At 65.7% G+C, this 109,915-nt stretch carries 114 protein-coding genes, 2 tRNA genes, 1 other RNA gene and 1 pseudogene; 63 read left to right on the top strand and 55 right to left on the bottom strand.

Going from position 1 to position 109,915, the window contains the following annotated elements; all coding sequences use genetic code 11:
• Positions 1-7: 7 nt before the first annotated feature.
• The 4 genes from SPYCW_RS04445 to SPYCW_RS04460 form a co-directional block, all read right to left on the bottom strand.
• Positions 8-217, bottom strand: coding sequence for a helix-turn-helix domain-containing protein (locus SPYCW_RS04445; protein WP_120215778.1), 210 nt, complete (start codon positions 215-217; stop codon positions 8-10).
• Positions 217-741, bottom strand: coding sequence for a DUF2975 domain-containing protein (locus tag SPYCW_RS04450; RefSeq protein ID WP_120215779.1), 525 nt, complete (start codon positions 739-741; stop codon positions 217-219). The genes SPYCW_RS04445 and SPYCW_RS04450 overlap by 1 nt, the downstream gene beginning before the upstream one ends.
• 318 nt (positions 742-1,059) lie before the next feature.
• Complete coding sequence (locus tag SPYCW_RS04455) at positions 1,060-1,380, bottom strand: DUF2218 domain-containing protein (protein WP_120218099.1); 321 nt, start codon at positions 1,378-1,380, stop codon at positions 1,060-1,062.
• Positions 1,380-1,985 (bottom strand): PadR family transcriptional regulator, encoded by a 606-nt coding sequence (locus SPYCW_RS04460; protein WP_120215780.1) that lies wholly within the window; start codon positions 1,983-1,985, stop codon positions 1,380-1,382. The genes SPYCW_RS04455 and SPYCW_RS04460 overlap by 1 nt, the downstream gene beginning before the upstream one ends.
• Positions 1,986-2,397: 412 nt before the next feature.
• On the opposite strand from SPYCW_RS04460, the gene rplJ reads away from it, so the two are divergent.
• Together rplJ and rplL are read left to right on the top strand one after the other, a co-directional pair.
• Positions 2,398-2,913 (top strand): 50S ribosomal protein L10, encoded by a 516-nt coding sequence (rplJ, locus tag SPYCW_RS04465; protein ID WP_120215781.1) that lies wholly within the window; start codon positions 2,398-2,400, stop codon positions 2,911-2,913.
• 59 nt (positions 2,914-2,972) lie between these two features.
• Positions 2,973-3,344: a 50S ribosomal protein L7/L12 gene (rplL, locus tag SPYCW_RS04470; RefSeq protein WP_120218100.1), complete on the top strand. Its 372-nt coding sequence runs from the start codon at positions 2,973-2,975 to the stop codon at positions 3,342-3,344.
• Positions 3,345-3,454: 110 nt separating this feature from the next.
• Here the strand turns inward: rplL and SPYCW_RS04475 are convergent, their stop codons facing one another.
• Entirely contained in the window at positions 3,455-4,681 is a 1,227-nt protein-coding gene (locus SPYCW_RS04475) for a hypothetical protein (RefSeq protein ID WP_145985939.1), read from the bottom strand.
• Positions 4,682-4,790: 109 nt separating this feature from the next.
• On the opposite strand from SPYCW_RS04475, the gene SPYCW_RS04480 reads away from it, so the two are divergent.
• A complete protein-coding gene (locus SPYCW_RS04480; RefSeq protein ID WP_120215783.1) occupies positions 4,791-5,819 on the top strand; it encodes a D-alanine--D-alanine ligase family protein in 1,029 nt (342 codons plus the stop codon).
• Positions 5,816-6,676 (top strand): NTP transferase domain-containing protein, encoded by an 861-nt coding sequence (locus SPYCW_RS04485; RefSeq protein ID WP_120215784.1) that lies wholly within the window; start codon positions 5,816-5,818, stop codon positions 6,674-6,676. Before SPYCW_RS04480 ends, SPYCW_RS04485 begins: the two co-directional genes overlap by 4 nt.
• Here the strand turns inward: SPYCW_RS04485 and SPYCW_RS04490 are convergent.
• Positions 6,597-8,039 (bottom strand): 8'-apo-carotenoid 13,14-cleaving dioxygenase, encoded by a 1,443-nt coding sequence (locus SPYCW_RS04490; RefSeq protein WP_120215785.1) that lies wholly within the window; start codon positions 8,037-8,039, stop codon positions 6,597-6,599. The genes SPYCW_RS04485 and SPYCW_RS04490 overlap by 80 nt on opposite strands.
• An 86-nt stretch (positions 8,040-8,125) precedes the next feature.
• On the opposite strand from SPYCW_RS04490, the gene SPYCW_RS04495 reads away from it, so the two are divergent.
• The 6 genes from SPYCW_RS04495 (at position 8,126) to SPYCW_RS04515 (ending at position 14,759) form a co-directional block, all read left to right on the top strand.
• Entirely contained in the window at positions 8,126-8,737 is a 612-nt protein-coding gene (locus SPYCW_RS04495; protein WP_120215786.1) for a TetR/AcrR family transcriptional regulator, read from the top strand.
• Between the two features lie 89 nt (positions 8,738-8,826).
• A complete protein-coding gene (locus SPYCW_RS04500; protein ID WP_120215787.1) occupies positions 8,827-10,614 on the top strand; it encodes a sensor domain-containing diguanylate cyclase in 1,788 nt (595 codons plus the stop codon).
• Between the two features lie 446 nt (positions 10,615-11,060).
• Entirely contained in the window at positions 11,061-11,729 is a 669-nt protein-coding gene (locus SPYCW_RS04505) for a DUF4197 domain-containing protein (protein ID WP_232014831.1), read from the top strand.
• A 523-nt stretch (positions 11,730-12,252) separates the two neighbouring features.
• Positions 12,253-12,649: RNase P RNA component class A (rnpB, locus tag SPYCW_RS04510), an RNA gene on the top strand.
• 78 nt (positions 12,650-12,727) lie between these two features.
• Positions 12,728-12,883, top strand: a complete 156-nt coding sequence (locus SPYCW_RS18905; protein WP_168452449.1) for a hypothetical protein — start codon at positions 12,728-12,730, stop codon at positions 12,881-12,883.
• Positions 12,884-13,040: 157 nt separating this feature from the next.
• Positions 13,041-14,759, top strand: a complete 1,719-nt coding sequence (locus SPYCW_RS04515; RefSeq protein WP_120215788.1) for a caspase family protein — start codon at positions 13,041-13,043, stop codon at positions 14,757-14,759.
• Between the two features lie 41 nt (positions 14,760-14,800).
• Here SPYCW_RS04515 and greB read toward each other — a convergent pair whose 3' ends face one another.
• Together greB and SPYCW_RS04525 are read right to left on the bottom strand one after the other, a co-directional pair.
• The gene (gene greB / locus SPYCW_RS04520) at positions 14,801-15,286 is read right to left on the bottom strand and encodes a transcription elongation factor GreB (protein ID WP_120215789.1); all 486 of its coding nucleotides are present in this window, start codon (positions 15,284-15,286) and stop codon (positions 14,801-14,803) included.
• A gap of 5 nt (positions 15,287-15,291) precedes the next feature.
• Positions 15,292-17,319, bottom strand: a complete 2,028-nt coding sequence (locus SPYCW_RS04525; RefSeq protein WP_120215790.1) for a lytic transglycosylase domain-containing protein — start codon at positions 17,317-17,319, stop codon at positions 15,292-15,294.
• A 100-nt stretch (positions 17,320-17,419) separates the two neighbouring features.
• On the opposite strand from SPYCW_RS04525, the gene dapA reads away from it, so the two are divergent.
• The 8 genes from dapA (at position 17,420) to SPYCW_RS18910 (ending at position 26,310) form a co-directional block, all read left to right on the top strand.
• Positions 17,420-18,295: a 4-hydroxy-tetrahydrodipicolinate synthase gene (dapA, locus tag SPYCW_RS04530; protein WP_120215791.1), complete on the top strand. Its 876-nt coding sequence runs from the start codon at positions 17,420-17,422 to the stop codon at positions 18,293-18,295.
• A gap of 8 nt (positions 18,296-18,303) precedes the next feature.
• Complete coding sequence (smpB, locus tag SPYCW_RS04535; protein ID WP_120215792.1) at positions 18,304-18,789, top strand: SsrA-binding protein SmpB; 486 nt, start codon at positions 18,304-18,306, stop codon at positions 18,787-18,789.
• 32 nt (positions 18,790-18,821) lie between these two features.
• On the top strand, positions 18,822-19,400 hold the full coding sequence (locus SPYCW_RS04540) for a DUF2062 domain-containing protein (protein WP_120218102.1): 579 nt from the start codon (positions 18,822-18,824) through the stop codon (positions 19,398-19,400).
• A 96-nt stretch (positions 19,401-19,496) separates the two neighbouring features.
• Complete coding sequence (locus SPYCW_RS04545; RefSeq protein WP_232014832.1) at positions 19,497-21,557, top strand: M13 family metallopeptidase; 2,061 nt, start codon at positions 19,497-19,499, stop codon at positions 21,555-21,557.
• A 122-nt stretch (positions 21,558-21,679) separates the two neighbouring features.
• Positions 21,680-24,028, top strand: coding sequence for a hybrid sensor histidine kinase/response regulator (locus SPYCW_RS04550; protein WP_120218104.1), 2,349 nt, complete (start codon positions 21,680-21,682; stop codon positions 24,026-24,028).
• The gene (locus SPYCW_RS04555; RefSeq protein ID WP_120215793.1) at positions 24,021-24,371 is read left to right on the top strand and encodes a response regulator; all 351 of its coding nucleotides are present in this window, start codon (positions 24,021-24,023) and stop codon (positions 24,369-24,371) included. Before SPYCW_RS04550 ends, SPYCW_RS04555 begins: the two co-directional genes overlap by 8 nt.
• Before the next feature lie 202 nt (positions 24,372-24,573).
• Entirely contained in the window at positions 24,574-25,653 is a 1,080-nt protein-coding gene (gene recA, locus SPYCW_RS04560) for a recombinase RecA (protein WP_120215794.1), read from the top strand.
• A 483-nt stretch (positions 25,654-26,136) separates the two neighbouring features.
• Positions 26,137-26,310, top strand: a complete 174-nt coding sequence (locus SPYCW_RS18910) for a hypothetical protein (RefSeq protein WP_172595420.1) — start codon at positions 26,137-26,139, stop codon at positions 26,308-26,310.
• A gap of 148 nt (positions 26,311-26,458) precedes the next feature.
• Here the strand turns inward: SPYCW_RS18910 and SPYCW_RS04565 are convergent, their stop codons facing one another.
• Complete coding sequence (locus tag SPYCW_RS04565; RefSeq protein WP_120215795.1) at positions 26,459-26,746, bottom strand: hypothetical protein; 288 nt, start codon at positions 26,744-26,746, stop codon at positions 26,459-26,461.
• A gap of 277 nt (positions 26,747-27,023) precedes the next feature.
• Here SPYCW_RS04565 and speB point away from each other — a divergent pair, with 277 nt between their 5' ends.
• From speB to SPYCW_RS04595, 6 genes are all read left to right on the top strand, one after another.
• Positions 27,024-27,860, top strand: a complete 837-nt coding sequence (speB, locus tag SPYCW_RS04570) for an agmatinase (RefSeq protein ID WP_120215796.1) — start codon at positions 27,024-27,026, stop codon at positions 27,858-27,860.
• The gene (locus SPYCW_RS04575) at positions 27,857-28,483 is read left to right on the top strand and encodes a glutathione S-transferase family protein (RefSeq protein ID WP_120215797.1); all 627 of its coding nucleotides are present in this window, start codon (positions 27,857-27,859) and stop codon (positions 28,481-28,483) included. Before speB ends, SPYCW_RS04575 begins: the two co-directional genes overlap by 4 nt.
• Positions 28,473-29,060: a hypothetical protein gene (locus tag SPYCW_RS04580; protein WP_120215798.1), complete on the top strand. Its 588-nt coding sequence runs from the start codon at positions 28,473-28,475 to the stop codon at positions 29,058-29,060. The genes SPYCW_RS04575 and SPYCW_RS04580 overlap by 11 nt, the downstream gene beginning before the upstream one ends.
• A 125-nt stretch (positions 29,061-29,185) precedes the next feature.
• Positions 29,186-29,926: a hypothetical protein gene (locus SPYCW_RS04585; RefSeq protein ID WP_120215799.1), complete on the top strand. Its 741-nt coding sequence runs from the start codon at positions 29,186-29,188 to the stop codon at positions 29,924-29,926.
• Between the two features lie 74 nt (positions 29,927-30,000).
• A complete protein-coding gene (gene alaS / locus SPYCW_RS04590; RefSeq protein WP_120215800.1) occupies positions 30,001-32,637 on the top strand; it encodes an alanine--tRNA ligase in 2,637 nt (878 codons plus the stop codon).
• On the top strand, positions 32,634-33,110 hold the full coding sequence (locus tag SPYCW_RS04595) for an SRPBCC family protein (RefSeq protein WP_120215801.1): 477 nt from the start codon (positions 32,634-32,636) through the stop codon (positions 33,108-33,110). The genes alaS and SPYCW_RS04595 overlap by 4 nt, the downstream gene beginning before the upstream one ends.
• A 127-nt stretch (positions 33,111-33,237) precedes the next feature.
• On the opposite strand, the gene SPYCW_RS04600 is transcribed toward SPYCW_RS04595, so the two are convergent.
• The gene (locus tag SPYCW_RS04600; RefSeq protein WP_120215802.1) at positions 33,238-33,651 is read right to left on the bottom strand and encodes a holin family protein; all 414 of its coding nucleotides are present in this window, start codon (positions 33,649-33,651) and stop codon (positions 33,238-33,240) included.
• 61 nt (positions 33,652-33,712) lie between these two features.
• Positions 33,713-34,282 (bottom strand): glycoside hydrolase family 108 protein, encoded by a 570-nt coding sequence (locus SPYCW_RS04605; RefSeq protein WP_120215803.1) that lies wholly within the window; start codon positions 34,280-34,282, stop codon positions 33,713-33,715.
• Between the two features lie 72 nt (positions 34,283-34,354).
• On the opposite strand from SPYCW_RS04605, the gene SPYCW_RS04610 reads away from it, so the two are divergent.
• Positions 34,355-35,332, top strand: coding sequence for an NADPH:quinone oxidoreductase family protein (locus SPYCW_RS04610; RefSeq protein WP_120215804.1), 978 nt, complete (start codon positions 34,355-34,357; stop codon positions 35,330-35,332).
• A gap of 98 nt (positions 35,333-35,430) precedes the next feature.
• Positions 35,431-35,760 carry an EF-hand domain-containing protein gene (locus SPYCW_RS04615; protein WP_120215805.1) on the top strand — a complete coding sequence of 110 codons (330 nt, stop codon included), beginning with the start codon at positions 35,431-35,433 and terminating at the stop codon, positions 35,758-35,760.
• 65 nt (positions 35,761-35,825) lie between these two features.
• On the opposite strand, the gene SPYCW_RS04620 is transcribed toward SPYCW_RS04615, so the two are convergent.
• Positions 35,826-35,902: transfer RNA gene (locus SPYCW_RS04620), tRNA-Pro, on the bottom strand.
• Positions 35,903-36,177: 275 nt separating this feature from the next.
• On the opposite strand from SPYCW_RS04620, the gene yajC reads away from it, so the two are divergent.
• Genes yajC through secF form a run of 3 tightly spaced genes read left to right on the top strand, consistent with a single transcriptional unit; the run spans position 36,178 to position 39,168 of the window.
• Positions 36,178-36,507, top strand: a complete 330-nt coding sequence (gene yajC, locus SPYCW_RS04625; protein WP_120215806.1) for a preprotein translocase subunit YajC — start codon at positions 36,178-36,180, stop codon at positions 36,505-36,507.
• Between the two features lie 53 nt (positions 36,508-36,560).
• The gene (secD, locus tag SPYCW_RS04630; RefSeq protein WP_120218105.1) at positions 36,561-38,174 is read left to right on the top strand and encodes a protein translocase subunit SecD; all 1,614 of its coding nucleotides are present in this window, start codon (positions 36,561-36,563) and stop codon (positions 38,172-38,174) included.
• Between the two features lie 13 nt (positions 38,175-38,187).
• On the top strand, positions 38,188-39,168 hold the full coding sequence (secF, locus tag SPYCW_RS04635) for a protein translocase subunit SecF (protein ID WP_120215807.1): 981 nt from the start codon (positions 38,188-38,190) through the stop codon (positions 39,166-39,168).
• 84 nt (positions 39,169-39,252) lie between these two features.
• Here the strand turns inward: secF and SPYCW_RS04640 are convergent, their stop codons facing one another.
• Positions 39,253-40,446 (bottom strand): glycosyltransferase, encoded by a 1,194-nt coding sequence (locus SPYCW_RS04640; protein ID WP_120215808.1) that lies wholly within the window; start codon positions 40,444-40,446, stop codon positions 39,253-39,255.
• Positions 40,447-41,007 carry a helix-turn-helix domain-containing protein gene (locus tag SPYCW_RS04645; RefSeq protein WP_120215809.1) on the bottom strand — a complete coding sequence of 187 codons (561 nt, stop codon included), beginning with the start codon at positions 41,005-41,007 and terminating at the stop codon, positions 40,447-40,449.
• 88 nt (positions 41,008-41,095) lie between these two features.
• Between SPYCW_RS04645 and SPYCW_RS04650 the strand changes: the two genes are divergently transcribed.
• A complete protein-coding gene (locus SPYCW_RS04650; protein WP_331852386.1) occupies positions 41,096-41,578 on the top strand; it encodes a DUF6456 domain-containing protein in 483 nt (160 codons plus the stop codon).
• A 174-nt stretch (positions 41,579-41,752) separates the two neighbouring features.
• On the opposite strand, the gene SPYCW_RS04655 is transcribed toward SPYCW_RS04650, so the two are convergent.
• Complete coding sequence (locus SPYCW_RS04655; protein WP_120215810.1) at positions 41,753-43,528, bottom strand: ABC-F family ATP-binding cassette domain-containing protein; 1,776 nt, start codon at positions 43,526-43,528, stop codon at positions 41,753-41,755.
• A 401-nt stretch (positions 43,529-43,929) separates the two neighbouring features.
• On the opposite strand from SPYCW_RS04655, the gene SPYCW_RS04660 reads away from it, so the two are divergent.
• Positions 43,930-44,676 (top strand): SIMPL domain-containing protein, encoded by a 747-nt coding sequence (locus SPYCW_RS04660; RefSeq protein WP_120215811.1) that lies wholly within the window; start codon positions 43,930-43,932, stop codon positions 44,674-44,676.
• A 130-nt stretch (positions 44,677-44,806) separates the two neighbouring features.
• Here SPYCW_RS04660 and SPYCW_RS04665 read toward each other — a convergent pair whose 3' ends face one another.
• A complete protein-coding gene (locus SPYCW_RS04665) occupies positions 44,807-45,487 on the bottom strand; it encodes a prolyl hydroxylase family protein (protein ID WP_232014833.1) in 681 nt (226 codons plus the stop codon).
• A gap of 111 nt (positions 45,488-45,598) precedes the next feature.
• On the opposite strand from SPYCW_RS04665, the gene SPYCW_RS04670 reads away from it, so the two are divergent.
• The 3 genes from SPYCW_RS04670 to SPYCW_RS04680 all read left to right on the top strand — a co-directional run bounded on the left by SPYCW_RS04670 (position 45,599) and on the right by SPYCW_RS04680 (position 47,332).
• Positions 45,599-45,675, top strand: a tRNA-His gene (locus tag SPYCW_RS04670).
• Positions 45,676-45,786: 111 nt separating this feature from the next.
• On the top strand, positions 45,787-46,836 hold the full coding sequence (locus SPYCW_RS04675; RefSeq protein ID WP_120215812.1) for a Glu/Leu/Phe/Val family dehydrogenase: 1,050 nt from the start codon (positions 45,787-45,789) through the stop codon (positions 46,834-46,836).
• A 142-nt stretch (positions 46,837-46,978) separates the two neighbouring features.
• Positions 46,979-47,332 carry a YbaN family protein gene (locus SPYCW_RS04680; protein WP_120215813.1) on the top strand — a complete coding sequence of 118 codons (354 nt, stop codon included), beginning with the start codon at positions 46,979-46,981 and terminating at the stop codon, positions 47,330-47,332.
• A 41-nt stretch (positions 47,333-47,373) separates the two neighbouring features.
• Here SPYCW_RS04680 and SPYCW_RS04685 read toward each other — a convergent pair whose 3' ends face one another.
• Positions 47,374-49,932 (bottom strand): TonB-dependent receptor plug domain-containing protein, encoded by a 2,559-nt coding sequence (locus SPYCW_RS04685; RefSeq protein WP_120215814.1) that lies wholly within the window; start codon positions 49,930-49,932, stop codon positions 47,374-47,376.
• A gap of 259 nt (positions 49,933-50,191) precedes the next feature.
• Here SPYCW_RS04685 and ccmC point away from each other — a divergent pair, with 259 nt between their 5' ends.
• The 10 genes from ccmC to SPYCW_RS04730 all read left to right on the top strand — a co-directional run bounded on the left by ccmC (position 50,192) and on the right by SPYCW_RS04730 (position 58,740).
• Positions 50,192-50,923, top strand: coding sequence for a heme ABC transporter permease CcmC (gene ccmC / locus SPYCW_RS04690; protein ID WP_120215815.1), 732 nt, complete (start codon positions 50,192-50,194; stop codon positions 50,921-50,923).
• A gap of 3 nt (positions 50,924-50,926) precedes the next feature.
• Positions 50,927-51,082, top strand: coding sequence for a hypothetical protein (locus SPYCW_RS18915; protein WP_168452473.1), 156 nt, complete (start codon positions 50,927-50,929; stop codon positions 51,080-51,082).
• Positions 51,079-51,513: a cytochrome c maturation protein CcmE gene (gene ccmE, locus SPYCW_RS04695; RefSeq protein WP_120215816.1), complete on the top strand. Its 435-nt coding sequence runs from the start codon at positions 51,079-51,081 to the stop codon at positions 51,511-51,513. The genes SPYCW_RS18915 and ccmE overlap by 4 nt, the downstream gene beginning before the upstream one ends.
• Before the next feature lie 103 nt (positions 51,514-51,616).
• Positions 51,617-53,587 (top strand): heme lyase CcmF/NrfE family subunit, encoded by a 1,971-nt coding sequence (locus SPYCW_RS04700; RefSeq protein WP_120215817.1) that lies wholly within the window; start codon positions 51,617-51,619, stop codon positions 53,585-53,587.
• Entirely contained in the window at positions 53,584-54,114 is a 531-nt protein-coding gene (locus SPYCW_RS04705; protein ID WP_120215818.1) for a DsbE family thiol:disulfide interchange protein, read from the top strand. Before SPYCW_RS04700 ends, SPYCW_RS04705 begins: the two co-directional genes overlap by 4 nt.
• 146 nt (positions 54,115-54,260) lie before the next feature.
• Positions 54,261-54,656, top strand: coding sequence for a cytochrome c-type biogenesis protein (locus SPYCW_RS04710; RefSeq protein WP_120218108.1), 396 nt, complete (start codon positions 54,261-54,263; stop codon positions 54,654-54,656).
• A complete protein-coding gene (locus SPYCW_RS04715) occupies positions 54,653-55,330 on the top strand; it encodes a tetratricopeptide repeat protein (protein ID WP_120215819.1) in 678 nt (225 codons plus the stop codon). Before SPYCW_RS04710 ends, SPYCW_RS04715 begins: the two co-directional genes overlap by 4 nt.
• A 39-nt stretch (positions 55,331-55,369) precedes the next feature.
• The gene (locus SPYCW_RS04720) at positions 55,370-57,331 is read left to right on the top strand and encodes a potassium transporter Kup (RefSeq protein ID WP_120215820.1); all 1,962 of its coding nucleotides are present in this window, start codon (positions 55,370-55,372) and stop codon (positions 57,329-57,331) included.
• A 90-nt stretch (positions 57,332-57,421) separates the two neighbouring features.
• The gene (locus SPYCW_RS18920; RefSeq protein ID WP_172595421.1) at positions 57,422-58,255 is read left to right on the top strand and encodes a hypothetical protein; all 834 of its coding nucleotides are present in this window, start codon (positions 57,422-57,424) and stop codon (positions 58,253-58,255) included.
• Complete coding sequence (locus SPYCW_RS04730) at positions 58,255-58,740, top strand: AHH domain-containing protein (RefSeq protein WP_172595422.1); 486 nt, start codon at positions 58,255-58,257, stop codon at positions 58,738-58,740. Before SPYCW_RS18920 ends, SPYCW_RS04730 begins: the two co-directional genes overlap by 1 nt.
• On the opposite strand, the gene SPYCW_RS04735 is transcribed toward SPYCW_RS04730, so the two are convergent.
• From SPYCW_RS04735 to SPYCW_RS04750, 4 genes are all read right to left on the bottom strand, one after another.
• The gene (locus SPYCW_RS04735; protein ID WP_120215823.1) at positions 58,730-59,701 is read right to left on the bottom strand and encodes an NAD(P)H-dependent flavin oxidoreductase; all 972 of its coding nucleotides are present in this window, start codon (positions 59,699-59,701) and stop codon (positions 58,730-58,732) included. The two genes, SPYCW_RS04730 and SPYCW_RS04735, sit on opposite strands and share 11 nt — an antisense overlap.
• Before the next feature lie 125 nt (positions 59,702-59,826).
• Positions 59,827-60,324 (bottom strand): hypothetical protein, encoded by a 498-nt coding sequence (locus tag SPYCW_RS04740; RefSeq protein ID WP_120215824.1) that lies wholly within the window; start codon positions 60,322-60,324, stop codon positions 59,827-59,829.
• Positions 60,325-60,336: 12 nt separating this feature from the next.
• Positions 60,337-61,113, bottom strand: coding sequence for an SDR family NAD(P)-dependent oxidoreductase (locus SPYCW_RS04745; RefSeq protein ID WP_120215825.1), 777 nt, complete (start codon positions 61,111-61,113; stop codon positions 60,337-60,339).
• A 57-nt stretch (positions 61,114-61,170) separates the two neighbouring features.
• Positions 61,171-61,998 carry an alpha/beta fold hydrolase gene (locus SPYCW_RS04750; RefSeq protein ID WP_120218109.1) on the bottom strand — a complete coding sequence of 276 codons (828 nt, stop codon included), beginning with the start codon at positions 61,996-61,998 and terminating at the stop codon, positions 61,171-61,173.
• Between the two features lie 127 nt (positions 61,999-62,125).
• Between SPYCW_RS04750 and SPYCW_RS04755 the strand changes: the two genes are divergently transcribed.
• The 3 genes and pseudogenes from SPYCW_RS04755 to SPYCW_RS04765 all read left to right on the top strand — a co-directional run bounded on the left by SPYCW_RS04755 (position 62,126) and on the right by SPYCW_RS04765 (position 64,953).
• Positions 62,126-63,136, top strand: a complete 1,011-nt coding sequence (locus tag SPYCW_RS04755; RefSeq protein WP_120218110.1) for a GlxA family transcriptional regulator — start codon at positions 62,126-62,128, stop codon at positions 63,134-63,136.
• Between the two features lie 89 nt (positions 63,137-63,225).
• A pseudogene (locus SPYCW_RS04760) lies at positions 63,226-63,585 on the top strand (YciI family protein); the annotation flags it as partial.
• A gap of 111 nt (positions 63,586-63,696) precedes the next feature.
• Positions 63,697-64,953, top strand: coding sequence for an RNA polymerase sigma factor (locus tag SPYCW_RS04765; protein WP_120215827.1), 1,257 nt, complete (start codon positions 63,697-63,699; stop codon positions 64,951-64,953).
• On the opposite strand, the gene SPYCW_RS04770 is transcribed toward SPYCW_RS04765, so the two are convergent.
• The 13 genes from SPYCW_RS04770 to SPYCW_RS04825 form a co-directional block, all read right to left on the bottom strand.
• Positions 64,950-65,183 (bottom strand): hypothetical protein, encoded by a 234-nt coding sequence (locus tag SPYCW_RS04770; RefSeq protein ID WP_120215828.1) that lies wholly within the window; start codon positions 65,181-65,183, stop codon positions 64,950-64,952. The genes SPYCW_RS04765 and SPYCW_RS04770 overlap by 4 nt on opposite strands.
• Positions 65,180-65,551, bottom strand: a complete 372-nt coding sequence (locus tag SPYCW_RS04775) for an antitoxin Xre/MbcA/ParS toxin-binding domain-containing protein (protein WP_120215829.1) — start codon at positions 65,549-65,551, stop codon at positions 65,180-65,182. Before SPYCW_RS04775 ends, SPYCW_RS04770 begins: the two co-directional genes overlap by 4 nt.
• A 158-nt stretch (positions 65,552-65,709) precedes the next feature.
• Positions 65,710-66,681, bottom strand: a complete 972-nt coding sequence (locus SPYCW_RS04780; protein ID WP_120215830.1) for a hypothetical protein — start codon at positions 66,679-66,681, stop codon at positions 65,710-65,712.
• A 73-nt stretch (positions 66,682-66,754) separates the two neighbouring features.
• Positions 66,755-66,946 (bottom strand): hypothetical protein, encoded by a 192-nt coding sequence (locus tag SPYCW_RS04785; protein WP_120215831.1) that lies wholly within the window; start codon positions 66,944-66,946, stop codon positions 66,755-66,757.
• Between the two features lie 24 nt (positions 66,947-66,970).
• Positions 66,971-67,120: a hypothetical protein gene (locus SPYCW_RS18925; protein WP_171005342.1), complete on the bottom strand. Its 150-nt coding sequence runs from the start codon at positions 67,118-67,120 to the stop codon at positions 66,971-66,973.
• 67 nt (positions 67,121-67,187) lie between these two features.
• The gene (gene infA, locus SPYCW_RS04790; RefSeq protein WP_120215832.1) at positions 67,188-67,451 is read right to left on the bottom strand and encodes a translation initiation factor IF-1; all 264 of its coding nucleotides are present in this window, start codon (positions 67,449-67,451) and stop codon (positions 67,188-67,190) included.
• Positions 67,452-67,454: 3 nt separating this feature from the next.
• A complete protein-coding gene (locus SPYCW_RS04795; RefSeq protein WP_037554756.1) occupies positions 67,455-67,661 on the bottom strand; it encodes a cold-shock protein in 207 nt (68 codons plus the stop codon).
• Between the two features lie 343 nt (positions 67,662-68,004).
• On the bottom strand, positions 68,005-68,328 hold the full coding sequence (locus SPYCW_RS19120; protein WP_197715657.1) for a hypothetical protein: 324 nt from the start codon (positions 68,326-68,328) through the stop codon (positions 68,005-68,007).
• An 830-nt stretch (positions 68,329-69,158) separates the two neighbouring features.
• Positions 69,159-70,823 carry a 2-isopropylmalate synthase gene (gene leuA / locus SPYCW_RS04805; RefSeq protein ID WP_120215833.1) on the bottom strand — a complete coding sequence of 555 codons (1,665 nt, stop codon included), beginning with the start codon at positions 70,821-70,823 and terminating at the stop codon, positions 69,159-69,161.
• A 201-nt stretch (positions 70,824-71,024) separates the two neighbouring features.
• Positions 71,025-71,510, bottom strand: coding sequence for a rhodanese-like domain-containing protein (locus SPYCW_RS04810; RefSeq protein ID WP_120215834.1), 486 nt, complete (start codon positions 71,508-71,510; stop codon positions 71,025-71,027).
• 140 nt (positions 71,511-71,650) lie between these two features.
• Entirely contained in the window at positions 71,651-72,013 is a 363-nt protein-coding gene (locus SPYCW_RS04815; RefSeq protein WP_120215835.1) for a hypothetical protein, read from the bottom strand.
• A gap of 175 nt (positions 72,014-72,188) precedes the next feature.
• A complete protein-coding gene (locus SPYCW_RS04820; RefSeq protein WP_120218111.1) occupies positions 72,189-72,830 on the bottom strand; it encodes a YceI family protein in 642 nt (213 codons plus the stop codon).
• Between the two features lie 259 nt (positions 72,831-73,089).
• The gene (locus tag SPYCW_RS04825; protein WP_232014834.1) at positions 73,090-73,494 is read right to left on the bottom strand and encodes a hypothetical protein; all 405 of its coding nucleotides are present in this window, start codon (positions 73,492-73,494) and stop codon (positions 73,090-73,092) included.
• A 159-nt stretch (positions 73,495-73,653) separates the two neighbouring features.
• On the opposite strand from SPYCW_RS04825, the gene SPYCW_RS04830 reads away from it, so the two are divergent.
• Positions 73,654-74,139 carry a YHS domain-containing (seleno)protein gene (locus SPYCW_RS04830; RefSeq protein ID WP_120215837.1) on the top strand — a complete coding sequence of 162 codons (486 nt, stop codon included), beginning with the start codon at positions 73,654-73,656 and terminating at the stop codon, positions 74,137-74,139.
• Between the two features lie 259 nt (positions 74,140-74,398).
• Here the strand turns inward: SPYCW_RS04830 and SPYCW_RS04835 are convergent, their stop codons facing one another.
• The 8 genes from SPYCW_RS04835 to miaA form a co-directional block, all read right to left on the bottom strand.
• Positions 74,399-75,655: an adenosylmethionine--8-amino-7-oxononanoate transaminase gene (locus tag SPYCW_RS04835; RefSeq protein WP_120218112.1), complete on the bottom strand. Its 1,257-nt coding sequence runs from the start codon at positions 75,653-75,655 to the stop codon at positions 74,399-74,401.
• Between the two features lie 104 nt (positions 75,656-75,759).
• Positions 75,760-76,488 (bottom strand): ATP-dependent dethiobiotin synthetase BioD, encoded by a 729-nt coding sequence (bioD, locus tag SPYCW_RS04840; RefSeq protein ID WP_120215838.1) that lies wholly within the window; start codon positions 76,486-76,488, stop codon positions 75,760-75,762.
• On the bottom strand, positions 76,485-77,621 hold the full coding sequence (locus SPYCW_RS04845) for an 8-amino-7-oxononanoate synthase (protein WP_120215839.1): 1,137 nt from the start codon (positions 77,619-77,621) through the stop codon (positions 76,485-76,487). The genes bioD and SPYCW_RS04845 overlap by 4 nt, the downstream gene beginning before the upstream one ends.
• 65 nt (positions 77,622-77,686) lie before the next feature.
• Positions 77,687-78,301, bottom strand: coding sequence for a DUF6151 family protein (locus SPYCW_RS04850; RefSeq protein WP_120215840.1), 615 nt, complete (start codon positions 78,299-78,301; stop codon positions 77,687-77,689).
• A 205-nt stretch (positions 78,302-78,506) separates the two neighbouring features.
• A complete protein-coding gene (gene ilvC, locus SPYCW_RS04855) occupies positions 78,507-79,547 on the bottom strand; it encodes a ketol-acid reductoisomerase (RefSeq protein WP_120215841.1) in 1,041 nt (346 codons plus the stop codon).
• Between the two features lie 125 nt (positions 79,548-79,672).
• Positions 79,673-80,188, bottom strand: coding sequence for an acetolactate synthase small subunit (gene ilvN, locus SPYCW_RS04860; protein ID WP_120215842.1), 516 nt, complete (start codon positions 80,186-80,188; stop codon positions 79,673-79,675).
• A gap of 4 nt (positions 80,189-80,192) precedes the next feature.
• Complete coding sequence (locus SPYCW_RS04865; protein WP_172595423.1) at positions 80,193-81,947, bottom strand: acetolactate synthase 3 large subunit; 1,755 nt, start codon at positions 81,945-81,947, stop codon at positions 80,193-80,195.
• Between the two features lie 75 nt (positions 81,948-82,022).
• The gene (miaA, locus tag SPYCW_RS04870) at positions 82,023-82,982 is read right to left on the bottom strand and encodes a tRNA (adenosine(37)-N6)-dimethylallyltransferase MiaA (RefSeq protein WP_120215844.1); all 960 of its coding nucleotides are present in this window, start codon (positions 82,980-82,982) and stop codon (positions 82,023-82,025) included.
• Between miaA and serB the strand changes: the two genes are divergently transcribed.
• The 3 genes from serB (at position 82,981) to SPYCW_RS18930 (ending at position 84,763) form a co-directional block, all read left to right on the top strand.
• On the top strand, positions 82,981-83,865 hold the full coding sequence (serB, locus tag SPYCW_RS04875; RefSeq protein ID WP_120215845.1) for a phosphoserine phosphatase SerB: 885 nt from the start codon (positions 82,981-82,983) through the stop codon (positions 83,863-83,865). The two genes, miaA and serB, sit on opposite strands and share 2 nt — an antisense overlap.
• A 376-nt stretch (positions 83,866-84,241) precedes the next feature.
• Complete coding sequence (locus SPYCW_RS04880) at positions 84,242-84,592, top strand: DUF2200 domain-containing protein (protein ID WP_120218113.1); 351 nt, start codon at positions 84,242-84,244, stop codon at positions 84,590-84,592.
• Between the two features lie 12 nt (positions 84,593-84,604).
• The gene (locus SPYCW_RS18930; RefSeq protein ID WP_172595424.1) at positions 84,605-84,763 is read left to right on the top strand and encodes a hypothetical protein; all 159 of its coding nucleotides are present in this window, start codon (positions 84,605-84,607) and stop codon (positions 84,761-84,763) included.
• Here SPYCW_RS18930 and SPYCW_RS04885 read toward each other — a convergent pair.
• Positions 84,735-85,640 carry a LysR family transcriptional regulator gene (locus tag SPYCW_RS04885; RefSeq protein ID WP_120215846.1) on the bottom strand — a complete coding sequence of 302 codons (906 nt, stop codon included), beginning with the start codon at positions 85,638-85,640 and terminating at the stop codon, positions 84,735-84,737. The two genes, SPYCW_RS18930 and SPYCW_RS04885, sit on opposite strands and share 29 nt — an antisense overlap.
• Before the next feature lie 94 nt (positions 85,641-85,734).
• Here SPYCW_RS04885 and bla point away from each other — a divergent pair, with 94 nt between their 5' ends.
• Complete coding sequence (gene bla / locus SPYCW_RS04890) at positions 85,735-86,610, top strand: subclass B3 metallo-beta-lactamase (RefSeq protein WP_120215847.1); 876 nt, start codon at positions 85,735-85,737, stop codon at positions 86,608-86,610.
• Between the two features lie 155 nt (positions 86,611-86,765).
• Here bla and SPYCW_RS04895 read toward each other — a convergent pair whose 3' ends face one another.
• The gene (locus SPYCW_RS04895; protein WP_120215848.1) at positions 86,766-87,980 is read right to left on the bottom strand and encodes an SPOR domain-containing protein; all 1,215 of its coding nucleotides are present in this window, start codon (positions 87,978-87,980) and stop codon (positions 86,766-86,768) included.
• A 243-nt stretch (positions 87,981-88,223) separates the two neighbouring features.
• Here SPYCW_RS04895 and SPYCW_RS04900 point away from each other — a divergent pair, with 243 nt between their 5' ends.
• The 3 genes from SPYCW_RS04900 to SPYCW_RS04910 are packed head-to-tail and all read left to right on the top strand — an operon-like array spanning position 88,224 to position 91,059.
• Complete coding sequence (locus SPYCW_RS04900; protein WP_120215849.1) at positions 88,224-88,946, top strand: ParA family protein; 723 nt, start codon at positions 88,224-88,226, stop codon at positions 88,944-88,946.
• Between the two features lie 17 nt (positions 88,947-88,963).
• Entirely contained in the window at positions 88,964-89,644 is a 681-nt protein-coding gene (locus SPYCW_RS04905; protein WP_120215850.1) for a hypothetical protein, read from the top strand.
• 23 nt (positions 89,645-89,667) lie between these two features.
• Positions 89,668-91,059, top strand: coding sequence for an SPOR domain-containing protein (locus SPYCW_RS04910; protein ID WP_120215851.1), 1,392 nt, complete (start codon positions 89,668-89,670; stop codon positions 91,057-91,059).
• 317 nt (positions 91,060-91,376) lie between these two features.
• On the opposite strand, the gene mtgA is transcribed toward SPYCW_RS04910, so the two are convergent.
• The 5 genes from mtgA to SPYCW_RS04935 form a co-directional block, all read right to left on the bottom strand.
• Positions 91,377-92,090 (bottom strand): monofunctional biosynthetic peptidoglycan transglycosylase, encoded by a 714-nt coding sequence (gene mtgA / locus SPYCW_RS04915; RefSeq protein WP_120215852.1) that lies wholly within the window; start codon positions 92,088-92,090, stop codon positions 91,377-91,379.
• Positions 92,091-92,148: 58 nt separating this feature from the next.
• Entirely contained in the window at positions 92,149-93,282 is a 1,134-nt protein-coding gene (locus SPYCW_RS04920; protein WP_120215853.1) for a M23 family metallopeptidase, read from the bottom strand.
• 81 nt (positions 93,283-93,363) lie between these two features.
• Positions 93,364-94,245, bottom strand: a complete 882-nt coding sequence (locus tag SPYCW_RS04925; protein ID WP_120215854.1) for a LytR/AlgR family response regulator transcription factor — start codon at positions 94,243-94,245, stop codon at positions 93,364-93,366.
• Complete coding sequence (gene rpoH, locus SPYCW_RS04930) at positions 94,220-95,119, bottom strand: RNA polymerase sigma factor RpoH (protein ID WP_120215855.1); 900 nt, start codon at positions 95,117-95,119, stop codon at positions 94,220-94,222. The genes SPYCW_RS04925 and rpoH overlap by 26 nt, the downstream gene beginning before the upstream one ends.
• An 83-nt stretch (positions 95,120-95,202) precedes the next feature.
• Positions 95,203-96,159 (bottom strand): RluA family pseudouridine synthase, encoded by a 957-nt coding sequence (locus SPYCW_RS04935; protein ID WP_120215856.1) that lies wholly within the window; start codon positions 96,157-96,159, stop codon positions 95,203-95,205.
• A gap of 194 nt (positions 96,160-96,353) precedes the next feature.
• On the opposite strand from SPYCW_RS04935, the gene SPYCW_RS04940 reads away from it, so the two are divergent.
• Positions 96,354-96,998, top strand: coding sequence for a histidine phosphotransferase family protein (locus tag SPYCW_RS04940; RefSeq protein ID WP_120215857.1), 645 nt, complete (start codon positions 96,354-96,356; stop codon positions 96,996-96,998).
• Between the two features lie 38 nt (positions 96,999-97,036).
• Here SPYCW_RS04940 and SPYCW_RS04945 read toward each other — a convergent pair whose 3' ends face one another.
• Entirely contained in the window at positions 97,037-97,336 is a 300-nt protein-coding gene (locus SPYCW_RS04945; protein ID WP_120215858.1) for a HigA family addiction module antitoxin, read from the bottom strand.
• Entirely contained in the window at positions 97,285-97,623 is a 339-nt protein-coding gene (locus SPYCW_RS04950; protein ID WP_120215859.1) for a type II toxin-antitoxin system RelE/ParE family toxin, read from the bottom strand. The genes SPYCW_RS04945 and SPYCW_RS04950 overlap by 52 nt, the downstream gene beginning before the upstream one ends.
• Positions 97,624-97,770: 147 nt before the next feature.
• On the opposite strand from SPYCW_RS04950, the gene SPYCW_RS04955 reads away from it, so the two are divergent.
• The 6 genes from SPYCW_RS04955 (at position 97,771) to SPYCW_RS04980 (ending at position 103,797) form a co-directional block, all read left to right on the top strand.
• Complete coding sequence (locus tag SPYCW_RS04955) at positions 97,771-100,203, top strand: chemotaxis protein CheA (RefSeq protein ID WP_120215860.1); 2,433 nt, start codon at positions 97,771-97,773, stop codon at positions 100,201-100,203.
• Positions 100,200-100,637, top strand: a complete 438-nt coding sequence (locus SPYCW_RS04960; protein WP_120215861.1) for a chemotaxis protein CheW — start codon at positions 100,200-100,202, stop codon at positions 100,635-100,637. Before SPYCW_RS04955 ends, SPYCW_RS04960 begins: the two co-directional genes overlap by 4 nt.
• A gap of 64 nt (positions 100,638-100,701) precedes the next feature.
• The gene (locus tag SPYCW_RS04965) at positions 100,702-101,076 is read left to right on the top strand and encodes a response regulator (protein WP_120215862.1); all 375 of its coding nucleotides are present in this window, start codon (positions 100,702-100,704) and stop codon (positions 101,074-101,076) included.
• Between the two features lie 10 nt (positions 101,077-101,086).
• Positions 101,087-102,187: a chemotaxis protein CheB gene (locus SPYCW_RS04970; protein ID WP_232014835.1), complete on the top strand. Its 1,101-nt coding sequence runs from the start codon at positions 101,087-101,089 to the stop codon at positions 102,185-102,187.
• The gene (locus SPYCW_RS04975; protein ID WP_120215864.1) at positions 102,184-103,041 is read left to right on the top strand and encodes a CheR family methyltransferase; all 858 of its coding nucleotides are present in this window, start codon (positions 102,184-102,186) and stop codon (positions 103,039-103,041) included. Before SPYCW_RS04970 ends, SPYCW_RS04975 begins: the two co-directional genes overlap by 4 nt.
• Before the next feature lie 66 nt (positions 103,042-103,107).
• Positions 103,108-103,797 (top strand): N-acetylmuramoyl-L-alanine amidase, encoded by a 690-nt coding sequence (locus SPYCW_RS04980; protein WP_120215865.1) that lies wholly within the window; start codon positions 103,108-103,110, stop codon positions 103,795-103,797.
• A gap of 58 nt (positions 103,798-103,855) precedes the next feature.
• On the opposite strand, the gene SPYCW_RS04985 is transcribed toward SPYCW_RS04980, so the two are convergent.
• From SPYCW_RS04985 to SPYCW_RS05000, 4 genes are all read right to left on the bottom strand, one after another.
• The gene (locus tag SPYCW_RS04985) at positions 103,856-105,079 is read right to left on the bottom strand and encodes a dihydroorotase (RefSeq protein ID WP_120215866.1); all 1,224 of its coding nucleotides are present in this window, start codon (positions 105,077-105,079) and stop codon (positions 103,856-103,858) included.
• Complete coding sequence (locus tag SPYCW_RS04990; protein WP_120215867.1) at positions 105,070-106,065, bottom strand: aspartate carbamoyltransferase catalytic subunit; 996 nt, start codon at positions 106,063-106,065, stop codon at positions 105,070-105,072. Before SPYCW_RS04990 ends, SPYCW_RS04985 begins: the two co-directional genes overlap by 10 nt.
• A 148-nt stretch (positions 106,066-106,213) precedes the next feature.
• Entirely contained in the window at positions 106,214-106,672 is a 459-nt protein-coding gene (gene ruvX, locus SPYCW_RS04995) for a Holliday junction resolvase RuvX (protein ID WP_120215868.1), read from the bottom strand.
• A 96-nt stretch (positions 106,673-106,768) separates the two neighbouring features.
• Positions 106,769-108,049, bottom strand: coding sequence for a DUF3089 domain-containing protein (locus SPYCW_RS05000; protein ID WP_120218114.1), 1,281 nt, complete (start codon positions 108,047-108,049; stop codon positions 106,769-106,771).
• 86 nt (positions 108,050-108,135) lie between these two features.
• Between SPYCW_RS05000 and SPYCW_RS05005 the strand changes: the two genes are divergently transcribed.
• Positions 108,136-109,899 carry a DUF4153 domain-containing protein gene (locus SPYCW_RS05005; RefSeq protein WP_232014836.1) on the top strand — a complete coding sequence of 588 codons (1,764 nt, stop codon included), beginning with the start codon at positions 108,136-108,138 and terminating at the stop codon, positions 109,897-109,899.
• The last annotated feature ends 16 nt before the right edge of the window (positions 109,900-109,915 follow it).

Consider the following 109,915-nt stretch of genomic DNA (forward strand, 5'->3'; position numbering starts at 1 on the left):
GGCGCGGTCAGCGTTCGGGTTCGAACGCCAACAGGTCGCCCGGCTGGCATTCCAGCTCGGTACAGATCGCCTCCAGGGTCGAAAAGCGCATCGCCTTTGCCTTGCCGGTTTTCAGGATCGACAGATTGGCCAGGGTGATTCCGATCCGCTCGGACAGGTCGGTCAGCGTCATCCGCTTGGCGTGCAGCAGGTCATCCAGTTTCACGACGATCGCCATCACACCGTTCCTTCCAGCTCACCGCGCATCGCGGCGCCCTGTTCGAATACCGCCGCCAGGACGAAGGCGAGCAGGATCGACAGCAGGCTGCCGATGGAAAGGCCGCCCATCTGGCTGAATTCGCTTCCGGCCCTGGCGATGTTGGCCGCAGTCCAGTGGACGGGCAGGGCCAGCACCTGGATGGTCACCAGCGACCAGCCGATCCGCCGCAGCCGCGCCGCATTGTCGATGATGAAGGGATCGCGCGACGCACTGGTCACCAGCGCCTGCAACTGGCGCAGGATATAGGCGGCAACGCCCAGCACCGCGATCAGCAACAGCATCAGGATGCCCAGCGGAAAGCGGATTGTCGCGACGTCGACAAATTCGGGCATGGTGCGAATTTCGGCCATCACGTCGGGCCAGGCGACGACCAGCGCGATGGCGACGCCGGCGACGATGAGCGCGGCGGCGGCGACCAGCGCCAGCATCAGCCAGAGCAGGCCGTGGGTGGCGCGGAACAGGGTGGGGTTGGTCGTAGGCATATCGTTCTCCAATAGGGTGGTTATTGAAGAACAATATATTGCGATTCGAATTTATCGTCAATCAATAATATTGAAAAACGATATGGAGGGGGTGCGGGGATACGGTCGGCCCGGTTTTCCCGATCACCTCAGGCTTGCCGGGCGTCTGACTCTCTCGACCACATATCTGTTCCCCGGCGAAAGCCGCGGCCCAGGGCGTCCGAATGCAACGCCTGTGTGAGAACGCTCTGGACCCCGGCTTTCGCCGGGGAGCAGCCCATCACTTGCCGTCAGGGGATGAGTGTCGACGTTCAGCCCGGGATAACGATAGGGAAGGGTTCAAGCCTCCCGCCAATCGAACGGCAGCGGCGCCTCGCGGAACGCAAACCGGACGAGGTGGCGTGCGACGGCGCCTTTCAATCCTTCGAGCTGTCCCTCGACGCTGGCATCGATGCGGACCGAAAGCGTGTCTGGTCCCGCGTCGAAGGTCACCAGGCCGTCGCCCGGCCAGTCGGCTCCGCGCGCATCCTTGGGAAAGGTCACCGTCCCATGCTCGGCGTTGAAGGTGACCGCCAGATTATGCTGCCAATGCTTGCAAAGCTGTTGCAGATATTTGCTTGCATGCGCGGTCGGCACCGCTGCGGTGGCGCTGACCGTCATCATAGCCGCTCGATCTTTTGCGCGGCTTCGTCGATCAGCGCGACGATGTCGTGCAGCGCGGCCTTGTCGAGGTCGCGGTCGCTCAGCCGGTCCATCAGCACTTGGCGCAAATTGCCCATCGCGCGGCGGACCGACGTCGAATCGGTGCGCTGCGTTTCTTCGCCGACCGCGGTCAGGCGGGCGATCGCCGCGGCGACAACGTCGGCATGGGTTTCCAGTTCGGTGCGCCCGGCTTCGGTGATTGCGAACAGCTTTTTCGCGCCCTCGCTCTGCTGCGCCGCGATCTGGCCCATGTCGTCGAGCAGGGTTAGCGTCGGATAGATCACTCCCGGGCTGGGCGCATAGGCGCCGCCGGTCAGCTCCTCGATCTGGCGGATCAGGTCATATCCGTGGCGCGGTTCGTCGGCGATCAGCTTCAAGAGCACCAGCCGCAGTTCGCCGCTGTCGAACATGCGCTGTCGGCCGCCGCGCTCACCCCGGCCACCGCCGCCGCGTCGCCCGCCAAAGCCATGCCCGAAACCATGGCCAAACCCGCGTCCGCCGCCGCGGTGCATTGCGTGCCGCCCGCCGCAGCCGCGGCTCGCGATCTTTGCATAAAACATCATTATTCTTCCTTTGTGCGATTCGTGATGTGTCTAAGATATATCTTAAAACGAATTTTGCAAGCTTGCGACGGCGCGCTGTGCGACACTTTCGTCAACTTCCCGCCCGCTGCCTTGACTTCCGGCGGTTTCCGGCTATTAGCGCCCCCGTGTTGTTGCAGGTCCGCCTGCGGCAATTCCGTCCGAGACAGTTGGTGCAGGGGATTTGCCCTGCTTAATTTCCAGCCGAGACGGGGAACAGTCTTTATCGGTCGCCCGCCTGCATGTTCAGGCGACGCGTCTTGACCGACCCCTTCGGACATCGTTGCGCGATTGCAGGCGAGCCTTGGCTCGCATCGGCATTTGCGTGTGTGAGCCGCCCGGCGGCGCGTGCGTTTCGGCGCCCGCGGATCCGGGCACAGAGTGGAGTATAGGCATGGATCGTACGGAAAAGGCCGAAGCCGTATCCTCGCTGAACGCTACGCTGTCGTCAGCTGCCGCGGTTGTGGTCGTCCGCAACCTTGGCATGACCGTCGCCCAGTCGACGGTGCTGCGTCAGCAGATGCGCGATGCAGGAGCCGATTTTCGCGTCACGAAGAACCGTCTTGCCAAAATCGCGCTCGACGGCACGTCCTATGGCGGGATCGGCGAACTGCTGACCGGCCCTACCGCGCTTGCCACCTCGACCGACCCGGTCGCGGCGGCGAAGATCGCGGTGGAATTTGCCAAGACCAACGACAAGCTTGAAATCGTTGGCGGCGGCATGGGCGACGTGGTGCTCGACGTGGATGGCGTGAAGGCGCTGGCTTCGCTTCCCTCGCTCGACGAGCTGCGCGCCAAGATCATCGGTCTGGTGCAGGCTCCGGCCACCAAGGTTGCGCAGATCGCCGCAGCCCCGGCTGGTCAGCTGGCGCGGGTTTTTGGCGCGTATGCCGCCAAAGAAGCAGCGTGATTTCGAACTATTATTGAAACTTAATGCCGGGTGCGTCCCGGTTCTGATGGAGAATGAACATGGCTGATCTCGCAAAGATCGTTGAAGAACTGTCGTCGCTGACCGTCCTCGAAGCGGCTGACCTGTCGAAGATGCTCGAAGAAAAGTGGGGCGTTTCGGCTGCTGCTGCTGTTGCTGCCGCTCCGGCCGCTGCCGCTGCTGGCCCGGCTGCTGAAGAGCAGACCGAATTCGACGTCATCCTGACGGGTGACGGCGGCAACAAGATCAACGTGATTAAGGAAGTCCGTGCGATCACCGGCCTGGGTCTTGGCGAAGCCAAGGCGCTGGTCGAAAGCGCACCGAAGGCGCTCAAGGAAGGCGTGAGCAAGGCTGAAGCTGAAGAGCTGAAGGCCAAGATCGTTGCCGCCGGCGGCACCGTCGAACTGAAGTAATCGGTTGGCGGGTCCGGTCGGATATTCCGGCCGGTGACGGAAAAAAGAAAGGGCGGCGCCGCGAGGCACCGCCCTTTTTTTTGCGGTGAGGGACTACCGCAGGAGGTGGTTCAGCCGTTCGAATAACCGGGACGAAACGTCGTGGTCGTGCGCGGACGCGCTGCTTCCGGACGGCGGACGTCCTGCTGCTGCATCGCGGGTCCGGGGCGCTGGGCGATTTCCCAGGCGCTGACCGGCTTGCGCGTCATATCCTTCTGCGCGCCGAGCGTTTCATTATAGGTCAGGCGTTCTTGGCGATCGAGGAAACGCGCCCGCTTCAGCCGCTTCGACAGCGTCACGAACGGATTTTCGGGGGTGGGACCGGCCATCGCCATCGCTTCATGGCGCCCCATGCTGCCACTCGGCGCGGCGGCAAAGGCGGGCGTCGTGCGCGGCGCTGCCACTTCCGGCGTGCGCGGCGCATAAGCTGGGCTGACCCATTGCTGGCCTTCGCCCGCAATGGGCGCGCTCGCAGCGGTCCGCTCGATGGGCGCGTCGCGGACGACCTCGGCATAAGCCATGTCGTCGGCGGGGTGACGGCGGCGACGGGCAAAAGCTAGCCCGGCTCCGCCGATCACCAGCAGGGCGGCGGCCCCGCCAACGATTTCCCACGGAAACTCGCCGCTCACCGCGGGTGCAGGTTCGGCGGGCGTCGAAGTCGGGTCGATTACTGGTTCGGCGGGCGCGGCGATCGGCGCGGCGAGCGGTGCCAGTTCGGCGGTCGGCGCGGTGTCCGCAACGGGCGTCGCGACCGGCGCAGCAGCCACCGGTGCGGCAGCGACCGAGCGCGCGCGCTGTGCGGGGCGCGGAGGTGCGGGCGCTTCTGCCCGTTCGGCGGCGCGCGGCGCGGGGGTGGTTTCGGCAGGTTCGATTTCAAGCGGTACGCGAATGACCGGCGCCGGTGCCGCGGGCTGCGCGGCCTGCGGTGCAGCGGCCGGCGCGGGCGTACTCGGCTCAGCGACCGTCGGCGGAGTTTGCGGCGTCGGCGCGGTCGGCGCGGTGACCGGCGGGGTCATCGTGATGGTCGGCGCTTCCTGTGCGAAAGCGGCGGGGGTGGACAGGACCAGGAACGCGGCAATCGCGCTCGTGGCGGGGCGGGAGAGGGCGATATTCTTCATCATAGTGAAGGAGGAACGAACCGCGCTCGAAAAGCGCTGCGCCAAAGCGCGGATTTCCGCGACGAGCCGTGGCGGTCGGGCGGCGCGGCGAAGATTCTGGCCCGATTGATCGTGGGTAACGACCGGCTTTGCGGTCAGCCACACGGTTCTGGAAGATTGGTACGGCGGAGCATAATTCACTGATTTTCCGTGCCTTGTCGGCGAGTGTGACACTGTTTTTGCATTTCGCGGTCATCAATCGTCACCAATTCGTCATCACTGCGCAACCCCGGCGTGGTCAGGCGCGCCCATGAAAACGACCGACCTTGCGCCCACCCGGCTGCCCGATCGCCTGCGCGAAACACAGCGCCTGTTGTTCATCGCCAAGCACGCCCGCTGGACCGGCGGACTGCACGCCGACGACGGCAATCATGCGCTGTATCATCGCGAAATGCGCGAGACGTTGGAGGGGCTGGGCGTCGAATTGCTGATCGCCGACAGCTATGCTGCGCTGTTCGATCGGCCCGCGGCTGATTTCGTCTTTCCGCTGCTCAATCGCGGCGGCTTCTTCAATTCGGAAATGTTGTTGCCCCTGCTCTGCAACCAGCATGGCCTGCCCTATCTTGGCGCCTCGCCGATCGTGCGCGGGCTGTCCGACGACAAGCATCTGACCAAGCTGGAGGCGGCTGCGCGCGGGATACCGACGGCGCCATGGGCGCTGTTTCGTCGCGGCGCGCCGGTCGATGTCGCGCGGTGTCCGCCCGCGCGGCGCTGGGTGATCAAGCCCAACAACAGCTCGGCGTCATGGGGCGTCCGCGATGCCCACGACCGCGCCGAACTGGCGCGGTCGATCGCGGAAATCCACGCGCTCGATCATGACGCGCTCGTCGAGCCCTTCATCGACGGCAGCGACATCGAAGTGCCGGTGATCACCCTGGACGGCGAACCGGCGATGCTGCCGATGATGATTTTCGAGCAGGCCGACCCGGCGCAGCTGCGTACCTATCAGGAAAAGCGCGATCTGGTCGGGCAGGTCGGATATTGCATCAAACGCTTCGACGATCCGCTGATCAGCCGACAGGTGGCCGAATATACCCGCCGCATGGCCGACGTGTTTTGCCCGTTCGATTATGGCCGGTTCGAATTTCGCGTCGATCAGGCGACCGGCGACGTCCGACTGCTCGAGGTCAATCTCAACTGCAACCTGTGGTCGGAAAAGCTGTTCGCGCGTTCGGCAGTGATTGCGGGCTTCACCCATGCGGCGCTGGTCGAAACCATCGTTGCCGAAAGCATGATCCGCCAGATCGGGCCCGCGATGGCGCGGCGCGACGCGGCATGACGGGGGCGGTCCTGATCCTTGCGGGGCGCCGACCGGGGACGCCCGATCCGCTGGCCGTCGCGCATGGCGTCGCCGACAAATGCCTTGTCCCGGTGGCGGGCCGACCGATGATCGCGCATGTGCTGAGCGCCGCCGCGGCGAGCGACGCGCGGCAGATTTTCGTGTCGACACATCATGTGAATTTACTGGCCGATCTCGACGATCCGGTCGTCGCATCGTTGGGCAAGCGCCTGATCATCGTCCCGGCGGCGAACAATCTGGCGGACTCGGTGCTTGCGGTCGCGGGCGTCGCGGCCTTTCCGTTGCTGGTCACCACCGCCGACAATTGCCTGCTGACCCCCGAAACGATCGCCGAGATTGCCGCCGAAGCCGCGCGGCTCGACATCGAGGCAGGGGTGGCGCTGGCGCGGCGCGACGATGTGCTGGCGGTACATCCCGAAGGCCAGCGGCGCTTTTACGAATTTTCCGACGTCGCGGTATCGAACTGCAACGCCTATTGGATTGCCCATCCGGGCGCGCTCAGGGCGACCGAGGCGTTTCGTGGCGGCGGTCAGTTTGTCAAAAGGCCGCTGCGGGTGATGCAGGCGTTCGGGCTCATCAACCTGCTCCGCTTTCGTTTCGGGCTGGGGCCGATCCACCATATCTTCGCGCGCATTTCGCGTCACATGAACGTCGAAATCGCCCCGTTGCTGGTCAGCAACGGGGCGACGGCGATCGATGTCGACAATGAACGCTCGCTCGGCGTGACCGAAGCGCTGTTGGCACGTCGCGGCGGGGTCAGTCCGCCACCCAATTGCCGTGAAAGCCCGGCGGAACCCGGTGCGGCAGATGAACGACGGCTTGCGGTGACCCGGTAAAATCATCGGCGTTCAGGATGACGAGCGCGGTCGTCTCGTCCTTCATGTCGACGACCAGGCCGATCAGCCACCCGTCATCCTCGGCGCCGTTGATGCCGCGCGGAACGAACACGAACTCGCCGGGATGGCGGCCGGGGCCGAAATCGTGGATTGCGGTGGTGCCGCTTTGCAGGTCGTGGCGAAACAGGCGGGTATCGGCGATCTCCATTTCGGTCGTCGCGCGGTCGGGCAGCGCGACCGAATAAATATACCGGTAGGGCTGCGTCGTCAGTCGCTCGTCGTAACGCGGAAATTCCTGTGGGTGGTCGTAAATGATCGCGCGGGTGGTCGTGCCCGCTGCCGGATCGATCGTCCAGCGCTCCATCCGCGACCGCTCGCTGTCCGGGCCGCGTTTCGAGCTCGCGAACATCGTGTCATGCGCCACCACATCGACGATGACTTTGCCGTCGGCGGTCTCATAGGCGTTGGCGGGATGAAAGACATAGCAGGGCTCGACCGGCACCCAGATGATGCTGTCGCCGCTGCCCTTGCGCGGAAGCAGGCCGACGCGCGCCGGATGCGCTTCGTTCCAGGCATAGGGGAAGCGATAGCCCGCGAGCAGCATCTTCATCGAAAAGGTGACGGGCAGGTCGAATACCAGGGCATAATTGCGGGTGATCGCGCAGTCGTGGATCGACGGACCGTCGCTGACCGCGATCGCTTCCTCGCGGATGACATGGGCGTCCTTGTCGAGCACGACGTGCCAGACCTTGTTCGGTTCGTCGCCGCGATAGGTGATCGCATGGACCTCGTCGGTGACCGGGTCGTGGTGCGGGTGCGCGGTGTACGCGCCGACCAGCGTTCCGTCGAACGGGTTGTGCGCGATCGTATTGAGCTCATAGCCGAGCTCGACCGGCTTGCCGCCGGCTTCGACGATCGCGAATGTGCGGCCGGCCAGCCCGACGACGTTGGTGTTCGGGGCGTCGTTGCGATCGGCACGCGGGCCGGGGGGCAGTTCTTCGCCCAGCGCTTCGCACGCTTCGCTGCCGCGCACCCAGCGGTTGCGGTACCAGTCGGCCTTGCCGCCTTCGATGCGGATACCATGGACCATCCCGGCGCCGGTGAACCAGTGATAGCTGGCGGGGTCGGGCGCGATCGCGGGGTTCGGACCGTTGCGCAGATAGCGGCCGGTGAGGGCGGCGGGGATTTCGCCTTCGACGCGCAGTTCCTCCAGCGTCAACTCCTCGGTCATCGGTTTATGGATGCCGGTAAGATAGGGATGCGCGTCGGTGGGACGGGGCAGGCGCTTGCGGTTGAAATCGGCGACTTTGCCAATCCCCTTGACGACGGCGCCGCGGATCAGGGTTTCGACGTTGCTTGCCATGATATTGCTCCTTACGGATGTTGGCGAAAGTGCCGCACGGCGTGGAGGGGATTGCGCCGACGACTCGGAATGTTTACGGTGACAACATGATCGATCAAGATAACAGTGTCAACATAAAAAGCGACGGCGCGAAGGCGGCGGGCGCTTATCATCATGGCGACTTGCGCGCGGCGGTGATCGCGGCGGGGCTCAAACGGCTGGAGGCGGGCGACGACGGCGAGCTGGGCCTGCGGGCGCTTGCGCGCGACGTCGGGGTCAGCGCAACCGCGCTTTACCGCCATTTCCCGGACAAGGAGGCGTTGCTCGACGCGCTCGCCGACGAAGGGTTGCGGCGGCTGGGTGCGCGGCAGGCACAGGCGTGGCTGAAGGCCGGCGGCGGGCGCAACGGGTTCAAAGCGACGGGGACGACCTATGTCCGCTTTGCCCACGACGAGCCCGCATTGTTCCGCCTGAGTTTCACGCGGCAGATGTCGGCGCGCCATGCCAATGTTGGCGGCGACGGCGGCGAAGTTGCCTATAACCTGCTGCGGGCGGGCGTCGGCGAAGCGTTGCCGGGGGTCGAAAACCCCGATAGAGCGGCGTTGCACGCTTGGGCGCTGGTCCATGGGCTGGCGATGCTGATCCTCGACCGGCGGCTGGAGTGGGACGAAGCGATGGTCGAAGAAGTGGTCGGTTTGACCTTTGGCGGGATCGATTGAGCGCCGACGCGACCTGATCGCGCGACAAAAGGGGAGGCAAGCGGCAACATGTTAGCGGTTTCTTTCCCTCTTTTCGGTTAATTGGGGCGATGACCCGGCCCCTGTCCCCCCGAGTTGAGGCGGTCTTCTGGTTCCTCCTGACCGCGACGGGCTATTTTCTGCTCGCCAGCCTGGCGCTTCATGCGACCAAGGGCGCGGACAATATCGCCGCCGTCTGGCCGCCCAGCGGCTATTTCCTCGCGCTGTTGCTGCTGATGCCGACTCAGGCGCGCATCCCCGCCTTTCTGGCGATGGCCGCGGCCAGTGTCGGTGCCAATATGGTGGAGGGGATCCGGGCCGGGGCCGCGGCGGCCTACACCGTCGCCAACGCCGCCGAGGCGACGATCGCGCTGTGGCTGATCCGGCGGCACGAACGCGGCGAGATGTCGTTCATGGTCCCCCGCGCGGTCGGGCGTTTTTGCGCCGCCGCCTTTGCCGCCAGCGCGGCGAGCGCCGCAATCGCGATGCTGTTGACGGGCAATGGCTTCAACTTCTTTCTGTCGTGGATGACGACCGTCGCACTCGGGATGCTGATCGTCACCCCGCCGATCGTCATGCTGGCGCGCATGATCGCGTCGAACGCGGTGAACAAGGTGCCGACCGCGATGAAGGTCGAAGCGATCGCGCTGCTGACCGTCGCGGCGTTCGTGACCGGCGCATCTTTTTCGCAGTCCGACTTTCCCGTGACCTTCCTGCCGTGCGTTGCGTTGATCATCGCTGCCTATCGCCTGGGGCCGTTCGGCGCCGCGGCGGGGATGCTGATTGTCGCGCTCATTGCGTCGCTGCTGACCGGGCAGGGGCATGGCCCGATCGCGGCGATGGACGAAAGCCAGAAGGTCGAGGTGCTGTTCCTGCAATTCTATCTGGTGACGATGCTGTTCATCGCGTTGCCGCTCGCGGCGCTGTTGGTCGTCCAGCGGCGGCTGGCCAAGCGGCTGGAGCAGAGCAATCGCTGGCTGCTCCAGGCCGAAGCCGCGGCGCTCGTCGGGCATTGGCGCGTCGACCTGACGGAATGGACGATCCAATGGTCGGACCAGACGTATCGCGTCCATGGGCTGGAGCCCGGCACCGCGGTCGATGTCGAATATAGCGTCGCGCAATATCTGCCCGAGGACCGGGTGGCGGTGCAAAAGACTTTGGCCGAAGCGGTCCGGTCGGGCGAGCCTTTCGTGTTTCAGGGCCGGATAAAGCGGACCGACGGCGAAATCCGGCATGTCAAATCGCACGGGTCGATCGAAATGGGCCGCGGCGGCAAGGCGATCGGCATTTTCGGGACCGTGCAGGACGTCACCGACACGGTCGAAAATGCGCGCATCCTGGAATCGGCGCGCAGCGCGGCGGAGCGGGTGGCCAACACCGACATGCTGACCGGGCTGCCCAACCGGCGCCGCACGCTGAGCTTCCTCGATCAGGCGCTGCGGCGGGCAGAACAGGATGGCGCGCCGCTGGCGGTCGCGATCTTTGACATCGACCATTTCAAGGCGATCAACGACGTGCACGGCCATGCCGCCGGCGACGAAGTGATCCGCCGCGTCGGCCAGCGCGCCAAGGCGTCGCTGCGCGACGACGATATGGTCGGGCGCTATGGCGGCGAGGAATTTGTCTGCGTGCTGCAAGGCCGCAGCGCGCTGTCGGCCGAACTGGTCGCTGAACGGGTGCGCAAGGCGGTCCACGCCGACGCCGAAGGCGCGGTGGCGGGCCTGCCCAGGGTGACGGTCAGCATCGGGCTGGCGGTCTATGCGGGCGAGGCCAGCATCGAAGACCTGCTCCAGCGAGCCGACAAGGCGCTGTACACCGCAAAGCGCGAGGGACGGAACCGGCTACGCATGGCAGCGTGAGGGTTGCGCAGGCGGTGGTTGCCGTCCGCTGGGCGATGGCGGTGGGGTGGAAACGGTCAAAGCACGACATTTATGTCATCGTCATCCCGGCGTAGGCCGGGATGACGGAAGACAAGAGGTCGGGCACGTCCGAAGTCGACCGGAAGTGGACGTACGTCATTTCCTCTCTCCCCTTGTGGGAGAGATACGAAGGCTTGGCAGGCTTGCTGCCTAGCCGCAGTTGAGAGGGGGTTTGCGCGTGCTGGCGTCTGCCCCCTCACCAAGCTTCGCTAGCTCCTGACGGAGCAAGCTGCGCTATCCTCTCCCACAAGGGGAGAGGAGCTCGTGGCAGCTCCCCACCCCAAAGGCGCCATTCGCCATCAAACCCTGCTGAACACCGCTCACCCTTTGGCGGCGGCCTGTTTGCTGTTAGGGTTGCCCCGAACCACAAACAGGGGAGCCGCGCGATGGAATCGAACGATGTGATGATCGCACGGCGGTTGCTGCTTGCGGGGGCGGTCGGGATGGCGGCCTTGGCGCAGGCGCCATGGGCGCTGGCGAAATTGCCGAGCAGCGGGGTCAAGGGGCTGATTGGCGGCGCATCCGATGGCGCGCTCGACAAATTGGCGCAGCCCGGCGCCTTCTATCGCGACACCGCGGTGCGCATCTTGTTGCCGGGTGCTGGCGGCAAGCTGGCGTCGAAGCTGTTCGGCGTGGGCGACAAGCTGGGGCTGACCACCAATTTGACCAAGAGCCTGAACGATGCCGGCGGCAAGGCGGCGGGCGAGGCCAAGCCGATCTTTCGGTCGGCGATCGACAATCTACGCTGGTCCGACGCGCCCGCGCTGGTGAGCAAGCAGGACGGCGCGACGCGCTATCTGCAGACGAGTGCGGGCGATACATTGTTTGGCAAGGTGTCGCCGCTGGTCGGATCGGCGCTGGAGAATGTCGGCGCCTATCGCCAGTTCGACCAGCTGGCGAAGGGCAATTCGCTGATGGCTTCGGTGGGGCTGACGCGCGACGGGTTGACGCGATCGGTGACCGAACAGGCGCTGAAAGGGATATTCCACTATATGGCGAACGAAGAGGCGGCGCTGCGGCGCAATCCCGGGCGGTTGCTGAAAGGGATTTTTTGAGCTGGAAGGGACCGTAAGCGGGCGAGGTAAGCCGTCGATCCTCCCTGTCGCGCAGCGATGGGGAGGTGGCAGCGCGAAGCGCGGACGGAGGGGCTTTCGCGCTAACGTCGCCGCCTCTCCACCCCTTGCCTCGCGAGCGGTCCCCCTCCCCATCGCTGCGCGACAGGGAGGATTTTTCCTCATCGTCATCCCGGACTTGATCCGGGATCTATAGCTGCACTGTCGTCGTGGATCCCGGATCAAGTCCGGGATGACGAGGCTGGCACCACCCATTTCGGACATTGCCGCCGATCCAGAACGAAGGACTGGAAGCGACCGGAAGCGGACATGTCTTCTCCCTTCCCTTTTAGGGAGGGGCTGGGGGTGGGTAGCCGCCGAAGGCGGCATTCTGCCTCGGCTCGCTTCGCTCGCACCCACCCCTAACCCCTCCCTAAAAGGGAGGGGAATGGCTTAAAACAACCCCAAACCAGCCCTCCTCACAACCGCTCGTCATCGCCCTTCATTCGCGCTATACTCACCGCTGCCAGAGGGTCGGGCGATCGCCGCCGGCGGGGTATCCTGCCGGGGGAGGAAAGTCCGGGCTCCACGGAAATCACGGTGCCGGATAACGTCCGGCGGACCGGTCCGAAGGACCGGTTCAGGGAAAGTGCCACAGAGAGCAAACCGCCACGGCTTTGGCCCGGCGAAAGGTGAAAGGGTGCGGTAAGAGCGCACCGCGCGGACGGTAACGGACGCGGCACGGCAAACCCCACCGGGAGCAAGGTCGAATAGGGATGGCACGGGAGCAATTCCAGGGCTGGTTCCGGCCCCGCCGTCCGGGTTGACTGCTTGAGCGTATGGGTAACCATTCGCCTAGAGGAATGATCGCCCATCCCCGGAAACGGGGTGGACAGAACCCGGCTTACAGACCCTCTGGCAACATTCTCCCCAACGCGGCGCGCGGAACGCCCGTGCGCCGCCCGCGTTCTATGTCGGACCAGTTGAAAGGGAAATGCACCATGAAAGTCGTCGATGACCATGTCGAAGTGACCGAGACCGAAGCCAGCGGCGGGGTCAAGGGTCACAATGTCCGCTATGTGCTGGGCTTTTCGCTGATCGCGGTGGTGATCGTCCTCTCGGCGATCTGGATTGTCCCGGCGCTGCTGCAACCCTGAGCAGCCGCGACTTTCCGCTTTCCTACATTGTCCGCGTCACTTACCATCGGTGACAAGGGTGCGCGAAAGCGGGAATTGATGCGATTTTCAGCGTAAAGTTGCGCAGATTTCCGCCACTTTTCATGCGGGCGCAGGTTCGGGGCGGATAGGGGCAAGGATGGCGATTCAGGCACGTTTGGCGGCGGTGTTGGCGGCGCTGTTTATTGCGATGGCGACCACGCCGATCGCCGCCGCCCAGCCTGCCGCCTGCGGCACCGCGCCGCTTGCGGGCGATCGCGTCGCGCTGCTGATCGGCAACAGCGCCTATAATGACTGGGAATGGCCGTCGCTGAAAAATGCGGTCAACGACATCGATTATGTCTGCGACGCTTTTGCCCGGGCGGGGATTTCGCCGCGCATCGTGCGCAACGCCGATATGGCAACGCTCGACACCGCGCTGACGCGCTTTGCCGCCGAGGCAGCCGGGGCCAAGTCGGTGATCATCTATTATGCCGGGCACGGCTTTGAATATGGCGGGCGCAACTGGCTGGTCCCGATGGAGGCGCCGCCCGCGGCGCGGCGCGCCGATGTCGAAAAGCGCTATCTGTCGATCGAAGCGGCGGTGAAGCGGGTCGTGCCGACGGGCGCCTTTACCCTGCTGTTCGTCGATGCCTGCCGCACCGCCGAGCCGGTGGTGCGGATCGAGGACGTCAATGTCGCCGCGGGCGAAGCGGCCTCGGCCCCGCTGGGGCTGCTCGATATTGGTCAAGGCGCGGTTTTCTATTCGACCGCGAAGGGGCGGCCCGCGCTGGATTTTGCGCCGGTCGGATCGCCCGTCAGCCCGTTTGCCGCGGCGGTGGTCAAGGAACTGGCCATTCCCGGGCTCGAAATCTCCGATTATTTCAAGATCGTATCGCGCGAAGTTTACAAGCGCACACATGGCATGGAGCTGGGGCCGCAGCAGCCGTTTCATTATGGCAGCTGGTTCGACGATTATTATCTGGTCGCGCCGCCCGAGGTTCCGGCGGCTGCGCCCGCCCGCCCGACGTCGGCGGTGGCGGTCGTTCCGCTCCCGGCGAAGGGGCAGGCGACCACCGCCGCGCGAAGCGCGGCGACCGACCCGCTCGCGGATATTTCGCTCGACCGGCTGGCGATCGAGGACGAGCCGGTGCTGATCGCCGATGTGCTGTCGCGCCATCCGGCCGCCGAGCTGGTCCGGCTGGCCGACGGCGGGCATCCGCTGGCACAGCAGCTGGCGGGCTATATGTTCTCGCTGGGGGTCGGGGTGAAGCGCGACCTGCCGCGCGCGCGGACGTATCTGGAGGCATCGGCGGCGCAGGGGTTTCCGGCAGGGCAGCAGGAACTCGCCTATCTGCTGCTGGAAAATGATCCGTCGGCGGCCGACGTCAAGCGCGCCTATGATCTGTATGTCGCGGCGTCGAACGCGGGCTTTTCGAAAGCAAAAACGCATCTGGCGTACCGGCTGGCGGCGGGAACCTTTGGACCTGCCGATTTCGCGCGGTCGCAGGCGCTTTATGCCGAGGCGGCGGAGAAGGGGCACCCGGCAGCCATTTTTGCGCTGACCTATTTCGCCGACACCCGCGCCGCCAATCTCGCACGGCTGCGGACGATTGCTTCGGCAGGCAATCCCGAGGGCAATCACTGGCTGTGCGAGGCGCATTTTGCCGCCAAGACGCTGGCCGGGGCGATCGAGGATTGCAGCGTTGCGGCGCGCGCGGGCTTTGCGGGTTCGCGGGCGATCCTGGCCGATGCATATGCCAAGGGGGTCGGCGTTACGGCCGATGCGAGCGAGGCGGCGCATTGGGCGAAGCTGGCGCGCGCGCTGCCCGAACTGCGCAAGGATCAGCGGGCGTTGATTGCGGGGATCGGGGAGTAGCGCTTTACCGATTGTCCCGGTCGCCGCCGCGAGGACGATCGTCAGGAGGGATAGCGGATCGCCATCACCTCCCACTCTTTCGGCCCTGACGGAAGCTGGACCACGCGCAAATCGCCGACCGCGGCGCCGCGCAGCGCACGGGCGAGGGGGCTGTTCCAGCCGATCCGGCCGTCGCCCGCCTCGGCCTCGTCGTCGCCGACCAGCGTGAGGGTGCGCCGCGCATCGTCGTCGTCGGCGAGTTCGACGGTGGCGCCGAACCAGATGCGGCTCTTGTCGGGCTGCTCGGCGGGATCGACGACGCGCGCCGCCTTCATCCGGCGCGCAAGGAACGAGAGCCGCCGGTCGATTTCGCGGAGGCGCTTGCGGCCATAGATATAGTCGCCATTTTCGCTGCGGTCGCCATTGCCCGCCGCCCAGCTGATCACGTCGACCAGTTTTGGCCGCTCGTCACCGAGCAGCGCGTCATACTCGGCGCGCAGCGCGGCATAGCCGGCTGGTGAGATGATGTTGCTGCGTTCCCCCGCCACGCGGATTACCCCGGCGTGCGTTTGCCAAGGTAGAAGCTGAGCGGCGCCTGCGGCATCGTCTTGCCCGGTTGCAGCGTGTCGTAAACGACCGCATTTTCCAGGACGCGCTGCACGTAATTTTTGGTCTCGAAGATCGGAATCGCCTCGATCCAGTCGAGCATCTCGATCGATCCGGTGCGCGGATCGCCATTGGCGCGCAGCCACTTGTTCACATTACCCGGCCCGGCGTTGTATGCGGCGACCGCGAGCGGGTAGCTGCCGCCATAATAGCGCAGCATCTGCTGGAAATAGGTCGATCCCAGCGTCATGTTGTAATTGGTGTCGGTGGTGAGCAGGTCGCGGGTGTAGGAAAGGCCGAGTTTGCCCGCGACTTCGTTCGCGGTGCCGGGCATCAGCTGCATCATGCCGCGCGCCCCGGCATGGCTGATCGCCTGCCGGTCGAACTGGCTTTCCTGCCGGGTGATCGCGTGGATGAAGGTCCAGTTGCCTTCGTGCCCCGCAGGCACGCGGACGGTCGGGAAGCCCGCGACTTCGACCGCATCGAGGCTGTTCGCCTGCGCGCTGCGGCCGATCATCACGCCGAGGTCGGGGCGACCGATCTGCGAGGCCAATTGCCCGGCGAGGACATGGTCGGCCGGCGAGGTCGCCTTTTGCGACAGCGCGCGCAGGAACAATGTCTGTTCGCGCCACGCGCCGATTTCGCCGAGCGCGCGCGCGGCGCGGACGAGCCGGTCATCGGCAAAGGCGCGCTTTTCATCATCGCTGACCCGAATCGTGGGATTGGGTGTCGGCTTGGGCTGCGGACGGCCCAGCCGTTCCAGCGCGAGCTGGCCGTAAAATTGGTCGTAATGCTGCGCGGCGTCGGCAAAATGCGCGTTGGCGGTCGAACGGTCGCCCGCGGCAAGCGCGGCGCGGCCGGCCCAGTAGAAACCCTTGGTGCGCGTCTGCGCCGATCGCGCGGCTTCGCCATAGGCGCGGTACAGCCGCACCGCCTCGGCTGGACGGCGCAGATCCTTGTACGCCAGCTGCCCGGCGAGCCACGTCAGCGACGTATAATCGTCGCGGACGGCGAGCGGGGTTTCGCGGATCACTGTTCCCGGCGGGAACGCGTCGTCGATCTGCCGTGCGATATTATAGGCGGTCAGCTTGTCGCCGCCGCTGTCGGCCTGCCGCGCGTTGGTGAGCAGCGTTTCGATCCATTCCTCGGCATCGGTCGGCGCTTTGGCCAGCGCGCGCGGTGCGGCGAGCAAAGCACGCGCTTCGCCGACCCGGCCGGTCTGGCGCAGCCAGGTCGCCTTGTCGGTGATGTAGCCGGCGTCGGTGCGGACCAGCGACGGGTTGGCGCTTTCGACCGCCGACGCCTGGAACGCCGCGTCGACCGCGCTGCTGCGCATCGCGAGGCGCGCGGCAAAGACGCTGCGCCGTTCGGGCGAGGTATAGGCGAGCTGGCGGCTCGCCGCGCCAGTGGCGCCCGACCACAGCAGCCGGTCCATCCGCGCGTCATGGTCGGCGACCGACAGCGCGCCCGGAAACAGGCTGAGCGCGCGGCTGACCTCATATTCGTCGAGCGCTCCGCCGGTCCAGGCGCGGCGCACCGCGGCGTTGGCATCGTCGCGGCGGCCCGATGCGTTCAGTGCCATCGCATGGCGCAGATGCCCGCTGGGCGTCTGCGGGGGATAGGCCTGAAAATAGGCGAGGGTGCGCGCGGGGTCGAAGCTGTCGATCGCGATCGCCTTTTCGGCGCGGACGCGCATCTTGTCAGCGTCGGGCCAACCCTTGTTCGCCATCAGGAAGCGCGACAGCTGGTCGAACGAGGCGCCGGTGTTGGCGGTCAGGCGGCGCCATTCCATCACCGCATCGCCGACCGAACTGGTCGCTGGCGGCGATCCCGATGTCGACGCGAGGCCCATTTGCGCGCGATACCACTGCATCTGTTCGGGGGTCAGTTCGCTTGCCTGAGCGGTGGTCGGGACGAGCAGCGCAAAGGCCAAGGCAAGACGAGAAATTCGGGGCAGCGTAATCATGGCGGCCATGTTAGTGGCAAACTCCTTGCGGGGCGCTGAATAGGCGTCCATTAGCGGCGCGCCGTCGGGACTCTACCGGCTGGCCCGTGTTTTTGTAAAGGAGCGGGGCATGTTTTCGGGGTCTATTCCCGCCTTGGTGACGCCATTTCGCGATGGGGCGTTCGACGCTCCGGCATTTTCGCGGCTGGTCGACTGGCAGATCCATGAAGGCACCAGCGCGCTCGTGCCGTGCGGGACAACCGGCGAAAGCCCGACATTGGGGTTCGACGAACATTATCAGGTGATCGACAGCTGCATCCAGGCGGCGGCGGGGCGCGTGCCGGTGATCGCGGGTTGCGGATCGAACGATACCGCGACCGCGGTTCGCCACATGCGCTATGCGCAGGCCGCTGGGGCAGCGGCGGCGCTGATCGTCGCGCCTTATTACAATCGGCCAAGCCAGGCCGGGATGCTTGCGCATTTTCAGGCGCTCGCCGACGCCAGCGACCTGCCGATCGTCGTCTATAACGTCCCCGGCCGCACCGTCGCCGACATCAGCGCCGAGACGCTGTGCAAGCTCGCCGAAATCCCAAGCGTCGTTGCGATCAAGGATGCCAGCGGCGATCTGGCGCGGGTGACGATTCAGCGCGCTGGGGCGGGCAAGGATTTCTGCCAACTCAGCGGCAACGACGACCTGTGGCTGCCGCACGCGGTGTTGGGCGGCGTCGGCTGTATCTCGGTCACCGCCAATGTCGCGCCGCGCCTGTGCGCCGATTTTGCCGCGGCGTGCGCTGCCGCCGACTGGGCCCGCGCACTGACGCTGCACGACCGGCTGTTCGACCTGCATCAGGCGATGTTCTCCGACACCTCGCCGGGGCCGGTCAAATATGCGCTGTCGCGCGTCCACGACTGGTTTTCGCCCGAAGTGCGCCTACCTATCATTCCGGCGAACGATGCGTCGCGCGCCGCCGTCGATGCCGCATTGTCCGCGGCAGGAGTGATCTAGGTTACGTCATGGCCCGTCCGCAGTCCGCCGCCGAATTCGACAAGAAAAAGATCGTCGCCGAAAACCGGCGCGCGCGCTTTGACTTTGCCATTGAACAGGTGTTCGAGGCGGGGATCGCGCTGCAGGGGACCGAGGTCAAATCGCTGCGTTTCGGCGAAGGCACGATCGCCGAGAGCTATGCTGAGGTGAAGGGCAGCGAGGTGTGGCTGATCAACAGCAACATCCCCGAATTCAGTCACGGCAACCGCCACAATCACGAACCGAAGCGCCCGCGCAAGCTGCTGCTCAGCGGCAGGGAGATCAACAAGATGTACGCCGCCGTCGCGCGGCAGGGCATGACGCTGGTCCCGCTGTCGGTCTATTTCAACAGCCGCGGCCGTGCCAAGGTCGAACTCGCGCTCGCCAAGGGCAAGAAGGCACATGATAAGCGGGAGTCGATCAAGGAACGCGACTGGAAGCGCGACAAGCAACGGCTGATGAAAGAGCGCGGGTGAGCGGCGGCAAGCCCAAGGACAAGGCGGCGGTGATGAACTGGATCCGCCGCAACTCGCCGACGCGCGAGGAGCTGCTCGCCAGCCGCTTCGTCAAGCCGTTTGCGCACCGCGTTGCGCATAGCCATTTGTGGCGTTTTACCCGCACCTCGGTACCGCGCGGTACCGCGCTGGGGCTGTTCGTCGGGATATTCTTTCTGATCCCGGGTATCCAGATATTGGGCGTCGCGCTGCTGGCGCTGCCCGTCCGCGCCAATATTCCGATCGGTGCCGCAATGACGTTCCTGTCGAACCCGGTCACGACGCCGTTCATCATCCTGGCGTCGGTGTGGCTCGGCGACTGGCTGTTTGGCTTGCAAGCCAACAGCGCCACCTTTTCGGCGATGATCGAGCATGGCGCGTCGGCGGGCGAATGGGCGCGCTGGGCCTTTTCGGACGCCGCTCCGGCGATGCTGGGCGGGCTGCTGGTCATTTCGCTGGTGTCGGCGGCGCTGGGCTATGTGCTGGCGTCGGTGTTCTGGGACAATTGGATTCGCCTGCGCTGGCGGCGCAAATTGCAGCGGGCACGCGACCAACGACATGAGGCATCGACCAGCGACACCCCCGCCGGTTGAACGGCGCGCCCGCCGTCGTATAGCTGTCCCATTGCGATGCTGTGCCCCGCCGATGCGCCGCACGTCATCGCGTCATTTTGAGAACTGGGGACTATCATGATGTTTTCGCATGTTTCGTCGCGCCTGATGGCGACCGCCGCGCTTGGCGCGATGCTGATTTCGGCACTTCCCGCCGCCGCCAAAGAAAAGGCCGCCCCGGCGCCCGCCACCGAAAGCGCGGCCAAGCCCGAACTCGGCACCTTTGGCTTCGACACCGCGGGCATGGACACGTCGGTGCAGCCTGGCGACGATTTTTATGCCTATGCCAACGGCACCTGGGCCAAGAACACCCCGATTCCCGCCGACAAGTCGAACTATGGCATGTTCACCGCGCTCGGCGATCTGTCGCAGGTGCGTACCCGCGAAATTCTGGACGCCGCGAAGGGCGATCCGAACAGCATGATCGGCCGCAACTATGCCGCCTATCTGGATGGCGCAGCCGTCGAAGCCAAGGGGCTGGCGCCGATCCAGCCGTGGCTTGCCAAGATCCGCGCCGTCGACAAGGCGGGGCTTGCCGCGCTGCTGGCCGAAGCCGATCGCAACGGCGTCCAACATTTCTTTGGCGGCTTCGTCGGGCAGGACGACAAGAATCCCGAAGTGTATATCTACACGATGTTTCAGGGCGGCATCGGCATGCCCGACCGCGATTTCTATCTGAAGGACAATGAGCGCAACGCGAAGCTGCAGGCCGCGTACCTCAAGCATCTGGAAAATGTCCTGACGCTGGCGGGCGAGGCCAATGCCGCGGCGCGTGCCAAGGCGATCTATGATTTCGAAAAGCAGATCGCGACCGTCCATTGGGACAAGAATGACAGCAGCGACGCGACCAAAGTCTATAACAAGATGACGATCGCCGAGCTCGCCGCTGCGGCGCCGGGTTTTGACTGGGCGACCTTCTTTCGCGGCATCGGCGTCAAGGAAGATGCACTGCTGGTGTCGCAGCCGAGCGCCTTTACCGGCGAGGCAAAATTGCTTGCCGATGCGCCGATCGCGGTGCTGCGCGACATGCTGATGATCCGCAGCCTCGACGGCTTTTCGGGCGTGCTGCCCGACAAGTTCGCGCAGGAGGCCTTCTCCTTCTATGGCACCGCGCTGTCGGGCACGCCGCAGATGCAGGAACGCTGGAAGCGCGCGGTCGATTTCACCACCGGCAACCTCGGTGAGGCGGTCGGTCAGGACTATGTCGCCAAATATTTCCCGCCCGAAACCAAGGCGGCGATGGATGAACTCGTGAAGAATGTCCTCGCCGCGATGGGTCGCCGTATCGATGGCCTCGAGTGGATGCAGCCGCAGACCAAGGTGAAGGCGAAGCAGAAGCTCGCGAATTTCACCACCAAGATTGGCTATCCCGATCGCTGGAAGGATTACAGCAAGCTCGAGATCAAGGCCGACGACCTGTTCGGCAACGCGCTGCGGTCGAACCAGTTCGCGCACGACGACAATATCAGCCGCCTCGGCGGGCCGATCCGCCGCTGGGAATGGGGCATGACCCCGATGACGGTCAACGCCTATGCCAATTTTGGCATGAACGAGATCGTCTTTCCCGCCGCGATCCTGCAGCCGCCCTTCTTTGATCCGCACGCCGACCCGGCGATCAACTATGGCGGCATCGGCGCCGTGATCGGCCACGAGATCAGCCATCATTTCGACGACCAAGGCGCGAAATATGACGAAACCGGCAAGCTTGCCGACTGGTGGACCCCCGCCGACGTCGCGGCGTTCGAAGCCGCGGGCAAGGCGCTGATCGCGCAATATGACGCCTATGAGGTGCTGCCCGGCGAAAAGCTCGACGGGACGTTCACGCTGGGCGAGAATATCGGCGATCTGGCGGGGCTGACCGTTGCCTATGACGCGTACAAGGCGTCGCTCGGCGGCAAGGAAGCGCCGGTGCTCGGCGGGCTCACCGGCGACCAGCGCTTCTTCCTCGGCTGGGCGCAGGTGTGGCGGCGCAACTATCGCGACCAGAATCTGTCGCAGCGTATCACGACCGATCCGCATTCGCCCTCGATCCAGCGGACTTGGGTCTCGCGCAACCTTGACCCGTGGTATAAGGCGTATCAGATCAAGGAAGGCCAGAAGCTGTATCTGGCGCCGAAAGACCGCGTCCGCATCTGGTGATGCACCGATAAGAAAGACTGTCATTGACCGCGACGAGCCTGCCTTCCGCTGATTCCGATATCGGCAGGGGGGTGGGCTCCGCTGGTCCGCTGTCGGAGCCGCCGGGCCTGTCGCGCGTCGATATGGCCATACTCGGCGGCCTGGCGCTGTTGTCGACGCTGCTCCTGTTCTGGGCGACGCGCGACGCGGTGATTGCTGCCGGTTTCGTCGCCGGGCTCGCGGTTGCGGTCGGCGGCGTGTTGCTCGCGCGGCGCCTTTTTCCCGCCGTCGTGGCGGGCGAGGCGGTAGCGCCCGACTGGACGATGCTGCGCCAGGCGGTCAATCACGACGATGTCGCGATCGCAGTCACCGACCGGGCCGGGCGGATGGTGTGCGCGAACGACCTGTTCGGCACCTGGATGGGCGGCTTCGTGACCCCGCCGGGGCTGCCACTCGAAGGACGCGGCGCCGAGCTGCTCAAAAATGCCGGTCGCATCGCGTGGCGCGATGGCGAGGGGCGCGTCGACGATCTGGCGATCGGCCATCTGCAACTGCGCGCGCAGGTGACGCGCACCGGTCAGGCGGAGGATTATCTGGTGTGGCGCTTTGCGGCGCTCGAACGACTCGATCTCGCCTCTGAAATCACCCGCCATCTCGATGGCCCCGCGGGCCGGACCCTGAGCCACGCCGGGGTGATGGCGGCGCTGGTCAATGCCGAGGGGCGGCTGCGCGTCGCCAATCAGGCGTTCCTGCTCCGCGCGCTCGGCGAAGATGACGCCGGCCATTATGCCGGCCGCGATGTTGCCCCGATGTTGCGCATCGATGACGGCGGTGCGCTGTATTTCGCGCGCGAGGGCGACCGCGCGACCCCGGTGCGGATGCTGCAAATCCCGCTGGCCCCGGCCGACAGCAATACGCCGGTGCTGCTCGCGATGCTCGACGAGGAAATGGGTCCGACCGATCGCGGCACCGCGCAGACCTATGTCGAAACCCTGCTGTCGCTGCTTCCCTTCGGGCTGGCGATGGTCGATCGCGACGGGCGCTTCCTCTATATGAACCGCGCCTTTGTGCGCGCCGCCAATCTGGGCGAGGGCAAGATGCCGCGCTATCCCGGCGACATTGTGGTGGGCGAGGACAAGGGGCCACTCGCCGACATGATCCGCCGCCACAGCAGCGGGCAGCAGGTGGGCGGCGACCTGTCGATCCGGCTGGCGGGACAAAGCGGCGAGCCCGTGTCGATGCGCGTCGTCGGGGTGCGCGGGCTCGGTGAGGCAGCGGTGCTGCTGAGCCTGAAGGATTCGAGCGAGGAATCGCGGCTGAAGCGTCAGGTCGCGCAGGCGTCGAAGATGCAGGCGGTCGGCCAGCTCGCGGGCGGCGTCGCGCATGACTTCAACAATATCCTGACCGCGGTGCTCGGCGCCTGCGACCTCATGCTGATGCGCCATACCCCCGGCGACAGCGACTATGACGACATCCAGCAGATTCGCAGCAACGCCAATCGCGCCGCCAGCCTGACGCGGCAATTGCTCGCCTTTTCGCGGCAGCAGACGTTGCGGCCGCAGATCCTGCAGCTGCCCGACGTGATTTCAGAGGTCTCGCACCTCTTGAAGCGGCTGATCGGCGAAACGGTGCAGCTGGCGGTCCATCATGGCCGCGGGCTGGGCGCGGTGCGCGCCGATCCGGGGCAGCTGGAACAGGTGATCATCAACCTGGCGGTGAACGCGCGCGACGCGATGCCGGGCGGCGGCACGCTGACGATCGAAACCTATCCCGTGTCGGCGGCGGACGTGCGCCAGATGGGCAATGAATTCATGCCCCCCGCCGATTATTGCGCGCTCAAGGTCAGCGACACCGGCACTGGCATCGCGCCCGATGTGCTCCCCAAGATTTTCGAACCCTTTTTCACCACCAAGGATGTCGGCAAGGGAACGGGGCTCGGACTGTCGACGGTTTATGGCATCATCAAGCAATCGGCGGGCTTCATCTTTGCCGACAGCAAGCCGGGGCAGGGGACCAGCTTTACCATTTACCTGCCGATCCATCGCAGCGGCAGCGAGACGCCGAGCGCGGCTGCGCCGCCGCCGAAGCCCAAGAAAAGCCAGTGGGGCAGCGGCACGATCCTGCTCGTCGAGGACGAGGATATGGTGCGTGCGGTGGCCGAACGCGCATTGACCCGCGCAGGCTATACCGTCGTCACCGCGTCGCAGGGTGAGGAAGGTCTCGAACGCTTTGCCCAGATGGCCGAGGTCGACCTGATCATCAGCGATGTCGTGATGCCGACGATGGATGGCCCCGCGATGGTCCGCGCGCTGCGCGCCAAGCGCCCCGACCTGCCCGTGCTGTTCATGTCGGGCTATGCCGAGGAACAGCTGCGTCAGTCGATCAACATCGACGATGTCGCTTTCCTGCCCAAACCCTTTTCGGTCGCGCAGCTCGCCGAGGCGACTTCGGCGGCGCTGGATGACGCCGCGCACAGGATGAAAAATGGCTGATAATCCGCGCATTCTGCTGGTCGAGGACGATGTGCTGATCGGGATGATGCTCGCCGACATGTTCGACGCGCTCGGGCTTCCCGAACCGGCGCAGGCATCGAGCAAGGACGAGGCGTTGGCAATCATCGCTGCCGAGCCGCTGGACGGCGCGCTGGTCGATATCAACCTCGGCGACGACAAGGGGTGGCCGGTCGCCGACGCGCTGGCCGATCGCGGCATCCCCTTTGCCTTCACCTCGGGCGGCGGCGACATATTGCCGCCCGCCCACGCGCATCGCCGCCTGGTCGGCAAGCCGTTCCGGATCAGCGATATCGAAGCGGCGTTGGCCGAGTTTGGGGGCTAGCCGCCACGTCGCCCCCGCGCAGGCGGGGGCCGCAATCGTCCTTTTTCTTGCATCGCTGCACAAACCGACGGCGGCCCCCGCCTGCACGGGGGCGGCGTGGCAAAAAAATTTGTTCCCCTCTTGTTCTTTGAGAACAAATGACGTACATGGTTCCGGCGTTGCGGTGGTTCAGCCTTCGCTTTAGAGCAGGAAAGGACGGCACATGGCCGGTCAATTGTCACTCGTCGAATCGGGGAAATCAGTGAACAACACGGACAGGCAAAAGGCGCTGGACGCCGCGCTCGCGCAGATCGACCGCGCCTTTGGTAAGGGCTCGGTGATGAAATTGGGATCGAAGGAGGCGATGCAGGTCGAGGCGATCTCGACCGGGTCGCTCGGCCTCGACATCGCGCTCGGCGTCGGCGGCCTGCCGCGCGGTCGCGTCATCGAAATCTACGGCCCCGAAAGCTCGGGCAAAACGACGCTGGCGCTGCACACGCTGGCGGAAGCGCAAAAGACCGGCGGCACTGTCGCCTTCGTCGATGCCGAACATGCGCTCGACCCCGTCTATGCGCGCAAGCTTGGCGTCAACATCGACGAATTGATCGTGTCGCAGCCCGACACCGGCGAACAGGCGCTCGAAATCGTCGACACGCTGGTGCGCTCGAACGCGATCGATGTACTCGTCGTCGACTCGGTCGCCGCGCTCGTGCCGCGCGCCGAAATCGAGGGCGAGATGGGCGACAGCCATGTCGGCCTGCAAGCGCGCTTGATGTCGCAGTCGCTGCGTAAGCTCACCGGTTCGATCAGCCGCTCGCGCTGCATGGTGATCTTCATCAACCAGCTGCGCATGAAAATCGGCGTGATGTACGGCAACCCCGAAACGACGACCGGCGGCAATGCGCTCAAATTCTATGCCTCGGTCCGCCTCGACATCCGCCGCACCGGCCAGATCAAGAATGGCGACGAAATCGTCGGCAACACGACCAAGGTCAAGGTCGTGAAGAACAAGGTCGCGCCGCCGTTCAAGCAGGTCGAATTCGACATCATGTACGGGCAGGGCATTTCCAAGATCGGTGAGATCCTCGACATCGGCGTCAAGGCCGGGCTGGTCGAAAAATCGGGTGCCTGGTTCAGCTATGATTCGATCCGCATCGGCCAGGGCCGCGAGAATGCGAAGAATTTCCTGACCGAGAATCCCGAATTGCGCGAACGGCTGGAAGCCGCGATCCGCGGCCGCACCGATGCGGTCGCCGAAGAAATGATGATCGGCTCCGACGAGGACGGCGGCGACGATAATTGATCCCGATCCGGTCGGCCCGCACTGGCGGACCGGCCGGGAAACGGCGGCGGGTCTTCAGCCCCCCTTGTAACTACGGGCACCTGCACTCCCCTCTCCCCGCAGGTGGACCCGCCGGCCGTTGACTTTTTTGTGCCTGTCGCTTCGTGCGTGTTGCCGGAGATGGCTGCTTTTGGGGTGGGAAGCGGACGTCCAGACTGACCGTCGCCCCCGCGCAGGCGGGGGCCGCTAGCTGCCTATCCCTGCGTCGCTGAGTAAACCGACAGCGGCCCCCGCCTGCGCAGGGGCGACGGCTAGTTTCGGTCGGTTCCAGTCCAGCGAACCAGTGGGGCTGCGAACGGCCTATATGGGGTGGCTTGCGGACGTTGCGCTGATCGCTGAGCTCAGCCATAAAGATGCCATGCATGACTATCGAGATCGGTTCAGCGACGACCGGCTAGGGAAGCTGGTGAAGCATAAGCCCGTGCCGGAAAAGCCGAAGGCGTGATGCCCAGCGACAAATGGCTATTTGGCGTTGCGATGTTTTGGTTCGCCTATTCCGCCTATCGTTTGAGTGATGGCCGTGGCTTCTCTGAAAATTGGAGCATGATGTTCCCGCTCCTCACCGGCATCGTTTTTCTATATCTTGCCTATCGCCGCCCACGTGGCGCGACAAAATAGGACGTACTAGGGCTTCCAACTACATCCTGGCCTATCATGTTCGCCGCCAGCATCCTGCACTCCATATCGTGATACCGGAAATCTCTTCCGCCGGTAGGGAAGTTGAAGGGCGCGAATGGGGTGGGAAGCTGAAGTTGTCCGCGTATGATCAGGCGAACAGTTGAAATGCAAAATAGCTCGCAGGGATGGCCACTCCGGCGGCCAGGAACGCCGTTCTAGTTGTGGAAGTCTGAGACCATTTGAGAAGAAGGTAGAACCATAGCGGAGACGCCACGATCATCAGCCATACGACGGTGACTAAGGGTGCCTCCGAACGCCAAAGATTAAATCCGAAAGTCACCCCGACGAACAGCGCATAAGCCGCGATTAGGCTGATCGGGATGAACGCCAGTTCCAGCAGGAACCGCAGGGAATAAAATCGTTTGCGTTGGCGCATTGCTTCATCCGTTCGCCACTCATCTTGCCGCTGCGCCCGGATGTCCGCAACTGGTCGTTAGCTGACACTTCCATTTCCGTTCGTGTCGAGCGAAGTCGAGACACCCATAGGACATGCTAGGTTCTGCCGGGTATCACGACTTCGCTCGATGCAAACGGAGGTAGGACGGGCGGCTGCCGACCGGGCGCGATTCTCCTCGACGTCGCGCTCCCGTCTCTCCAGCGCAATCCTCGCTGCCGCGCCTTGCGCGCGCCCGACCACCAGCTACAAGCGAGCCATGCCTGCGATCCGCCTCTTCGGTCTGCCCACCGACATCAACAGCAGCTTCGAGCGCGGCGCCGCCGCTGGACCGGCGGCGATCCGGGCGGCGCTGTTCAGTGATCGCGGCAATATGGCCAGCGAACTCGGACCGGAGATCGGTACCGACATCGCCTTCACCGATGATGGCGACCTGCCGCTGACCGAGAACACCGCGCAGGACGATGCCGCGATCCGCCGCCATGTCGTGATGCTGCACGAGGATAGCGAGGTGCCGCTGGCGCTTGGCGGCGATCATGCGGTGACCTTTCCGCTCGTCGAAGCCGCGGCGACCTGTTTCGGACCAGTGACCATCCTGCATTTCGACGCGCACCCCGATCTCTACGATGATTTTGCCGGCAATCCGCGCAGCCATGCCTCGCCCTTCGCGCGCATTTGCGAAGCGGGGCATGCGGCGCGGCTGGTGCAGGTCGGCATCCGCACCCTCAACACCCATTGCCGCGAACAGGCTGCGCGCTTCGGGGTCGAGGTCATTCCGATGGCCGATTTCTACCCCGACGACGTCCCCGTGCTCGACGGCCCACTCTATATCTCGATCGACCTCGACGGCATCGATCCGTCGGCGGCGCCCGGGGTAGCGCATCCCGAGCCGGGCGGGCTGACGGTGCGCGAAGTGCTGGCGGTGCTGCACAAGCAGACCGCGCCGATCGTCGGCGCCGACATCGTCGAGCATCATCCCGGCCGCGACATCGGCGATGTCACCGCGATCCTCGGCGCCAAGCTGGTCCGCGAGCTCGCGGCGCTGATCGACCGCAATGGAAGCTACAAATTTGACCCTTTGAGGAGAGCATCATGAGCCTGATCGTCCACCATCTGAACAACAGCCGCTCGCAGCGCATATTGTGGCTGCTCGAAGAAATCGGCGCGCCGTACGAAATCAAATATTATGACCGCGACGCGACCACCAACCTGGCGCCGCCCGAGCTGGTCGCAGTGCATCCGCTCGGCAAGTCGCCGGTGATCTCCGATGGCGACCGCGTCATTATCGAATCGGGCGCGATCACCGAATATTTGTGCGAGCGCCACGGCGGCGGCCATCTGGTCCCCGAACGCGGCACCGACGACCATATCAGCCACCTCGAATGGCTGCATTTTGCCGAAGGGTCGGCGATGACCCCGATCCTGCTGCGCATCTACACCGCGCGGCTCGGCGAAGCGGCGGCGCCACTCGAACCGCGGATCAACCAGCAGCTCGACGCCCATTTTTCCTATATGGAAAGCCGCGTCGGCGACAGCGGCCACTTCATCGGCGACAGCCTGTCCGCCGCCGACATCATGCTGAGCTTTCCCGCGGAAATCGCGATCATGCAGGGCATGGTGCCGCGCTATCCCAAGCTCGCGGCGTTCGTGAACGCCTGTCACGCGCGTCCCGCTTGGCAGCGCGCGCGCGAAAAGGGCGGCGCCTATTATGGCTATTGACCGGCGCCGCTGGCTGCCGCTCGCGGCGCTGGCGCTGCTCGGCAGCGCAGCGGCGGCGCAGGTGCCGCCGCTCGGCCCCGAGGTCGAGCGGGTCGCGACGACGGCCGACGGCGCGGCGTTTGCTGTGGCGGCGGCCGACGAAAGCGCGGCGATGGGCCGCTTCGCCGCATACACCATGGCGCTGGCGAAGCGCGATTATGCCAGCGCCTATGCCATGCTGCGCCTGTCGTTCCAGGCGGCGAACCCGCGGCTCGAATGGGAAATGAACCTTCGCAAGCGGCCGGTGCTGTGGGCCGATGGCACGCTTCGCGTGCTGCGTGTCAGCTGGTACGCCGACCCCGCGGGCCAGCCGCCGGGGCTGTACGCCGCGTTCGATTTTCGCGGTGATCGGTCCGACCGGACGATGGATTGCGGCTATGTCGTCGTCCACCGCACCGAAACGGGCGCCGAATGGACCGTCGTGCGCACCGACACGTCGGAGGTGCCGCCCGACCTGATCGAGGACGGCGTACCAAAGGCCGACGTGCTGCGCCAGCTGCCCTGCTATCTGGGCAAGGGTATCGCGACAAACTTTTGATATTGCCGCAAAAACCCCTTGCAACGCGCAGGCCTTGTCCGCAGGATGGGCGCGTACCGCGAAGGAAGCTTCGGCCTTTGCGGCGCGGGGTCGCGATTCGAAGGAATCGTTGGGGGTTTTGAGACATGACAGCCATTTTTCTGGCGGCGCTGATGGCGTCCGCTCAGCCATTGCCGCCGATCAAGGTAGAGGCCGTTCCGGGCAAGGGTTTTGCGGCAACGGTCGCCACGATCGACGCCGACCAATATGACCCGGTCGTCGATCGCATCAAGATCTTGGCCGAGCAGCGCTGCGGCGCCAAGAAAGTGCGGTTCGGGCGCTATTTCTTTGACAATCACATCGATGTCGAGCGCGGCGTCACGGTCATCAAGGACTTCCGTCAGGCGTTCAGTTGCTTCGATCCGGCGACCGGTCCCTACAAACCCGTTCCCGCCGACTGGAAGCCGAGCGCCGCCGAAACCACCGCCGCCACGCGCTTTGCGCAGCGCTTTGTCGACAATCTCGACGCCGGGAACACCGTGCTGCTCGCCAAGATGATGGACCCTGCGCTTGAGACGAACCCGACCGAAATGAAGCGGTTCAGCGACGAAGCGAAGATGTACCAGACGGGCCCGGGCGAATTCACGCTGCGGCTCGACGGTTGGATGACCAATCCGCCCGACGCCATTTATCCGGGGGCTTACGCTTATTTTGCGGTGCTGAGTTCGCATCCCGGCATCGCCGGAACCTGCGGCGGGATCCTGCTCTATCGGCTGCGCGATGGCGAGTATCAAATCTCGCAATATGACGTGCGCTATATCTCGCAGCGGCTGATCGACGAAGAGGGGTTCAGCGACGAGGAACTCAACCGCCTTTGCAAGCGGTAGGATTCCGTTGCGAGGCTGGGGCTGCGGCGCGTATCTTGCTTGAGAAACGCGCCGCGGCGCACTAGATCGCGCGCATGACATCGACCAATGACATTCGCCGCTCGTTCCTCGACTATTTCGCGGGGACCGGCCACCATATCGAACCGTCGGCGCCGCTGGTGCCGTACAACGACCCGACGCTGATGTTCGTCAACGCCGGGATGGTGCCGTTCAAGAATGTCTTCACGGGCCTCGAAAAGCGCCCGTACAGCACCGCGGCGTCGTCGCAGAAATGCGTCCGCGCGGGCGGCAAGCACAATGATCTCGACAATGTCGGCTTCACCGCGCGTCACCACACCTTCTTCGAAATGCTCGGCAATTTCTCGTTCGGCGACTATTTCAAGGAACAGGCGATCCACCATGCGTGGACGCTGATCACCAAGACGTGGGGGCTGGCGCCCGAAAAGCTCACCGCGACCGTCTATCACACCGATGACGAAGCCTATGACCTGTGGCGCAAGATCGCGGGGCTGCCCGAGGAGCGCATCATCCGCATCGCGACCAACGATAATTTCTGGTCGATGGGCGACACCGGGCCGTGCGGGCCGTGCAGCGAAATCTTTTACGACCATGGCGACCATATCGCGGGCGGGCCGCCGGGATCGACTGATGAGGACGGCGACCGCTTTGTCGAAATCTGGAACCTGGTGTTCATGCAATATGAACAGCGCGCGCCGGGCGACCGCGTCGACCTGCCGCGCCCCAGCATCGACACCGGCATGGGGCTGGAGCGTGTCGCGGCGGTGCTGCAGGGCGTCACCGACAATTATGACACCGACACGTTCAAGGCGCTGATCGCCGCGTCGGTCGAGCTGACCGGGGTTCCGGCCGAGGGGCCGACCCAAGCGAGCCACCGCGTCATCGCCGATCACCTCCGCGCATCGAGCTTCCTTGTCGCCGACGGGGTGCTGCCGTCGAACGAAGGGCGCGGTTATGTGCTGCGCCGGATCATGCGCCGTGCGATGCGCCACGCGCATCTGCTCGGTGCCAAGGATCCGCTGATGTACCGGCTGCTGCCGTCGCTGACCGCCGAGATGGGCGCCGCCTATCCCGAGCTGATCCGCGCGCAGCCGCTGATCGCCGAAACGCTGGAGCGCGAGGAGACCAAGTTCCGCCAGACGCTCGATAAGGGGCTGCGCCTGCTCGACGAGGCCACTGTCGGGATGGGCAAGGGCGATACGCTGCCCGGCGAGGTCGCGTTCAAGCTCTACGATACCTATGGCTTTCCTTACGACCTGACCGAAGACGCACTGCGCACGCAGGACATCGCGGTGGATCGCGCTGGTTTCGACGCCGCGATGGCGCAGCAGAAAGCGGCGGCGCGCGCGGCGTGGAAGGGCAGCGGGCAAAAGGCGTCGGAGGAAATCTGGTTCGACCTCGCCGAAACGAACGGCAGCACCGAGTTCACGGGATATGGCGCAACGGTGGGCGAGGGTCAGGTGATCGCGCTGGTCAAGGACGGCGTGCAGGTCAGCGAGGCCACGGCGGGCGACGAGTTGGTCGTGCTGACCAACCAGACGCCCTTTTACGGCGAGAGCGGCGGCCAGATGGGCGACAGCGGCACGATCGCGACGCTCGGCGGCGCGAAGGCGTCCGTCAGCGACACCAGCAAGCCGCTCGGGCGGCTGCACGCGCATCAGGCGAAGCTCGAAGCGGGGACGCTGAAGGTCGGCGATACGGTGCAGCTGACCGTCGATGCCGAGCGTCGCGACCGCATCCGCGCCAACCACAGCGCGACGCACCTGCTGCACGCGGCGCTGCGTAACCGGCTGGGCGAGCATGTGACGCAAAAGGGCAGCCTGGTCGCCGAGGACCGCTTCCGCTTCGACTTCTCGCACCCCAAGGCGCTCACCGCGCAAGAGATCGCCGACATCGAGGCAGACGTGAACGCGCAGATCCGCGGCAACGAGGTGGTGACGACGCGGCTGATGACCCCCGACGACGCCGTCGCGGCGGGCGCGCTGGCGCTGTTCGGCGAGAAATATGGCGACGAGGTGCGCGTGCTGAGCATGGGCGCAGCCGATGACCATCATTATTCGGTCGAGCTGTGCGGCGGGACGCATGTCCGCGCGCTGGGCGACATCGCGTTGCTCAAAATCATCAGTGAAAGCGCGGTGTCGTCTGGGGTGCGGCGCATCGAGGCGCTGACTGGCGAGGCGGCGCGGACGTGGCTGAACAGCCGTGACGAGGCGCTGAAGGCGGCGGCGGCGGCGCTCAAGACATCGCCCGACGATGTCCCGGCGCGCGTCGCGCAACTGGCCGAGGCGCTCAAGAAAGCCGAGCGCGAGCTGGCTGATGCCAGGAAGGCGCTTGCAATGGGCGGCGGCGGCGCGGCAAGCGGACCCGCGGTCGAGCAAGTGGGTGACACGGCGTTTATCGCACAGGTCGTTGATGGGCTCGATCCCAAGGAACTGCGTGGTACGGTTGACGGCCTCAAGAAGCAGGTCGGCAGCGGCGTCGCGATGCTGGTCGCGGTCAACGACGGGCGCGCCTCGGTCGCGGTCGGGGTGACCGAAGGCGCCCCCCATAATGCTGTCGATCTGGTCAAGGCGGCGGTTGCGGCGCTCGGCGGGCAGGGCGGCGGCGGGCGGCCCGACATGGCACAGGGCGGCGGTCCTGATGGGAACGCGGCGGATGCGGCGGTGGCCGCGGTCAAAGCCGCGCTCGTTTGAAACCGACCAAGAAAACGCGGCGCACCGATCATGCCGAACGGCTGATCGCGGCGCCGCTGGTCGACGTCTTTTCAGCCTTCACCAGCGAAGCGAAACTCGCGCGCTGGTTACCGCCCGAGGGGGCGACGGGCGAATTCGAGCATGTCGATTTGCGTGCGGGCGGCGGCTTTCTGATGCGGCTGACCTTTGACGATGCCGACGTCGAGACCAAAAGCGACGACGACAGCGATGTCGTCGAGGTCTATATTCCGACGCTCGATGACGGCCGCCTGATCGTGTGGGAGGTCGAGTTCGTGTCCGACGACCCACGCTTTTCGGGAACGATGGCGATGCACTGGTATCTGTCGCGGCGAGGCGGGGGGACGCTGGTGACGATCGATGCGCATCATGTGCCGCCGGGGATTTCGGCGAAGGATCACCTGGAGGGGTTGAATTCGTCGCTCGCGAATTTGGCGAGGGTTGTGGAGGGCTAGCGCCGCCCTTTATAGCGTGTGTCCCCGCGAAGGCGGGGACCCATCTCCTGCCGATGCAAAATAGCACCGACCGGAGATGGGCCCCTGCCTTCGCAGGGGCGCGTTGGCTTTTTTGGGCGGTGCTAGTTTAGCTCTCCACCCCCTTCGCTTTCCCCCACGCCCGCGCCGCCGTGTACCCCAGATACCCCGTGCCAAAGAGCGCGTAGAGGGGCTCGGGAATCCCCGCCAGATAGGCGTTCATCCCCCGCGCGATACCCTCCGCCATCTCGGGCCGCGCCGCGGCGATCAGGCCCATCGGAATCGCCCACAGCAACAGCGCGTACATCACATAGAGGAAGCTTGGCCGCGCGCGACTCGTCCAGGGGTCGGCGCTGTTCGCCTCGGCGACGATCGCGGTCATCCGGGTGCGGATCGCTTCCATTTCCTGGCTGCCCTCCAGCTTGAGCAGTTCCAGCTTGGCGCGGTCGCGCGCTTCGGGGTCGGGGATGATCTTGTCGATCAGCTTGGCGATCGGGCCGATCAGGCCTTCGATGATGCTCATTTCGATGCTCCTGTATGTTCAAAGTTCAGGAAAGTTCAGTCCATTGGCGCGCAGAACATGGTCAATGCTGGCCGATGCGGTTCGCCAGCCAGCCGTAGAGAAACGCCTCCTGGCTCGGGCGGCGTTCGGCGAGCGCGATGTAGCGTTCGCCCTGCAGCGCCTCCATCGCGCGCAGCAGCACCGTTTCGCCGCCCGCTGCGCGGGCGCGCAGAAAGGCGTCGAGCGCCGACAGCGTGCGCGGGCCGATTTCGCGATCGACCGCGATGTCGGGATAGTCGCGCGCGGCGCGGTTCAGCGCGTTGAGCGCGCGTTGCAGGAACCCCGCGGCGACGGCGGTGCCCATGTTGACGCCGGTGTCGAACAGCTCGGCGGCGATTTTCGGCGCGCGCAACGCCACGCGATCGAAACCGGGACGCAGCCAATAGATGCGGCGATAGATCGCCGCGGCCTCGGTGCGCGGCAGGTCGCGCATCGCGCCGCTATAGCCCTGCGCGCGCGCCACCGCTTCGGTGATTCCCCAGCAGGTCGGGCCGCCGCGATCGGCGGGGTGGTTTACATATCGGCCTTCGCGGTCGATGACGGCATCGATCAGCGCGTCGGCGTCGACGGGCGGGCATTCGCGGTTGGGCATGATTCGCTCCTTTGGTTTGTTGTCACTTAAATAACGAACCATATGGGCAAATTGTAGGAAAGGCTTTTCTTGATGCGCGCTTTGCAGGTCACAGAATTGTTGCCCGATCACGCGGGAACGGCGCTGGCCGACCTGCCGCTTCCGCAGCCGGGGCCGGGCGAGGTGCGCGTACGCGTGCGTGCGGCGGCGGTGAATTTCCCCGACCTGTTGATGACACGCGGCGATTATCAGTTGAAGCCCGAGCTGCCGTTCGTGGCGGGAATGGAATTTGCTGGCGAAATCGATGCGCTGGGCGACGGGGTCGCTGGCTGGGGAATTGGCGATGCGGTGGTCGGCGGCAACCGGTTCGGCGCGATGGCCGAATATTGTACCGTACCCGCGGCGGCCCTGCGCACGAAGCCCGAAGGGCTGACGTGGGAGGAAGCGGCGGCCTATCCGGTCGCGTATCTGACCGCCTATGTCGCGCTGGTCCGCTGTGCGCGGATCGAGGCGGGTGAGTGGCTGCTGGTGCATGGCGCGGCGGGCGGGGTCGGGCTGGCGGCGGTCGATCTGGCCGGGGCACTGGGGGCGCGAGTGATCGCGGCGGCGAGCAGCGCCGACAAGCGGGACGCGATTGCGCGGCTTTATGCGACCGACGCGGTGATCGACGGCGCGCCGGGGTTTCGCGAACGGGTGAAGGAACTCACCGGCGGGGTGGGGGCCGACGTCATCTTTGACCCCGTCGGCGGCGATGTCTTCGACGAATCGACGCGCTGCATCGCGTTCGGCGGGCGCTTGCTGGTGATCGGCTTTGCGTCGGGGCGTATTCCGGAGGTGTCGGTCAACATGCCACTGATCAAGGGCTTCTCGGTCGTCGGGGTGCGCGCGGGCGAATATGGCCGCCGCTTCCCGGCGCGCGGGGCCGAGAATATCGCTGCAGTCGATGCGCTGGCCGCGGCGGGCAAAATCCGCCCGCACGTCCACGCCGCACTCGACCTTGCCGACTGGCGCGAGGGCTTTGCGATGCTGGAACGGCGCGAGGTGGTGGGCAAGGTCGTGCTGAAACCGTGACGAACCGAGTCCGGCTGCCATAGTTTTGCGACGTCGAAGCTGTCATGTCGGCGCGGGGTATCCCGGCGACTTTGCCGACCATCACCAAAGGATAGACTATGAAGACATTGACGATGACTGCCGCTGTGCTTGCGATGGCATTCCCGGCGCTCGCCAGCGCGCAGCCGAAGCCGGACGACGGCCGCATCTTTGCGATGATCGACGCCAACGGCGACGGCAAGCTGGACAAGGCCGAAGTTACCCGGATGGCCGAAATGCGTGCGCAGCGCCAGGGCGACCCGACGCTGGCGTCGCCCGAAAAGGTCGATGCGTTCATCAAGCACGTCGACGCCAACAAGGATGGCGTGATCGACAAGACCGAAATCGCGGCAATGCGCGATGCGCGCGCATCGGCACCGCCGGCCGAAGCGCCAACGGCTGCGAACTAAGCCTGCGCGCGGGTGGCGGCTGTGGCCGCCGCCCGCCGCTTACCAAGATTTGCTGGTTTGGAAATTGGTCGGGACGAGAGGATTCGAACCTCCGACCCCCACACCCCCAGTGTGATGCGCTACCAGGCTGCGCTACGTCCCGACCGGCCCTGTTGGGCAGGCGTGGCCCCTAGCGCGGGTCGGCAGGGGATGCAAGGCTTCCCTGCGCAAAGTCGTTCGATGCGGTGAACATGGGCGCCGCGGGCCACCATGCCCTTGACGTGATCGCGATCCTCCCCATTTCGGCGACGCTTGCCAGCGGGGGAGGGCGCAGCGACCGGTTGCGCGCGCCGCCCCTGCGTGATAGGCGCCGCGCCATATATGCGCGCCGGTTCCCTGCGGAACGGGCTGCGTTTTCAAACGGAAAGTTTTTCATCCATGTCGACGCAATTGCTTCTGACCCAGGCGGCCGGATCGGGCGGCGGGGCCGCCGGTTTCCTGATGCTGGTCCCCTATCTGCTGATCTTTGTCGTGTTCTGGTTCTTCCTGATCCGCCCGCAGCAGGTGCGGGCCAAGGAACATCGCGCCAAGATCGCCGCGGTGAAGCCGCGCGACCAAGTGGTGACCGGCGGCGGCATCGTCGGCAAGGTCACGCGCGTCGACGATGATTTCGCCGACGTTGAAATCGCGCAGGGCGTCAAGATCAAGGTCGTCAAGGCGACCCTGGCCGACGTGATGCAGCCCGGCGCCAAACCCGCCAACGACTGACGCCGCAGGGGCGGTTTCGTGCCGCCCCGCGCATGTTATCGGACCATCAGACCATGCTCGATTTCCCGCGCTGGAAAACCATCAGCATCAGCATCATCCTGGTGCTGGGCATCCTCTTTTCCATCCCCAGCTTCCTGCCCGAAAAGACGCGCGAGAGCCTCCCGGCGTTCATGCAGGCAAAGGTCAATCTGGGGCTCGACCTGGCGGGCGGCAGCCATTTGCTGCTGGAGGCCGACGTCGCCGACCTGCGCAAGACGCAGCTGGCCAATATGGAAAAGACCGTTCGCACGGTGCTGCGCGGCGAGCGCGGTCCCGACGATGACATTGCGATCGGCGAACTGACGACCGAGGGCGGCAGGATCAGTTTCCTGATCCGCGATCAGGCGCAGCTCGATGATGCGCGCGACCGGTTGTTCAGCCAGACGCAGGGCGCGGCGCTGACCGGACAGCGCGACTGGAACATCGACATCATTGATAACACGCGCATCGTGATGACCCCGACCAACGCTGGCCAGCAGCAGGCGGTGGCCGATGCGATGGATTCGGCGCGCGACATTATCGACAAGCGCGTCAACGACCTTGGGACCCGCGAGCCGACGATCATCCGCGAAGGCAATGACCGCGTCGTCGTGCAGGTGCCGGGGCTTCAGGATCCGGCGGCACTGAAGGAATTGATCGGCAAGACCGCGCGGCTGGAATTCCGCATGGTCGACCCCAACGCCGATCCTGCGGAGGCCGCCGCGGGTCGCGTGCCGGTGGGCAGCGAGATCGTCCCCTATGCCGAAGGCGAGGGTAATGGCGCGACGTTCGAGGTGCTGCGCCGTCAGGTGATGATCAGCGGCGAACAGCTGATCAACGCCAAGCAGAGTTTCGACCCACAGTCGAACGAACCCGTCGTGTCGATCAGTTTCGATTCGGGCGGATCGAGCACCTTTGCCAAGGTGACCGCACAGAATGTCGGCAAGCGGTTCGCGATGGTGCTGGACGGCAAGGTGCTGTCGGCGCCGTCGATCAACGAACCGATCCTGGGCGGTAGCGCGCAGATTTCGGGCAGCTTCTCGGTCGCGAGCGCGAACGCGCTGGCGATCTCGCTGCGTTCGGGCGCGCTGCCGGTGAAGATGGAGGTCGTCGAAGAACGCACCGTCACGCCAGAGCTCGGCGCCGATTCGATCCGCAAGGGCGTGATCGCGGGCATCATCGCCACCGTCGCAGTGCTGGTGTTGATGATGGTCGTCTATGGCCGGTTCGGCATCTACGCCAATATCGCGCTGTTCTTTAACGTGTTCCTGATCATCGCGATCATGGCGGCGTTCAACGCGACGCTGACCTTGCCGGGCATCGCCGGCTTCGTGCTGACGATCGGCGCTGCGGTCGACGCCAACGTGCTGATCAACGAACGAATACGCGAGGAGCTCAAACGCGGGCGCAAGGTGTTTCAGGCGATCGACCTTGGCTATTCGGAAGCCAGCCGCGCAATTTTCGACGCCAACGTCACCAACGTCATCGCCGCGGTGCTGATGTTCTGGTTCGGCTCCGGCCCGATCAAGGGCTTTGCCGTGGTGCTGACCATCGGCATCGTCACCAGCGTTTTCACCGCCGTTACCGTCACGCGTATGTTCGTCGCCCATTGGCTGCGGACCAAGCGTCCGACGACGATCAATATTTGAGGAAGGCGATATCATGCGCTTGCTGAAACTCGTCCCCGACGACACCAACATCGACTTTCTGCGCTGGCGGAAGCTCGCGTCGTTCATGAGCTTTTTCCTGGTCGCGGTGTCGATCGCGCTGGTCGCGGTCAAGGGATTGAACCTGGGCGTCGATTTCGTCGGCGGCCAGTCGGTGCGCGTCGAATTCGCGCAGGAAATGCCGCCGATCGATGAAATTCGCGAAAAGGTCGGTCAGATCGGCCTCGGCGAAGCGACGATCCAGCAGTTCGGGTCCGACAAGGCGGTGTCGATCCGCACTGCGCTGCCCGAAGGCGACAAGGCGGCGGCCGAGCGCGCCGGGCAACAGCTGGTCGCGGGCATCCAGAAAGCGTTCCCGACCGCAAAGGCGGGGTCGGTGGAGACGGTGTCGGGCAAGGTGTCGGGCGAATTGATCCGCACCGGCGCGATCAGCCTGGGCCTCGCGATCATCGGCATTTCGATCTACATCTGGATCCGCTTCGAATGGCAGTTCGGGGTCGGGGCGCTGGGGCGCCTGTTCCACGAAGTGTCGCTGACCTTTGGCCTGTTCGCGGTGACGCAGATGCAGTTCGACCTCAACAGCGTCGCGGCGTTGCTGACGATCGTCGGCTATTCGCTGAACGACACGATCGTGGTGTATGACCGCATCCGCGAAAACCTCAAAAAATATCGCAAGATGGATATCATTCCGCTGCTGAACCTCAGCATCAACGAAACGCTGTCGCGTACCGTGATGACCACCGTGGCGATGGTGCTGGCGCTCGGCGTGTTGCTGCTCTTTGGCCCCGACGTGATCTTCGGCTTTACCGCGGCGATGCTGTTCGGCGTGTTCATCGGCGGCTATTCGTCGGTGCTGATGTCGACGCCGGTGCTGGTGTGGCTGAAGGTCGGTCCCGACAGCTTTATCCCGCGCACGAGCGCGGGCATCGCCGGCGGCGAGCGGATCGAGCGCAAGGATGACGGCGCGGTCGTCTGACCGGGCCGACACTATAGAAATTGCTGTAGCCCTGAGCCTGTCGAAAGGCGCTTCTCCGAGGAGCGCCCTTCGACAGGCTCGGGGCTACGGTTCCTTTTGGGCTGACCGATTTATACAGCGGCGCAGATGCGCGGCGAGTTCGCGGCCGTTGCGGTTCCAGTCGAAGCGGCCCGCCAAGGTGGCGGCAACGTCCGACGCCGCGGGCGGGTTGGCGAGGATTGCCTGTACCGCCTGCACAATGGCTTCGGGCGACCGCGCCGCAATCCGGCCCGCGACGGGCGAGGTGACCAGTTCGGCGGCGCCGCCCGCGTCGCTGATCACGATCGGGGTGCCGCAGGCGATCGCCTCGACCCAGGCGTTGGCCAGCCCTTCGCTGACCGATGGCATCACCACCGCGTCGGCGGCGCGATAGAGCATTGGCAGGTCGGCGTTGGCGACCGGCCCCATGAAATGCACGCGGTCGGCGACGCCAAGCCGCCGGGCGAGCGCGCGATAATGCCCTTCGGCTTCGCCGGCGCCCGCGAGATAATAGTGGACGCCGGGAAGCGCGGCGAGCGCCTCGATCACCAATTCCTGACCCTTGCGCGGGATCAGCGCGCCGACGGTCAGGATCATCGGGGCGTCGTCGATATCGAGCGCGGCGCGCGCGGCGGCGCGGTCGCCCGGATGGAAGCGCGCGGTGTCGATCCCGGTGTAGTGGGTGGTGACCTTGGCCGGGTCGATGCCGATCGCGGCCATGTCGCGGCGCATCGCGTCCGACACGGCGAGCAGGGCGGCGGCCTTGTCGGCGGCGGCCAGCAACTGCGGCGCGGTTGCCGGGCCATGGCCGAAATGGCTGATGTCCGCGCCGCGCGCCTTGGCCGAAAAGGGCAGGCCGAGCGCGGCGGCGACGCGCATCGCGGCGGGACCGTCAGGGTAGAAAAATTGCGCGTCGACGACGTCGAACGTCTGGCCCTGGACCGCCGACAGCACGGCGCGCGCGACCAGCGCCGGGTTGAGGCGCGCGCCGATACGCGGGATCAGGGGAAAGCGCGGGCGATGGACGGTGAGGCCGTTCCAGCTTTCGGTCCGGGGCAGGCCGCGGAGCTTGCGATAGCGCGGGTGCAGCGACAGCGGGAAGGGCGGCAAGCCGACGGGCGCGACGACGGTGAGTTCGATCCCCGGCTGTGCGGCGAGCGCGCGCAGGCTCTTTTCGACGAACAGCCCGAAGTTCGGGCGGGCGGCGTCGGGGAACAGCGTCGCGATCGACAGGACGCGGAGGGGCGGGGCGTCGGTCACTCAGAGCGTGCGGATCAGCCGCACCGCGACCGCCGCCCATGTCGGATTGCTGACCACCTGTTGCCGGGCGCCGGAACCGAGCGGCAGCAGGTGCAGTTTTTCGCCATCGACGTTGAGCAGACGCGCGAAGAAGAAGCGCCCGGCGGGGCGGGGGACGAGCAGGTCGCGGTTGAGCGCGCTGGTCCAGTCGCCGGTGATCCGGCGGCACCAGATTTCATCGCCGGCACGATAGTCGCCGATCGACGAGATAACGCGAACCGCGACCATATCCTCCCTCGGCCGCGCGGTCAGCGCCTGTTCGACCCGCGTTGGTGCCTGCGCGCCATCGGCGCCAAGGTGCGCGGTGATCGTCAGCTGGGTATCCTGCGGCAATTGCACCAGTTCGGCAGCTTCGACGCCCAACGCCGCGGCAATGCGGTTCATCCAGCCGAGCGATAGCGTGCGGGTGCCGGTTTCGAGGCGGCCGATCGTCTGCGCAGTCGTCGGCGGATCGCAGCGCGCGCCGACCTCTTCGAGCGTCAGTCCTTTGGCGCGGCGCACGGCGCGGATGCTGTTGATCATCGCAAAACCTTCAAATAACCAAATCGGTTTCTTCTTTCCTACAAAATATTCCAGTGTCAAGACCTGTCTTCGAATCAAGGAGATTGCCATGACCGCACGCCAGCTTGCCACCCGCCTGCATCCCGACGACCGCATCGACCCCGCCAAAAGCGGCCCGCAGACGATGCGGCAGGTGACGGTTAATATCGCCGAGAGTCCGATTGCGTGGTTGGCGGCGCGCGGGCATCTGACGTCGGCGCAACTCGATGCGGGCGAACGGCTGCGCGCCGATTACGAGCGCGCGGGGCTGGCGGCGCGGGTGACGATGCGCTGGGACGCGGCGCCGCCCGCGAAGCGCCGTGGCGGCGCGCGCGCGGCGGATGCGTCACTGGCGCGGATCGACGCCCACCGGCGCTTTCAAGCGGCGCTCGACGCCGCGGGGCCGGGGTTGGCCGACATCTGTTGGCGGGTGATTTGTGCGGGTGAGGGGATTGCCGGGGCGGAGAAGGGGTTGGGCTGGCCAGCGCGGTCGGGGAAGCTGGTGCTGGGGCTGGCGCTGGACCGGCTGGCGCGGTTTTATGGGACGGGGTGAGAGGGTGCGCGGCCAGAATCGACCGATAGCTGCCGTCGCCCCCGCGCAGGCGGGGGCCGCTGTCGGTTTACGCAGCGACGGAGGGATAGGCAGCTAGCGGCCCCCGCCTGCGCGGGGGCGACGGTCAGTCGGAACGTCCCATTCCCACCCCAAAGTGGACGCGGCGTGCCAATGTTACCCCAGTGCCTCGACCGCTTCGGCGAGCTCCAGCCAGCGATCTTCCGCTGCCGCCTTTTCCTCGCGTAACTTTTCCAGCTTGCTCGTCAGCGCCGTGAATTTTGCATGGTCGCGCGTGAACAAGGTGCCGTCCGACAACTCAGTTTCGGCTACAGCCATCTCCGCCTCGATTGCCTCGATCCGTCCGGGCAGCAAATCATAGTCGCGCTGATCCTTGTAGCTCAGCTTCTTGCGCGCGGTGGGCGGCGGCGGGGCGGCGGTTGGTGCCGCCTTTTCCTTGGCGGTGTTCGGCTTGACCCGCTTCGCTTCCCAGTCGGCATAGCCGCCCGCGACGATGTCGACCTTGCCCGTGCCGTCGAGGCCGAGCGTCACGGTGACGGTGCGGTCGAGGAAGTCGCGGTCGTGGCTGACCAGCAGCACGGTGCCGGCATAGTCGGCGATGACTTCTTGCAACAGGTCGAGCGTTTCGAGGTCGAGGTCGTTGGTCGGCTCGTCGAGCACGAGCAGGTTCGATTCGCGGGCGAATTCGCGCGCGAGCAGTAGCCGCGAGCGTTCGCCGCCCGACAAGGCGCCGACGCTGGCTTCGACGACGCCGGGGTCGAAGAGAAATTCCTTCAAATAGCCCTGGATATGCTTCTTCACCCCGCGCACCTCGACCCAGTCGCCGCCATCGGCAAGGATGTCGCGGACGGTCTTGTCGGGTGACAGCAGGCTACGCTGCTGGTCGATGATGATGCCGTCGAGCGTCGGGGCAAGGGTGATGCTGCCGCTGTCGGGCGCAATTTCGCCGGTGAGCAGCTTGAGCAGGGTCGATTTGCCTGCGCCATTGGCGCCGACAATGCCGATGCGGTCACCGCGCTGGACGCGGAAATCGAAATTCTTGATGATGACGCGGTCGCCGAAGCTTTTCGACACGCCCTCGGCGACGATCACCGATTTCGAGCGGACATCGTCGTTGGCGAGGCCGAGCTTGGCAACGCCGGGGCCGCCGATCATCGCGGCGCGGGTGGCGCGCATTTCCTTGAGCTTTTCGAGCCGTCCCTGATTGCGCTTGCGGCGCGCGGTGACGCCGCGTTCGAGCCAGTGCGCCTCGAGCCGCAGTTTCGAATCGAGCCGTTGCGCCGCGCGCGCTTCCTCGGCGGCGACGGCATCGCTCCATTCCTCGAAACCGCCGAAGCCGATTTCCTTGCGGCGGATGCTGCCGCGGTCGAGCCACAGCGTCTGGCGCGTCAGGCGGGTGAGGAAGGTGCGGTCGTGGCTGATCGCGACGAACGCCCCGGTGTAGCGCGCGAGCCAGCTTTCGAGCCAGTCGATCGCGGCGAGGTCGAGGTGGTTGGTAGGCTCGTCGAGCAGCAGCACGTCGGGGTTCTGCGCCAGCGCCCGGGCGAGCGCAGCGCGGCGGCGTTCGCCGCCCGACGCGCTTGCGGCGGATCGGCTCATGTCGATCCCGAGCTGGTCGGCGATCGCGGCGACTTCAAATTCTTCCGGCGCATTCGGAGCGGCGACGGCGAAGTCCATCAGCGTCGCGAAACCCGAAAAATCGGGTTCCTGTTCAAGCATCACGACATGGGTGCCGGGGACGATGACGCGCTTGCCCTTGTCGGGCTCGATCCGGCCCGCGAGCAATTTGAGCAAGGTCGTCTTGCCCGCGCCGTTGCGCCCGATCAGCGCCAGCCGGTCGCGTTCGCCGACATAGATGTCGAGATCCTGGAACAGCCAGCCGCTGCCCTGCACAAGGCCAAGGCCTTCGTAAGATAAAATCGGTGCTGCCATTGGGTCAGGGTCTGCTTCTTGCACGTCCGAGGCGTCGAAATGGCGAAGGTATCGACTTCGTGCGACCGCCGCGGATGGTGGTTCCATCCGCAAGGGCGCATGGTGCCGAGACCGAAGCCATTTCGACGTCCCTGCGGGATTTGATCGATTTCGTCCATGGCCGCGTCAGCGAGTCTTGGAATATAGTCATATGCCTGCGTCCCGCTTCCTCGCCCTGAACGAAATCGCTTCAAACCTCGAACGCGCAAGAAGCAGACCCTGACCCATATGAACGGCTCGCTACTGGCGCGTTCAGCATCATGCAAGCGCCGAGCGCACAAAGGCCGGAACGGGTCTGCTCCGTCAGCGTTACGGAACCGGATTTCACAACTGGCCGGGGGTCCGGCCGACAGGAGAATGAAATGACGAAGCAATTGTTCGCCGTTATGGCAACCGGACTGGCGCTGATGGCGGCGACGCCCGCGCTGGCGCAGCAAGGAGGTTCGACGGTGACGGCAGCAACGGTCCAGGGTCCGATCCTGAGTTTCAGCGTCAATGAAGAGGTGCGTTCGCGCCCCGATCAGGCGAGCGTCGGCGCAGGCGTGACGACGACCGCGCCGACCGCGGTCGAAGCGATGCGTGCCAATGCCGCGGCGATGGACAAGCTGATCGCCGCCGCCAAGGCGCGCGGGATCAAGCCCGCGGACATCCAGACGAGCGGCATCAACCTGTCGCCGCAATATGATTACAGCAATCAGGGCAATGGCCAGCCGCCGCGCTTCATCGGTTATCAGGTCAGCAACACCGTTCGCGCGACGACGGGCAAGATCGACGACATCGGCCCGCTGCTCGACGCGCTGGTGGCCGCGGGCGGCACGAATATCGAGGGTCCGTGGTTCGGCATGAAGGACGCCGATGCCCAGCTGGTCGGCGCGCGCGGCGCAGCGATCAAGGCCGCCGAGGCGAAGGCCGCGGACTATGCGCGGCTCGCGGGCTATCGCGGCGCCGAACTGGTGTCGATCAGCGAAGGCGGCAGCTTTGGCGGGCCGCAACCGCCTATGCCCTATGGGCGCGGGCTGATGGCCGCCGAGGCGAAGGCAACGCCGGTCGAACCGGGGCAGGTCGCGAACACGCTGACGCTAAGTTTCCAGTATCGGTTGGTGAAATAAGCGGATCGGGGAGTTGGTTTTGGCCGACTCCCCTTTTCCGTTCGTGTCGAGCGAAGGCGAGACACGCTGCGTTCGTGGTTGACCTCACATGTCTCGACTTCGCTCGACACGAACGGGGTTCTGAGCAGGTTTACCCCAGCTCCCCCTCCGCCCACGGCCAGGGCCGTTCGCGGAACCATTTGGTGATGATATATTTGCGCCCCTTGCGCACCTTCATGCCGTGATGGAGCGTGTCGGGGTTCGTTGTGCCATCGGGCCGCACATTGTTCCATGCGAGCAGCTTGCCGACCTCGGGCTGGTGCAGCTTTCCGGTCGCGAGAAAGCGCGTCGCGCCGCCCGCTGCGGGCTCGTTGAGATAGATCATCAGCGTCCAGCTGCGCTGGCCCGGAACCGCGCAATAGGTTTCCCAGTCGGCCCCATGCGGGTCGAAATAATCGGTGTGCGCCTTGAATTCCTGGCCGACATCGTAACGCTGCCCCTGCATCGGTTCGCCAAATTCGAGCGGGATGCCGGTGAGGTCGTGGAGGCGATTGTTGAGTGCGATCACCAGCGGGTCGCGGTGGTCGAGATCGCATGTCGTGCTGGTGCGAAAGGCGTCGTCGCCATTGGGATCGGCGATCGTCGACGGGCGCACGTCGCGGTCGATCTGAGCGATCAGCGCGGCACAGGTTTCGGGGTCGAGAAAGAGCGAAAGCATGAACTGTTCAAGCTTTGGCGTCGGCGCGCGGCGGATGCCGGGGACCGCGGCGAGCCGCGCCGCGGTGCGATCGGCGCCCGAGGTTGTCATATCGACATGTTCATTCGCAGCCATGGCGCGCTTTTTAGCAGGGAAGCGCGTGCGAACAATGCTTGACGAAGGGCCACCCCCGCGCCTATTCGCCGCGCGCTGTCGAGGTCGCTTTTCGCGTCCCCGTTCTGTGTGGCGACCATAGCTCAGTTGGTTAGAGCGCCGGTTTGTGGTACCGGAGGTCGCGGGTTCGAGCCCCGTTGGTCGCCCCATTTTTTCCCGAGACTTTCGAGGCAATCGTTCGAACCGCGTTTCGACGTGACTCTCACCTCGCGTCTGATTATTACGCCCTGACGTAATTTTTTAACGCAAGGATTGAATCCATGTCCGCAGTCTGGGATTTCGCCGATTTTGACGATCATGAGCATGTTCACATGTTCCGCGATCGGGCCAGCGGACTTACGGCGGTCATTGCGGTTCATTCGACGCATCTTGGCTCCGGCGCGGGCGGCGTACGCTACTGGCATTATCCGCAGCGCGCCGCGGCGATCACCGACGCGCTGCGCCTGTCGCGCGGCATGAGCTATAAGAATGCCATGGCGGGGCTGCCGATGGGCGGCGGCAAGGGCGTGATTCTGGCCGATGAGGGCGCGGCGAAGACCCCCGAACTGCTCGCGGCGTTCGGGCGCGCGGTCGAGTCGCTGGGCGGCGCCTATGTGACGGCCGAAGATGTCGGCATGTCCGACGCCGACATGGTCGCGATTTCCAAGCATACCAAGCATGTCAGCGGGCTTCCCGTGGCGAGCGGCGAAGCGGGCGGCGACCCCGGCCCGCTGACCGCGCTCGGCGTCTATCTGGGCATCAAGGCGGCAATCAAGCAGGGGCTCGGGACCGACAGCGCCAAGGACGTGCGGATCGCGATCCAGGGCGTCGGGAGCGTCGGCGGCGGCGTCGCGCGGCGGCTGGCTGCCGAGGGCGCGAAGCTGACGCTGGCCGACGTCAACCTGACGCGCGCGAAGGAACTGGCCGAGGAACTGGGCGCCGAGCTCGCCGATTCGGCAGCGATCATGGAAATCGAAGCCGATGTGCTGAGCCCGAACGCGCTGGGCGCGATCCTGACCGAACGCAGCATCGAAAAGCTGCGCGTGCCGATCGTTGCGGGCGGCGCCAACAACCAGCTGGCGACCGCCGCCGATGGGCAGCGCATTCACGACCGCGGCATCACCTACGCCCCCGATTACGTCATCAACGCCGGCGGCATCATCAATGTCGCGCTGGAATATCTGGGGCAGGGCAGCCGCGAGGAAGTCGAAAGCCGCATCCATCTGATCCCCGGCCGCCTCGCGGAAATCTGGGCCGAGAGCAAGGCAAGCGGCACCCCGGCATCGGCGGTGGCCGACCGGATGGCGCAGAAGCTGATCGGGCGAGGATAGGAAAAACGTCGCCCCCGCGAAGGCGGGGGGCCCTAACCGCCTATTTCCGCGCTGCTGCGTAAACCGACAGCGGCCCCCGCCTGCGCGGGGGCGACGGGAAGTGGGCTGGCGTCGATTGTGAAATCCGCTAAGCCACCCCGCAATGAAGCGGCATTTGTATCTGGTCGGCGGCTGGGCGTCGCTGGCGATCGGCGCGGTGGGCGCTTTTTTGCCGTTGTTGCCGACGGTGCCGCTGGTGATTCTGGCGGCCTTCTGTTTCGCGCGATCGTCGCCGCGGCTCGAGGCTTGGCTGCTGGGCCATCCGGCCTTTGGGCATCATATTGTCGCGTGGCGTGAAAAGGGCGCGATCAGCCGCAAGGGCAAGATCGCGGCGAGCGTCGCCTTTGCGGTCAGCATCGTGCTGGCATTGTTGTTCGCCCCCTGGCCGTGGATGATGGCGCCGATCATCGCGGCGGCGGTGGGGGGCAGCTGGATATGGACGCGGCCGGAGGGGTAAGCCCTCCGGCCTTGTCGATTTTTTGGTTCTGCCGAACGCCGTTAGAAATCGACCGTCAGGCGACCGTACACAAAGCGACCGCTGAAGCCGAAGGGCGACTGCGACGAATAAGGCAGGAAGCTGTTGTTCAGGCCGAAGTTGAAGCCGTTCACGGTACCAAAAGGCAGGCGGTCGGGATATTCGTCGAGCAGATTGTTCGCCCCGACCGCCAATTGCACCGGCTGCACCGGACGGAAGCGGAATTCCAGATCGACAATCCATTTCGGCGACAGGGTCACGTCGCCCGGCGCGGCGTCCTTGGGAATGGTGATGTCGAGGCTGGGTCCGGGCAGGAACACCTTGCCGTAACGGTTGGCGCGCAGCGTCATGCCGGCCGGGCCCGCTTCCCAGTCGATACCGGCGTTGAACTTGTTCGACGGCTGTCCGTCGGTCAGACGAAAGCTTTCGGGCCGGGCGAACAGGCGCTGCGCGGTGAAGCCGCTGAAGGTCCGGCGGTCGGTAATTTTTGTATCATTGATGTTGTAACCCGCGGTCAGGGTGAAGCGGCCCGCACCGAAGTCGGGTAGGCGATAGCTGCCGACGATGTCGAGCCCTTGCGTCCGCGTATCGATGCCGTTCACGAAGAAGCGCGCCGAGGTTCCGGCCACGCCCGCCGCTTGCAGGATGGCGACGACGTCGGCGCCCTGCAGATTTTCGGTCAGGGTGATGCGGTCCTTGATCTTGATCCGGTAGTAATCGACCGTCAGGCTGAAACCGGAAATCATATTGAACGCGATGCCGCCACCGATATTGACCGATTTTTCGGGATCGAGCGGCTGGGCGCCTAGCGCAACCGCGATTGGCGATCCGACCGGGAAGGTACCGATTTCGATCAGCCCGACCCCCGCGACATTGTTGGTTGAGGTCGTCGAGAAGAATTGTTGGGCCATACCCGGCGCACGAAAGCCGGTGGATATCGAACCGCGCAGGGCAAGGCCGCTGACCGGTTCAAGTCGCGCCGCGAGCTTGCCGTTCACCGTGTCGCCAAAATCGGAGAAATGTTCGTAGCGACCTGCAACCTGGACGTTGAAGATGTCGCTGATGTCGGCATCCAGCTCGAGATAGCCGGCGAAGCTGTCGCGCGAGGCATCGATCGCGGTGGTGGGCGAGAAACCGGGAAACACCTGCGATCCCGGCGCCGCGCCGTTGGTGAAGGTGAAAGGCCCGGCAATATAGCTCGACACTTCACCGGGTACGATCTTGTAGTTTTCGTTTCGCCATTCGCCGCCCAGCGCCAAGGTCGTGTCGCCCATGCCGAAGTCGATCGAGCGCGCGGCGTCGAAATTCACCGACATCTGGCCCGAGCGCAATCCGCCCGCGTTGAATTTCCTGGGGCTGTTGAGGCCGCCGAGCGATGTGTTGAAGCTGTTTTCGACCCCGTAGTTCAGACGGTTGGTGCCATAATTGATCGAAAGGTCGAGATTCCAGCCGGCCGTTTCGCCGCGCACCCCGCCGGCGATCGCGATGTCACGGATTTCGCTGGTGATGAGCGGCAGGAAGCCGTCGGGATAGAAAGGCTGGCCGCCATTTGCCCAGTCGGCGTTCCGCACGTCGAGCGCGCGGCGATAGAAGCCGGCACCATTTGCGTCGCGCACGCCGTAGCTGCCGAAACTGTAAAGCTCAAACCCGGGGCCGACATCCATGCCGGCGTTGAAAAAGAAGTTCATATCCTTTGATTCGCCGTCGCCGAAGCGGTGGGCATAGCGGTTGAAGGTGGTCTCGCGGGGATCGCCGATGCCGGCGTAGTTGCGGCGAATATCGGGGCCGGAGCGGTTGGTCGGTGCCCTGTCCTTATATTCGGCGGTGATGTTGAAATAGCCGCCCTCGCCAACCGGCAGGCCGATGTTCGTCGTAAAGGTATAGGTGTCGCCGTCGCGGCGTTTGCGATCGCGGCCGGTGAAGGTGATCACCGGATCGCCGTTGGCCGTCGTTGTCGGCGCGACGCTGGCCACCTGAGCGACGTCCTCCATCGTCGTGACATATTTGCCGTAGCTGATCTGCGCGCGGCCGCCTTCGCGGCGCTTGAGCTGGATGTTGATGACCCCCGCGATGGCATCCGATCCATATTGCGAGGCGGCGCCGTCGCGCAGCACCTCGATCCGGTCGATCGCGAGCGGCGGAATGGTGTTCATGTCGACGCCCGACGAACCGCGTCCGACCGAGCCGTTGAGGTTGAGCAGCGACGAGAGATGGCGACGCTTACCATTGACCAGAACTAGCACCTGGTCGGGTGCAAGGCCGCGCAGCGTGGCAGGGCGCAACGAGTCGGTGCCGTCGGTCAGCGACGGCTGCGGGAAGTTGAAGGAGGGTACGAGCTGGTTGAGCAGTCGGTTCGTTTCGGTGGTGCCGCTGTTTTGCAGCATTTCGCTCGAAATCACGTCGATCGGCACCGTGCTGTCGGCAATCGTCCGGTCGGTGCGACGGGTGCCGGTCACAATGATGGTGGCGCTGTCCGACGCGTCGCTGGCGCCATCCTGGGCGACAGCGGGAGCGGCGATGCTGCCGCTGGCGATCAGCGCTGCGGCAAGCGCGAGCGACGGGATTCGGGAAGTGTTTCGCATAAGTGCCCCCTTATTGTGTCTGGCCGAAACGGCCGGCCACCAGAGGATTGATACGAAAGACAGCAATGGCCACCCAAATCACGTCGAAGCACGGTCATATCTTACGTTTTTGTGACGATTGTGGCAATCGAGACACATATCAATGGCATAACATGATATAAAATTTCAATTCTTAGAAGTTATCGATACCATTATAACCAGGCGGAAATCTGCAATTGGCTGGACCGCTGCCTTCGCGTCGCCTAAGGCTCTGGCCGCGATGCACGCCTATGCGAATCCCACCCGTTTTCTGGCAATCGCCCGACCCTTGACGCCGTGGCTGCTCGGCCTCGGGGTGCTGCTCGTGCTGGCGGGCGCGTGGGCCGGGCTGACGCAGGTGCCGGGCGACTATAAGCAGGGCGAAACGGCACGGATTCTTTATGTCCATGTCCCGGCGGCGTGGCTCGGGATGGGCGGCTGGACGTCGCTGGCTCTTGCGGGGTTGATCCAGCTGGTGTGGCGCCACCCGCTGTCGGGTATCGCCGCGCGCGCGATCGCGGTGCCGGGGATGTTGTTCACCGCGCTGTGCCTCGCCACCGGGTCGATCTGGGGCAAGCCAACGTGGGGAACCTGGTGGGAATGGGACGGGCGGATGACGTCGATGCTCGTCCTGCTGTTCCTCTATGCGGGCTTTATCGCGCTGACCAATGGCGACGACGGGCAAAGGCAGGGCGGCTCGCTGTCGCGCGGCGCGGCGATCTACGCGCTGGTGGGCGCGATCAATATCCCGATCATCAACCGCAGCGTCGTGTGGTGGAACAGCCTGCACCAGGGGCCGAGCATCACGTTGCGCGGATCGAGCATCGACAATGCGCTGCTGTGGCCGTTGGGCTTGACCTTGCTCGGTTTTTCGCTGTTATTCGGCGCGATCGTGCTGATGCGGATGCGGCGGATCATTGCCGACAACCGCGTTGCGGCGCGGCTACGGCGGCTCGCCGACGAGGAGGATTGACGCGTGACGGGGGTGATCAGCGGCAGCGGCCAATGGGCCTATGTGGCGGCAGCTTACGGACTGACGGTGCTGCTCACCGGCGCCGTGCTGTGGTCGAGCTGGCGCGCCATGGCGAAGGCCGAACGGCGTAGCGATGCGCTGCGCCGGGACCGCACATGAAGGCGAAACATCAACGATTGGTGCTGGCGCTGGTCGCGCTGGTCGGCGTCGCCGGCGCTGGCGTGCTCGCGGCGAGCGCGCTGCGCGACGAGGCGGCCTATTTCCGCACCCCCGTTGAAGTGCAGGGCGGCAAGGCTGCGGTCGGCGAGGCGATGCGGCTGGGTGGTATGGTTGCCAAGGGCAGCATCAAGCGCCAGAGCGACGGGCTGACGATCCGCTTCGTCGCGACCGACGGCAAGGCGTCGGTGCCGGTCGAATATACCGGTATCGTCCCCGACCTGTTCGGCGAGGAAAGCGGGATGGTCGCCGACGGCCGGATGCGCGCCGACGGAACCTTTGTCGCCGACCGCATCCTGGCGAAGCATGACGAGCGTTATATGCCGCCGCAGATGGGTGAGATGCCGAAGAATATGAAGGCGCCTGCGGTATGATGGATATTCGTCGCCCCCGCGAAGGCGGGGGCCGCCATCGGCTTTTTTCTGCATTGCTGTGTAAAACGACAGCGGCCCCCGCCTGCGCGGGGGCGACGATCATATGATTGCCGAACTCGGCCTCGCGCTGCTGTGGGTCGCCGCTGCGCTTGCATGCCTGTCGCTGGTCGCGGGCATATTGTTCCTGCGCGGCGGGCCGAAGGATCTTGGGGCGCTCGTGCGCCCCGCAAGCGTGGCGCAGGGCGTGCTCACCGCCGCGGCGTTCGGCCTGCTGATCGCGCTGTTCGTGCGGTCGGATATGTCGGTCGAACTTGTCGCGCGCAACAGCAACAGCCTGAAACCGATGATTTTCAAGGTCGCGGGAACGTGGGGCAATCACGAAGGGTCGATGCTGCTGTGGTTGATGATCCTGTCGCTGTCGGGCGGGCTGATCGCGATTTTCGAGAAAAGGCTGCGCGAGGATACGCTGATTGCCACGCTCGCCGCGCAGGCGGCACTGAGCATCGGCTTTTTCGCGTTCCTGCTCTTCTCGTCGAACCCGTTCAAGCGGCTGCCGGTTGCACCGCCCGACGGGCAGGGGCTCAACCCGCTGCTCCAGGACATCGGTTTGGCCTTCCACCCCCCGACGCTTTACGTCGGCTATGTCGGGCTTTCGGTGGCGTTCAGCTTTGCCGTCGGCGCGCTGATCACGCGCGAAATCGGCTCGGCGTTTGCGCGCGCGATGCGGCCGTGGGTGCTGGGGAGCTGGATTTTCCTGACGCTCGGCATCACCGCGGGCAGCTATTGGGCCTATTATGAGCTGGGCTGGGGCGGCTGGTGGTTCTGGGATCCGGTCGAGAATGTCTCGCTCGTCCCCTGGCTCGCGGGCGCGGCTTTGCTCCATTCGGTCGCGGTGACCGCGACGCGCAATGCGCTGCGCGCGTGGACGGTGATGCTCGCAGTGATCGGCTTTTCGATGTCGATGGTCGGCACCTTCATCGTCCGGTCGGGGCTCCTTACCAGCGTTCACAGCTTTGCGGTCGACCCCGAGCGCGGCACTTTCCTGCTTGTGCTGATGGCGATCTATATCGGCGGCGCGCTTACCCTGTTTGCGCTGCGCGCCGGGGCGGTCGCCGAGGGCAAGAAATTCGCGCTGCTGAGCCGCGAGGGCTCGCTCGTCATCAACAATCTGCTGCTGACGACGATCCTCGCGCTCGTGCTGCTCGGGACGCTCTATCCGATCGTCGCCGAGGCGATGGGCGAGAAGATTTCGGTCGGGCCGCCCTATTATAACCGCGTCGCGGGCCCGCTCGCGCTAATCCTCTGCCTTGTCATGGTTGCGGGACCGCTGCTGAGCTGGCGCAAGGATGATGGGAAGCGGCTTTGGTCGCGCCTGCCGCTCGCGATCTTCGCTGGCTCGGCGGTGCTGTTCGCCCTGATCCTGTTCGGCGGCAAGGTTGGAATATTGCCGCTGCTCGGCATGACCGTCGCGGGGATCGTCGCGGTGGCGAGCCTCGCGCCGCTGTGGGGACGCAACCTCCGCCGCACGCCGCTGCCGACATGGGGCATGGTGGTGGCGCATTTCGGCGTCGCGGTGTGCCTCGCCGGGATGGGCGCCGAAAGCGCCTTCATCAAGGAGCGGTTGGTCGCGGCGGCGCCAGGCGACGACATCAAAATCGGCGATTTTTCGGTGAAATTTGTAGGAGTGAAGCCCGTCGCGGGGCCGAACTATACCGCCATCGAGGGGACGCTGGTCGCGACGACATCGTCAGGAAGCAGCTTTACGATGAAGCCCGAAGCGCGCACCTTTCCCGGCCTGATGGGTGCCGCGCCGACCGAGACGAACGAGGCGGCATTGCTCACGCGGCCGGGCGGGCAGCTCTATGCGGTGCTCGGCCAGCCGGTGACGGGAGAGGACGGGCGCGCCGACCGCTATCAGATCCGCCTGTGGTGGAAGCCGCTGGTGTGGTGGATATGGCTTGGCGGCGGGCTGATCGCCGTCGGTGCGACACTGTCGATGCTCGGCCGCGCGCAGCTTTTGACAATCTTTCGCGCGCGCCGCGCGCGCAAGGCAGAGGAACGATTTGCGCCATGAAGAACCGCTGGGTCCTTTTTGTGCCGCTGGCGATCATGGGGCTGCTGTTCGGCGCCTTCATCTACCGGTTGGTGACCCCCGCCGAGACGTTGATCCAGTCGCAGTGGATCGACAAGCCGATGCCGCTGTTCGACCTGCCGCCCGCGGCAGCGGGGGTCGAGGGGCTGAAGAGCAGCCAGCTCGCCGACGGCAAACCGCGCCTCGTCAATGTCTTCGCAAGCTGGTGCATCCCGTGCCGCGCCGAGGCGCCGCAGCTCGAGGCGCTGAAGGCCGCGGGGTTGCCGATCGACGGCATCGCGATCCGCGACCGGCCCGAAGATGTCGCGATGTTCCTGAACGAATATGGCAATCCGTTCGACCGGATCGGCGCCGACATGCAGTCGAGCGTGCAGATTGCCTTGGGATCGTCGGGGGTTCCCGAAACCTTCCTGATCGACGGCAAGGGGATCATCCGCGAACAGATCCAGGGGGTTATCCTGGCCGATCAGGTGCCCGAGATCATCGCCAAGCTGGAGGCGATGAAGTGAGCAAGACATGCTCCACCTCGTCGCGCTCCCCCGCGAAAGCGGAGGTCCAGGGCGGCAAAGTGCGACGTGGGCGCAAGGTCGCCCTGGACCCCCGCTTTCGCGGGGGAGCATGGTTTTTGGCGGCGCTGCTGCTGGCGGTTAACGGTATGTTCTCGTCGTCATCGCTCGCGCAGGACCGCTTGCCCCCCGCACCCTATGCCTATCAGCAGCTCAAAGACCCGGCGCAAGAAGCGCGCGCGAAGGCGCTGATGGAGGAATTGCGCTGCCTTGTCTGTCAGGGGCAGTCGATCGCCGATTCGGACGCGCCCTTGGCGGGCGACATGCGGCACGAGGTACGCAGCAAGATCGCTGCGGGCGAAAGCCCCGGCGAAATCAAGACGTGGCTCGTCGCGCGTTATGGCAATTGGGTGAGCTATGATCCGCCGTTCGATGCGGCGACGGCGTTTCTGTGGCTCGGGCCTTTGCTGTTCCTCGCGATCGGCGGCTGGCTTGCCTTTGGCCGCTTCCGGCGCGGCGCGAGCGATGGAGAGGATGCGGCATGATCTGGCTCTGGGTATTGCTCGTCGCGGCGCTGACGATCGGCGGCATCTTCTGGCTCGGCAAGCTGCCCGCCGCGGCGCGGCCGCTCGCGGGGGCGGCGGTGATGCTGGGGCTCGCAGGCTATGCGCTGCAGGGCAGCCCGTCGCTCGCGGGCAAGCCGGTCGCGGCGCCCGAGGAGCCCGAAGGGTTCGGTGAGGCGCTGACCGACCAGCGGCAGGGGATGGCGGACCGTTTCGGCCCCGCGGCGCAGTGGCTCGGCATGTCCGACGGCTTTGCGCGCACCGGCAAGACCGAGCTCGCGGCGCAGACGCTCGAAAAGGGGCTTCAGAAATATCCCGACAATGTCGACCTCTGGGTCGGGCTCGGCAACGCGCTCGCGGCGCATGGCGGTGGTATGATGTCGCCCGCGGCGGCGCTCGCCTTCGACGAGGCGGCGAAGCGCGATCCCTCGCACCCCGCGCCGCCCTTTTTCGCGGGGCTCGCGCTCGCGCAGGGCGGCGACCTGAAGGGCGCCGAGGCGGTGTGGAGCGAGCTTCTGGCGCGCAGCCCCGCCGATGCGCCGTGGCGCGCCGATCTGGAAATGCGGCTCGGTCAGCTGCGGCAGGCGCTCGGGCCGCAGCTGCCGCTACCATCGGCCGATGACGCCCCCGGAGCGGCGGCGGGCGTCCCGAATTGAAACCTATTCCAAAGGCGCTGGCTCGTCTAAAGGCGCGCGATGACTGCTGAGTCGCAACAGGAGGCCGCAGGCGCGCCAAGCGCCGCACCGGTCGCCGCCGATACCGGCCACCATGGCCACGGACACGAAGGCGATGGCAAGCTGAAGCTTGCCGTCGGCGCGGTCGGCGTCGTGTTCGGCGACATCGGCACCAGCCCGCTCTATGCGTTTCGCGAGACCTTTGCCGGGCATCACCCGATCGAACCCGATCGGCTGCACATCTATGGTGTGCTGAGCCTGGTGTTCTGGTCGATGATGCTGGTCGTCACCTTCAAATATGTGCTGACGATCATGAAGGCCGACAACAAGGGCGAGGGCGGCAGTCTCGCGCTGCTCGCGCTGATCAGCCGATCGTCGGGCGAAAAGCGCTGGACCTGGCCGATCATCCTGCTCGGCGTGTTCGCGACCGCGCTTTTCTATGGCGACAGCATGATCACCCCGGCGATGTCGGTGCTGTCGGCGACCGAGGGGCTGCGCTACATCAACCCCGGGTTTGCGCCCTATATTGTCCCGATCGCGCTGACGATCCTGATTGGTCTGTTTGCGCTGCAGTCGCGCGGCACGGCCAAGGTAGGCGCGCTGTTCGGGCCGATCATGCTGCTCTATTTTCTGACCCTGGCCGGGCTGGGCATCATGCACATTGCGGATAATCCCTGGATCATCGTCGAGACGATCAATCCGGTGAACGCGCTGCGCTTCTTTTACGTCGATGGGTTTACCGCGTTCATCGCCTTGGGCGCGGTGGTCCTCGCGGTGACGGGTGCCGAGGCGCTCTATGCCGACATGGGCCATTTCGGGCGCGGGCCGATCGGGATCAGCTGGCTGGCGTTCGTGCTGCCCGCGTTAATGCTCAACTATATGGGGCAGGGCGCGATGGTGCTGGCCGCCGAAGCCGGGCCGCGCGCCGACCTCATCTCCGACCCGTTTTTCCAGATGATGCCGCAATATCTGGAGGTGCCGGTCGTCATCCTCGCGCTGCTGGCGACGATCATCGCCAGCCAGGCGGTGATTTCGGGCGCCTTCTCGCTGACCCAGCAGGCGATCCAGCTCGGCTTCATCCCGCGCCTCCGCGTCGAACACACCAGCGCATCGGCGGCGGGGCAAATCTACATCCCCGTCGTCAACTGGTTCCTGATGATCATGGTGATCATCCTGGTGTTGTTCTTTGGTTCGTCGAGCAATCTCGCTGCCGCTTACGGCATCGCGGTCACCGGCGCGATGTTCATCGACACCTGCCTGCTGTCGGTCGTCCTCTTCACCTTGTGGAAATGGCCGGCGTGGAAGGCATTGCCGGTGCTCGCGGTGTTCTTCATCGTCGATATCGCCTATTTCGGCGCCAACCTGATCAAGGTGCCCGACGGCGGTTGGGTGCCACTGGCGATCGGGCTCATCATCTTTACGATGCTCACCACTTGGTCGCGCGGGCGCAAGTTGATGCAGCAGGAAATGGCCGAAGGCGCGATGCCGATCCCGGTGTTCGTCAAATCGGCCGCGAACAGCGCGACGCGCGTGCCCGGCACGGCGGTGTTCATGACGTCGAGCAGTGATGGCGTACCGCACGCGCTGCTTCACAATTTGAAGCACAACAAGGTGCTGCACCAGCGCATCATCTTGCTGACGATCAAGATTGCCGACGTCCCTTATGTGCGCGAGGAAAATCATTGTGCGCTCGACGATCTGGGGCAGGGGTTCCATCGGCTGATCCTGAACTATGGCTTCATGCAGCCGATCGACGTTCCCGACGCGCTCAAGCGCGTGACGAGCTGCGGCGGCGAGTTCAAGATGCTGGAGACGAGCTTTTTCCTGTCGCGCCAGACGCTGATCGCGGCGAGCAAGCCGGGGATGCCGATCTGGCGCGAAAAGCTGTTCGCGTGGATGCTGCGCAATTCGGAAAGCGCCATGGAATATTTCCGGCTGCCGACCAATCGCGTGGTCGAACTGGGCAGTCAGGTCGCAATCTGACGCGGCCGACCGGATTAACTCGCCGTCATCGGCAATTATGCGTTTGATCATTGCCGCCGGTCTTGCGATGCGGGCGCGAGGCGATGGAGGTTGGCCGGCGAGATGGGCGCGGGGAACACGGACGATCTGATCCTGCCGGTGCCGCCCGAACCCTTTGGGCTGATCGTCGGCGGAGCGATGCGCGGGCAGTCGGCGGACGCGCTGGAAACGGCGCTGCGCCATATGGGGCTGCGGCCCGAACGGGTCGCGCTTGACGCTGCCGATGGTGGTCCGCCGCGCTTTCGCCTGCGCTTCGGGGCTGTGTCGGTCCTGGCTGGTCCCGCTACGGATCATGCGCTCGATGCCGCCGATCCCGACCATCCGTCGACCAGTTTGCTCGCCGCCAGCCTGCCGGGCGAGTGGCGCGGCGACGACCATTGCTGGATGTTCGTACCCGAACCGACCGACGAGCCCGCGACGGCGACTGCGCAGCCGACGCAGATGCGCCAATTCTTCAAGATGTTGGTGCTGCTGATCGACCTGTTCGATGCCAGCCACCTTTTTTGGTCGCCCGCGCGGCTGTGGTCGGACGCGGCACAGTTTCGCGCGGCGATCGCCGAAATGCTTGCGAGCGGGATGCCGCCGGTGCTGCACCTCGTCGCGTTTCGGCGCCGCGAGGATGCCGGGGGTGCTAGCATGGGGACGCGCGGACTGGCGCTGTTCGCGGGGCAGGAATTGGAGGCTCGGATTCCCGAGGGATGGACGGTTGCCGACATGGTGAAACGGCTGTCCCGCCTGGCGCTGGATATGATGCTGAACGGTCCGGTGCGGCACGGCCGCACGATGCGCGGGCTGGAGAGCGGCGAGTGGATCGACCTGTCGCCATCGCCCGCTGCCGGCGGTCAGCGATCGAGCGTGATCGTCGAGTTTGGCCGCGATCGCTGATGCCGGGCCGCGGTTGGCTGCGCGCACCGCCACCGCAACCGGGCTTTCAGCGACATCATCTGATCCCGATCGCGCTGCTGCACAGGGCGCAAATGGTGTCGATGTTCGATCATTTGCAAACCGAGGGCTTTGTCCTCGCCGATTTCCATCGCAACGGGGTGATGCTGCCCGCCTGCGAGGGGACGGCACTGTCGTCGGGCTATGCACTGCACCGCGGGCCGCATCAGGGCTATAGTGACGTCGTCGCGGCGCGGGTCGAGGGCATTCGCGTCCATTTCGCGCTGCACGCGGCGTCGGATCCGCGTGCTGCGCGGCGGACGGCGGTGATGCGCCTGCGGCTGTTGCAGGACACGACGCGCCGCGCGCTGACCGACCGGCACGGGGCCGGATTCTGGCTCAACCGCCGTGATCCGATGCGCCTGTTCGTCGATCGGCCCTATCTGGATGATGCGATCGAGCGGTTGTTCGGGGGCGTCACAGCCTGACTTTCGCCTCCAGCTCGCGCCGCGCCGCCAGATATTGTTCTTCAAGCTCGGCGACGAATTCCGCGACGGGGCGGACCGCGGTCACCGGGCCGATGCCCTGGCCCGATCCCCAGATGTCTTTCCACGCCTTGGCCTTGGTGTTGCCACCTGAACCGAAGTTCATCGTCGACAGGTCGCCTTCGGGCAGATTGTCAGGGTCCATGCCCGCAGCGACGATCGACTGGCGGAGGTAATTGCCATGTACCCCGGTGAACAGGTTCGAATAGACGATGTCGGCGGCGCGGCCTTCGACGATGCCATCCTTATAGCCTTGATCGGCGTTGGCTTCGGCGGTCGCGATGAAGGCGCTGCCGATATAGGCGAGGTCGGCGCCGCATGCCTGCGCGGCGAGGATCGAGCGGCCGTGGCCGATCGCGCCCGACAGCGCGACGGGGCCATCGAACCATTCGCGGATTTCCTGCACCAGCGCGAAAGGCGATTGCCGCCCGGCATGACCGCCCGCGCCGGCAGCAACGGGGATCAGCCCATCGGCGCCCTTTTCAACCGCCTTGCGCGCAAAACGGTCGTCGATGACGTCGTGCAGCGTGATGCCGCCCCAGCTATGCACCGCCTGATTGAGCTCCTCGCGCGCGCCGAGCGACGTGATGGTGATCGGCACCTTCCATTTGGCGCAGGTCGCAATGTCCTGTTCCAGCCGGTCGTTCGATTTATGGACGATCTGGTTGACGGCGTAAGGCGCCGACAGCCGGTCGGGATTGTCGCGGTCCCACGCGGCGAGTTCTTCGGTGATCTGGTGCAGCCATTCGTCGAGCAACGTCTGGGGGCGTGCGTTCAGGGCGGGAAAGCTGCCCACGACGCCCGCCTTGCACTGCGCGATCACCAGTTCCGGCCCCGACACGATAAACAGGGGCGAGCCGATGACGGGCAGGCGCAGGCGGTCGAAAATCGGGGGAAGGGCCATGAATCACTCTCCGGTAGCAGTTTGAAACTGACCTTAACGTAAACGGAAGGTCGTGCAAGAGGGGTTGACGGTGACACAACGGACAAAGGCGGCCGAAGCCGCCTGTGCCATTAATCCCGTTGTGTTCAGGCCGTGACGGTTCGGCGACGGGCCGCCTTGAACGCCAGATAGCCGAGCCCGACCATGGCAATCAACAGCGCGCCTTGGGCGATGGCGAAGGGCGGTTCGGTTCCATTGGGTGCCAGCGCGTTGAGCGCGGGAACCTTCAGGAAGCTTTGCACGACCAGCACGAACAGGTTGAGGTAGAGCGCGAGCGTGGCGGTGACGACATAGACCGTAGCGGCGCCCCCGACGAGCTTGCGCCCATACCAGGCCCAGAAGGTCGCGACGAGGATCAGCGTCGAGAGGATGCCGAAACCGAGCGCCGGGGTGAAGGCGACGATCGGGAACAGGAAACCCGTCAGGCTGGTGAGCAAGGTCGTCCAGAGGAAGATGCCCGTGGTGCGCGGCAGGATACGACCGCGCGCGAAGGCGGGAAGGGCGATCAGCCCCGCGGCGATCGCGATCAGGCTGATTGCGACGTGCAGCGCGGTGAACTGCGGGATGGTGAGACCCAGGATCATGGCACGCCTCCTTTACAGATAGCGTGGCGCGGGGCGCGCCAGCGACAGGTTGGGACGAAGCGCCGCGCGCGCCGCGATATAGGCGTCATAATCGGCCATGTCGTGCAGCGCGGGAATAGTGACGGTTTCGCCAGCATCGAAACCGGCGAGTGCGGCATCGACCATGTCGTCCACGTCCATCACGATTTCGGCGGGCAGGCTGGCCAGTTGCTCCTCGGTCCAGATCGGGGTGCGCGTGGCGCCCGGCAGCACTGCCTGGATCCGTACGCCCTTGGCGCCGAGTTCGACGTGCAATGCTTCGCTGAACGCCAGCACATAGGCCTTGCTGGCGGGATAGGTGGCGGTGAAGCCGTCGGGGATCAGCGCGGTTACCGAGCTGATGTTGATGATCGCCCCGCTGCCCTTCGCGGCAAGCCGCGGGGCAATCGCCGCGGCGAGCCGGGTGGCCGCCAGAATGTTGAGATTGATGAGCGTCGTCAGATGCGCCGGATCGGCGTCGACGAAGCGGGTTTCGCCCGCGATCCCGGCATTGTTGATGAGGCCGGTGACTGCATCGTCGTCGCGCAGGCGCGCTTCGACACGGGCAAGGTCATCGGGGTTGGCGAGATCGGCGGCGATGACATCGACCGCGACGCCCGTGTCTTCGCGTAGCCGGTCGGCGAGTTCGGCAAGCTTGTCGGCACGGCGCGCGACGAGGATCAGATTGTGGTCGCGGCGGGCGAGGCGGTCGGCATAAACGGCGCCGATGCCGTCCGATGCGCCGGTGATGAGAAAGGTCTGCTTGGTCATGATATATCTCCTTGACGAAGGAGGAGGCGCGGCCCCGCTGGATCGCGCCTCCGTGTATCAGCTGTTGATGAAATCCAGAAGGTCGGCGTTGAAGCGGTCCTGATGCGTGACCGTCAGGCCATGGTCGGCGCCTGCATAGATTTTCAGCACCGCCTGTTTGACGATCTTCACCGTGGCGTGGGCCGAGGCATCGACGGGAACGATCTGGTCGTCGTCGCCGTGCAGGACCAGAGTCGGGACGTCGAATTTCGTCAGGTCGGCGTTGAAGTCGCTTTCCGAAAAGGCGCGGATGCTGTCGAGCTGGCCCTTGAGTCCGCCCATCATGCCCTGCCGCACAAAGTCGTCGCGCACTGCTTCGCTGACCACCGCGCCGTCGCGGTTATAGCCGTAGAAGGGGATGGTCAGATCGTGGAAGAACTGCGGCCGGTTATCGAAGGTGCCTTTGCGGATGCCGTCGAACACGTCGATCGGCAGACCGCCTGGATTGGCTTCGGTCTTGAGCATCAGCGGCGGAACTGCCCCGATCAGCGCGATCTTGGCGACGCGATCCGTGCCATGACGGCCGACATAGCGGGTGACTTCGCCGCCGCCGGTCGAATGGCCGACGAGGATGACGTCGGTCAGGTCCAGCTGTTCGATCAGTTCGGCGAGGTCGTCGGCGTACTGGTCCATATTGTTGTTGTCCCAGACCTGATCCGACCGGCCATGGCTGCGGCGGTCGTGGGCGATGGTGCGGAAACCCTGATTGGCGAAGAACACCATCTGGGCGTCCCAGGCGTCGGCGCTGAGCGGCCAGCCGTGCGAAAAGATGATCGGCTGCCCGTCCTTCGGACCCCAGTCCTTGTAGAAGATGTGCGTACCGTCCTTGGTGGTGATCGTTGTCATGGCTTGGTTCCTTTCGTTGGAGGGGGGCGGGGTGTCCGTCCCGATGAAGGAGAGATAGGCCAGAGCGGGCTTGCGCGGGATTGGCGGACCCGACATTATGCGGGCCGATTCCGACAAAAGGTTCGCCATGCCGAAAGTGAAGCTGCCCGAAGCGCCGCAACCGCTCGTCGAGGTCGGGATGATGCTCTATCCCGACTGCCAGATCGGCATGGTCCACGGTATCACCGACCTGTTCGACATCGCGGGACGGTTCGCGGTGCAGCACGGCCGCGCGCCGATCCGCGCCAGCCACTGGCGGTTGCAGGAGGGCGGGGGCTTTGCGCGCTGTTTCGACAGCCATCCCGACGAGCCCGCGGGCAATTCGCCCACGGTGCTGATCGCGCCGGGCAGTTTGCACAAGCTGCTCGAGCCCGGCGAGGTCGAACCCTATGCCCGCTGGCTGCTCGATCGCCATGCGCATGGCGCGGTGCTGGCGTCGAATTGCGGCGGCGCCTTTGCGCTTGCGGCGACCGGGCTGCTCGCGGGGCGGCCGGCGACGACGCACTGGTTCTTTGCCGAACAGTTCCGCGAACGCTTCCCCGACGTGCGGCTGGAGATCGACCGGATGGTGATCGACGATGGCGACATCGTCACAGCGGGCGGGCTGATGGCGTGGACCGACCTTGGGCTGCGCATCGTCGAGCGGCTGCTGGGGCCGACGGTGATGATGGAAACCGCGCGCTTCCTGCTGATCGATCCCGGCGGGCGCGAGCAGAAGAATTATGCCAGTTTCGCGCCGCGGCTGACGCATGGCGACGAGGCGATCCTGAAGGTGCAGCACTGGTTGCAGGGACGCGGCGCGGGGCCGGTCGCGGTCGCCGCGATGGCGGGCGAAGCCGGCATGGAGGAGCGGACGTTCCAGCGCCGGTTCAAGGCGGCGACGGGCATGACCCCGGTCGAATATGTCCAGCATCTGCGCGTCGGCAAGGCCCGCGAGTTGCTCGAGTTCACGCGGCGCACCGTCGATCAGGTCGCATGGAGCGTCGGATATGAGGATGCGGCGGCCTTCCGCAAATTGTTCCACCGCCTGACCGGCCTGTCGCCGCACGAATATCGGCAGCGATTTGCGACGCCGCAATCGCTCGCCGAGGTCGCCTGAAATTTTTTCGCAGCGCGTGTCGATTTGGCGGAGGCTCGTTCGTCATGTGGTCAGGCGCCGCTGTTGGCCCGACCAAAAGGAGATGAAGAATGCGCGTGATGGTTTTTGTGAAAGCGACCGAGGACAGCGAACAGGGGATGACGGCGTCGCCCGAGCTTGACCAGATGTTCGTCGATATGGGCAAGTTCAACGAGGAGCTGGTCAATGCCGGGGTGTTGGTCGCCGGTGACGGCCTGAAACCCTCGTCGTTCGGCAAGCGCGTCGCCTTCGATGGCCCCAGCCGCACCGTGATCGACGGTCCCTTTGCCGAGACGCGCGAACTGGTCGCCGGCTATTGGCTGTGGGAAGTCAAGGACATGGACGAAGCGGTCGAATGGGTAAAGCGCTGCCCCAACCCGATGTTCGGGCCGAGCGAGATCGAGATCCGCCCGCTGTACGAGATGGAGGACTTCGCCGACATCATCCCCGACGAAGCCGCCGCGATCCACGACGGCGTGGGCGAAAAGCTCGCGAACGGCTGATCGCTTGCCTGCCCCGCCATGCGCCTTTAACCGCGGCGCATGGCGGCGGACCCCACCCATCGGACCATTGAGGCGGTTTTCCGGATCGAGCGGGCGCGGCTGATCGCCGGGCTGGCGCGGCTGACCCGCGACGTCGACCGCGCCGAGGAGCTGGCGCAGGATGCGCTGCTGGTCGCGCTGACCGAATGGCCGGCCCGCGGCGTCCCCGACAATCCCGGCGCCTGGTTGATGGCGGCGGCGAAGCGGCGGGCGATCGACGGCATCCGCCACGCCCAGATGCAAAGCCGCAAACATGCCGAAATCGCTCGCGAACGGGACGAGGAGCAGGACATGAGCGCCGCGGCGGTAGAGGCGGCGCTCGACGATCCGCTGGGCGACGAACTGCTGGGGCTGATCTTTGCCGCATGCCACCCGGTGATCGGCGCCGAAGGGCGCGCCGCGCTGACGCTGAGGCTGGTCGGCGGGCTGACGGTGGAGGAGATTGCACGGGCGTTCCTTTCCAACGAAACGGCGATCGCGGCGCGGATTACCCGGGCCAAGAAAGCGATTGCCAAGGCCGGGGTCCAGTTCGAAGTCCCCCGCGGCGCCGAGCTGGCGGCGCGGCTGCCGTCGGTGCTCGAGGTCGTCTATCTGATCTTCAACGAAGGCTATGCCGCAACCGCGGGGCCGTCGCTGGTCCGCCCGCCGCTCTGCGCCGAGGCGCAGCGGCTGGCGCGCATCCTGGCCGGCCTGATGCCCGAGCAGCCCGAGGTGCTGGGGCTGCTCGCGCTGGTCGAGATCCAGGCGTCGCGGCTGGCGGCGCGCGCCGGTCCCGACGGTCAGTTCGTGCCGCTGACCGAGCAGAACCGGGCGCGCTGGGACCAGCTGCTCATCCGCCGCGGCCTCAACGCACTGGCCCGCGCCGAGGCGCTGGGCGGCGCCAATGGCCCCTATGCGTTGCAGGCGGCGCTCGCGGCGTGCCACGCGCGGGCGCGGCGCGCCGAGGACACCGACTGGCGGCGCATCGCGGCGCTGTACGACCGGCTGGGGCAGGTGATGCCCTCGCCGGTGGTCGAGCTGAACCGCGCGGTCGCGCACAGCATGGCGTTCGGCCCCGACGCCGGACTGGCGCTGGTCGACCGGATCGCGGACGACGCAGCGCTGCGCCACTATGCCCCGCTACCCGCGGCGCGCGGCGACTTCCTGCTCCGCGCCGGACGCCCCGCCGAGGCGAAGGCGGCGTTCACGGCGGCGGCGGCGCTGGCCGGCAATGACCGCGAACGCGACTATCTGTTGTCGCGCGCCGCCGATTGTTAATAGCCCCCTTCGGACCCCGGGGCGCGGTAGAAACGGTGGCGGGTGACGGTGCCGTCGATCAGGCTTTTCTTCAGCTTCTTGCGCATCGTGTCGGCGCCGTCGGGCGAGACGCAGACGAGGCGGGTGCCACCATCGGGCAGGGGTTCGATCGCGCTGATGATCACCCCCGCGCTCTTGCACAGCGCGATCACCTCGGCCTCGGTCAGCGTGACGTTCATCGCGCGGCTCATGACGGGGTGGCGCCAGGCGCCATGGCGCGGATTGCGGCGGCCACCTGTTCAAAGCCTTCGGCGCTGGCGGTGGCGAGCGCAAGCGGGCGGCCACCGAGCGCGGCATTTTCGCTGTTGAGGAATTCGACCGCCGCATCGCGCCCGCCCATGGTCAGGAACGCCAGCTGACTGATGTCGCCCTGCCGCTTGGCATCGTCGCGCGCGAGTGGCGTACGTTTCTTGCGGAAATAATTATTGGTACGGGTGCGGGCGGGCGCGTCGGCATCGGTCGCGGCGTCGGCCCTCGCCGCAGCGCTGGCGGGCTTGGCGGGTGCGGTGACCTGCGCCTTGCCGACGGGAGGGGTAGCGGGTTTGGCTCGGCTGTTCATCGGGCGCGGCTCCTGTGCGGGTAAGCGGGAGCGCGCAGGTCTCTCAGCCGCGGCGGCTCATGACCATCAATACCGCGATGATATCTATATGGGGGCGGCGCAAGGCGATTGTAAGGCGCCGCCGCCGGTGCCTGACCGTGAGCGATCACCACCGTCGCTCACCCGCGCGCCCGCTGCTCCGGCCAGGCATCCGCGCCCGCCTGATCGGCTGCGGCATCATTGGCCGGATCGAGCGAAGCGAAAAAGGCGCGGCGCGCGGCTTCGCCCGCGATCAGCAGCGGGGTGACCTCGGCCGCGCGCAGGTTTTCGTAAACTTCCAGCTCGTCGTCATCGAGCGCGCGGGCATAGGCGGGGTCGCCGAACTGCCCCTCCTCGTGCCCCCAGAAATCGGCGGGCGGCGGGAAGTCGGTGCGCCAGTCGCCCGCATGGTCGTCGAACCACACGGTCATCGCCGCCGCCGCCTCTTCGGGGGTTTCGCTGCCATCGTCGCCATAGCCCGGATCGGCGGAAATCTGCGCAACTTGACGCGCGATTTCACTATCCCCGGCCAAGACGGCGACCGGGTCGGTGCAGCGGTCGCGCGCCGCCAGCCAGACCGCGAGCGCGGCGATAAGGTCGCCCGGCGCGCCCTCCGCGCCCGTGGCGTCTGCGGCGCCCGGCGCCGCAGCGGCGTCGAACAGCGCCAGAAAGCCGGGCCAGTCGGCCGCGATCGATTGGGCCAGCATATCCTCGCCCGCCTCTGCGCGCGTTTCGACCATGCGGTCGAGCCGCGCGAGCATCGCGAGGCCAAGGCGGCTGTCGATGCGGCGGCGCTTGATGAAGCTGCGGCCGTCCTCGCGTTGCAGCTCGGTGGTTTCGTCATGCCCCCAGATCGCGCGGTCGAGCAGTTCGTCGACGAGTCGCCCGCGCGCGATCAGCAGTGCCGCGCCGCAACCGAGCCGGAACGCCGCGCCCGCGGGCCGCTGTTTCAGCTGATAGACGGCGGCGGGTGACATGCCGACCTTTGCCGCCGAAATCTTTACCGACCCGTTGGTGGCAAACGCCTCCAGAAATTCGCGCTGGAGCCGCGGCGTCCAGTGATAGCTGGCGGGGGCGGGGATAGCGGCGGGGTCGTACGCATAGTCGTCCATCGATTCGTCCTTTCGGTTTGGTGAAACCGTCAGAATGAACCATATGGGTGAAATGTAGGAAAGCGGTTTTTGGTCAGGCGTTGGTCGCCGCCGCGCGCTCCTTGTCGGCGCGCAATTTTTCAGTGTGGAGCAGCTTGTCGGCCATCGCCTGCCAGGCCGCCGCGGCGCGCAGATTGCGGTCGCGGACCTGGGTCAACGCCGACGCATCGGCTTCGGCGGTGCATTTCGCGGCTTGGGCGGAGTAGAATTCGATGGTGGCCGACATGGCTGCTTCCTTATGTTGGGTCGATCAATCGACCATATCGGCGATCAAACGCCGGAGCTCGCGGCGCGAAAGCGTCGGGCGGCGGTGGCGCGACGGGTTGACCGTCTGGGCCTTGCCAGCCAGCGACAGCGCGGGCAGAGCGGGAAAAATCGAGTTGTTGTTGAATGAAATCATCATCTTTATCTTTGTTTTGAGTGTCTTGCGTTGAAGGTCGGCGCGGATCGCGCCGATCCCCTTGGGATCACGGCCCGCGCCGTTTGCGCTGGCCGGGTGGAACCGGCCCCGCCCCGCGTTCGCGGTAGACGAGGCGGCCCTTGCTGAGGTCATAGGGCGTCATTTCGACGCGCACGGCGTCGCCGACGACCGACCGGATGCGGAAACGCCGCATGCGGCCGGCCGTGTAAACGACGACCCGATGGCCATTTTCGAGCACGACGCCGAAGCGCCCGTCGGGCAGGATCTCGTCGATCTGCCCCTCGAAGGTCATCAATTCCTCTTTGGCCAAAAATCAGGCCGACTGGAGGTTGATGGCAGAAACCTTGCCATTGCGGCCGGTTTCGAGTTCGTAGGACACGCGCTGTTCCTTGTTGAGCGTGTCCATGCCCGCGGCCTGAACCGCGGTGATGTGGACAAAACTGTCGCCCGAGCCGTCTTCATTTTCGATGAAGCCATAGCCCTTGTCGGCGTTGAAGAATTTTACGGTGCCGATCGGCATGGGGTGTTTCCTTTCACGAGAAACAGGAATCCCGCGGCAAAAGCACCGCAGGAGCTGGTGGCGTGTGAAGGGAAGATAATGTCCCGAAGGACCGTAAATTTCCGTCGCAGGCGACGATAGCCGAGGCAATATGGCAGTTTTCCTTGAAAAGTCAAGGTTTCAGCCGATGGCGCGCAATCCGGGCGCGGTTTTGCGCGCTTTCGCGCCGTTGATGAGGCGAACCTGGGTGATCGGCAGCGCCGCGCCGCTGCCGAGCCGGAACGCTGCGCGGTCGGGCGGCCGTTTGGGTTGATAGACGGCGGCGGGTGATGTGCTGCTTCGCCTTTTGGCGCCCGAACGCCACCTATGCAGACTCTTCCCCTGTATCTTCCATCTGATCTTTCGATCGAGCTTCGGTCAGCGCAGTCAGCTTCTTTTGCGCGGCCTTTTGATCGGCTATTAGGCCAATATCGGCAAGTCGAGCTGCCCGGCGCGCTCTGGCTCCATACCATTCATCGAACAGCATTTCGACCAGCCCAATTAGAGCTTGAGCTTCTCCCGGATCGACATCGATGATTTGGTCAATGTCTTTTTCCATATGAGCACCGATGTTTCCGATGCCGCGCACATGATCAATTGCTTGGACGCTTTCTTCAGAAATGGCTCGATCGGCTGTGCCATCTTTCACTGAGTTTTATAGCATCTGAATTTCTTGGTAAAGAGTTTTTCCTGTAATTTTGGCGAAGTTTCGGATCATTCCTTGTAGGCAACGCCTAACTAAAGTTGCCGACGCCTTTGGACTTAGGTCTCGGATGAGGCATGCTTCATAGTAATCATCGCGGATTGGTTTAGGTATATAATCTGGTTGCGGTTTTCCGGTGCCCTGCGGACATAAGTATTGTTTGAAAAGAGGGGATTCTCCATCCTTAAGGAGGAGGTCAGTACTATAGCCATTGGAAACCCGATGGCAGGGTCCAACAGTTGCGTGCACAGTCGTTCGTAAGCATGCTTGGTTTGAGCATCCGACAGCTGTCGTGGAGATGGCGATGGGCCCCTCCGCTTGGCCGCTAATTTCCAGAGATGAAATTTTAGTTGTATGCTTGTTGTCGGTGACCGTCTGCACCATCGAACAGTGAGGGCAAGTCCACCCGAAAGACGTATTTCCCATTCCCGCATTCCTCGATAAATCCGCAGGTCCGATATAGGATTGGAACGGATTGAGAACAATGGTCAGCGGACAGTCGATTGCCTGGGCGTCGACATCCAGTTAGCTCACGAGCAGACCGAATAGCGCAACTCCGCCCCTCCACCACTCGCTGCGCGAGCGGTCCGCCTCCCCATCGCTTCGCGACAGGGAGGATTGGCGTACTAGAATCCTCCCTGTGCCGAAGGCATGGGGAGGGGGACCACGAAGTGGTGGAGGGGCGGCGGGCTTGCGCCCGCCTGTGAGGGCGTTGGCCCCTCCGTCAGCGCTTCGCGCTGCCACCTCCCCATGGCCTTCGGCCACAGGGAGGATTTTCAGGCGCCGTTGGCGGCGCTGAGGATCGCCCGCACGCTCGCGGTCGCGACGTCGGTGTCCAGCCCGCAGCCGAACAGGCTTTTCCCGTCCGCCGTGCGGCACTCAACATAGGCCGCGGCCTGCACATTGCTGCCCTGGCCGATTGCGTGCTCGCTATAGTCGACGATGTCCATCACCGGGCCGCCGCTTTCGCTGAGCGCCGCGATGACGCTCGACATCAGGCCATTGCCGCGGCCGCTGACGCTGCGCGGGGTGCCGTCGATGGTGAGCTTGCCGGCGAAGATGCGGTCGGCGCCGCTGTGCGTCTCCGACCAGTCGACGAGCTGGAAGCGCTTTCCCGATGTGGCGAGATATTGGCCCTCGAACGCCTGCCAGATGTCTTCGGCGCCGAGTTCGCGGCTCGTCCGGTCGGCGAGCGCTTGCACGACATGGCTGAAGCTGGCCTGCATTTTCTTGGGCAGTTTCAGCCCCTTGTCCTGTTCGAGCACCCAGGCGACGCCGCCCTTGCCCGACTGGCTGTTGACGCGGATCACCGCTTCATAGCTGCGGCCGAGGTCGGCGGGGTCGATGGGCAGATAAGGGACTTCCCAGCGCTCGTCATTCTGGCGCTCGCGCGCGGCGAAGCCTTTCTTGATCGCGTCCTGATGGCTGCCCGAAAAGGCGGTGTACACCAGCTCGCCGCCATAGGGGTGGCGCGGGTGGACGGGCAGGTTGTTGCAATATTCGACCGTCTGGATGACTTCGTCGATGTTCGAGAAGTCGAGCGCGGGGTCGACGCCCTGCGTGTACATGTTGAGCGCGATGGTGACGAGGCAGGTGTTGCCGGTGCGCTCGCCATTGCCGAACAAACAGCCCTCGATGCGGTCGGCGCCCGCGAGCAGGCCAAGCTCGGCCGCGGCGACGCCGGTGCCGCGGTCGTTGTGGGTGTGCAGCGAGATGATCGCGCGGTCGCGGTTCGGAAGGTTCTTGCAGAAATATTCGATCTGGTCGGCGTAGATGTTCGGCGTCGCGGCCTCGACCGTGGCGGGCAGGTTGAGGATGATCGGCTTGTCGGCGGTGGGCTGGAGGATGTCCATCACCGCTTCGCAGCACGCGATGCTGAAATCGAGCTCGGCGGTCGAGAAGGTTTCGGGGCTATATTCGAAGCGCCAGTCGGTGCCGGGGAGGCGCGCGGCATTGTCGCGGAGCTGCTTTGCGCCCTCGATCGCGATGCCCTTGATCTCGTCCATCTCCATGCCGAAGACGATCTTGCGCCACGCCGGGCTGACCGCGTTATAAACGTGGACGATCGCGGTTTTCGCGCCCTCCAGGCTGTCGAAGCTGGTGCGGATGAGGTCGGCGCGGCTCTGCGTCAGCACCTGCGGGGTGACGCCCTCCGGGATGCGGCCCGAGCGCACGAGGTTCTGGATATAGTCGAAGTCGGTCGCGCCGCTGGCGGGAAAGCCGACCTCGATCTCCTTGAACCCGATGCGCACGAGCAGGTCGAAGAAGCGGGTCTTTTTCTCGGCATCCATCGGGTCGATCAGCGACTGGTTGCCGTCGCGAAGGTCGGTCGAGAGCCAGATCGGCGCCGCGGTGGTGACGCGGGCGGGCCATTCGCGGGTCGCGAGCGGAACCTGCGGGAAGGGGCTATATTTCGCGGACGGATCGCGGAGCATGGTCATGGTGAGCTAACTTCTTCCGGTGGTGGCGCTGTGTGTCGGTCGGACCCTTGGGCGGGTGGCCGCGACTAACGCGCAGCCAGTGTCACGCCCAAGGGCGTGTAAGTCGCAGAAGAAGAAGGGCGTTGCCGCTCATGGCCGTGCCAATGATGCAAAATGTCGCGCTTGGCAAGGGGGGAGTGGGAAAATTGCGTGGGCGGGGTGTTATCCCTTCACCCACTCCACCTGGGGATCATTGAAATCGACGACGTCGGCGAGCTCGTACACATTGGGATAGCCATAGCCGACGAGGTTGATGAAGGTCTGGATATTGAGCGCGAGCGCGGCCGCCTTGACCGGCACCGGGGCGACATTGTTGCGGAAATTATTGTTGCAATAGATGAGGATAGGGCGGTCGGGGTTGGCGCCGATCACCGCGGCGAGGCTGTCCGCGGTAAAATCGGTCAGCGGCAGGTTGACCGCACCCTTGATATGCCCGCGCCGGAAAGCGTCGCTGGAGCGCGCGTCGAGGAGGAGGGTGCCGGGCTTGGCGGCTTCGGCCTTGAACGCGTCGAAGGCGAGCAGGCGGCTGGCACGCGCGGGCGCGACGCCGGCAGTGAGCGTCTGGAAGGCGGGATAGTCGATTTGCGGGTTGGCTTGCGCGAGCGCGGGGGCGGCGGCGAATGCGGCGGCGAGCAGCAGGATACGCATGATGGTCCTCCCTTGGTTGGGGGGAGGTTAGGCCCGCGATGCTGGCCCCGCGATGAACCGAAAATGCCGCCGGGCCGCGGTGCCAACCCAAGAGGGAGCATAGGGCCCGGCGCAGTCCAGGGGGCCGGAAAGCGGGTGGGTCAGGCGGCCTCGCTCGCGGCGTCGTCGGCGTCCTCGTCCCACGGCTCGAAAATCTCGTCCTCCATCATATTGTCGACGGCGTGGACGCGCACTGCGATCAGCCATTCGGGGAGCGGTCCTTCCCATGCCGCCTCGACCGCCGCCATGTCGCCCTCGTCGCCGCCGACGGGCCGGTCGCCGACAAGGTCGAAGTCCTGCACCCCGTCTTCGGGCGGGGTGACATAAACATGCGGGTCGAGCCGGACACTGGTCCAGCCCGCGGTCGGGGTCAGCCCTTCGGCTTCGACCGTCAGCAGCGGATTTTCCTCGTCGCCGCCGATGAAGGCGTTCACGTCGACAATTTCGCGTACCAGTTCGCTCATCACACGCACTCCTCGCAAAAGGGGCGGGACCGGTGAGATCCCGCCCCCGTTTTTACGCGGTGCGTGTGACAGATTGGGGTGCGTTCCCGTCATTCCGGCGCAAGCTGGAATATCGCCGTCGCGCGTGGCCGCACCGGCGAGACCCCGGCCTACGCCGGGGTGACGAAAAGAAAGCTCACTGCTTTTCGAACGCGGCGTGGATTTCGAGTTCGACTTCGTCGCTGACCGCGGGAATGCCGTAGGTGATGCCGAAATCGCTGCGGCGGATCGTGGTTTCGGCGTTGAAGCCGACGGTGGCTTTCTTGTTGTAGGGGTTGGTCCCGGCGCCGTGGAAATCGACGTCGAGGGTAACCGGCTTGGTGACGCCGTTGAGGGTCAGATTGCCGGTGACCTTCGCCTCGTCGCCGTCGTCGCCCAAGACGACGCGGGTCGACACGAATTTGGCGTCGGCGGGGGCGGGGCCGAAGAAGTCGGGCTTGCCGCCGTCCTTGCCCGCGCGGAGAAGGTGGCCGGTGAGGCCGCTGCTGGCGGTGGTGACCTTGGCGACCGGAATCGTCACATCGACCCTGGACGCGGCGGGATTGGCGGGGTCGATGACGAGCGTGCCGGTGACGTCGCCGAAGATGCCGCTATAGTCGCTGAAGCCGAAATGATCGACTTCCCAGACCACCATCGTGTGCCCCGCGTCGGCGGCATAGGTGCCCGCGGCGACGCGCGACTTGTCGGGGGCGCCCGGCATCCCGGGGCTTTGGGCGACGACGACGGGAACCGCGACGATGGCGGCGGCGAGGGCGGCGAGCGGGATGATGCGGCGCATGAACATGATCTCCTGTTGGGGGTGCGCGCAAGCTAGGCCGCGCGCGGCGTGGCGGTCAATCACGAGGCTGGAAACGCTGCGTTTCGTTGCATGGTTCCGTGTTCTGTGCGTCCGCTGCGATCCGCAGCCCGTGCACCGTAGCCCTGAGCCTGTCGAAGCCTGTCCTGAGCGCCTGCAAGGCAGTCGAAGGGGGCGCTTATCGGCGAGAGACGCCCTTCGACAGGCTCAGGGCTACGGTAAATTCTTGCGAGGAATCGCGTCAGCGGGCGCGGCGCGCCTCGAACCATTGGCGCAGCGCCAGCGCGGCGCAGCCGGTGTAGCCATAACTGCCGACCGGCGAGCAGCTGTCGGGGCGCGTCTGGCGGGCAATATTGTCATAGCCTTCGACCTTTGACGCCCAGCTGCCGCCGCCGACCGGCGCATCGTCCTTCAGTTCCTCGCGCAGTTCCTTGGGCACCCGATAGCGTTCGGATTCGGGCTGCTGCGCGCAGACGACGATTTCATTGCCCTCGGGCTCGGGACAGGGTTCGTCGCCATAGGTGTAGAGCACCGAGGTGCGCTGCGGCGGCTGCGCCGATTGGCCGAGGCTGTCGTCCTGCGCCGCGGCGGGCATGGCGAGGGTGAGCGTGGCGAGAAGGGGGAGGAGAAGGCCGGCCTTGTTCATTGTCGTTCGTCGCCTTCCCGGTCGCTGTCGCTGCCGTTTAGCATGAAGCGTGCAGATGAACCTAAGCCGAACCTGTCCGCGTAACCCTTTGCGCCCTGGCCGCGAATTGGGAGCGAAGGGCGGCGGCATCGGGCCGTTCGACCCGGATGGAGATCGATCGTGAAAAACCAAGCCCTGTTCTTCCTGCTCGCGGCGGCGACGGCGCCGCTGTCGCTCGCGGCCTTTACCCCGCAGGCCTATGCCGCCCCGGTCTATGTCGGGGTCGAAGGCGGCAATGTCGCGGTCAGCGGCTATGATGCGGTGAGCTATTTCGACGGCGACGGGGTGCCGGTGAAGGGCGACGCCGATTTCGCGGTCGCGCATGACGGCGCGGTCTATCATTTCGCCAATGGCGCCAATGCGGCGCGCTTTGCCGCCAATCCCGAAGCGTTCATGCCGCGCTATGGCGGGCATTGCGCGTGGGCGATGGCGCGCGGCTATCTCGCGCCGGGCGATCCGCTGGCTTATGCGGTGGTCGATGGGAAGCTGTACCTGAACTTCAATCAGGCGGTGAAGGCGAAGTGGGACGAGGACCGCGCGGGCTATATTGCGGCGGCGGAGAAGAATTGGGCGGTGGTGCCGGCGGATGCGAAATTTGGGGGGTGAGGTCGATGTCTGCTAAGGGGGGAGCGGACGAGCCGATCCTCCCCGGAACGGGGAGGGGGACCAGCGAAGCTGGTGGAGGGGCACCATCGGTTTGTCTTGCCGCCGAAGTCGTGCGCCCCTGCTACGTTCCCGTAAAGCTTGGTTCTTTCAGCCCAGCGCAGCGCAAACCGCCTGTGCCCCTCCACCACCCTTCGGGTGGTCCCCCTCCCCCGTTGGGGGAGGATCGGCTATGTCCGCTATCGGTCGTTAGCTGCCATCTCTATATCACCTCCAGCGACGCCCTGATCGCATCCCACACCTGCGCCAGTTCCTCTGCCGTGATGCAATAGGGCGGCATCACATACAGCGTGTTGCCGAGCGGGCGGAGGAGGATGCCGTGGTCGCGGTAGAAGGCGATCAGGCGCGGGGCGAGGTTGGACAGATAGCCGCCGTCGGGGACGACGATGTCGAGCGCCGCGATGGTGCCGAGGCGGCGGGGGCCCGCGATGCGCGGGTCGTGGCCGAAGAGCGAGAGATGCGCGGCCTGTGCGTCGGCGAGCGCGTCGATGCGCCCCTGCACCGGTTCGTCGCGCCAGATTTCGAGGTTGGCGCCCGCGGCGGCGCAGGCGATCGGGTTCGCGGTGTAGCTCGACGAATGATAGAAGGTTTTGGCGCGGTCGGTCGAATAATGCGCCGCGAAGATCGGCTCGATGCAGAGCGTGACCGCGAGCGGCAGGCTGCCGCCGGTGAGGCCTTTCGACAGGCACATGATGTCGGGGATCACCCCCGCCTGGTCGCAGGCGAAGCGGGTGCCGGTGCGCCCCCAGCCGGTCATCACCTCGTCGGCGATGAAGAGGACGCCGTGGCGCGCGCAGATGCTGCGCATTTCGGCGAGCACCCACGGCGGATAAATGAGCATGCCGCCCGCGCCGAGGATCAGCGGTTCGACGATGAAGGCCGCGGGTTTGGCTGCGCACGCCGCTTCGAGCGCGTCGAGGGTGGCTTGCTCAAGCCCCTCGTGCGGAAAGGGGATGGTGTCGACGTCGAACAGCAAAGGCTGCCAGGCGCGGTTATACACGCCGCGCTCGCCGACCGACATCGTGCCGATCGTGTCGCCATGATAGCTATGTTCGAGGACGAGGATGCGGTGGCGTGGTTCGCCGATGTTATACCAATAGCCGAGCGCCATTTTGAGCGCGACCTCGACGCTGGTCGAGCCCGAGTCCGAAAAGAAGACGCGGGTGAGCGGATCGGGCGTGATGCGGATCAGCTCGGCGGCGAGGCTTTCGGCGGGCTCATGCGTCCAGCCCGCGAAGATGAGCTGGTCGAGCTTTCCGGACTGGGCGCGGATCGCGGCCATGATGCGCGGGTGCGCGTGGCCGTGGGTGGTGACCCACCAGCTGGAGATGGCGTCGATCCAGTGGTTGCCGTCGGCGTCGTAAAGCCGCGCACCGTCGCCGCGGGCGATGAGCGGGATGGCGTCGCCGAGGCCGTGCTGGGTGAAGGGGTGCCAGATGGGGGAATGGTTGGTGGTCATGGCCTGGGCCTTACTCAATTCCGTCATCCCGGCGAAGGCCGGGATCTCACCCTGTCAGGAAAACGCACCGGCGAGATCCCGGCCTTCGCCGGGATGACGATTGTCTATTGGAAATCCGTGAGATCGAAGTTCGCGTTAAACGCCGCCGCCAGATTTTCCGGCGTTAGCGGATCGACGAGCGGCAGGCGGCCCAAGCGGCGGACGCCGCCGATCGCGGCGATGATCGCTTCGCTGTCCTCCACCGCATCGCCGAGGAAGGCGAGGCCGTGGATGGGGACGCCGCGCGCGCGCAGTGCCTCGATCGTCAGCAGACTGTGATTGATCGTGCCGAGCGCGGTGCGGGCGCAGACGATGACGGGGATTTGCCAGCGCGCGAAGATGTCGGCGTAGAGGGTCGTGCGCGTCACCGGGGCGAGCGCGCCGCCCGCGCCTTCGACGATCAGGTCGCCGGGGGGCGGGGTGAGCCGGTCGAGGTCGATCGTGACGCCGTCGATCTCGGCGGCGATGTGCGGCGAGGCGGCGGTGACGAGGCGATAGGCTTCGGGAAGGATGTTGCCTCCCTGTTGCGCAGCAATGGGGAGGTGGCAGTCCGCAGGACTGACGGAGGGGCTTTCAGGCACCGTCGTCGCCCCTCCACCACCGCTTCGCGGCGGTCCCCCTCCCCATCGCTGCGCGACGGGGAGGAGTCTGGCGACCGTCTCACTGTCGGTTTCGTCGTCTAGCCCTGCCTGAATTGGCTTCCAATATGGCGCGCCAGTTGCGCCCGCGAGCGCGGCGGCGAAGATCGTTTTCCCGATGCCGGTGTCGGTGCCGGTGACGACGAAGCGCGTCATGCCACGGCCATCGCCTGCGCGAGCGCGTCGGCCATCGCGTCGATGTCGGCCTCGTCGATATTCAGCGTGATTGCAATGCGCAGCCTTGCGGTCCCCTGCGGGACGGTCGGCGGGCGGATGCCGCGGATGTCGAAACCCGCCTCGCGCAACGTCGCGGCGATCCGCATCGTGCGCTGGTTGTCGCCGATGACGACGGGCAGGATTTGGGTGCCGCTGGCCGGGACGCCGAGCGGGACGAGGCGTTCGGCAGCATGGCGAACGACGGCGTGCAGGCGCGCCTGCCGTTCGGGCTCGGTCGCGACGATCTCGATCGCCTGCTGCACCAGCCACGCCATGAGCGGCGAGGGGGCGGTCGAGAAGATGAACGGGCGGCCGCGGTTGACGATGAAGTCGCAGGCGATGGCGGGGGCGCAGAGCAGCGCCCCTTCGGCCCCCAGCGCCTTGCCGCAGGTGTGGAGGGTGATCAGATTGTCGCGGCGCGCCAAACCGTGTGCCAGCCCGGCGCCGCCGGGACCGAAGACGCCGGTGGCGTGGGCTTCGTCGACGACGAGGATCGCGTCATGGCGGTCGGCGACGGCAGCGAGCGCGGCGAGCGGGGCGCGGTCGCCGTCCATCGAATAGAGGCTTTCGACCGCGATCCACGGCGTTCCCGTGCCGCCGCCGACGCGCCAGCGGGTGATGATGTCGTCGAACGCCTGCGCGTCGTTGTGCGCTGCGGCGACGGTTCCGGCGCGGCCGAGCTTCATGCCGTCGTGGGCGCTGGCGTGGATCAGCTCGTCGTGGACGACAAGGTCGCCGCGCTGCGGCAGCGCCGCGAACAGCGCGGCGTTGGCGGCGAAGCCGGTGGGAAAGAACAGCGCCGCCTCGCTGCCATAATGGCGCGCGGCGTGCGCCTCGAGCGCTTCATGTTCGGGATGGTTGCCGCGCAGCAGGCGCGAGCCGCCCGACCCCGTGGGCAGGCCGCGCGCGATCCCGGCGGTGAGCGCATTGCGCAGCGCGTCGCTGTCGGCGAGGCCGAGATAGTCGTTCGAGGCGAAATCACGCCCGGCGCGGGGTGCGAGGGCGCGGCGGCGGTTGTCGTGCGCGAGCGCCGCGAGGTCGGCGTGATGGGCGGCGAAGGGAGAGGGCGCCATGGTTTTCTTTCTCTGGTCACGCCCGCGATGGCGGGGATGCCGCTTTCGCCGCGACGACAAAATTCCTAGTCTGTGCGGCCGCTGCCGCGCAGCGCCTGCCGTTCTTCGGCGGTCAGGCGGCGGGGCGTGGCAATCGGTTCGAGGGTTTTTGGGTCGAAAAGCGGGCAGCGGCGGCGGTCGCCCGAGAGGAGGTCGCGGAACATGCGCGGGAAGAAGCGGCGCATCAGCTGGCCCATGCTCATCCTGGGGAGCGCGCTGGTATCACCGATGCCGTCGTCGGTGAAGAGATGGCCGCGCGGCGGGCCGACCAGCGTGTCCCGCGTCGCGGGATCGCAGGCGGCGAGCTGGGTGGTGATATAGGGCAGCTTGCCGTTGGCATAGGTGTTGAACAGCGGCATGCCGCAGCAGGCGGCGTACCAGCGCAGCGTCGGCTTGTCGGTGAGATGGACGCAGGCGAGCTGATCGCGGCCGGTGTCGAGCCGCAGGCGCGCGCAGCGCGACTGGTAGAGCGCGCTGCCGCCATGCGCATCGAGCACATGCTCGGCATGGCCAAGATGGCGCGTCAGATCCTGGCAGTCGGTGCAATGGCAGACGACATGGTCACCCTGATCGGGGCCGACGTCGAGCAGGGCGCCGGTGACGGCGCCGCACCGGCAGGCGAAGGGGAGGGGGGATGGCATGGTCGGTCGTTAGCGTTTTGGCTGCCGATGCGGAAGGGTCTCGGGGTTTGCTTGTGCCTGATCCTCCCTGTGGCGAAGCCATAGGGAGGGGGACCGTTCGCGAAGCATATGGTGGAGGGGCCGCGGCGTCGCGTTATTGCCCCTCCGTCAGCGCTTCGCGCTGCCACCTCCCCATGGCCTGCGGCCACAGGGAGGATCGTTCCCGTCAGTTCACCGCCTTGTCGACCAGCTTGTTCTTGGCGATCCACGGCATCATCGCGCGCAGTTCGGCGCCGGTCTTTTCGATCGGGTGCGCGGCGGCGGCCTTGCGGCTGGCCTTCAGTTCGGGCTGGCCGGCCTGGTTGTCGAGCACGAAATCCTTGACGAAGCGGCCCGACTGGATGTCCTGGAGGACGCGCTTCATTTCGGCCTTGGTTTCTGCGGTGATGATGCGCGGGCCGGTCTTGATATCGCCATATTCGGCGGTGTTCGAGATCGAATAGCGCATGTTCGCGATGCCGCCTTCATAGAGCAGGTCGACGATCAGCTTGGTTTCGTGGAGGCATTCGAAATAGGCCATTTCGGGGGCGTAGCCCGCCTCGACCAGCGTTTCGAAACCCGCCTGGATCAGGTGGGTGATGCCGCCGCAGAGCACCGCCTGTTCGCCGAACAGGTCGGTTTCGCATTCTTCCTTGAAGGTGGTTTCGATGATGCCGCTGCGGCCGCCGCCGACAGCGCTCGCGTAGCTGAGCGCGAGCGCCTTGGCATAGCCGTTGCCCGATGCCGCCGCACCCTGTGCTTCCTGCGCGACGGCGATCAGGCAGGGGACGCCGCCGCCCTTCTGATACTCGCTGCGCACGGTGTGGCCGGGTCCCTTGGGGGCGACCATGAAGACGTCGATATCAGGGCGCGCCTCGATCAGGCCGAAGTGGATATTGAGGCCGTGGGCGAAGGCGAGCGCGGCGCCGGGCTTCATGTTCGGGCCGATGTCGTCGGCATAGATTTTCGCCTGATGCTCGTCGGGGGCGGCGATCATGATCACGTCGGCCCATTCGGCGGCTTCCTTGTTCGTCATGACCTTGAAGCCCGCGGCTTCGGCCTTCTTGGCCGTTGCTGAGCCGGGGCGGAGCGCGATCGCGACTTCACGCACGCCGCTGTCGCGCATGTTCTGCGCGTGGGCGTGACCCTGGCTGCCGTAGCCGACGACGGCGACCTTCTTGCCCTTGATCAGATCCTGGTCGGCGTCGCGATCGTAATAAACCTGCATTGGACTAAACCCCTTCGTGTATTTGCTTGGTCGTCATCCCGGCGGAGGCCGGGATCCCGCCTTCGCGTCTATCTGCAACGGTGAGATCCCGGCCTTCGCCGGGATGACGAAGTTAGTGGTAAACTCTAGAGCGCCTCCGACCCGCGGGCGATGGCGACGACGCCGGTGCGGCCGACCTCGACCAGCCCGCATTCGCGCATCAGCGCGATGAAGCGGTCGACCTTGTCGCTCGTCCCGGTGATTTCGAAGATGAAGCTGGTGAGCGTCGTGTCGACGACCTTGGCGCGAAAGACGTCGGCCATGCGCAGCGCCTCGATGCGCTTGTCGCCGGTGCCCGCGACCTTCACGAGCGCGATCTCGCGTTCGACATGCGCGCCGCCGTCGGCAAGGTCGGTGACCGAGTGGACGGGAACGAGCCGGTCGAGCTGGGCGATGATCTGGTCGATCACCGCGGGCGGGCCGCTGGTGACGATGGTGATCCGCGACAGCGCATGATCGGCGCTGATGTCGGCGACGGTCAGGCTTTCGATATTATAGCCGCGCGCCGAGAACAGCCCGGTGATCTTGGCAAGAATGCCGGCTTCGTTATCGACGGTGACGGCGAGCACATGGCGCTCGCCCGCTTCGGTGTGGATTTTCATCGGCTTAGACCAGTGCTTTCGCTTCGTCGTCCATCGTGCCGACGATGTCGTTCGGCTGGAGGATCATGTCGGTGTGCGCAGCGCCCGAGGGGATCATCGGGAAGCAGTTGGCGAGCTGCGCGACGCGGCAGTCGACGATCACCGGGCCGGGGGTATCGATCATCCGCTGGATGCCGTCCGCCAGTTCGCCCAGATTGTCAATGCGGATGCCGGTCCAGCCATAGGCGTCGGCGAGCTTCACGAAATCGGGCAGGCTGTCCGAATAGCTGTTCGAATAGCGGCTTTCATAGGTGAGTTCCTGCCACTGGCGGACCATGCCCATCCACTGGTTGTTGAGGATGAAGATCTTCACCGGCAGGCGATACTGGCTGACTGTGCCCATTTCCTGGATGTTCATCTGGAGCGAGGCTTCGCCCGCGACGCAGATGACGAGGCGGTCGGGGTGCGCGATCTGCGCGCCGACCGCGGCCGGGAAACCATAGCCCATCGTGCCGAGCCCGCCGCTGGTGAGCCAGCGGTTGGGGCTGTCGAAATGGAAATGCTGCGCCGCCCACATCTGGTGCTGGCCGACTTCAGTGGTGATGATCGGATCGCGGCCGCGGGTTGCGTCGAACAGCGCCTTGACCGCGCGCTGCGGCATGATTTCGGCGCCATCCTCTTTCTTTTCGGGAAAGTCGAGGCAGCGGGTGGCGCGCCAGCCGTCGATGCGGCGCCACCATTCGCCGAGGTCGCGCGCCTTATAACCCTTGTCGCCCCACGCGGCGATCAGCGCATCGAGCGCGCGCCCGGCATCGCCGACGATCGCGAGGTCGACGGGGACGATCTTGTTGATCGAGCTCCTGTCGATGTCGATGTGGATCTTTTTGGAATCGGGCGAGAAAGCGTCGAGGCGGCCGGTGACGCGGTCGTCGAAGCGCGCGCCGACTGCGATGATCAGGTCGGCGCGGTTCATCGCCATGTTCGATTCATAGGTGCCGTGCATGCCGAGCATGCCGAGCCACTTGTCATCGTCCGCCGGGAAAGCACCGAGCCCCATCAGCGTCGAGGTGACTGGCGCGCCGGTGAGCGCGACCAGCTGGCGCAGCGCCGCGCTGGCGTCGGGGCCGGCGTTGATCACCCCGCCGCCGGTGTAGAAGATCGGGCGCTCGGCGGCGGCGATCATCGCGGCGGCCTGGGTGATCGCGGCAGCGTCGGGATCGACCTGCGGGCGATAGCTTTTATGGTCGATCCGGTTGGGGATCGAATAGGTGCCGGTGGCGACCTGGACATTCTTCGGAATGTCGATCACGACCGGGCCGGGACGGCCATGGGTCGCGATATAAAAGGCCTCGTGCAGGATCGGGCCGAGGCGGTCGGGGTCCATCACCAGATAATTATGCTTGGTGCAGTGGCGCGTGATGCCGACGGTGTCGCATTCCTGGAACGCGTCGGTGCCGATCAGCGTCGTCGGAACCTGCCCGGTCAGCACGACCATCGGGATCGAGTCGAGCAGTGCGTCGGTGATGCCGGTGACGGCATTGGTCGCGCCGGGCCCCGAGGTGACGAGCACGACGCCGGGCTTGCCGGTCGAGCGCGCATAGCCCTCGGCGGCGTGGGTCGCGGCCTGTTCGTGGCGGACGAGGATGTGCTTGATCGTCGGGTGCTTGAAAAGCGCGTCGTAGATCGGAAGCACCGCGCCGCCCGGATAGCCGAACACCGTATCGACCCCGAGGTCGACCAGCGCCTGAACCACCATGTCGGCACCGCTCATTTCCGTCACGACGAAACTCCTTCTTGGCGCAAAAACGCTGCGCTTGTGCGCTGCAACAGGGTTGCGGGCAATAGGTGTATGATTCTATCCTGTCAACAGCCTTTGGCGTAATAAAATTGCTAATTCATCAATAGAATCGTAGTTTAGTGACTCGGTGTGGCGTGGCCAATCCGCCGGGGGCTGGTTGCGGAACCAGGTATATTGGCGCTTGGCATATTGGCGCGTCGCCGCCTGGGTGAGCGTGAGCGCTTCGTCGCGGTCGATGGCGCCGGTGAGATATTGCGCGATCTGCGGGACGCCAATCGCGCGCATCGCGGGAAGATCGGGGTCGAGGTTGCGCGCGAGCAGCGCTTCGACCTCGGCGGTCGCGCCATGATCGAACATCTGGACCAATCGCTCGTCGCAGCGACCCCGCAGCCATTCGCGCGGCGGCAGCAGGATCAGCGGAGCGAGGGTGATCGTGTCGCCGATGCCGCCGGTATGCGCCGCGTGCCAGTGGCCGAGCGGGCGACCGGTCGAGCGGACGACTTCGAGCGCGCGGGCGATGCGCGTGGTGTCGGCGGGATTGAGGCGCGCTGCCGTATCGGGGTCTTCGCGGGCAAGCGCGGCATAAGCATCGGCGACGGGCAGGGCGCGGACTGCCGCGCGAACATCGGGATCGATGTCGGGGATCGGCGAAATCCCGTGGAGCAAGGTGCGGATATGCAGGCCGGTGCCGCCGACGAGGATCGGGATGTCGCCCGCGGCGTGCGCGGCGGCGATCGCGGCGCGGGCTTCATCGGCCCAGCGCGCGGCATTGTGCGGCTCGGCGGCGTCGACATGGCCGAACAGGTGGTGCGGGATGCCCGCCATGTCTTCGTCGGTCGGGCGCGCCGACAGGATCCTGAGGTCGGCATAGACCTGACTGGCGTCGGCGTTGATCACGACACCGCACTCGACGGTTTTTGCCAACCGTACCGCCAATGCACTCTTGCCGCTGGCGGTGGGGCCAGCGATAAGTGCGACAGGCGGCCGCGGGCCGCGAGAGGATGAAGGAGCCGCCATGTTCGTCGCGACGCTGATAGCAGCAGGAAAGCTGACCGACGAGGTGGTTCGCGAAGCGATCGACCGGCTCGACGCCACGGGGCATGATGTCGGGGCGCCGCACTGGCTGGACATCGGCGATGCCGCCGACATCGTCTTTCAGGGCAGCCTGGTCAGCGCGCGCGCCGAACTGGCCAAGATGGACCATGGCGCGCTCGACATCGTCGTCCAGCCGCAGGGCGACCGCACCAAGAAGATGATCATCGCCGACATGGATTCGACGATGATCACGGTCGAATGCATCGACGAACTCGCCGATTATGCGGGGCTGAAGCCCGAGATTGCAGCAATCACCGAACGCGCGATGCGCGGCGAGCTGGATTTCCGCGCGGCGTTGATCGAGCGCGTAGGATTGCTGGCCGGGATGCCCGAATCGACTTTGGTCGAATGCCGGATGGAACGGGTGAGGCTGACCCGCGGCGCGCGCACGCTGGTGCAGACGATGAAGGCGCACGGCGCCTGGTCGGTGCTGGTGTCGGGGGGCTTCATGCCGTTTGCGGGGCCGGTCGGCGAAGCGATCGGGTTCGATAAGGTGCTGGCGAACGAGCTGGAGATACAGGGCGGCAAGCTGACCGGGCGGGTGATCGAACCGATCGTCGACAGCGCCGCAAAGCTGGAAACGCTGAAAGCCGAAGCCGCGAAACACGGCCTGCCGCTCGCCGAGACGCTGGCGGTGGGTGACGGCGCGAACGATATTCCGATGATCACGTCGGCGGGGCTGGGGGTCGGATATTATCCGCACCCCGCGGCGGGCGAGGCGGCGGCGGCGGTGGTGCGGCATCATGACCTGACCACGCTGCTGTGGGCGCAAGGCTATCCGCGGCGGAACTGGGTGCTGGGGTAGGGGGGCAGGTAACGGCCGGAAGCGGACGTAGCCGATCCTCCCCCAACGGGGGAGGGGGACCACCCGAAGGGTGGTGGAGGGGCACAGGAGGTTACCGCAGCCTCAATCGAATGTGCTGACTTTTCCGACGACCGAGCCGTGGAGCACGACTTCGGCGGCAAGGCAAACCGATGGTGCCCCTCCACCAGCTTCGCTGGTCCCCCTCCCCGTTCCGGGGAGGATCGCTCCGTCATCTCCCCACCCCAAAGCAGACAAGCTCCTCGTCATGCTGGACTTGATCCGGCATCCATGACTCCAGCGCCGCGGTGGATCCCGGATCAAGTCCGGGATGACGAAGGGGTGGGCGACGGTTATGGTGTCCGCCGTGAAGGCTTCGATGACCAAACACCGCATCTTTTCGATCAGCGTCGCGAGCGTCTATCCGCATTATATTGCCAAGGCGGAAAAGAAGGGGCGGACGAAGGCTGAGGTCGACGAGATTATCCGTTGGCTGACGGGCTATAGCCAGACAGCGCTGGAGAGCGAACTGGCGAAGGGGACGAACTTCGAGGATTTCTTTGCGCGGGCGCCGCGGCTGAACCCGGCTCGAGAGCTAATCACCGGGGTGATTTGCGGGATCCGCGTCGAGACGATCGAAGACCCGCTGATGCGCGAGCTGCGCTATCTCGACAAGCTGATCGACGAATTGGCGCGGGGGAAGGCGATGGAGAAAATCCTGCGCGGGTAGCGGCTTTGATCTGTGCTGTTCCCGGTGCCGCCAGCCGATCCGCAACATGTCGATTTCTTTCAGCTGGCGCAGGACAGTATCGCGGCGGCGCGGCGTCGCCGCGAGCATGATGCCGAAGCCGCCTATCTGGTCGCGCTGGGCGTCATGCAGCAGTTTCACGCGCCGTCCTAGCCTCCTCGTCCGCCACGATTTCACCCGAGAGCCACCCCCGGAACCGCGCCATCGCGTCGCTTTCGGGGCGCGATATCAGGCGAGTGAGCCAGTAGCGGCCCGCGTCGATGGTGGCGGCGAACGGTTGGACCAGAATCTCCGCGGCGAGCTCGCGGGTGAACATGGCGGGCGGGGCGAGGGCGATGCCCTGGCCGGCGGCGGCGGCGGTCGCCATCAGTGCGCTGCTGTCGAACATCGGGCCGCGCAGCAGCGGCGCGACTAGCCCGATGCTGGCAAACCAGCGCGCCCATTCGTCGCTGCGGTACGAACGCAGCAGGCGTTCGGGGATGAGGTCGGCGGGCGATTGCAGCCGCGCCGCGAGGGCGGGGGTGCAAAGCGGTGCGAGCGGGGCGGCGAGCAGGGGCTCGGCGTGGGTGGCGTGCCAGGCGCCATCGCCGAAGCGGATCGCGAAATCGAGCGCCTCACCCGCGAGATCGACGCGGTTGTTGTTGGTCGCGATCCGCAGATCGATCGACGGATGCGCGCGCGCGAAGGCATCGAGGCGCGGGAGCAGCCAGCCGGTGGCAAAGGTGCCGACGACCCCGACCTTGAGCACCTCGCGGAACCGCCCGTCGGCATATTGATCGAGCGTCGCGGCGACGCGATCGAAGGCGTCGGCGACGACGGGGACGAGCGCCTGCCCCTCGTCGGTGAGCGCGAGGCCGCGCGGCAGGCGGTGGAACAGGCGGGTGCCGAGGCGGCGTTCGAGCTGCGCCACCTGATGGCTCACTGCGCCCTGGCTGACGCAAAGCTCGATTGCGGCGCGGGTGAAGTTGAGGTGGCGCGCGGCGGCATCGAAGGCGCGCAGGGCGTTCAAGGGGAGCTGGGCGCGGTCCATAGCTTGCTATCAATTATTCTCATGGCTTTGTCGAGAATTCATGCTTTGTCGGGCGCGCGCGCGCTTGGCATCCTGACTGCGAAGGGAGACGAAAATGTTTGAAGCAATCAGCCTGTTGGCCTGGCTCGCCGCGGCGAGCGGGGCGCCGGTTCCGGCGGTCGATCCGCTGACCCAGCCGATCGTGACGTCGCGCTCGGCAGAGTGGCTGGCGCCCGCGAAGCCGGAGAAAATTCTGGGCAGCAGCTATCTGGTCGGGTTCGGCGGGATGAGCGTCGTGCTGATCGATACCGGCGCCGGGCTGGTGCTGGTCGATGGCGCGCTGCCGCAGGCGGCGCCCGCAATCCTGGCGAACGTCCGCGCGCTGGGGTTCGACCCCAAAGACATCAAATTTATTCTGAGCACCGAGCCGCATTTCGACCATGCGGGCGGGATCGCGGCGCTGGCGCGCGACACCGGCGCGACGGTGGTGGCGAGCGCGCGCGGCGCCGAGGGGTTGCGGTCGGGGCGGCACGCCGCCGACGATCCGCAGCTTGCCTATGGCGGCAGCTGGCCCGCGGTCACGACGCCGATGCGCGTGATGGCGGACGGCGAGGTGCTGCGGCTGGGCAAGACCGCGATCACCGCGCATGCGACCCCGGGGCATACGATGGGCAGCATGAGCTGGAGCTGGCAGGCGTGCGCCGATGAAGGTGGGGCGGAGGCGTGCAAGGAGATCGTCTTTGCGTCGAGCCTGAACCCGGTGTCGGCGGACGATTACAAGTTCAGCAGCGCGGCGGGGGCGCCTTTCGTCGCGGCCTTTGCGCAAAGCTGGCGCACGGTCGAAGCGCTGAAATGCGACATATTGATCGCGGCGCATCCCGACAATGCGGGCGAGGGGCGGTATAACGCCAGTCCCGGCGCGTGTCGGAGCTATGCTGATCGGTCGCGTCAGGCGCTCACGAAGCGGTTGGCGGCGGAGAAGGGGGAGTAGATGGGTTTCAATCCTCCCTGTGGCGAAGCCATGGGGAGGGGGACCGCTTGCGAAGCAAGTGGTGGAGGGGCTTTGCGACGGTAGCGCTACCGCCCCTCCGTCAGCGCTTCGCGCTGCCACCTCCCCATGGCTTCGCCACAGGGAGGATTTTGGCGTTACTTATCCACCACCAGACAGGCCTGCCCGCTCTTGCTGAGCGCGGCGCAGAAATTGTTGGCTTCACCCTTGTTGGCAAAGCCGCCGGTCTGGAGGCGGGTGACCTTGCCCGTCTTGAGGTAGATCGGCTGGCGCGCGGCGACGGCAGGGTGTTTCTTGCCGAGCGATGCCCAGAGGTTGCGGGCGTTGGCCTCGACACCAAAGGCGCCGAGCTGGGCGCGCCAGGGGCTGTTGCCGCCGGTGGGGCGTGCCGGGGTCGGGGTTTCGCGAACCGCGATCGGCGCATTATTTGCCGGTTTCGGCTTGGGCGCGGCCGCCGCGGGCGGCTGCTTTTCGCTGGCGGGCGGCGGGGCATAGGTCGTGCCGGGCTTGCCCTTGGCCGCATCGGCAGCGGCCGTCGCTTCGACGGCGGCGATCGTGGCGGCTTGCGCGGCGGGTGTCGGCATCGTGGTGGCGTGGGGAAGCGGTTGCTGTTTCTCTGGCGGCACACGCGGCGGTAAGGCGAGCACCGGCGGCGGCGTATAGCTGGCGCCGGGAACCGAGGCGGGGAGGCTCGCGGTCTTGATCGGTGAGGGCGGGGCGGCGCTGGACGCGGGCGCCGGCGTCGAAGCGGTCACCGCGGCGAGTCGCGCGCGCGCTTCACTTTTTTCGATCTCGGGCAGCATCGCGAGGCCGCGCTGGCGCTGTTCGAGCGGGATCAGGCTGTCGAGCTGCGCGAGCCGTGCCGAGGCGATGCCGAGCCCGGCGTCGCTGGCGCGCTTGGTCAGCGCATAGGCGCGGGCCAGATCGCGCGGCGCCAGGTCGCTGTTGAAATGGGCGGTGCCAAGGACATATTGGGCGCGGGGTTCGCCGCGCTCGGCCGAGCGGGTGATGAAGGGCATCGCCTCGTCGCGGCGGTTCGCGGTGAACAGGACGAGGCCGAGATTATCCTCGGCCTGCAGATGCCCCTGTTTGGCGGCGCGGCGATACCAGGCCTCGGCCTGCGCCAGATCGGTGGGAACGCCGCGGCCGAGCTTGTACGCCTGGCCGAGATTGAACTGCGCATCGGCATCGCCCGCAAGCGCGGCAGGGCGCCATTGGGCGACGGCACCCTGATAGTCGCCGCGCTGCCACGCATCGACGCCGTCCTTGACGTCGGCATGGGCGGGTGCGGCGAGCATCGACGCCGCGAGCAGCGGCAGCGCCAGCGAGACGGCGGTGCGGAAGTGAGGCATCTTGTTCTCCAATGACTGGCATTGCTGCAGTCCCCGACGGCTTTTTAGGGTGGAATGGCTAACAGCGCGTTAGCAACCCGCAGCTTGTGCCATATTTGGTCCATTTCGGGACAGGTTGATGTTGAACGCTTGTTAACCATGATCGCGAGCGGGCCGTTCACCTTCTTTTTATCATCGTTAACTCAATTTTAGCGCCCCGCATGGCATTCCACCGCCAATTACTGGTTTTTCAGGGGGACAGCTGTGCGCGTTTTGGCATTGGCTTCACAAAAAGGCGGGTCGGGAAAGACGACCCTGTCGGGGCATCTCGCGGTACAGGCGCAGCTTGCGGGCGCGGGCCCGGTTGTCCTGATCGACATCGATCCGCAGGGCTCGCTCGCCGACTGGTGGAACGAGCGCGAGACCGACCTTCCGGCTTTTGCGCAGACCACCGTCGCGCGGCTGGCATCCGACCTGGAAATCCTGCGTCAGCAAGGGTTTAAACTCGCGGTCATCGACACGCCGCCGGCGATCACCATGGCGATCCAGAGCGTGATTTCGGTCGCCGAACTGATCGTCGTGCCGACGCGGCCCTCGCCGCATGACCTGCGCGCCGTCGGCGCCACCGTCGACCTTTGCGAACGCGCCGGCAAGCCGCTGGTGTTCGTCGTCAACGCAGCGACCCCCAAGGCAAAGATCACCAGCGAGGCCGCGGTCGCGCTGTCGCAGCACGGCACCGTGGCGCCGGTCACGCTGCACCACCGCACCGATTATGCCGCGTCGATGATCGACGGACGCACGGTGATGGAGGTCGATCCCAATGGCCGCTCGGCCGAAGAGATCCGCCAGCTGTGGACCTATATGAATGATCGGCTGGAAAAGAATTTCCGCCGTACCGTGTTTGCCGCGCCGACCCCGACGCAGGGCAATTATGGCGCGGTGCGCCCGATGGGTGGTGGCTTTGGCCGCCGCATCGCTGGCCAGTGACGGGAGGGATCGGAACCATGGGCGAACCCAAACCTCTCGCATCGCTGAGCGCCGGATTGCTGGCCCGCAAGGGCGGCGCACGGCCCGCCATGCGCCGTCAGCCGCTGGGCAGCGGCCCTGCACCGGTCAACGCGGTCGGCTATGACGATCTTGGCTGGAACGACATGGGCTATGACGTCGACCCCGACCAGTCGGGCGAACCGGCGCGGATGCTCGACCTGAAGCCGCTGCTCACCGGGTCGGTGCTGGCGCATAATGCCGAAGCCGAACATGCGGTCGACGACAGCGTCGGCCACGAACTGACCGATGCGATCGCTGAGGATTATGCTGCGGCAGATCATGGTGCCGAGGCTTTCGAGCCGGAAGTGCATGAAGTGCCCGAAATCGTTCGCCAGCAGGAATCGCTGATCGACCGCGTCGCCGCCGTGGCGCGCAAGGTCGAGGCGCGGCCCGAGCCGAAAGCGAAGAAGGAAAAGGCGCCGCGTGCCTTGCGGGCCCGCGAAAAGGCGGCGTTCACGCTGCGGCTCGATGCCGAACGGCATCTCAGGCTGCGGCTGGCGAGCGCGGTGACCAACCGGTCGTCGCAGGTGATCCTGACCGATCTGCTCGACGAATATCTGGCGTCGCTGCCCGAAATCGACGCGATGGCAAGCCGCCTGCCGGCGGCGCGCCCGACGCGCCAGACGATGCCGCGCTGAACCAATCAAGAGGGGACCGAGTCATGAACCGCAAGATGCTGATGAACCTCGCCATGTCGGGCTTTGTCCTGAGCGTTGCGACCGGATGCAGCGGGATGGGGGCGATGGCCGAAGCGCCGTCGCGCGCCGCGGGCAAGCCCGCGCTCGCCGTCAAATCGGCGACGCAGGCGCGCGCTGCACTGGAGGCCGGGAAGGTCAGCAAGGCGGTCGGCCTGGCCGAAGCCGCGGTGGCGGGAAGCCCGCGCGACGCAAGCTATCGTGCGCTGCTGGGGCAGGCCTATTTGAATGACGGTCGCTTCGCGTCGGCGACGGCGGCGCTCACCGAAGCGATGGAACTGGGCGCGACCGACAGCAATACGATCATCGCGCTGACGCTGGCGCATATCGCGCAGGGCAAGGGCGCCGAGGCGATCACGCTGCTCCAGGCGCATCGCGACACCGTACCCGCATCGGACATCGGGCTGGCGCTGGCGCTGGCCGGGGATAGCGAAGGCGCGATTTACGTGCTGACCGACGCGGCGCGCGCGCCCGACGCGAGCGCGCGGACGCGCCAGAATCTGGCGCTGGCCTTTGCCCTGTCGGGGCGCTGGGCGCAGGCGCAGATTTTGGCATCGCAGGACCTGTCGCCCGCCAAGCTGGAAGCGCGGATGGCCGAATGGTCGAAGCTTGCCGAAACCCCGAACGCTCAGCTGCGCGTCGCGAGCCTGATCGGTACCAAAGCGCAGAGCGACACCGGGATGCCGGTTCGTCTGGCGCTGAGCAATTTTGCCGACACCCAGATGGCCGCCGCCGAGGCGCCTGTCGAACTGGCGAGCGCCGATCCGGCGCCGGTCGCCGCCTATGCGCCGCCGCCGCCGGTGCTGGCGGACGCGAGCAGCGCGATCCGCAGCGTCGAATTGCCGATGCCCGAACGCACCGCCGATGGCGTGGTGCCGGTCACCGAATTGCCGCAGCCGAAAGCCGCGAGCGAAGTCATCATGGCCGACGCCGCCCCTTACCGCGCCGCGCCGCGCGTCGCGGGCGAGGGACGCATTCGTCCCGCGCAGCAACAGGCGCTGGAACTGGCGACCGTGCTGATCCCAAAGGCGATCGCGTTCAACGCGCAAAAGCCGTCGGGCTGGGCGGTGCAGCTGGGTGCCTATGACAGCCTGGGGATCGCCAAGGAAAAATGGGGCGGGCTGAAAAAGCGCAATGGCGTGCTGGCCAATTTCCCGGCATCGAGCCACGCGGCGACGGTGAACGGGCGCACCTTCTATCGCCTGACCGTCAACGGCCTGGCGACCCGCACCGATGCGAACAATCTGTGCCGAGAGCTGAAGGCGAAGGGCCAGACCTGCTTCGTCCGCGCGATGGGCGGCAGCGAAAGCATCCAGTGGGCGGCGAAATCCAGCCCGATGCGGCTTGCTTCGCGATGATTTAAGTTTCCCAGCCTGTCGGCGGGATCGATGGAAAAGGGGCGGGGCCGAGAGGCTGTGCCCCTTTTCTGTTGGGGCTCACGACGGGATGGCGAGGGGAGGGACGTGGCGGCGTGGTGATGGGTACGAGCAGCGGGCCTGCCTGATCCTCCCTGTGGCGAAGCCATGGGGAGGGGGACCGCGCCCGCAGGGCGTGGTGGAGGGGCAGCGACGTCGGCGCCATTGCCCCTCCGTCAGCGCTTCGCGCTGCCACCTCCCCATGGCTTCGCCACAGGGAGGATTCGTCGGCAGCGCCTTCCCCGAAAGCGGTAGCAGCCCTATTTATAGATGCACCCGTCCAGCCCATCACGGCGGACCTGGCCGATCCTCCGCTGGATCGTGTTGCCGTAGCGGCGCGTAAAGCCCGATGGGCTGACCGCTTCGCGTTTCTTGGGGAGCGGGAGGATTGCGGCGATGCGGGCGGCTTCGGCGGGGGTCAGCTTGCCCGCGCCATGCTTGAAATAGCGCTGTGCCCCGGCTTCGACGCCATAGGTGCCGATGCCGGTCTCGGCGACGTTCAGATAGACTTCCATGATCCGCCGCTTGCCCCAGATATTTTCGATCAGGAAGGTGAACCATACTTCGGGCACCTTACGGACGTAGCGGGTCCAGCCGCTGCCCTGCCACAGGAATACATTTTTCGCGGTCTGCTGGCTGATCGTCGATCCGCCGCGCATCCGCTTGCCCTTGGCGTTGCGTTCGATCGCCTGTTCGATCGCTTCGGTATCGAAGCCGTCGTGCGAGCAGAATTTGCCGTCCTCCGCGGCAATCACCGCACGGACCATGTTGCGGTCGATGGCGGACAGGCTGGTCCAGTCCTTGGTGATGTCGTTGCTGTCGGCGAGCATCGTGAAGGTGACGGGCGGCGGCACGACCGCGTAAAGCAGCACCCAAAGCACTGAAATTGCGACGAACCACAACAGCCATTTGAACGGTCGCAGGTACCAAGGGAGATTGCGGCGCTTCGGGCGTTTTTTGGCGGCGGTCGTCATGCCGTTTTCATAGCCGCTTGCCGATGGTCGGCAAGCGGCTGATTGACATGATGCCTTTTCAGGGCGCCTTGGGCCGCTCGCCGCGCTTGCCAATTGGCGCCGCGTCGAACGCGATCACCGCATTGGCGGGCGGCAGGCCGTCGATGGCCCGTGCGGCCACTGGTTGCCAGGCCTTTCGCTCGTTGAAGTCGGCGATGTCGGCGTAGCGTCCGACGATCCGCCCGGCGCCAAAGCGATAGGGCAGGCCTTCGCCGTCGAGCGGCGCGGCGCGGTCGGCGATATGGAAATGGAGATGCGGGCGGGTCACATGCCCCGACGATCCGACGCGTCCGATCACCTGTCCGCGGCGCACCCGCGTGCCGACCCTGATCCCGATGCCGGGTGCCAGATGCTGGTAAAAGGCATAGCGGCCATCGGGCAGGCGCAGCACGATCATCGCCCCGGTTTCATCCTCGACGCTGGTGGGCGCGCCGGGGGCAGCCACCTCCTTGACCGTCACCACCTCGGCGTCGGCCACCGCGAGCACGTCGGCGCCCGATCCGTCGGCTGCGACGTCGGTGCCGGTCGAGCCGGGATCAAAACCCGCCGCGGGCATCCAGTCGATCGCGTGCCGCCCGGGCAGGCGCACGCGCCCGCTGACCGCATAGGGAAAGCGGCGATGGCCGTTGTCGACATCGGGCAGCGCGACCGCGGTCCATGGCCCCCCGCGCAGCGGGGCGCCCAGCGCCGCGGCAAAGGCGCGCGTCGGGATGAATTCGCCGCCGGCGATCGTGACGCGGGCGCCCGGACCGCTGGCGCGGATCGGTGTCAGGCTGATCCGGTGAACGAGCGTCTTGGCATCGCCGCCCGCCCACGCGATCGACAGGTAAAAGATCGCGCGGCCGCCCGGCGCGATTTCGGTCGCGCCGCCTGGCTGCGCGCCGATGCGGCGCATCGGTCCGGCCGGGTCGATCCGCGCGACGCAGGCGCCATGCGCCGCCGGGCAAATGTCGATGGCGTTGATCGCGAGCGGCTGCGCGGAGAAATTGGTGGCGTGCAGTTCATAGACCAGCCGGTCCGCGCCATCGATCCGCGCGATCGACGGCACATAGGGGACCTCGAGATGGAGCGACTGAAAGGGACGCACCGCCGCGGACGCGGCGGTCGGAGCGGGGGTGGGGGCGGCAAGGGCGATCAGCAGGGCAAAGATCATCGGCAGGGCTCCAGTCGGGAAATGGGCCTGCGCTTTGGCGCCGAGAGGCACCCGCAATCGAGCGCCGATCTGTAGGCGGGATTATGGCACCGGTTCGGCGGGCGGCGATCGGGGCGCCAGCAGCATCGCCAGATTGGCGCGATAGCGGCGGCTCAGCCGCAACTCGGCGCCGCTCGTCAGCCGGACATGGGCATCGCCGCGCCCGATCGGCGCGATTTCGCGCACCCGGTCGATCCGGATCAGCGCGCCGCGATGGATGCGCGCAAACTGGCCGGTGGGCAGCCGCTCGGCCAGCGAGGTGAGCGACTGTTCGATCAGATGGGCGCCGTGCGCGCTGTGGATTTCGGCATAATCGCCCGCAGCGCCGATCCAGTCGATGCTGTCAAAGCGAAGGCGGTGGACGGTGCCGCGATTGCGGACGACCAGCGCATCGTCGTCGGTCGTCGGGGACGATGCGGCGCGCGCCGCCTGTCGCCGCGGCCAGCGCAGCCAGCCGATCGTCAGGCCGACGAGCGCCAGATAGAGGAGCCCGCTCGTATCGAGGATGCGCACGAACATGACCGACGTCATCTCCCAACGCGTCGCGGCCGCTCCGCCGCGATAGACCGGCCAATAGATCAGCGCGAACAGCAGGACATGCGCGCCGACCACCACCGGCCACAGCGACAGATAGGCGATGATGCGGAGCGACAGGCGGCGTATGCGGCGCTCGATCGCGATCACCGCGCCGACGATCGGCCAGCTCAGCAGCGCCCAGATCGAATAGATCGCCGCCGTATAGCCGAAGGTCGGCCACCAGGGTTGCGGGGTGCCGCGATAGGCGGCGAGGAAATTGCCCTGCAACGCCTGCGCCAGCGCGACGAGCGCCCAGCCCGACAGGATGATCGCGCTCCACGCGCGCCGATTGTCGGACAGGAACAGCCGCCGCGCCCGCGGCTCAGGCGCTGACGAGGCGCCGGTCACCGGCGAGCTTCAGCATCGCCTTTTGCAGCTTTTCGAACGCGCGCACCTCGATCTGACGTACGCGTTCGCGGCTGACGTCGTATACCTGGCTCAGATCCTCGAGTGTCTTGGGATCGTCGGTCAGGCGGCGCTCGGTCAGGATATGGCGTTCGCGCTCGTTCAGCGTTTCCAGCGCTTCGCTGAGCAGCGAATGGCGCAGGTCGCGTTCCTGTGCCTCGGCGACGCGCTCGTCCTGGAGCGGGCCTTCGTCGCCCAGCAGATCCTGCCACTGGCTGTCGCCATCCTCGCCCATCGGGACGTTCAGCGAGGTGTCGCCGCCCATCGCCATGCGGCGGTTCATGCTGGTGACCTCTTCCTCGGTCACGCCAAGGTCGGTCGCAATCTTGGCCAGATGTTCGGGCGACAGGTCGCCATCCTCGAACGCTTCCAGATTGTTCTTCATCCGGCGGAGGTTGAAGAACAGCTTTTTCTGCGCCGCGGTGGTGCCCATTTTGACGAGGCTCCACGACCGCAGGATGAATTCCTGGATCGAGGCGCGAATCCACCACATCGCATAGGTCGCGAGGCGGAAGCCGCGTTCGGGGTCGAATTTCTTCACCCCCTGCATCAGTCCGATATTGCCTTCGCTGATCAGCTCGCTGACCGGCAGGCCATAACCGCGATAGCCCATCGCGATCTTGGCCACGAGGCGCAGATGGCTGGTGACGAGCTGCGCCGCAGCTTCGTTGTCGCCATGCTCCTGAAACCGCTTTGCGAGCATATATTCCTGCTCGGGGGTCAGCAGAGGGAATTTGCGAATTTCGGCCAGATAGCGGTTCAGGCTGGCTTCGCCGCCGAGCGCTGGCACCGTGGCCGGAACATTGCTTTTAGCCATTGGAGAGCGTCTTCCCTTTTATATCTTGAGTCAGAATATGCCGCGGTTGGTTCCGGCGGTCAAAATAGATTTTCATTCGAAACCTAAACGCGCAATTCATCGATCAGTTCCCGCATGTCCGCTGGGTGTTCGCTGTCGAGCGCGATCCTGTTACCGGTCACCGGATGAATAAAGCCCAAATGGGCCGCGTGCAATGCCTGCCGCGCGAAATTCCGCGCTTTCAGAACCTCCGACAGCGGCTTTTTGGCGCGTCCATAGACCGGGTCGCCGAGCAGCGGATGGCCGATATGCATCATGTGGACGCGAACCTGATGGGTTCGGCCGGTTTCCAGCCGGCATTCGACCAACGTCGCGCCCGCCAGCGGTTCGACGGTGCGATAATGGGTCACCGCCCGCTTGCCGCGCCCTTCGCCGACGACCGCCATTTTCTTGCGATTGGTGGACGAGCGCCCGAGTTCGGCGTCGACCGTGCCGTTCGCGGGCATCGGACGCCCCGTCGCGATCGCGATATAGCGGCGGTCGATACTGTGCGCGGCGAACTGCTTCGCAAGCCCTTCGTGCGCGCGGTCATGCTTGGCGGCGACGATCAGCCCGCTGGTGTCCTTGTCGATGCGGTGGACGATGCCGGGCCGCGCGACGCCGCCGATCCCCGACAGCTGGCCCGCGCAATGATGGAGCAGCGCGTTGACCATTGTCCCGTCGAGATTGCCCGCGGCGGGGTGGACGACCATGCCCGCGGGCTTGTCGACGACGATCAGATGCTCGTCCTCGAACGCGATCACCAGCCCCATATCCTGCGCGATATTGTGCGCCGGGGCGGCGGCGGGAACGCGCACTTCGAGCGTGGCGGAGGCCGCGGCCTTTGCTGCGGGATCCCACAGGATCGTGCCGCTGCCATTGGTGACGCGGCCACCCTTGATCAGGCTTTTGACCCGCTCGCGCGACAGGCTGGGCAGCGCCTCGGCGAGCGCGCGGTCGAGCCGCAGTCCTGCCGCGCTGTCCGCCAGCGCCACGGTCAAAATATCATCATCCCCCTGCATTGGTCAGGATGTGGAAATTGGCGGCGCAATTTCAAGAGGAGGGGGCTTCGCTGCCACGTCAACGCACCATAACGTCATCCCGGCCTAAGCCGGGATGACAAACTATAGGGATCGTTCTTGCTCTGAACCGGCTCGGTGTCCTAGGGAGCATGCGCGCGCCGCTGATGTCTGGCTTGCGGGGAGTTAACCAATTCATGTCCGACGACCGCGTCGATTTTGCCTCCATGCTGGCCTCGCGCCTGTGCCACGACCTTTTGAGCCCGGTCGGCGCGTTCGCCAACGGGCTCGAACTGCTCGCCGACGAAAAAGACCCGGCGATGCGCGAACGCTGTTTCGAACTGCTCGAACAGAGCGCGCGGACGTCGGCGAACAAGCTGAAATTCTTTCGTCTCGCCTTCGGCTCGGCGGGCGGCTTTGGCGAGCTTGTCCCGGCGGACGAGGCCAAATCGGCGATTCAAGGGATTATTGGCGATCGCGCGATCGACCTCAACTGGATGATCGGGACCGAGCCGCTGCCCAAACCGGCGGTAAAGATCATCCTCAACCTGTCGCTGCTCCTCGTCGACGCGCTGGTGCGCGGCGGCCGGCTCGACGTCGGCTGCGAAAAGCAGGGGGAGGGCATCGAAATTGCCCTGCACGTCGAGGCCGAGCGCATCTTCCTCGACGCCGATGTCGAACGCATCCTGGCCGAAGGCGAGGGCGCAAGCCCGATGACCTCGCGCACCGCGCCCGCGGTGCTGGTGCAGGCGGTCGCGCGGCAGAGCGGCGGCACCGTCATGCTCGCCCGCGAAACGCCGACGTCGCTGCTGGTCGGCGCGGTGCTGCGCGGGCGCGGGTGAAGGCTCTCTGCAAGGCGGGCATTTGCCTGACCGAAAAACTACGCCGCGATCAGGCTGCGAACGGCCAGTTCGGTGCCGTGTTCGCGAGCCTTTGCCAGTTCGTAGCGGGCCTGCATCCGCATTATCGTTTCGGCCTTCACCCCGAAGGCGTTTTCGAACCGGATCGCCATCTCGGCGGTCAGCGCATAGCGACCGTTGAGCAAGCCGCTGATCGCTTGGCGGCTGACCCCAAACGCCTCGGCCAGATCGTTGATCTTGACGCCGTGCGCCTCGACGATTTCGGTCTTCAGCCATTCCCCGGCATGGATCGCGAACGACGGGTGAACCTTGATAGCCATAAGTGATAATCCTCTAAATCCAGATCGATGATCGCATCCTGATCGTCGATCGCGAATGTCATGCGCCAATTGCGCGTCACGGTCATCGCCCAGGTTCCGGCGCGGTCCCCGGTCAGGGGATGAAAGCCGTAGTTGGGCGGCGTCGCAAGTTCGTCCAGCGTGTCCGCGGCGATGATGAAGTTCAGCATCTTGAGCAACCGGTCGGTCAATTCACCCGGCAAGCCCTTCGGCTTTCCGGTTTCGACGAACCGACGGAGCGCCTTGTGCCGGATGCTCCCAATCTCCATGCGTAAAGCAATGCCTTACATTCCGTCATTCGTCAAGCGATAATGTAATGCACCGCTTTACGTGTGGCGGCGCCTGTCGCCAAGATTCGATCGGTCATCGCCGAAAGGGGGGAGAATATGCAAACCCTACATTAACCATTATCGGCCATGGTGCTGCTTCAGTTTCTGGGGCGCACCGGTACCGTGATAGACGATCTGCTGAACGATTTTTTGGCCGAAACGGCGGAAATCCTGTCCGAAGCGGGCGGGGCACTGGTGGCGTGGGAAGCCGATCCGGCCGACCGCGCGCAACTCGACGCCATTTTCCGGCTTGTCCACACGATCAAGGGCAGCTCGGGCTTTCTGTCCTTGCCGCGGGTCACCGCGCTGTCGCACGCCGCCGAAGATGCGCTCGATCAGGTCCGGCGCGGCAAGCGCGAGGCCAATTCGGCGCTGGTCACCGGGGTCCTTGGCATCATCGACCGGCTGAACATCCTGTGCGCCGCTCTGGGCAAGGATGGCGTCGAACCGACCGGCGACGATAGCGATGTGATTGCGGCGCTCGGCGAGCAGGCGGCGTCGACCGAGACGCGGTACGAGGTTGCCGGCGTGCCGCTGCGCCGCGACGATGATTTTCAGGCCGAACTGCAAAGCTGGCGATCGATCCGGGTGCCGCTGCCGCTGCTCGACAGCGTGATGACGGGGGTCACCGACATCGTCCTCGCGCGCAACGACTTTGCCCGGATGCTGCGCGAATCGGGTGCCAGCGCGACGGTGATCGCGTCGTTCGACCGGCTGTCGGATTCGATCGCCGGGATGCGCCAGTCGGTCAGCCAGATGCGGATGCAGCGCATCGACAAGCTGTTTGCGCCGCTGCCGCGGATCGTCCGCGACCTGGCGCAGGACATGGGCAAGAAGATCGCGTTCCAGACCAGCGGCGGCGAAGTCGAGCTGGACCGCGAGATGATGGAAAATATCCGCGACCCGCTGATCCACATCGTCCGCAACGCGATCGACCATGGCATCGAAGCGCTGGAGGATCGCGTCGCGGCGGGCAAGGATATCACCGCGACCATTTCGGTGTCGGCGCGTCAGTCGGGCAACCAGATCGAAATCGAAATCCGCGACGACGGCCGCGGCATGTCGCCCGACGCGCTGGTCGCCAAGGCGATCGCGTCGCGCGCGATCACCGCCGCCGAGGCGCGCGCGCTGTCGCCCAAGGACAAGCTGGAACTGGTCTTTCGCCCCGGCTTTTCGACCGCGGCGAAAATTACCGAAGTGTCGGGGCGCGGCGTCGGCATGGACATCGTCAAGGCGAATGTCGAAAAGATCGGCGGCGTCGTCGAGCTGCGTAACGATGAAGGGCGCGGCCTTTCGATCCTGCTCCGCGTGCCGATGACGCTGACCATCATTTCGGGGCTGATGGTGCGCGCGGCGGGCCAATATTTCGCGATCCCGCGCGGCGCGGTCCGCGAAATCCTGCTCGAAAATGGCGACACGGTGCGGATCGACCGCGTCGGGGGTGGCGAACTGGCGATGGTGCGCGGCGAACAATATCCGCTGTTGCGGCTGGAAACGGTGTTGGGACGTGCGGCGAGCGACGATGATGATATCGACGACCGGGCGCTGGTGATCGTGCGGCCGGGACAGGGGCAAAGCTATGCCCTGAGCGTCGCGGCGATCCACGATCATGAGGAACTGGTGATCAAGCCCGCCGCGCCGATGATCATGGCGACCGGGCTTTATGCCGGGACGACGTTGCCCGACAATGGCCGCCCCGTGTTGCTGCTCGACGTGCAGGGGCTGGTGGCGGCCGCGGCGATCGATGCAACCGAAGCCGGCCGCAATCATGATCAGATTGTTGCCGCCGAAGCGCAGGCCAATGCGGCGCGCAACGCGGCGCAGCTGCTGCTGTTCCGCGACACCAATGGCCGGGTCCGCGGCGTCCGCTTGTCGGTGATCGAGCGGGTCGAGGACGTGCCCGCATCGGCGCTGTTCGAAAGTGCGGGCCGGGTTCAGGCCCAGATCGGCGACGATATCTTCGCGGTTCATGCCGCAAAACTCCCCGAGACGGAGGGCTCGCTCAAGCTGCTCCGCCTCTACGACGGTCATTCGGTGCTCTGCTATCCGATCGCCGAAGTCATCGACATCGTGCGCCTGCCCGATGCGGTTCAGCCGTCGGCGGCGCCGGGGCTGATCGCGGGCGTCGTGCTCGTCGGGGGCGATCCGGTCGAGCTGATCGATCCGTTCTGGCTGATGGCGCAATATGCGGCGGGCGCCGCCGCGCCGGTGCCGCACCAACCGCTTTGCCGCCTTGCTGACGACCATGACGGGTGGGGTGACAATTTCCTCGCGCCGATCCTGCGTAGTGCCGGTTATCGCGTGCTGTCGGGCAGCGAAGACGCCGACGAGGCGCCCGATGTGCTGCTGTGCCTGACCGAGGATGGCGCGTCCTGTACGCATAGCGGCGAGGAAATTCCGGTGATCCGTCTGCGCAGCGCGATTGCCGCGACCGGGCCCGACGATGAAACCGTCTATCGCTACGACCGCCAGGCGTTGCTCGACGCCCTGGCGCGGCGCGTCGGAGGAGGCCGGGCATGATGGAAAAACTGTATCTGATCGCGCGCATCGCCGACACCCGCGTCGCGCTGCGCAGCCGCGCCATCAATTCGGTGGTCACGGTCGGTACGCCCGTTGAAGTGCCGGGCGCGCCGCCGCATGTCGCAGGGCTGTTCGCGCTGCGCAGCCGCGTCTTTACGCTGATCGATCCGCATGTGGTCATCGGCCTGCCGCCGGTCCCCGTCGCACCCGGCCAGCGGGTGATCGTCGTCGATGTCGCGGATCATGGCTACGCCCTGCTCGCCGACGAGATCGAGGATGTCTGCTTCATCGACGCGCCCGAAACCCGGGTCGCGGGCAAGCTGCTGCCGGGTTGGGCGCGGGTGGCCGACGCGATGATCGAACATGAAGGCGCTTCGCTGCTGGTCGTCGATCCGTCGCATTTCATCACCCTGCCGGTGATGAAAGCCGCGTGAGTTAACGGGCTGGATACGCATTCACACTAGCATGACGTGAAATATGGGTGTTGCGGAGGAATGAATGTCTAAATCTTGCCTGGTTGTCGATGACAGTAAAGTCATTCGCAAGGTCGCGCGCCATATTCTTGAAAGCATGGCCTTTGCCGTGGAAGAAGCCGCCGACGGGCAGGAGGCGTTGACCTTTTGCCGCGCCAACCGCCCCGACGTGATCCTGCTCGACTGGAACATGCCGGTGATGAGCGGGATGGAGTTTCTGGGCGCGTTTAACGACCTGGATTATGGCCATGAGGAACGCCCGCGCGTCGTGTTCTGCACCACCGAAAACAGCATCGACCATATCCGCGCCGCGATCGAAGCGGGCGCGGACGAATATGTGATGAAGCCGTTCGATCGCGAAACGCTGGAAGGAAAATTGCAGCTCGTCGGCGTCGCGTAAGCCGATGTCGATGCCGCGTCCGGTCCCCCTGATCCCCGACCCGGAACCGTCGACGCGCACGGTCCGGGTCATGCTGGTCGACGACAGCCTGGTCGTCCGCAGCATCCTCGAACGCATCGTCGATCATCATCCCGGGCTGGAAATTTGCGCGTCGGTTGCCTCGGCGCACGATGCACTGGCTTATCTGGCGCGCGAGCCCGTCGATGTCGTCGTGCTTGACATCGAAATGCCGGGCATGAGCGGGATCGACGCGCTGCCGCATATCCTGACCCGCGCCGCCAAGGCGCGCGTGCTCATCCTCTCGTCCAACTGCGTCGAAGGCGGTCCGGCGGCGATCGAGGCGTTGGCGCTCGGCGCCAGCGACACGCTGGCGAAACCCGGTCGCGGCAGTTTTTCGGGGCGCTTCGCCGAAGTACTCACCGATCGTATCATGTCGCTGGGGAACCAGCAGGATTTCCCGGCACCGGTCCTGGTCGCCGAACGCCGCGCGCCTGCTCCGGTGGCGCTCGCCATCGACAGCGATCAGGCAATCGACTGTATCGCGGTTGCGGCATCGACGGGCGGCATCCCCGCCTTCACCAACTTCCTCGCCAACCTCGACCCGCGGATCACCGCGCCGATCCTGCTGACGCAGCATCTGCCCGATGCCTTCATGGAATTTTACGCCAAACAGATCGCGCTGATGACGACGCGCCAGGTGTGCGTGGCGCAGGCCGGGATGGTCGTCGAGCGCAACAATATCTATCTCGCGCCGGGCGATGCCCACCTGCTTGTCGTCGCCAACGGCCGCCGCCGCGAAATCGCGCTCGACCATCGCGTCGTCGACAACGGTTGCTGCCCTTCGGCCGACCCGATGCTCGATTCGGTGGCCGACGTATATGGCAAGGGCGGGGTCGCGATCATCCTGAGCGGCATGGGCCGCGACGGCGCGATCGGGGCGGCGCGCCTGAAAGAGGCGGGGGGAACGATTTTTGCCCAAGCGCCCGAAAGCTGCGTCATCTGGGGTATGCCCGGCGCGGTGGCCAAGGCGGGGCTTGCCGCGGCGACGCTCAACCCCGACGCGATCGCCCTGATGCTGCGGAGCTTCAGGCCGGGGCCGCACAAGCCATGATGGGGGCCAGCGCCAGCGAGTCAGCCTATCGGGTGCTGATGGGGGTGCTGGAATCGCGGACCGGACAGACACTGTCGCCCAGCCGCATCTGGCGCATCGAAATGTCGCTGAAACCGGTTATGCAGCGCCATGGCATCGCCGACCTGGACGCGCTGGTCGCGGCGCTGGTGACCTCCAGCAGCCGCCAGCTGCTCGACGACACGGTCGATGCGATGCTGAACAATGAAACCTATTTCTACCGCGAATACAGCGTATTCGACGACATTGCTGTGAAAGTTCTCGAGCAGCTGCGCGAGATCAACAAGCTGAAGCGACGGCTGACGATCTGGCATTGCGGCGTGTCGACCGGGCAGGAAGCCTATTCGCTGGCGATGCTGATTGCCGAACAGGGCGAAAAATGGGCCGGCTGGCAGGTCGACATCGTCGGCACCGACGTCAGCTATCATGCGATCAGCCGCGCCCGCGTCGGGCTGTACAGTCAGTTCGAGATCCAGCGCGGGCTGCCGATCCAGCGCATGGTGCGCTGGTTCGACCAGACCGAAGGCGGCTGGCTCGCCAAGGCCGATCTGCGTCGCCGGATCGATTTTTCGGTGCAGAATATGCTGACCGACCGGCCACCGCTCGCCAGCCCCGCCGACCTGATCTTCTGCCGCAATCTGCTGCTCTATTTTTCGGCGCCGATGCGGCAAAAGGCGTTTGCGAAATTGCGCGCGATGGCGGCGCCGCAAAGCTTCCTCGTGCTTGGGGCGGGCGAAACCGTGCTGGGGCAGACCGATCAGTTTGTCGCGAGTCCGCGATTGCGCGGACTATATGAACCCGCCGACCAGCAGGTGCGGCGCGCGGCGGCCGCCTGACCTTGCATTTTGTGCGCTAGTGGCGCAATCGACGCACTGGCAAGCACAGGACGGGCCGCGAACCGCATGAGCGATTTTATCGAACGCTGGTCTCCCAATTTCGACGAGCGTGCGCTGCCCATCTCGATGGTCGTGCTGCATTACACCGGCATGAAGAGCGGCCCCGAAGCGATTGATTGGCTTGCCAATCCTGAATCGAAAGTGTCGGCGCATTATGTCGTCAGCGAGGACGGCCAGATCACCCATATGGTGCCCGAGGAAAAGCGCGCCTGGCACGCCGGAAAATCGCATTGGCGCGGGATCAGCGACATTAATTCGGCCAGCGTGGGGATCGAGATCGTCAATCCGGGGCATGAATGGGGCTATGTGCCATTCCCCGACCCGCAGGTCGCGTCGGTCGTCCGCCTCGTGCATCTGATCAAGGATCGCTACGCGATCACCCGCGGAAATGTCGTCGGCCATTCGGACATCGCGCCGACGCGCAAACAGGATCCGGGCGAGCTGTTTCCGTGGGAAGAACTTGCCCGCCGCCGCCTCGCCCTGCCGCGCCCGCGCAAGAAACTGACCGACCCGCTGTGGACCGACGCCGGATTCCTGCTCGCGCTCGAACGCTTCGGCTATGACGTGACCGACGGCTTTGCTGCAACGGTCGCGTTCCAGCGGCGCTTCCGCCCCGAACTGATCGACGGCACGATCGACGGCGAATGCCGCGCGATCCTGCTGGCGCTACTGCTGCCGCAGCCCGAGGGGAATTGATCTTCGGAACGCGCGGCGCATTGCCGCGCCGGCCATTCAATGCGGATCGGATACCGCCCTAGCGCACCCGTATGCCGCCCTTCCACATCGCGGTCGCGCGGCCCTGGACGGGCATGCCGTCGAACGGGGTGTTGCCCGCATAGGCCGCCATTTTCTTGGCATCGACCTGCCACGGGGTGCCGTCGTCGATCAGGATGAGGTCGGCGTCCTTGCCCACCGCAAGGCGCCCGGCGTCGAGGCCGAGCAGGCAGGCGGGCGTGGCAGCGAGCATGTCGAACAGGCGGCCCGGCGACACATGGCCGTCGCGCACGAGGTTTAGGCCCAGCGCGAGCAAGGTTTCGGCGCCCGCCATGCCGGGGAGTGCCTCGGCAAAGGGCAGGCGCTTGTCCTCGGGGCCGCGCGGGTCGTGGCCCGACGACAGGACGTCGATCGTGCCGTCGGCCACCGCGGCGAGGCACGCCTGACGGTCGTCCTCGCTGCGCAGCGGCGGCGACAGGCGCGCAAAGGTCCGGAAATCGCCGATCGCGGTGTCTGACAGGAACAGGTGCGCGGGGGTGATGCCGCAGAGGACGGGCAGTCCCTTGGCCTTGGCGGCGCGGATCAGGTCGAGCCCGCGTGCGGTGGTGACCTGGCGGAAATGGACGGGGGCGCCGGTTTCCTCGACGAGTGCGAGATCGCGGGCGATCGCCATCGCCTCGGCGATCGCGGGCGCAGAGGCGAGGCCGAGCCGCGTCGCCATTTCGCCGTCGGTGGCGACCGCGCCCGCGGTCAGCCCTTCATCCTCGGCATGGATGATCGTGACGAGGCCGAGCGAAGCGGCGTAGGCGAGGACGCGGCGCATCACCCCGCTGTCGGCGATGCGGGTGCGGCCGGTGGCGATGGCGCGGGCGCCGGCGCCTTTCATCAGGCCGATTTCGGCGAGCTCGCGGCCTGCGAGGCCTTTGGTGGCGGCGGCGAGCGGGTGAACCCACAGGTCGGGTTTGCCGCCCTTGGCGGCGCGCTCGACGAGGCCGGGGTCGTCGAGCGGCCCGGCGTCGGGCATCAGCGCGGCGCGGGTGATGCCGCCGAAGTGAAACGCGGGCTTGTCGGTCGCAAAGACGCCGAGGTCGATGATCCCGGGGGCAAGCCACTGGCCTTTGGCATCGACAATTTCGGTGCCCTCGGGCGTTTCCGTCGGGTCGAGCGCGGCGATCCGTCCGTCGATGACGAGCAGGCTGCCCGCGCGCGGCGTTTCGGCGTCGACCAGCTGCGCGTTGACGATGTGGAGCGGTTTCAGTTCCATCCCGGCACTCCCCGTTTGCGGCGCGTCAGGATGTCGAGGCACGCCATGCGCACGGCGACCCCCATTTCGACCTGTTCGGTGATCGTCGAGCGGGTGGGGTGGTCGGCGACATTGCTGTCGATCTCGACCCCGCGGTTCATCGGGCCGGGGTGCATGACGATCGCGTCGGGTTTGGCCTTTTCGAGCCGCTTCGGCGTCAAGCCATAGAACGCGTGATATTCGCGCGCGCTGGGCAGGTAGGCGCCGTCCATGCGCTCGTTCTGGAGGCGGAGCATCATCACGACGTCGGCGTCTTTCAATCCTTCGTCCATGTCGGTGAAGGTGGTGACGTGCATCCGGTCGACCGCGGGCGGGGTGAGCGTCGGCGGCGCGACGATCCGCACTTCGTTGCCGAGGAGGGTGAGCGCGAGGATGTTCGAGCGCGCGACGCGGCTGTGGAGGACGTCGCCGCAGATCGCGATGGTGAGGCCTTCGACCCGGCCCAGACGGCGGCGGATGGTGAGCGCATCGAGCAGCGCCTGCGTCGGATGCTCGTGGCGGCCGTCGCCGGCGTTGAGGACCGGGCAGTCGACCTTGTCGGCGATGAGCTGCACCGCGCCCGACGACGCATGGCGAATGACCATCGCGTCGGCGCGCATCGCGTTCAGCGTCATCGCGGTGTCGATCAGCGTCTCGCCCTTTTTCACGCTCGACTGTGCCGCGTGCATGTTGACGACGTCGGCGCCGAGGCGCTTGCCCGCGATTTCGAACGACAAAAGCGTGCGCGTCGAATTTTCGAAAAAGGCGTTGATGATGGTGAGGCCCGCGAGCCGGTCATCATGCTTCGCCGCACCGCTGCGGTTGAGTTCGACCCATTGTTCGGCGGCGTCGAGGACGTAGCTGATCTCCCACGGAGTCAGCTGGGCGATGCCGATCAGGTGGCGATGGCGAAAGGCATCGCCGCCGGGCGGATAGTCGCTGGCGGGTCGGGTGGTGGCGCTTGTCATTAAAGGGGAGCGTTTAGGAGGCGAGGGCGGGTCTGGCAAGCGAAGAAGGATCGTCGCCCCCGCGAAGGCGGGAGCCGCTATCGGCCTTATGCTACGTCGCTGGCGGCCCCCGCCTCCGCGGGGGCGACGGTCTGTGTTTGACCTGCCGTCAGCGCGTCATCGCGTCGATCGCGCCTTGCAAAATGAAGGCCGCTGCCGCGCTGTCGACGCGTTCGGCGCGTTTGGCGCGGCTGACGTCGGCGGCGATCATCGCGCGCTCGACCGCGGCGGTCGACCAGCGTTCGTCCCAAAGCAGGATGGGCAGGCCGAGGGGCAACAGGTTGCGGGCGAAGGCGCGGGTACTTTGAGTGCGCGGGCTGTCGCTGCCGTCCATGTTGAGCGGCAGGCCGACGACAAGGCCGACGATATGGTGCTGCGCGAGGACGGCCTTCAGCGTTTCGAGATCGGCGGAGAATTTCTTGCGAATGATCGTCTTATCGGGGGTCGCGAAGCTCCAGTTCACATCGCAGGTCGCGACGCCGATCGTTTTGGTGCCGACGTCGAGGCCCGCGAGGCGGCCGCCGCTGGGGAAGTTGGCGGCGAAGTCGGCGGCGGCGGTGGTGATCATCGCTCCCCCTCTACCCGCTCGTGTCGAGCGAAGTCGAGACACGTCGAAGGGTTGTGCGTGGCGAGCGTGTCTCGACTTCGCTCGACACGAACGGATTTAGGTTTTCGGCGTTGCGGCTGCGGGCGGTGTTGCGATTGGCGCCGCCGCGGGCGGCACCGGCGACGGCTTGCCTTCATACACCGCCAGCCGCCGCAGCGCATCGGCGCGGACATTCGCCCAGAACAGGGTGATGTCATAGACGTGATAGTTGTTGCCCGGCAGGACATAGCCCGCGACGACGTAGTTTTTAGCGATTTCGGCGTCGCCGATCATCAGCAGGCCGCGCGTGTCGTCGCATGTCGCGCCGATCTTGCCGGCGATCAGCGCGCCGCTCTTGAACCCCTCGGTGGGTTTGAGGGTGCCGAGATTGGCATCGGGTGCCCCCGCTGCATCGGGGGTGCCGGTCAGCGGATTGGTGCACAGCATCCGCGTCCCCGCGCGCGGACGGCCGTCGAAACCGATCGTGCCGTCATAGGCGCTGGTCACCATTTCGGGGTCGGCGGGGTCGGCAAAGGTCGCCCAGCTGAGGATGCAGCCCTTTTGTTCGGGGGTCTGGCACGCGGGCAGGCCGAGCGCGGCCATGTCGGTGTCGAGGCTGATCGGCCAGCCGACGACATAGGCGGCAACGATGCGTTTCGCGAGCGGTGTCCCTGCGACCTTGTTCTTGAGCAGGGTGGTGAGGTGGAGCGCGCCCTGGCTGTGACCCGCGAGGATGATCGGCTTGCCCGCGGGCTGCGCGGCGATGAAGGCGTCGAAGGCCTTTTCGACGTCGCGATAGGCGGCATCGATCGCCTTGCCCGCGGTGACGCGATCTTCGGCGAGGAAGGCGCCGAGCGTCGCCTGGCGGTACCGCGGCGCCCAGATTTCGCCCGCATCGGCAAAGGCGCTCGCCATGCCCTGAACGAAAAGGTTGGCGCGATGGTCCGAATCGCGATCCTCGAGCGGGGCGTTCCAGCTCGAGCGGCTGTAATAGCTGGTCGGGTGGACGAAAAAGACCGCGGCATTGCCCTTTTCGATCGGCGGCACGGCGGGTTCGGCAGCGCCTGCGGACGGGATCAGCTGGTCGCGCGACTGTGCGGCGGCGCTGTCGGGCGATGCTGTGCCCGCTCCTCCGTTGGCGGGGCGCCATGCCGACGGGTCGTTCGCCATGCCGGGACGCGCAAACCACATTTTGGCATCGTCATAGGCATTGGGTTCGACCGCCGCCTGTTGCTGAAATTCGGCGCTCGGCACGAAGGCGGTCCGCGCGACCCAGCCCGGAAACAGCTGGTACACGATGCCGGCAGCGAGGATCAGCAGGATGATCGCAGCGATGAAATAAAGAAATTTGCGGGCCAATGCGGGCTCCATGGGGGAGAAGGTGGGGGAGGACTGGTGCGCTGTTTGGCTTGCGCTTGGCAACGAAACAAGCCCAGATGTGGGGAATGACCGACGCGCCTGCAACCACGGCTCTCGCCGATTCGACCCGAGGCTCCGCCCGGTTGGACGACAATGACCCGCCCTGGCCGCTGCGCCCGTGGATCATGGCCGCGATCTGCGCGGCGGCGGGGCTCGCGTTCCATGCGCTGGTTGATCACAATTATGAGGACGGGCTGGCGCAGTGGCGCAGCGCGCTGGCGACCGCGGTCGCGGTGGCCGCGGTGGTGTTCGTGCTTGGGGTCGAGCTGCGCCGCTGGAGCTGGGCGCTGGGGTTTGCGTTGCTGTGGGGCGTCGTGCTCGGGCTGATCGCGTGGCAGACGGCGGCGTATAATCTGCAGGGCAGTCCGATCGAATGGCCGTTCTGGTCGGGAATGCTCGCGGTGCTGGTCGCGACGCCGTTGTTCCAGACACGGCGCGATGTCGCACCCGACTGGCGGTTCTGGAAGCTATGGCAAATGCCCTACGACCGGCTGCACAGCCATGCGTGGACCGACGCGGTCATCGGCGCGGCGAGCCTGGCGTTCGTCGGCATCGCATTCCTGCTGACCTTCCTGATATCCGAGATGTTCCACCTGATCGGGATCGACCTGATCCGCGACCTGCTCAACGACGAATGGTTCGGCTGGATGCTCGCCGGTGCGGCGTTTGGCGGCGCCGTCGGGCTGCTGCGCGAACGCGACAAGCTGGTCGCGACGCTGCAACGGCTGGTGATGATCGTGCTGGCGGTGCTGGCGCCGGTACTGGCCGCAGCGCTGCTCATCTTCCTGCTGTCGCTGGCGGGGACGGGGCTCGCAAAGCTGTGGGCGTCGGGCTTTTCAACCGCCGCCCTGATGCTCGCGGCGGCGGCGTTCGCGGTGCTGCTCGCCAATGCCGTGATCGGCAACGGGACCGACGACCGCGCGACCAACCCCTTGCTCCGCTGGGCGGCGCCGGTGCTGGCGGTGGCGGTGTTGCCGCTGGCGGGGATTGCCTATTTTTCGATGCAGCTCAGGATCGGGCAATATGGCTGGACGCCCGAGCGCATTTGGGGGCTGATCGCGACACTGATCGCACTGGCTTATGGCATCATCGGCCTGTGGGCGGTCGTGAAGGGGCGGCGCGATTTCGACGATGTGCTGCGCCCGTTGCAGCAAAAGCTGGCGATCGGGGTGGCGTTGCTTGCCCTCTTTCTCGCGTTGCCGGTACTCGATTTCGGGGTGATTTCGACGCGCGATCAGATGGCGCGGTTGAATTCGGGGGCGGTGAAGATCGAGAAATTTGATTGGGCCGCGCTTGCCTTTGATTTTGGTCCACGCGGGCGCGCGGCGCTGAATGATCTGGCCCGATCGCCGTACAAGGACCGCGCCGATGCAGCCAAGGCGGCGCTGGCGGCGGCGAATCGCTGGGATTTGACCGGACCCAAGGGGCCGGTACTGCTCAAGCCAATCGCCGAGCGCCTACGCATCATCCCCGCCGACCGCGCCCTGCCTGCCGAAGCGATCGAGCGCATCGCGGGAACCTATATGTGCAGCCGGGCAAGGGCATGCGTCGCGCTGTGGCTGGCCGATGACCGGATCGGGGTGCTGGGGCAGAATGAACCGGGCGAGGCGACGCAGTTCGATTTCGTGTCGCGTAATGCCGAAGGCCGCTGGGTGCAGGGCGATCTGCGCCGCAATACGCCGCAGCCGCAGATGATCGACGATCTGTCGAAGGCGACGATCACGGTCGAAACGGTTCCGCAGCGCCGGATCCAGATCGACGGCGTACCGCAGACGGCAACCTTTGACTGACCGGATCCTCGCGGCG

Origin of the sequence: Sphingopyxis sp. EG6 (genome assembly GCF_003609815.1) — a bacterium.
Taxonomy (GTDB): Bacteria; Pseudomonadota; Alphaproteobacteria; order Sphingomonadales; family Sphingomonadaceae; genus Sphingopyxis.

Excerpts from the sequence above, each read along its gene's own strand:
- SPYCW_RS04445 (WP_120215778.1), bottom strand. The coding sequence starts at position 217 with ATGGCGATCGTCGTGAAACTGGATGACCTGCTGCACGCCAAGCGGATG.
- SPYCW_RS04450 (WP_120215779.1), bottom strand. The coding sequence starts at position 741 with ATGCCTACGACCAACCCCACCCTGTTCCGCGCCACCCACGGCCTGCTC.
- SPYCW_RS04455 (WP_120218099.1), bottom strand. The coding sequence starts at position 1,380 with ATGACGGTCAGCGCCACCGCAGCGGTGCCGACCGCGCATGCAAGCAAA.
- SPYCW_RS04460 (WP_120215780.1), bottom strand. The coding sequence starts at position 1,985 with ATGATGTTTTATGCAAAGATCGCGAGCCGCGGCTGCGGCGGGCGGCAC.
- rplJ (WP_120215781.1), top strand. The coding sequence starts at position 2,398 with ATGGATCGTACGGAAAAGGCCGAAGCCGTATCCTCGCTGAACGCTACG.
- rplL (WP_120218100.1), top strand. The coding sequence starts at position 2,973 with ATGGCTGATCTCGCAAAGATCGTTGAAGAACTGTCGTCGCTGACCGTC.
- SPYCW_RS04480 (WP_120215783.1), top strand. The coding sequence starts at position 4,791 with ATGAAAACGACCGACCTTGCGCCCACCCGGCTGCCCGATCGCCTGCGC.
- SPYCW_RS04485 (WP_120215784.1), top strand. The coding sequence starts at position 5,816 with ATGACGGGGGCGGTCCTGATCCTTGCGGGGCGCCGACCGGGGACGCCC.
- SPYCW_RS04490 (WP_120215785.1), bottom strand. The coding sequence starts at position 8,039 with ATGGCAAGCAACGTCGAAACCCTGATCCGCGGCGCCGTCGTCAAGGGG.
- SPYCW_RS04495 (WP_120215786.1), top strand. The coding sequence starts at position 8,126 with ATGATCGATCAAGATAACAGTGTCAACATAAAAAGCGACGGCGCGAAG.
- SPYCW_RS04500 (WP_120215787.1), top strand. The coding sequence starts at position 8,827 with ATGACCCGGCCCCTGTCCCCCCGAGTTGAGGCGGTCTTCTGGTTCCTC.
- SPYCW_RS04505 (WP_232014831.1), top strand. The coding sequence starts at position 11,061 with ATGGAATCGAACGATGTGATGATCGCACGGCGGTTGCTGCTTGCGGGG.
- SPYCW_RS18905 (WP_168452449.1), top strand. The coding sequence starts at position 12,728 with ATGAAAGTCGTCGATGACCATGTCGAAGTGACCGAGACCGAAGCCAGC.
- SPYCW_RS04515 (WP_120215788.1), top strand. The coding sequence starts at position 13,041 with ATGGCGATTCAGGCACGTTTGGCGGCGGTGTTGGCGGCGCTGTTTATT.
- SPYCW_RS04525 (WP_120215790.1), bottom strand. The coding sequence starts at position 17,319 with ATGGCCGCCATGATTACGCTGCCCCGAATTTCTCGTCTTGCCTTGGCC.
- dapA (WP_120215791.1), top strand. The coding sequence starts at position 17,420 with ATGTTTTCGGGGTCTATTCCCGCCTTGGTGACGCCATTTCGCGATGGG.
- smpB (WP_120215792.1), top strand. The coding sequence starts at position 18,304 with ATGGCCCGTCCGCAGTCCGCCGCCGAATTCGACAAGAAAAAGATCGTC.
- SPYCW_RS04540 (WP_120218102.1), top strand. The coding sequence starts at position 18,822 with ATGAACTGGATCCGCCGCAACTCGCCGACGCGCGAGGAGCTGCTCGCC.
- SPYCW_RS04545 (WP_232014832.1), top strand. The coding sequence starts at position 19,497 with ATGATGTTTTCGCATGTTTCGTCGCGCCTGATGGCGACCGCCGCGCTT.
- SPYCW_RS04550 (WP_120218104.1), top strand. The coding sequence starts at position 21,680 with ATGGCCATACTCGGCGGCCTGGCGCTGTTGTCGACGCTGCTCCTGTTC.
- SPYCW_RS04555 (WP_120215793.1), top strand. The coding sequence starts at position 24,021 with ATGGCTGATAATCCGCGCATTCTGCTGGTCGAGGACGATGTGCTGATC.
- recA (WP_120215794.1), top strand. The coding sequence starts at position 24,574 with ATGGCCGGTCAATTGTCACTCGTCGAATCGGGGAAATCAGTGAACAAC.
- SPYCW_RS18910 (WP_172595420.1), top strand. The coding sequence starts at position 26,137 with ATGCCCAGCGACAAATGGCTATTTGGCGTTGCGATGTTTTGGTTCGCC.
- SPYCW_RS04565 (WP_120215795.1), bottom strand. The coding sequence starts at position 26,746 with ATGCGCCAACGCAAACGATTTTATTCCCTGCGGTTCCTGCTGGAACTG.
- speB (WP_120215796.1), top strand. The coding sequence starts at position 27,024 with ATGCCTGCGATCCGCCTCTTCGGTCTGCCCACCGACATCAACAGCAGC.
- SPYCW_RS04575 (WP_120215797.1), top strand. The coding sequence starts at position 27,857 with ATGAGCCTGATCGTCCACCATCTGAACAACAGCCGCTCGCAGCGCATA.
- SPYCW_RS04580 (WP_120215798.1), top strand. The coding sequence starts at position 28,473 with ATGGCTATTGACCGGCGCCGCTGGCTGCCGCTCGCGGCGCTGGCGCTG.
- SPYCW_RS04585 (WP_120215799.1), top strand. The coding sequence starts at position 29,186 with ATGACAGCCATTTTTCTGGCGGCGCTGATGGCGTCCGCTCAGCCATTG.
- alaS (WP_120215800.1), top strand. The coding sequence starts at position 30,001 with ATGACATCGACCAATGACATTCGCCGCTCGTTCCTCGACTATTTCGCG.
- SPYCW_RS04600 (WP_120215802.1), bottom strand. The coding sequence starts at position 33,651 with ATGAGCATCATCGAAGGCCTGATCGGCCCGATCGCCAAGCTGATCGAC.
- SPYCW_RS04605 (WP_120215803.1), bottom strand. The coding sequence starts at position 34,282 with ATGCCCAACCGCGAATGCCCGCCCGTCGACGCCGACGCGCTGATCGAT.
- SPYCW_RS04610 (WP_120215804.1), top strand. The coding sequence starts at position 34,355 with ATGCGCGCTTTGCAGGTCACAGAATTGTTGCCCGATCACGCGGGAACG.
- SPYCW_RS04615 (WP_120215805.1), top strand. The coding sequence starts at position 35,431 with ATGAAGACATTGACGATGACTGCCGCTGTGCTTGCGATGGCATTCCCG.
- yajC (WP_120215806.1), top strand. The coding sequence starts at position 36,178 with ATGTCGACGCAATTGCTTCTGACCCAGGCGGCCGGATCGGGCGGCGGG.
- secD (WP_120218105.1), top strand. The coding sequence starts at position 36,561 with ATGCTCGATTTCCCGCGCTGGAAAACCATCAGCATCAGCATCATCCTG.
- secF (WP_120215807.1), top strand. The coding sequence starts at position 38,188 with ATGCGCTTGCTGAAACTCGTCCCCGACGACACCAACATCGACTTTCTG.
- SPYCW_RS04645 (WP_120215809.1), bottom strand. The coding sequence starts at position 41,007 with ATGATCAACAGCATCCGCGCCGTGCGCCGCGCCAAAGGACTGACGCTC.
- SPYCW_RS04650 (WP_331852386.1), top strand. The coding sequence starts at position 41,096 with ATGACCGCACGCCAGCTTGCCACCCGCCTGCATCCCGACGACCGCATC.
- SPYCW_RS04655 (WP_120215810.1), bottom strand. The coding sequence starts at position 43,528 with ATGGCAGCACCGATTTTATCTTACGAAGGCCTTGGCCTTGTGCAGGGC.
- SPYCW_RS04660 (WP_120215811.1), top strand. The coding sequence starts at position 43,930 with ATGACGAAGCAATTGTTCGCCGTTATGGCAACCGGACTGGCGCTGATG.
- SPYCW_RS04665 (WP_232014833.1), bottom strand. The coding sequence starts at position 45,487 with ATGGCTGCGAATGAACATGTCGATATGACAACCTCGGGCGCCGATCGC.
- SPYCW_RS04675 (WP_120215812.1), top strand. The coding sequence starts at position 45,787 with ATGTCCGCAGTCTGGGATTTCGCCGATTTTGACGATCATGAGCATGTT.
- SPYCW_RS04680 (WP_120215813.1), top strand. The coding sequence starts at position 46,979 with ATGAAGCGGCATTTGTATCTGGTCGGCGGCTGGGCGTCGCTGGCGATC.
- SPYCW_RS04685 (WP_120215814.1), bottom strand. The coding sequence starts at position 49,932 with ATGCGAAACACTTCCCGAATCCCGTCGCTCGCGCTTGCCGCAGCGCTG.
- ccmC (WP_120215815.1), top strand. The coding sequence starts at position 50,192 with ATGCACGCCTATGCGAATCCCACCCGTTTTCTGGCAATCGCCCGACCC.
- ccmE (WP_120215816.1), top strand. The coding sequence starts at position 51,079 with ATGAAGGCGAAACATCAACGATTGGTGCTGGCGCTGGTCGCGCTGGTC.
- SPYCW_RS04700 (WP_120215817.1), top strand. The coding sequence starts at position 51,617 with ATGATTGCCGAACTCGGCCTCGCGCTGCTGTGGGTCGCCGCTGCGCTT.
- SPYCW_RS04705 (WP_120215818.1), top strand. The coding sequence starts at position 53,584 with ATGAAGAACCGCTGGGTCCTTTTTGTGCCGCTGGCGATCATGGGGCTG.
- SPYCW_RS04710 (WP_120218108.1), top strand. The coding sequence starts at position 54,261 with ATGTTCTCGTCGTCATCGCTCGCGCAGGACCGCTTGCCCCCCGCACCC.
- SPYCW_RS04715 (WP_120215819.1), top strand. The coding sequence starts at position 54,653 with ATGATCTGGCTCTGGGTATTGCTCGTCGCGGCGCTGACGATCGGCGGC.
- SPYCW_RS04720 (WP_120215820.1), top strand. The coding sequence starts at position 55,370 with ATGACTGCTGAGTCGCAACAGGAGGCCGCAGGCGCGCCAAGCGCCGCA.
- SPYCW_RS04730 (WP_172595422.1), top strand. The coding sequence starts at position 58,255 with ATGCCGGGCCGCGGTTGGCTGCGCGCACCGCCACCGCAACCGGGCTTT.
- SPYCW_RS04735 (WP_120215823.1), bottom strand. The coding sequence starts at position 59,701 with ATGGCCCTTCCCCCGATTTTCGACCGCCTGCGCCTGCCCGTCATCGGC.
- SPYCW_RS04740 (WP_120215824.1), bottom strand. The coding sequence starts at position 60,324 with ATGATCCTGGGTCTCACCATCCCGCAGTTCACCGCGCTGCACGTCGCA.
- SPYCW_RS04745 (WP_120215825.1), bottom strand. The coding sequence starts at position 61,113 with ATGACCAAGCAGACCTTTCTCATCACCGGCGCATCGGACGGCATCGGC.
- SPYCW_RS04750 (WP_120218109.1), bottom strand. The coding sequence starts at position 61,998 with ATGACAACGATCACCACCAAGGACGGTACGCACATCTTCTACAAGGAC.
- SPYCW_RS04755 (WP_120218110.1), top strand. The coding sequence starts at position 62,126 with ATGCCGAAAGTGAAGCTGCCCGAAGCGCCGCAACCGCTCGTCGAGGTC.
- SPYCW_RS04765 (WP_120215827.1), top strand. The coding sequence starts at position 63,697 with ATGGCGGCGGACCCCACCCATCGGACCATTGAGGCGGTTTTCCGGATC.
- SPYCW_RS04770 (WP_120215828.1), bottom strand. The coding sequence starts at position 65,183 with ATGAGCCGCGCGATGAACGTCACGCTGACCGAGGCCGAGGTGATCGCG.
- SPYCW_RS04775 (WP_120215829.1), bottom strand. The coding sequence starts at position 65,551 with ATGAACAGCCGAGCCAAACCCGCTACCCCTCCCGTCGGCAAGGCGCAG.
- SPYCW_RS04780 (WP_120215830.1), bottom strand. The coding sequence starts at position 66,681 with ATGGACGACTATGCGTACGACCCCGCCGCTATCCCCGCCCCCGCCAGC.
- SPYCW_RS04785 (WP_120215831.1), bottom strand. The coding sequence starts at position 66,946 with ATGTCGGCCACCATCGAATTCTACTCCGCCCAAGCCGCGAAATGCACC.
- SPYCW_RS18925 (WP_171005342.1), bottom strand. The coding sequence starts at position 67,120 with ATGATTTCATTCAACAACAACTCGATTTTTCCCGCTCTGCCCGCGCTG.
- SPYCW_RS04795 (WP_037554756.1), bottom strand. The coding sequence starts at position 67,661 with ATGCCGATCGGCACCGTAAAATTCTTCAACGCCGACAAGGGCTATGGC.
- leuA (WP_120215833.1), bottom strand. The coding sequence starts at position 70,823 with ATGACCATGCTCCGCGATCCGTCCGCGAAATATAGCCCCTTCCCGCAG.
- SPYCW_RS04810 (WP_120215834.1), bottom strand. The coding sequence starts at position 71,510 with ATGCGTATCCTGCTGCTCGCCGCCGCATTCGCCGCCGCCCCCGCGCTC.
- SPYCW_RS04815 (WP_120215835.1), bottom strand. The coding sequence starts at position 72,013 with ATGAGCGAACTGGTACGCGAAATTGTCGACGTGAACGCCTTCATCGGC.
- SPYCW_RS04820 (WP_120218111.1), bottom strand. The coding sequence starts at position 72,830 with ATGCGCCGCATCATCCCGCTCGCCGCCCTCGCCGCCGCCATCGTCGCG.
- SPYCW_RS04825 (WP_232014834.1), bottom strand. The coding sequence starts at position 73,494 with ATGAACAAGGCCGGCCTTCTCCTCCCCCTTCTCGCCACGCTCACCCTC.
- SPYCW_RS04835 (WP_120218112.1), bottom strand. The coding sequence starts at position 75,655 with ATGACCACCAACCATTCCCCCATCTGGCACCCCTTCACCCAGCACGGC.
- bioD (WP_120215838.1), bottom strand. The coding sequence starts at position 76,488 with ATGACGCGCTTCGTCGTCACCGGCACCGACACCGGCATCGGGAAAACG.
- SPYCW_RS04845 (WP_120215839.1), bottom strand. The coding sequence starts at position 77,621 with ATGGCGCCCTCTCCCTTCGCCGCCCATCACGCCGACCTCGCGGCGCTC.
- SPYCW_RS04850 (WP_120215840.1), bottom strand. The coding sequence starts at position 78,301 with ATGCCATCCCCCCTCCCCTTCGCCTGCCGGTGCGGCGCCGTCACCGGC.
- ilvC (WP_120215841.1), bottom strand. The coding sequence starts at position 79,547 with ATGCAGGTTTATTACGATCGCGACGCCGACCAGGATCTGATCAAGGGC.
- ilvN (WP_120215842.1), bottom strand. The coding sequence starts at position 80,188 with ATGAAAATCCACACCGAAGCGGGCGAGCGCCATGTGCTCGCCGTCACC.
- serB (WP_120215845.1), top strand. The coding sequence starts at position 82,981 with ATGTTCGTCGCGACGCTGATAGCAGCAGGAAAGCTGACCGACGAGGTG.
- miaA (WP_120215844.1), bottom strand. The coding sequence starts at position 82,982 with ATGGCGGCTCCTTCATCCTCTCGCGGCCCGCGGCCGCCTGTCGCACTT.
- SPYCW_RS04880 (WP_120218113.1), top strand. The coding sequence starts at position 84,242 with ATGACCAAACACCGCATCTTTTCGATCAGCGTCGCGAGCGTCTATCCG.
- SPYCW_RS04885 (WP_120215846.1), bottom strand. The coding sequence starts at position 85,640 with ATGGACCGCGCCCAGCTCCCCTTGAACGCCCTGCGCGCCTTCGATGCC.
- bla (WP_120215847.1), top strand. The coding sequence starts at position 85,735 with ATGTTTGAAGCAATCAGCCTGTTGGCCTGGCTCGCCGCGGCGAGCGGG.
- SPYCW_RS04895 (WP_120215848.1), bottom strand. The coding sequence starts at position 87,980 with ATGCCTCACTTCCGCACCGCCGTCTCGCTGGCGCTGCCGCTGCTCGCG.
- SPYCW_RS04905 (WP_120215850.1), top strand. The coding sequence starts at position 88,964 with ATGGGCGAACCCAAACCTCTCGCATCGCTGAGCGCCGGATTGCTGGCC.
- SPYCW_RS04910 (WP_120215851.1), top strand. The coding sequence starts at position 89,668 with ATGAACCGCAAGATGCTGATGAACCTCGCCATGTCGGGCTTTGTCCTG.
- mtgA (WP_120215852.1), bottom strand. The coding sequence starts at position 92,090 with ATGACGACCGCCGCCAAAAAACGCCCGAAGCGCCGCAATCTCCCTTGG.
- SPYCW_RS04920 (WP_120215853.1), bottom strand. The coding sequence starts at position 93,282 with ATGATCTTTGCCCTGCTGATCGCCCTTGCCGCCCCCACCCCCGCTCCG.
- rpoH (WP_120215855.1), bottom strand. The coding sequence starts at position 95,119 with ATGGCTAAAAGCAATGTTCCGGCCACGGTGCCAGCGCTCGGCGGCGAA.
- SPYCW_RS04935 (WP_120215856.1), bottom strand. The coding sequence starts at position 96,159 with ATGCAGGGGGATGATGATATTTTGACCGTGGCGCTGGCGGACAGCGCG.
- SPYCW_RS04940 (WP_120215857.1), top strand. The coding sequence starts at position 96,354 with ATGTCCGACGACCGCGTCGATTTTGCCTCCATGCTGGCCTCGCGCCTG.
- SPYCW_RS04945 (WP_120215858.1), bottom strand. The coding sequence starts at position 97,336 with ATGGCTATCAAGGTTCACCCGTCGTTCGCGATCCATGCCGGGGAATGG.
- SPYCW_RS04950 (WP_120215859.1), bottom strand. The coding sequence starts at position 97,623 with ATGGAGATTGGGAGCATCCGGCACAAGGCGCTCCGTCGGTTCGTCGAA.
- SPYCW_RS04955 (WP_120215860.1), top strand. The coding sequence starts at position 97,771 with ATGGTGCTGCTTCAGTTTCTGGGGCGCACCGGTACCGTGATAGACGAT.
- SPYCW_RS04960 (WP_120215861.1), top strand. The coding sequence starts at position 100,200 with ATGATGGAAAAACTGTATCTGATCGCGCGCATCGCCGACACCCGCGTC.
- SPYCW_RS04965 (WP_120215862.1), top strand. The coding sequence starts at position 100,702 with ATGTCTAAATCTTGCCTGGTTGTCGATGACAGTAAAGTCATTCGCAAG.
- SPYCW_RS04970 (WP_232014835.1), top strand. The coding sequence starts at position 101,087 with ATGCCGCGTCCGGTCCCCCTGATCCCCGACCCGGAACCGTCGACGCGC.
- SPYCW_RS04975 (WP_120215864.1), top strand. The coding sequence starts at position 102,184 with ATGATGGGGGCCAGCGCCAGCGAGTCAGCCTATCGGGTGCTGATGGGG.
- SPYCW_RS04980 (WP_120215865.1), top strand. The coding sequence starts at position 103,108 with ATGAGCGATTTTATCGAACGCTGGTCTCCCAATTTCGACGAGCGTGCG.
- SPYCW_RS04985 (WP_120215866.1), bottom strand. The coding sequence starts at position 105,079 with ATGGAACTGAAACCGCTCCACATCGTCAACGCGCAGCTGGTCGACGCC.
- SPYCW_RS04990 (WP_120215867.1), bottom strand. The coding sequence starts at position 106,065 with ATGACAAGCGCCACCACCCGACCCGCCAGCGACTATCCGCCCGGCGGC.
- ruvX (WP_120215868.1), bottom strand. The coding sequence starts at position 106,672 with ATGATCACCACCGCCGCCGCCGACTTCGCCGCCAACTTCCCCAGCGGC.
- SPYCW_RS05005 (WP_232014836.1), top strand. The coding sequence starts at position 108,136 with ATGACCGACGCGCCTGCAACCACGGCTCTCGCCGATTCGACCCGAGGC.